Source organism: Paraburkholderia sp. JPY419, assembly GCF_050435705.1.
Lineage (GTDB): Bacteria > Pseudomonadota > Gammaproteobacteria > Burkholderiales > Burkholderiaceae > Paraburkholderia > Paraburkholderia youngii.
Genome location: NZ_JBNDKV010000002.1, coordinates 3091569 through 3205349, shown reverse-complemented (window position 1 = coordinate 3205349; position 113781 = coordinate 3091569). Strand labels below are relative to the sequence as shown.

Annotated in this window: 104 protein-coding genes, 2 tRNA genes and 3 pseudogenes (1 of these 109 cut by a window edge); 40 read left to right on the top strand and 69 right to left on the bottom strand. The window is 63.5% G+C overall.

Annotation, left to right across the window (positions count from 1 at the left end):
- The first annotated feature begins 7 nt into the window (after nt 1-7).
- From QFZ91_RS20970 to QFZ91_RS20960, 3 genes are all read left to right on the top strand, one after another.
- Entirely contained in the window at nt 8-211 is a 204-nt protein-coding gene (locus tag QFZ91_RS20970) for a hypothetical protein (RefSeq protein WP_429568302.1), read from the top strand.
- A 218-nt stretch (nt 212-429) separates the two neighbouring features.
- A complete protein-coding gene (locus tag QFZ91_RS20965; RefSeq protein ID WP_429568669.1) occupies nt 430-2028 on the top strand; it encodes an L-lactate permease in 1599 nt (532 codons plus the stop codon).
- 291 nt (nt 2029-2319) lie between these two features.
- A complete protein-coding gene (locus QFZ91_RS20960) occupies nt 2320-3249 on the top strand; it encodes a DMT family transporter (RefSeq protein WP_429568301.1) in 930 nt (309 codons plus the stop codon).
- A gap of 83 nt (nt 3250-3332) precedes the next feature.
- Here QFZ91_RS20960 and bamC read toward each other — a convergent pair whose 3' ends face one another.
- Complete coding sequence (gene bamC, locus QFZ91_RS20955; protein WP_429568300.1) at nt 3333-4562, bottom strand: outer membrane protein assembly factor BamC; 1230 nt, start codon at nt 4560-4562, stop codon at nt 3333-3335.
- A gap of 398 nt (nt 4563-4960) precedes the next feature.
- Between bamC and QFZ91_RS20950 the strand changes: the two genes are divergently transcribed.
- On the top strand, nt 4961-5425 hold the full coding sequence (locus QFZ91_RS20950) for a DUF2844 domain-containing protein (RefSeq protein WP_429568299.1): 465 nt from the start codon (nt 4961-4963) through the stop codon (nt 5423-5425).
- A 70-nt stretch (nt 5426-5495) separates the two neighbouring features.
- A complete protein-coding gene (locus QFZ91_RS20945; protein ID WP_429568298.1) occupies nt 5496-6752 on the top strand; it encodes a DUF3443 domain-containing protein in 1257 nt (418 codons plus the stop codon).
- A 50-nt stretch (nt 6753-6802) separates the two neighbouring features.
- Here QFZ91_RS20945 and QFZ91_RS20940 read toward each other — a convergent pair whose 3' ends face one another.
- A complete protein-coding gene (locus QFZ91_RS20940; RefSeq protein ID WP_429568297.1) occupies nt 6803-7246 on the bottom strand; it encodes a hypothetical protein in 444 nt (147 codons plus the stop codon).
- A 146-nt stretch (nt 7247-7392) separates the two neighbouring features.
- Between QFZ91_RS20940 and QFZ91_RS20935 the strand changes: the two genes are divergently transcribed.
- Nucleotides 7393-8010, top strand: coding sequence for a cadmium resistance transporter (locus QFZ91_RS20935; RefSeq protein WP_429568296.1), 618 nt, complete (start codon nt 7393-7395; stop codon nt 8008-8010).
- A 44-nt stretch (nt 8011-8054) separates the two neighbouring features.
- Here the strand turns inward: QFZ91_RS20935 and QFZ91_RS20930 are convergent, their stop codons facing one another.
- The gene (locus QFZ91_RS20930) at nt 8055-8387 is read right to left on the bottom strand and encodes a hypothetical protein (protein ID WP_176382119.1); all 333 of its coding nucleotides are present in this window, start codon (nt 8385-8387) and stop codon (nt 8055-8057) included.
- 330 nt (nt 8388-8717) lie between these two features.
- On the opposite strand from QFZ91_RS20930, the gene leuA reads away from it, so the two are divergent.
- Nucleotides 8718-10424: a 2-isopropylmalate synthase gene (gene leuA / locus QFZ91_RS20925; protein WP_429568295.1), complete on the top strand. Its 1707-nt coding sequence runs from the start codon at nt 8718-8720 to the stop codon at nt 10422-10424.
- Between the two features lie 131 nt (nt 10425-10555).
- Here leuA and QFZ91_RS20920 read toward each other — a convergent pair whose 3' ends face one another.
- The 5 genes and pseudogenes from QFZ91_RS20920 to QFZ91_RS20900 all read right to left on the bottom strand — a co-directional run bounded on the left by QFZ91_RS20920 (nt 10556) and on the right by QFZ91_RS20900 (nt 17104).
- The gene (locus tag QFZ91_RS20920; protein ID WP_429568294.1) at nt 10556-11335 is read right to left on the bottom strand and encodes an amino acid ABC transporter substrate-binding protein; all 780 of its coding nucleotides are present in this window, start codon (nt 11333-11335) and stop codon (nt 10556-10558) included.
- A 147-nt stretch (nt 11336-11482) separates the two neighbouring features.
- Nucleotides 11483-12722, bottom strand: a pseudogene (gene boxA / locus QFZ91_RS20915) (benzoyl-CoA 2,3-epoxidase subunit BoxA).
- A gap of 61 nt (nt 12723-12783) precedes the next feature.
- A complete protein-coding gene (boxB, locus tag QFZ91_RS20910; RefSeq protein WP_429568293.1) occupies nt 12784-14211 on the bottom strand; it encodes a benzoyl-CoA 2,3-epoxidase subunit BoxB in 1428 nt (475 codons plus the stop codon).
- A gap of 97 nt (nt 14212-14308) precedes the next feature.
- The gene (gene boxC / locus QFZ91_RS20905) at nt 14309-15988 is read right to left on the bottom strand and encodes a 2,3-epoxybenzoyl-CoA dihydrolase (protein ID WP_429568292.1); all 1680 of its coding nucleotides are present in this window, start codon (nt 15986-15988) and stop codon (nt 14309-14311) included.
- A 114-nt stretch (nt 15989-16102) separates the two neighbouring features.
- A complete protein-coding gene (locus QFZ91_RS20900) occupies nt 16103-17104 on the bottom strand; it encodes a helix-turn-helix transcriptional regulator (RefSeq protein ID WP_429568291.1) in 1002 nt (333 codons plus the stop codon).
- A 231-nt stretch (nt 17105-17335) separates the two neighbouring features.
- Between QFZ91_RS20900 and QFZ91_RS20895 the strand changes: the two genes are divergently transcribed.
- From QFZ91_RS20895 to QFZ91_RS20880, 4 genes and pseudogenes are all read left to right on the top strand, one after another.
- Nucleotides 17336-17803, top strand: coding sequence for a DUF4863 family protein (locus QFZ91_RS20895; protein ID WP_429568290.1), 468 nt, complete (start codon nt 17336-17338; stop codon nt 17801-17803).
- 73 nt (nt 17804-17876) lie between these two features.
- On the top strand, nt 17877-19466 hold the full coding sequence (locus tag QFZ91_RS20890; RefSeq protein WP_429568289.1) for a benzoate-CoA ligase family protein: 1590 nt from the start codon (nt 17877-17879) through the stop codon (nt 19464-19466).
- Between the two features lie 11 nt (nt 19467-19477).
- Nucleotides 19478-20335: pseudogene (locus QFZ91_RS20885) on the top strand (alpha/beta fold hydrolase); the annotation flags it as partial.
- A 557-nt stretch (nt 20336-20892) separates the two neighbouring features.
- Nucleotides 20893-23010: a phosphocholine-specific phospholipase C gene (locus tag QFZ91_RS20880; protein WP_429568288.1), complete on the top strand. Its 2118-nt coding sequence runs from the start codon at nt 20893-20895 to the stop codon at nt 23008-23010.
- Between the two features lie 110 nt (nt 23011-23120).
- Here QFZ91_RS20880 and QFZ91_RS20875 read toward each other — a convergent pair whose 3' ends face one another.
- Nucleotides 23121-23501 (bottom strand): DUF5594 family protein, encoded by a 381-nt coding sequence (locus tag QFZ91_RS20875; RefSeq protein ID WP_176368078.1) that lies wholly within the window; start codon nt 23499-23501, stop codon nt 23121-23123.
- Nucleotides 23502-23550: 49 nt separating this feature from the next.
- Nucleotides 23551-25227 carry an acyl-CoA synthetase gene (locus tag QFZ91_RS20870; RefSeq protein WP_429568287.1) on the bottom strand — a complete coding sequence of 559 codons (1677 nt, stop codon included), beginning with the start codon at nt 25225-25227 and terminating at the stop codon, nt 23551-23553.
- 325 nt (nt 25228-25552) lie between these two features.
- Here QFZ91_RS20870 and QFZ91_RS20865 point away from each other — a divergent pair, with 325 nt between their 5' ends.
- Nucleotides 25553-26419 (top strand): hypothetical protein, encoded by an 867-nt coding sequence (locus tag QFZ91_RS20865; RefSeq protein ID WP_429568286.1) that lies wholly within the window; start codon nt 25553-25555, stop codon nt 26417-26419.
- A gap of 10 nt (nt 26420-26429) precedes the next feature.
- Here QFZ91_RS20865 and QFZ91_RS20860 read toward each other — a convergent pair whose 3' ends face one another.
- Nucleotides 26430-27338, bottom strand: a complete 909-nt coding sequence (locus QFZ91_RS20860; RefSeq protein ID WP_176382150.1) for a LysR family transcriptional regulator — start codon at nt 27336-27338, stop codon at nt 26430-26432.
- A gap of 126 nt (nt 27339-27464) precedes the next feature.
- Here QFZ91_RS20860 and QFZ91_RS20855 point away from each other — a divergent pair, with 126 nt between their 5' ends.
- From QFZ91_RS20855 to QFZ91_RS20835, 5 genes are all read left to right on the top strand, one after another.
- Nucleotides 27465-29585, top strand: coding sequence for a 3-hydroxyacyl-CoA dehydrogenase NAD-binding domain-containing protein (locus QFZ91_RS20855; protein ID WP_429568285.1), 2121 nt, complete (start codon nt 27465-27467; stop codon nt 29583-29585).
- Nucleotides 29586-29615: 30 nt separating this feature from the next.
- Nucleotides 29616-30824: an acyl-CoA dehydrogenase family protein gene (locus tag QFZ91_RS20850; protein ID WP_429568284.1), complete on the top strand. Its 1209-nt coding sequence runs from the start codon at nt 29616-29618 to the stop codon at nt 30822-30824.
- 12 nt (nt 30825-30836) lie between these two features.
- Nucleotides 30837-32000: an acyl-CoA dehydrogenase family protein gene (locus tag QFZ91_RS20845; RefSeq protein WP_429568283.1), complete on the top strand. Its 1164-nt coding sequence runs from the start codon at nt 30837-30839 to the stop codon at nt 31998-32000.
- Nucleotides 32001-32327: 327 nt separating this feature from the next.
- Nucleotides 32328-33671, top strand: a complete 1344-nt coding sequence (locus QFZ91_RS20840; RefSeq protein WP_429568282.1) for a tyrosine-type recombinase/integrase — start codon at nt 32328-32330, stop codon at nt 33669-33671.
- A 171-nt stretch (nt 33672-33842) separates the two neighbouring features.
- Nucleotides 33843-34373: a hypothetical protein gene (locus QFZ91_RS20835; RefSeq protein ID WP_429568281.1), complete on the top strand. Its 531-nt coding sequence runs from the start codon at nt 33843-33845 to the stop codon at nt 34371-34373.
- Nucleotides 34374-34406: 33 nt separating this feature from the next.
- Here QFZ91_RS20835 and QFZ91_RS20830 read toward each other — a convergent pair whose 3' ends face one another.
- A complete protein-coding gene (locus QFZ91_RS20830; RefSeq protein WP_429568280.1) occupies nt 34407-35051 on the bottom strand; it encodes a hypothetical protein in 645 nt (214 codons plus the stop codon).
- Nucleotides 35052-35345: 294 nt separating this feature from the next.
- Between QFZ91_RS20830 and QFZ91_RS20825 the strand changes: the two genes are divergently transcribed.
- Nucleotides 35346-36938 (top strand): jacalin-like lectin, encoded by a 1593-nt coding sequence (locus QFZ91_RS20825; RefSeq protein ID WP_429568279.1) that lies wholly within the window; start codon nt 35346-35348, stop codon nt 36936-36938.
- Nucleotides 36939-37359: 421 nt separating this feature from the next.
- Here the strand turns inward: QFZ91_RS20825 and QFZ91_RS20820 are convergent, their stop codons facing one another.
- The gene (locus QFZ91_RS20820; protein ID WP_429568278.1) at nt 37360-38841 is read right to left on the bottom strand and encodes a P-loop ATPase, Sll1717 family; all 1482 of its coding nucleotides are present in this window, start codon (nt 38839-38841) and stop codon (nt 37360-37362) included.
- Between QFZ91_RS20820 and tnpA the strand changes: the two genes are divergently transcribed.
- From tnpA to tnpC, 3 genes are all read left to right on the top strand, one after another.
- The gene (gene tnpA, locus QFZ91_RS20815; RefSeq protein ID WP_429566397.1) at nt 38740-39072 is read left to right on the top strand and encodes an IS66 family insertion sequence element accessory protein TnpA; all 333 of its coding nucleotides are present in this window, start codon (nt 38740-38742) and stop codon (nt 39070-39072) included. The genes QFZ91_RS20820 and tnpA overlap by 102 nt on opposite strands.
- Nucleotides 39072-39428, top strand: coding sequence for an IS66 family insertion sequence element accessory protein TnpB (gene tnpB / locus QFZ91_RS20810; RefSeq protein WP_429566398.1), 357 nt, complete (start codon nt 39072-39074; stop codon nt 39426-39428). Before tnpA ends, tnpB begins: the two co-directional genes overlap by 1 nt.
- A 94-nt stretch (nt 39429-39522) precedes the next feature.
- Nucleotides 39523-41148, top strand: a complete 1626-nt coding sequence (tnpC, locus tag QFZ91_RS20805; protein WP_429566655.1) for an IS66 family transposase — start codon at nt 39523-39525, stop codon at nt 41146-41148.
- A 19-nt stretch (nt 41149-41167) separates the two neighbouring features.
- Here tnpC and QFZ91_RS20800 read toward each other — a convergent pair whose 3' ends face one another.
- From QFZ91_RS20800 to QFZ91_RS20650, 31 genes are all read right to left on the bottom strand, one after another.
- Nucleotides 41168-41464, bottom strand: a complete 297-nt coding sequence (locus QFZ91_RS20800; RefSeq protein WP_429568277.1) for a hypothetical protein — start codon at nt 41462-41464, stop codon at nt 41168-41170.
- Between the two features lie 155 nt (nt 41465-41619).
- Entirely contained in the window at nt 41620-42141 is a 522-nt protein-coding gene (locus tag QFZ91_RS20795) for a hypothetical protein (protein WP_429568276.1), read from the bottom strand.
- A 264-nt stretch (nt 42142-42405) separates the two neighbouring features.
- Nucleotides 42406-43107 carry a hypothetical protein gene (locus QFZ91_RS20790; RefSeq protein ID WP_429568275.1) on the bottom strand — a complete coding sequence of 234 codons (702 nt, stop codon included), beginning with the start codon at nt 43105-43107 and terminating at the stop codon, nt 42406-42408.
- Nucleotides 43108-43123: 16 nt separating this feature from the next.
- Entirely contained in the window at nt 43124-43582 is a 459-nt protein-coding gene (locus QFZ91_RS20785) for a hypothetical protein (RefSeq protein WP_429568274.1), read from the bottom strand.
- A gap of 11 nt (nt 43583-43593) precedes the next feature.
- The gene (locus tag QFZ91_RS20780; protein ID WP_429568273.1) at nt 43594-43947 is read right to left on the bottom strand and encodes a hypothetical protein; all 354 of its coding nucleotides are present in this window, start codon (nt 43945-43947) and stop codon (nt 43594-43596) included.
- A gap of 24 nt (nt 43948-43971) precedes the next feature.
- Nucleotides 43972-44751 carry a hypothetical protein gene (locus QFZ91_RS20775; RefSeq protein ID WP_429568272.1) on the bottom strand — a complete coding sequence of 260 codons (780 nt, stop codon included), beginning with the start codon at nt 44749-44751 and terminating at the stop codon, nt 43972-43974.
- A gap of 18 nt (nt 44752-44769) precedes the next feature.
- A complete protein-coding gene (locus QFZ91_RS20770; protein ID WP_429568271.1) occupies nt 44770-45174 on the bottom strand; it encodes a hypothetical protein in 405 nt (134 codons plus the stop codon).
- 447 nt (nt 45175-45621) lie between these two features.
- The gene (locus tag QFZ91_RS20765; RefSeq protein ID WP_429568270.1) at nt 45622-47010 is read right to left on the bottom strand and encodes a primase-helicase family protein; all 1389 of its coding nucleotides are present in this window, start codon (nt 47008-47010) and stop codon (nt 45622-45624) included.
- A 124-nt stretch (nt 47011-47134) separates the two neighbouring features.
- Nucleotides 47135-47944 carry a DUF7146 domain-containing protein gene (locus tag QFZ91_RS20760; RefSeq protein ID WP_429568269.1) on the bottom strand — a complete coding sequence of 270 codons (810 nt, stop codon included), beginning with the start codon at nt 47942-47944 and terminating at the stop codon, nt 47135-47137.
- On the bottom strand, nt 47941-48510 hold the full coding sequence (locus QFZ91_RS20755) for a hypothetical protein (protein ID WP_429568268.1): 570 nt from the start codon (nt 48508-48510) through the stop codon (nt 47941-47943). Before QFZ91_RS20755 ends, QFZ91_RS20760 begins: the two co-directional genes overlap by 4 nt.
- A 321-nt stretch (nt 48511-48831) precedes the next feature.
- Nucleotides 48832-49584 (bottom strand): hypothetical protein, encoded by a 753-nt coding sequence (locus QFZ91_RS20750; protein ID WP_429568267.1) that lies wholly within the window; start codon nt 49582-49584, stop codon nt 48832-48834.
- Between the two features lie 48 nt (nt 49585-49632).
- Complete coding sequence (locus tag QFZ91_RS20745) at nt 49633-49788, bottom strand: hypothetical protein (RefSeq protein WP_429568266.1); 156 nt, start codon at nt 49786-49788, stop codon at nt 49633-49635.
- An 80-nt stretch (nt 49789-49868) separates the two neighbouring features.
- A complete protein-coding gene (locus QFZ91_RS20740; protein WP_429568265.1) occupies nt 49869-50450 on the bottom strand; it encodes a hypothetical protein in 582 nt (193 codons plus the stop codon).
- Nucleotides 50447-50977: a hypothetical protein gene (locus QFZ91_RS20735; protein WP_429568264.1), complete on the bottom strand. Its 531-nt coding sequence runs from the start codon at nt 50975-50977 to the stop codon at nt 50447-50449. Before QFZ91_RS20735 ends, QFZ91_RS20740 begins: the two co-directional genes overlap by 4 nt.
- A gap of 93 nt (nt 50978-51070) precedes the next feature.
- Nucleotides 51071-51388 (bottom strand): helix-turn-helix transcriptional regulator, encoded by a 318-nt coding sequence (locus QFZ91_RS20730; RefSeq protein WP_429568263.1) that lies wholly within the window; start codon nt 51386-51388, stop codon nt 51071-51073.
- 111 nt (nt 51389-51499) lie between these two features.
- Nucleotides 51500-52123, bottom strand: coding sequence for a hypothetical protein (locus tag QFZ91_RS20725; protein WP_429568262.1), 624 nt, complete (start codon nt 52121-52123; stop codon nt 51500-51502).
- A gap of 166 nt (nt 52124-52289) precedes the next feature.
- Nucleotides 52290-52366, bottom strand: a tRNA-Pro gene (locus QFZ91_RS20720).
- Between the two features lie 76 nt (nt 52367-52442).
- Nucleotides 52443-52859, bottom strand: a complete 417-nt coding sequence (locus tag QFZ91_RS20715; protein ID WP_176108087.1) for a MerR family transcriptional regulator — start codon at nt 52857-52859, stop codon at nt 52443-52445.
- A gap of 43 nt (nt 52860-52902) precedes the next feature.
- Nucleotides 52903-53313: an integration host factor subunit alpha gene (locus QFZ91_RS20710; protein WP_176108086.1), complete on the bottom strand. Its 411-nt coding sequence runs from the start codon at nt 53311-53313 to the stop codon at nt 52903-52905.
- 69 nt (nt 53314-53382) lie between these two features.
- Nucleotides 53383-55818 (bottom strand): phenylalanine--tRNA ligase subunit beta, encoded by a 2436-nt coding sequence (gene pheT / locus QFZ91_RS20705; protein WP_429568261.1) that lies wholly within the window; start codon nt 55816-55818, stop codon nt 53383-53385.
- 159 nt (nt 55819-55977) lie between these two features.
- Nucleotides 55978-56991 carry a phenylalanine--tRNA ligase subunit alpha gene (gene pheS, locus QFZ91_RS20700; RefSeq protein ID WP_429568260.1) on the bottom strand — a complete coding sequence of 338 codons (1014 nt, stop codon included), beginning with the start codon at nt 56989-56991 and terminating at the stop codon, nt 55978-55980.
- Between the two features lie 158 nt (nt 56992-57149).
- Entirely contained in the window at nt 57150-57509 is a 360-nt protein-coding gene (gene rplT, locus QFZ91_RS20695) for a 50S ribosomal protein L20 (protein WP_006052502.1), read from the bottom strand.
- A gap of 29 nt (nt 57510-57538) precedes the next feature.
- Nucleotides 57539-57736 (bottom strand): 50S ribosomal protein L35, encoded by a 198-nt coding sequence (gene rpmI, locus QFZ91_RS20690; RefSeq protein ID WP_006052501.1) that lies wholly within the window; start codon nt 57734-57736, stop codon nt 57539-57541.
- 258 nt (nt 57737-57994) lie between these two features.
- A complete protein-coding gene (infC, locus tag QFZ91_RS20685) occupies nt 57995-58519 on the bottom strand; it encodes a translation initiation factor IF-3 (protein WP_075643713.1) in 525 nt (174 codons plus the stop codon).
- Between the two features lie 48 nt (nt 58520-58567).
- Entirely contained in the window at nt 58568-60475 is a 1908-nt protein-coding gene (thrS, locus tag QFZ91_RS20680; protein ID WP_429568259.1) for a threonine--tRNA ligase, read from the bottom strand.
- 253 nt (nt 60476-60728) lie between these two features.
- A tRNA-Val gene (locus QFZ91_RS20675) sits at nt 60729-60805 on the bottom strand.
- A gap of 105 nt (nt 60806-60910) precedes the next feature.
- On the bottom strand, nt 60911-63154 hold the full coding sequence (locus QFZ91_RS20670; RefSeq protein ID WP_429568258.1) for a RelA/SpoT family protein: 2244 nt from the start codon (nt 63152-63154) through the stop codon (nt 60911-60913).
- A gap of 69 nt (nt 63155-63223) precedes the next feature.
- Nucleotides 63224-63577 carry a RidA family protein gene (locus QFZ91_RS20665; RefSeq protein ID WP_176382165.1) on the bottom strand — a complete coding sequence of 118 codons (354 nt, stop codon included), beginning with the start codon at nt 63575-63577 and terminating at the stop codon, nt 63224-63226.
- Nucleotides 63578-63657: 80 nt separating this feature from the next.
- Nucleotides 63658-64572: an alpha/beta fold hydrolase gene (locus tag QFZ91_RS20660; RefSeq protein ID WP_429568257.1), complete on the bottom strand. Its 915-nt coding sequence runs from the start codon at nt 64570-64572 to the stop codon at nt 63658-63660.
- Between the two features lie 225 nt (nt 64573-64797).
- Nucleotides 64798-65439, bottom strand: coding sequence for a CoA transferase subunit B (locus QFZ91_RS20655; protein ID WP_013089923.1), 642 nt, complete (start codon nt 65437-65439; stop codon nt 64798-64800).
- Between the two features lie 2 nt (nt 65440-65441).
- Entirely contained in the window at nt 65442-66146 is a 705-nt protein-coding gene (locus QFZ91_RS20650; RefSeq protein ID WP_176382169.1) for a CoA transferase subunit A, read from the bottom strand.
- 223 nt (nt 66147-66369) lie between these two features.
- Between QFZ91_RS20650 and QFZ91_RS20645 the strand changes: the two genes are divergently transcribed.
- Entirely contained in the window at nt 66370-66915 is a 546-nt protein-coding gene (locus QFZ91_RS20645; protein ID WP_018421157.1) for a LuxR C-terminal-related transcriptional regulator, read from the top strand.
- Nucleotides 66916-66961: 46 nt separating this feature from the next.
- Here the strand turns inward: QFZ91_RS20645 and QFZ91_RS20640 are convergent, their stop codons facing one another.
- Together QFZ91_RS20640 and QFZ91_RS20635 are read right to left on the bottom strand one after the other, a co-directional pair.
- Nucleotides 66962-67393, bottom strand: a complete 432-nt coding sequence (locus QFZ91_RS20640) for an acyl-CoA thioesterase (RefSeq protein ID WP_429568256.1) — start codon at nt 67391-67393, stop codon at nt 66962-66964.
- A gap of 55 nt (nt 67394-67448) precedes the next feature.
- Nucleotides 67449-68225: an SDR family oxidoreductase gene (locus QFZ91_RS20635; protein WP_013089927.1), complete on the bottom strand. Its 777-nt coding sequence runs from the start codon at nt 68223-68225 to the stop codon at nt 67449-67451.
- Between the two features lie 187 nt (nt 68226-68412).
- On the opposite strand from QFZ91_RS20635, the gene QFZ91_RS20630 reads away from it, so the two are divergent.
- The gene (locus QFZ91_RS20630) at nt 68413-70086 is read left to right on the top strand and encodes an electron transfer flavoprotein-ubiquinone oxidoreductase (RefSeq protein WP_176382171.1); all 1674 of its coding nucleotides are present in this window, start codon (nt 68413-68415) and stop codon (nt 70084-70086) included.
- A 175-nt stretch (nt 70087-70261) separates the two neighbouring features.
- On the opposite strand, the gene aroC is transcribed toward QFZ91_RS20630, so the two are convergent.
- From aroC to QFZ91_RS20615, 3 genes are all read right to left on the bottom strand, one after another.
- On the bottom strand, nt 70262-71362 hold the full coding sequence (gene aroC / locus QFZ91_RS20625; RefSeq protein WP_429568255.1) for a chorismate synthase: 1101 nt from the start codon (nt 71360-71362) through the stop codon (nt 70262-70264).
- Between the two features lie 139 nt (nt 71363-71501).
- Complete coding sequence (locus tag QFZ91_RS20620; protein ID WP_429568254.1) at nt 71502-73439, bottom strand: MFS transporter; 1938 nt, start codon at nt 73437-73439, stop codon at nt 71502-71504.
- Between the two features lie 189 nt (nt 73440-73628).
- Nucleotides 73629-74096, bottom strand: coding sequence for a CBS domain-containing protein (locus QFZ91_RS20615; RefSeq protein WP_176108073.1), 468 nt, complete (start codon nt 74094-74096; stop codon nt 73629-73631).
- A gap of 287 nt (nt 74097-74383) precedes the next feature.
- Between QFZ91_RS20615 and QFZ91_RS20610 the strand changes: the two genes are divergently transcribed.
- From QFZ91_RS20610 to QFZ91_RS20600, 3 genes are all read left to right on the top strand, one after another.
- The gene (locus tag QFZ91_RS20610) at nt 74384-75721 is read left to right on the top strand and encodes an O-acetylhomoserine aminocarboxypropyltransferase (protein ID WP_429568253.1); all 1338 of its coding nucleotides are present in this window, start codon (nt 74384-74386) and stop codon (nt 75719-75721) included.
- Nucleotides 75718-76551: an alpha/beta fold hydrolase gene (locus QFZ91_RS20605; RefSeq protein WP_429568252.1), complete on the top strand. Its 834-nt coding sequence runs from the start codon at nt 75718-75720 to the stop codon at nt 76549-76551. Before QFZ91_RS20610 ends, QFZ91_RS20605 begins: the two co-directional genes overlap by 4 nt.
- Before the next feature lie 117 nt (nt 76552-76668).
- Nucleotides 76669-76989, top strand: coding sequence for an Mpo1-like protein (locus QFZ91_RS20600; protein ID WP_429568251.1), 321 nt, complete (start codon nt 76669-76671; stop codon nt 76987-76989).
- 34 nt (nt 76990-77023) lie between these two features.
- Here QFZ91_RS20600 and QFZ91_RS20595 read toward each other — a convergent pair whose 3' ends face one another.
- Nucleotides 77024-78334, bottom strand: a complete 1311-nt coding sequence (locus QFZ91_RS20595) for a YihY family inner membrane protein (protein WP_429568250.1) — start codon at nt 78332-78334, stop codon at nt 77024-77026.
- Nucleotides 78335-78476: 142 nt separating this feature from the next.
- Here QFZ91_RS20595 and wrbA point away from each other — a divergent pair, with 142 nt between their 5' ends.
- The 4 genes from wrbA to QFZ91_RS20575 are packed head-to-tail and all read left to right on the top strand — an operon-like array spanning nt 78477 to nt 81918.
- Nucleotides 78477-79079 (top strand): NAD(P)H:quinone oxidoreductase, encoded by a 603-nt coding sequence (gene wrbA, locus QFZ91_RS20590; protein WP_176108068.1) that lies wholly within the window; start codon nt 78477-78479, stop codon nt 79077-79079.
- Nucleotides 79080-79089: 10 nt separating this feature from the next.
- Nucleotides 79090-79608: a DUF2069 domain-containing protein gene (locus tag QFZ91_RS20585; protein ID WP_429568249.1), complete on the top strand. Its 519-nt coding sequence runs from the start codon at nt 79090-79092 to the stop codon at nt 79606-79608.
- Between the two features lie 32 nt (nt 79609-79640).
- A complete protein-coding gene (locus QFZ91_RS20580; protein ID WP_429568248.1) occupies nt 79641-81059 on the top strand; it encodes an FAD-binding oxidoreductase in 1419 nt (472 codons plus the stop codon).
- Nucleotides 81060-81111: 52 nt separating this feature from the next.
- Nucleotides 81112-81918 carry a metallophosphoesterase gene (locus QFZ91_RS20575; RefSeq protein ID WP_176366037.1) on the top strand — a complete coding sequence of 269 codons (807 nt, stop codon included), beginning with the start codon at nt 81112-81114 and terminating at the stop codon, nt 81916-81918.
- 19 nt (nt 81919-81937) lie between these two features.
- Here the strand turns inward: QFZ91_RS20575 and QFZ91_RS20570 are convergent, their stop codons facing one another.
- Nucleotides 81938-82090: a hypothetical protein gene (locus QFZ91_RS20570; protein ID WP_013089940.1), complete on the bottom strand. Its 153-nt coding sequence runs from the start codon at nt 82088-82090 to the stop codon at nt 81938-81940.
- Nucleotides 82091-82288: 198 nt separating this feature from the next.
- Nucleotides 82289-83227, bottom strand: a complete 939-nt coding sequence (locus tag QFZ91_RS20565; protein WP_176124015.1) for a LysR family transcriptional regulator — start codon at nt 83225-83227, stop codon at nt 82289-82291.
- A gap of 211 nt (nt 83228-83438) precedes the next feature.
- On the opposite strand from QFZ91_RS20565, the gene QFZ91_RS20560 reads away from it, so the two are divergent.
- Genes QFZ91_RS20560 through QFZ91_RS20545 form a run of 4 tightly spaced genes read left to right on the top strand, consistent with a single transcriptional unit; the run spans nt 83439 to nt 88392 of the window.
- The gene (locus QFZ91_RS20560; protein WP_429568247.1) at nt 83439-85064 is read left to right on the top strand and encodes an efflux transporter outer membrane subunit; all 1626 of its coding nucleotides are present in this window, start codon (nt 83439-83441) and stop codon (nt 85062-85064) included.
- An 8-nt stretch (nt 85065-85072) separates the two neighbouring features.
- The gene (locus QFZ91_RS20555) at nt 85073-87289 is read left to right on the top strand and encodes an FUSC family protein (protein ID WP_429568246.1); all 2217 of its coding nucleotides are present in this window, start codon (nt 85073-85075) and stop codon (nt 87287-87289) included.
- Nucleotides 87279-87479, top strand: a complete 201-nt coding sequence (locus QFZ91_RS20550) for a DUF1656 domain-containing protein (protein WP_013089944.1) — start codon at nt 87279-87281, stop codon at nt 87477-87479. The genes QFZ91_RS20555 and QFZ91_RS20550 overlap by 11 nt, the downstream gene beginning before the upstream one ends.
- 13 nt (nt 87480-87492) lie before the next feature.
- Nucleotides 87493-88392 carry an efflux RND transporter periplasmic adaptor subunit gene (locus QFZ91_RS20545; RefSeq protein WP_429568245.1) on the top strand — a complete coding sequence of 300 codons (900 nt, stop codon included), beginning with the start codon at nt 87493-87495 and terminating at the stop codon, nt 88390-88392.
- 114 nt (nt 88393-88506) lie between these two features.
- Here the strand turns inward: QFZ91_RS20545 and QFZ91_RS20540 are convergent, their stop codons facing one another.
- Genes QFZ91_RS20540 through QFZ91_RS20530 form a run of 3 tightly spaced genes read right to left on the bottom strand, consistent with a single transcriptional unit; the run spans nt 88507 to nt 91496 of the window.
- Complete coding sequence (locus tag QFZ91_RS20540) at nt 88507-89328, bottom strand: ankyrin repeat domain-containing protein (protein WP_176380416.1); 822 nt, start codon at nt 89326-89328, stop codon at nt 88507-88509.
- Between the two features lie 18 nt (nt 89329-89346).
- Nucleotides 89347-90165 (bottom strand): ankyrin repeat domain-containing protein, encoded by an 819-nt coding sequence (locus QFZ91_RS20535; protein WP_176124010.1) that lies wholly within the window; start codon nt 90163-90165, stop codon nt 89347-89349.
- A gap of 14 nt (nt 90166-90179) precedes the next feature.
- Nucleotides 90180-91496, bottom strand: coding sequence for a hypothetical protein (locus QFZ91_RS20530; RefSeq protein WP_429568244.1), 1317 nt, complete (start codon nt 91494-91496; stop codon nt 90180-90182).
- 111 nt (nt 91497-91607) lie between these two features.
- Between QFZ91_RS20530 and QFZ91_RS20525 the strand changes: the two are divergent.
- A pseudogene (locus tag QFZ91_RS20525) lies at nt 91608-91923 on the top strand (hypothetical protein); the annotation flags it as partial.
- Here the strand turns inward: QFZ91_RS20525 and QFZ91_RS20520 are convergent.
- Nucleotides 91878-93479 carry a methyl-accepting chemotaxis protein gene (locus QFZ91_RS20520; protein ID WP_176124008.1) on the bottom strand — a complete coding sequence of 534 codons (1602 nt, stop codon included), beginning with the start codon at nt 93477-93479 and terminating at the stop codon, nt 91878-91880. The pseudogene QFZ91_RS20525 and the gene QFZ91_RS20520 sit on opposite strands and share 46 nt — an antisense overlap.
- A 479-nt stretch (nt 93480-93958) precedes the next feature.
- Here QFZ91_RS20520 and QFZ91_RS20515 point away from each other — a divergent pair, with 479 nt between their 5' ends.
- From QFZ91_RS20515 to QFZ91_RS20505, 3 genes are all read left to right on the top strand, one after another.
- Nucleotides 93959-95224, top strand: coding sequence for an MFS transporter (locus tag QFZ91_RS20515; RefSeq protein ID WP_429568668.1), 1266 nt, complete (start codon nt 93959-93961; stop codon nt 95222-95224).
- Between the two features lie 923 nt (nt 95225-96147).
- Entirely contained in the window at nt 96148-96909 is a 762-nt protein-coding gene (locus tag QFZ91_RS20510; protein WP_429568243.1) for a hypothetical protein, read from the top strand.
- Nucleotides 96910-97454: 545 nt separating this feature from the next.
- Nucleotides 97455-98114 (top strand): hypothetical protein, encoded by a 660-nt coding sequence (locus QFZ91_RS20505; protein WP_429568242.1) that lies wholly within the window; start codon nt 97455-97457, stop codon nt 98112-98114.
- Nucleotides 98115-98570: 456 nt separating this feature from the next.
- Here QFZ91_RS20505 and QFZ91_RS20500 read toward each other — a convergent pair whose 3' ends face one another.
- The 11 genes from QFZ91_RS20500 to QFZ91_RS20450 all read right to left on the bottom strand — a co-directional run bounded on the left by QFZ91_RS20500 (nt 98571) and on the right by QFZ91_RS20450 (nt 106154).
- Complete coding sequence (locus QFZ91_RS20500; protein WP_429568241.1) at nt 98571-99176, bottom strand: HK97 family phage prohead protease; 606 nt, start codon at nt 99174-99176, stop codon at nt 98571-98573.
- Nucleotides 99177-99189: 13 nt separating this feature from the next.
- Nucleotides 99190-99510: a hypothetical protein gene (locus tag QFZ91_RS20495; RefSeq protein ID WP_429568240.1), complete on the bottom strand. Its 321-nt coding sequence runs from the start codon at nt 99508-99510 to the stop codon at nt 99190-99192.
- Nucleotides 99511-99512: 2 nt separating this feature from the next.
- The gene (locus tag QFZ91_RS20490; protein ID WP_429568239.1) at nt 99513-100616 is read right to left on the bottom strand and encodes a hypothetical protein; all 1104 of its coding nucleotides are present in this window, start codon (nt 100614-100616) and stop codon (nt 99513-99515) included.
- 62 nt (nt 100617-100678) lie between these two features.
- The gene (locus tag QFZ91_RS20485) at nt 100679-100951 is read right to left on the bottom strand and encodes a hypothetical protein (RefSeq protein ID WP_429568238.1); all 273 of its coding nucleotides are present in this window, start codon (nt 100949-100951) and stop codon (nt 100679-100681) included.
- A gap of 13 nt (nt 100952-100964) precedes the next feature.
- The gene (locus tag QFZ91_RS20480) at nt 100965-101366 is read right to left on the bottom strand and encodes a hypothetical protein (RefSeq protein ID WP_429568237.1); all 402 of its coding nucleotides are present in this window, start codon (nt 101364-101366) and stop codon (nt 100965-100967) included.
- Between the two features lie 284 nt (nt 101367-101650).
- Nucleotides 101651-102835 carry an AAA family ATPase gene (locus QFZ91_RS20475; RefSeq protein ID WP_429568236.1) on the bottom strand — a complete coding sequence of 395 codons (1185 nt, stop codon included), beginning with the start codon at nt 102833-102835 and terminating at the stop codon, nt 101651-101653.
- Nucleotides 102836-102846: 11 nt separating this feature from the next.
- Entirely contained in the window at nt 102847-103065 is a 219-nt protein-coding gene (locus QFZ91_RS20470; RefSeq protein ID WP_429568235.1) for a hypothetical protein, read from the bottom strand.
- Nucleotides 103066-103194: 129 nt separating this feature from the next.
- Nucleotides 103195-103797 (bottom strand): hypothetical protein, encoded by a 603-nt coding sequence (locus QFZ91_RS20465; protein WP_429568234.1) that lies wholly within the window; start codon nt 103795-103797, stop codon nt 103195-103197.
- 129 nt (nt 103798-103926) lie between these two features.
- Nucleotides 103927-105243: a tyrosine-type recombinase/integrase gene (locus QFZ91_RS20460; protein WP_429568233.1), complete on the bottom strand. Its 1317-nt coding sequence runs from the start codon at nt 105241-105243 to the stop codon at nt 103927-103929.
- Nucleotides 105244-105487: 244 nt separating this feature from the next.
- Complete coding sequence (locus QFZ91_RS20455; protein WP_429568232.1) at nt 105488-105730, bottom strand: hypothetical protein; 243 nt, start codon at nt 105728-105730, stop codon at nt 105488-105490.
- 1 nt (nt 105731) lies between these two features.
- Complete coding sequence (locus QFZ91_RS20450) at nt 105732-106154, bottom strand: tlde1 domain-containing protein (protein WP_429568231.1); 423 nt, start codon at nt 106152-106154, stop codon at nt 105732-105734.
- A gap of 327 nt (nt 106155-106481) precedes the next feature.
- Between QFZ91_RS20450 and QFZ91_RS20445 the strand changes: the two genes are divergently transcribed.
- Entirely contained in the window at nt 106482-108386 is a 1905-nt protein-coding gene (locus QFZ91_RS20445) for a propionate--CoA ligase (protein WP_429568230.1), read from the top strand.
- A 12-nt stretch (nt 108387-108398) separates the two neighbouring features.
- Here QFZ91_RS20445 and QFZ91_RS20440 read toward each other — a convergent pair whose 3' ends face one another.
- Both QFZ91_RS20440 and QFZ91_RS20435 read right to left on the bottom strand, forming a co-directional pair.
- Nucleotides 108399-109193 carry a 5'-methylthioadenosine/adenosylhomocysteine nucleosidase gene (locus tag QFZ91_RS20440; protein WP_368718358.1) on the bottom strand — a complete coding sequence of 265 codons (795 nt, stop codon included), beginning with the start codon at nt 109191-109193 and terminating at the stop codon, nt 108399-108401.
- Nucleotides 109190-111547, bottom strand: coding sequence for a UvrD-helicase domain-containing protein (locus QFZ91_RS20435; protein ID WP_176135527.1), 2358 nt, complete (start codon nt 111545-111547; stop codon nt 109190-109192). Before QFZ91_RS20435 ends, QFZ91_RS20440 begins: the two co-directional genes overlap by 4 nt.
- 748 nt (nt 111548-112295) lie before the next feature.
- On the opposite strand from QFZ91_RS20435, the gene QFZ91_RS20430 reads away from it, so the two are divergent.
- Nucleotides 112296-113781 carry the 5' portion of a valine--tRNA ligase gene (locus QFZ91_RS20430; protein WP_429568229.1) on the top strand. The gene runs 1394 nt beyond the window's last position, so the window shows 1486 of its 2880 coding nt (coding positions 1-1486); the start codon lies at nt 112296-112298; its stop codon lies beyond the right edge, outside the window.

Below are 113781 nucleotides of genomic sequence, written 5' to 3'. Positions count from 1 at the left end.
GGGGCAAATGCAGGTCGCGCCGCAGGACATGCCGCCCGGTTATGCAGCCGCCGCGCCCGTGTACGTGGCACCGCCGGTATATCCCGCCTACTATCCGCCGCCCGCTTATCCTTATCCCGCCTATTACGGCTATCCCGCCTACTATGGACCGTCGATTGCGATCGGCATTGGTGGCTACTGGGGGGGCCATTGGGGCGGCCACTGGCATTGACCTCTCTTTCTTTCGGCCGCCACCGCGCGCACCCGCCCGTACTTTCCCGGCTTGACTCGCCGATATGGCGCTCTATTCTTGAAAGGTTGCACGCAGCACCCGCTTAAATCCGGCGCCGCCGCTTGGTCGAGGCCACTCGCGAGCGTCCGCCGTGCCAGAGCGACGCGCCCTCATGCGCAATCTCCCGCGTCGAATTACACAACAACGAAGGAGAGATGATGTTTCATCAACTGCTCACTCCAGTCGGTAATTCGCTTTTTGCGTCGTTTATCGTCGCCGCGCTGCCGATCATCGTCGTGCTCGCGCTGCTCGGCTGGGCGCGCAGGCCAGCGTGGCAGGCGTCGCTCGCGGGATTGATCGTCGGTTTGATCGTAGCGATTTTCGTCTGGCAGTTTCCGGTCGGGCTCGCGTTCAACTCGGTCGCAGCCGGCGTCGTCTTTGCGCTCTGGCCAGTGATGTGGATCGTGTTCACCGCGATCCTGCTGTACAACATCGCGCAGCGCTCGGGACGCTTCGAGGCCTTCCGCCTGTGGATGATCGACAACCTACCGAACGACCGGCGCATCGTGCTCGTCGTGGTCGGCTTTTCGTTCGGCGCGCTGCTCGAGGGCATTTCGGGCTTCGGCACTCCGGTCGCGATCACGAGCTCACTCTTGATCATGCTCGGCTTTCCAACGCTTGAAGCGCTGGTCTTCACGCTGATCTTCAATACCGCGCCGGTCGCGTTCGGCGCGCTCGGCGTGCCGATCACGGTCCTCGGCGCGGTCACGCATTTGCCGTCCGATGTGCTCGGCAAGATGGTCGGGCGGCAATTGCCGTTCTTTGCAGTCCTGCTGCCCTTCTATGTGATCGGCGTGTACGCGGGCTTTCGCAACATGCTGCGGATCTGGCCGGTGCTGCTGGTGTCGGGCCTGAGCTTCGCGCTGACCCAGTTCGTCGTCTCGAACTTCGTGAACTACAGCCTGACCGACGTGCTGTCTTCGCTGGTTTCGCTGATCCTGACCGTGGCGTTCCTGCGGGTCTGGAAGCCCGTCGCCGATCCGAAATTCGCGATCAACGTCGATCGCATCAACGAGGTGCGCGGCAAAATCGGCGGCGGGCAGGGCTGGTATCCGTGGATCATCGTGTCGGTTGTCGTGATCGTCTGGACGGTCGCGAGGATCTTCACGATCGGTGACGTCAAGGTATCGTGGCCGGGTCTCGACAAGGCCGTGTTCATCACGCTGTACAACACGCCGTACAGCGCGATCTGGGACTTCCAGCCGCTTGCGACCGGCACCGCGATCCTCGTCGCGGCGCTCATCACCGCGTTCGTCGTGCGGCTCTCCCCCGCCGAGTTCGGCAAGGCGATCTCCGACACGTGGGTGCAAACGCGCATCGCGATTCTGACCGTGGCGACGATCGTCGGCCTCGCGTATCTGATGAATTACTCGGGCCTCAACTACACGCTCGGCCTCGGAGTCGCGTCGGTCGGGCCGGTGTTTCCGCTCGTGTCGGCGTTCCTTGGCTGGGTCGCGGTGTTCCTGTCGGGCAGCGATACGTCGGGCAATGCGCTGTTCGGCAATCTGCAGGTGGTGGCGGCCAAGCAGCTCAATCTGAATCCGGTGCTGATGGCGGCGACCAACTCGTCGGGCGGCGTGATGGGCAAGATGATCTCGCCGCAGAACATTTCGACCGGCGTCGCGACCACCGAGTTGAAGGGCAAGGAAGGAGTCGTGTTCGCCAAGACCTTCAAGCATTCGATTCTGCTCACGGTGCTGCTCGGCGTGCTCGTGTGGGCGCAGCAGAACTTCCTGCAATGGATGATTCCGCACTGAGCTCGCGCCGCTGACGGCGCAACGCAGTTCACATTGTTCCGGACGGCGCCCGCGCATCGCAGGCGCCGTTTGCAATTCCGTCCCCCCTACCGCTCCGCCGCATCGCAATTTTTCTCACATATCGGTGAGAATTGCTCGTTTGGCGCGCACCCTCGCGGCGTTTACGATCGACCTACCCGGACGCGGCCGTCTCCCGGATCTTGCCGTTTCATCCCGCATTGAAACGAATCGCGCGATCGCACTGTTAGGATGAGCTGGCGTCTCGACTCAACTGCGCGCGGCGCCATTCCAATGAAAGCCAGAAACCTTCTGCAACTGCTGATCCTCGCCGCCCTGTGGGGCGCATCGTTCCTGTTCATCCGCGTCGGCGTGACCGACTTCGGCGTCGCGCCGCTGATGGCGCTGCGCGTCGGCATCGGCGCCCTCTTTCTCGCGATCGTGCTGATCGCGCGACGGCCGCTGCAACAGTCCGCCACGGTGTTGCGCACGCACGCGTTGCCGCTGCTCGTGGTCGGCATCCTCAATTCGGCGGCGCCATTCTGTCTGTTCGCGTATGCCGAGCTGACGCTGTCGGCGGGCGTCACGTCGGTGATCAATGCGTGCGCGCCGCTGTGGGGCGCGCTGGTCGGCTTTCTGTGGCTGCGCGACCGGCTCAGCGCGCTGCGCACGCTCGGCCTCGTGGTCGGCTTTCTCGGCGTGCTGATGCTCGTGTGGGACCAGATCGCGACACCGGACGGATCGGCCGCCTCGCCGCTCACCGTCGCACTCGCGGCCGGCGCCGCGCTCGGCGCCACGCTGCTCTATGGCATCGCCGCCAATTACACGAAGCGTCACCTGACTGGCGTCGACGCGCTCAGCGTCGCGACCGGCACGATGATCGGCGCGACGATCGTATTGCTGCCGCTCGCGGTGATCTACTGGCCCGCCGCGCCGATCTCGCTGCGCGCGTGGGGCGCGGTGATCGCGCTCGGCGTCGCCTGCACCGGCATCGCGTACATGCTGTTCTTCCATCTGATCGCGGTCGCCGGGCCGACACGCGCGATCACCGTGACCTTCGTGATTCCGATCTTCGGCATTCTGTGGGGCGCGCTGTTTCTGGGCGAGACGGTGTCGCCCGGCATGCTCGAAGGGTGCGCGGTGATTCTGGTCGGCACCGCGTTGGCGACCGGTGTGATCAAGCGGCTGCCGTGGGTGGGCACGCGGCGGCGCGCGGACACCTGAGGGCGCGGTCGAAAAAAAACCGCCCGGATTGCTCCGGGCGGTTTTTTCGTCGAACCAGCGGCGTTGGCCGCGAGGCTCTCGTATCAGCGCAGCTGATAGGCCATCAGGCTCATGATCTGCTTGGCCTGCGAGCTTTCGTCGACTTGCCCCTTGTCGTCGACCACGGCCACGCGGGTCTGGTTCGGCGTCACCGCGCGCACGTTCACGCGATACTCCTTGGCGACCTTCTCCTTCCGGCCGTGGAAGACCTGGCTCCAGAAGCCCTGCTCGGCCGACGACATATCCTTCGGATCGACGTAGCGCACGAAATACAGGCCGCGGCTCACGTCGCGGTCGTCGACCGTGAAATTGCTCCGATCGAGCGCGAGGCCCACGCGCAGCCACGCACGGTCATACGGCTCGCCGAGCGTGAGCTCGGTCGATGACAGCTGCGCCGACGTGTTGTTGGCCGAATCCACGTCCGGCGTCGACGGCTGGGCCGCCAGCGCGACGTTCTGCGCGACAACGGCGGCCGTCGCCGACTTCGCACCCGCCGTCGCCGCGTTCGGCGCGAACTGCGTGCCCGCAGGCGACAGCTCGGCGTTCTGCGTGCCACCCGCACCCGATTCAGCCCGCGCGAGCGAGGCCATCAGGCGCTTCAGATATTCCTGCTCGAGCGCCGGGTCGTTCGGCTTGGGTTGCCATTGGGTCGACTCGTTGTTCGTACCGGTGATCGCCTCACGCATGCCTTTCTGGCTGACGAACACGTAGGTGCCGCCCTTCGGCGCGGCTTCGAGACGGGTGCGGAACTTGTTGCGCTCCGAGCTCACGTAGCTGTTGCCCATCGCCTTCGACAGCGTGTTGCGGATAAAGCCGTCGTTGATCTGCGCGTGGGTTTCGTTCCAGTCGGTTTCCATCACGCCCTTGTCGCGCTGGTCGACGACGAGCAGGAAGCCCTGCTCCTGCCAGAAGCGGCGGATTTGCGGCCAGGCCTGATCGGGCGTTTTGTTGTCGATCACGAGCCAGCTTTCGGTGCCGTCGCGCTGGATGTGGATGCCCTGGACGGGCGGCACGACCGCAACCGCGTCGCCGGCCGGCGCCTGCGCCTGCACCTGTCTCAGCGTGGACAACGAGGTTTCGCCGCCCTGCGGCGGCAGCGAACGCTGATCGGCCGTCTCGTCGATCATGTTCGGCGGTACGGCAAGCGATACCTGCTTCGAACGGGAGTCGCTCCTATAGTCGATTTTGGTCGGCGACGAGGTACCGCAGCCGGCGACCAGCCCGCCTGCCATGAGCATTACTGCAAACCGCTTGGTGAGACGAAAATCAGTCATGTTCGGGGAATCCTTCCGCTACGCCACGGCAAGTTTCCGTGGATCAACCCAACATTTTACCGGTCCCGGCGAGGCCTGTGCAAAAACTGGGGTTTGCCCGGGACTCGCCGCATGCCACGGCGACGCAACGGCCACGGGAAAAAAGGCCGCGCCCGTCACGCTATTTGCCCTCTTATGAGGTAAATTTAACACTCAATGACACTTTCGAGTTGACCTTGGGAGTATTCCCAAGTCTTCGCCGGAGGGCCGCCGCATAAGGGCTTCCGGTTTGCATGCGGCTTGTTTTCCACATGGCGTGCGGTCCTGTCCGCCGCAGGTGTGCAAAGACCAGAAGAAAACCGGTGCTACGTTAATCGAGTTATCTCAATAAAAATCCGGCGCCAAACGAGGAAGGCCTCATGTCCAGGTTCAATCTCCATCCATCCGCGATCGCCTCGGTGATCGCCGTCGTCGCGTGCTCCGCGAGCTCCGGCGCGCATGCCGAATTGGGCGGCACGATGCCGAGCCAGGCGGTGGCGGGCGCGAGCGCGCCGCGCACGCTGCTCAATGGCGCATTGCGCGAGCGCACGTGGACCGACGCCGGCAATACCACCATCAACGAATACGCGACCAGCACCGGCCTGATCGTCGCCTACGCATGGCAAGGCCCGACGATGCCGGATCTGCACGCGCTGCTCGGCAAATACGGCGACTCGTACAAGACCGGCGCCGCGGCGGCGGCCGGCAGCGGCAATCTGCATTCGTCGCGGGTCGCGCGCTCCGACGTGATCGTCGAGTCCGGCGGACCGATGCGTGGCTACGTCGGCCGCGCGTGGCTGCCGGCGGCTTTGCCCGCCGGCGTCACCTCCGACGACATCCAGTGACGCGCGCGCACCGCACGCGTCGCTCGCGCCCCGTTTCACGCCTGAGTTCCACCAGACGGACGGCCATGCCATGAAATCCGCCTTGCGTTTCCATGCCCTGCTTATGATCGTCTGCGCGGCCCTGGTCGGCTGCGGCGGCGGAGGCGGCAGTTCCTCGTCCGGCTCGTCCGGCTCCGGCTCGACGCCGTCCGCGAGCGCGCCGACCAGTTCCGCGAGCGCGCCGACTTCGAGCGCGAACGTGCCGCAATCGACCACGCCCAACGTGCAGCCGGTCACGGTCGGCGTATCGCCCGGCAATACGCGCAACATGCTGATGACGAGCGTCACCGTCTGCCAGGCCGGCACCGGCAACTGCGCGACGATCGACGACATCCAGGTGGACACCGGCTCGAACGGCCTGCGCATCCTCGCATCGGCGCTGCCGACCACCCTGTCGCTGCCGACCATCGCCGCGGGCAGCGGCGTAAGCGCCGAATGTGCGGTGTTCGGCAGCGGCTACGCGTGGGGCTCGATCCACACCGCGGACGTACGCATGGCTGGCCAACAGGCGTCATCGATTCCGATCCAACTGATTGCCGACAGCGCGCTGCCCGGCGCACCGGCCGACTGCGCGAACTCCGGCGGCGCGTCGCTGCTGACCGTATCGAGCCTGCACGCGAATGGCATCCTCGGCGTGGGCCTGTTCCCGGTCGACTGCGGCAACGGCTGCGCGAACTTCGCGTTGCCGCGCTGGTACTACAGCTGCACGACGAGCGGCTGCAGCCCGATCGCGCAGCCGCTCGCGCAGCAGGTGACCAATCCCGTCAGCAGCTTCCCGCTCGATAACAACGGCGTCGTGATCGACTTGCCAGCCGTCGCCGATGCGGGCGCGGCGAGCGTGTCAGGCTCGCTGATCTTCGGCATCGGCACCCAGTCGGACAATATGCTCACGGGCACGAACGTTCTGAGGGCGAACTCGGCGACCGGTTACGTGACGACGAACACGGGCGGCCTGACCTACGCGGTGAGCTATCTCGACAGCGGCTCGAACGGCCTCTTCTTCCACTCGACGCAGTTCCCGTTGTGCGGCTTCTGGTACTGCCCGACTTCGACGCAGTCGGCAAGCGCGTCGATCACCGGCATCGATGGCGTGTCGAGCACGGTTTCGTTCGACATCGCCAATTCGAACACGCTGTTTTCGTCGTCGAACAACGCGTTCGACAATCTCGCCGGCAATTCGAGTCTGGGTTTCGGCTGGGGCTTGCCGTTCTTTTACGGCAAACGCATTTACACATCGATTGCGACGCGCAATACGTCGGCCGGCCAGGGACCGTATTACGCGTTCTGAGGGTTGCCTGGGTTGGATGCGCAACGACGGTGCGGCGCGCGGCTGCGAACTCAGCCCGCCGCGCTGGCCGGTTGTGCTGCCGGCGGGGCCAGCTGCGGCGGCGCGAGCCAGCGGAATACGTCGAGCTGTTCGCCGTGGAATGTGCACTCGGCGGCCGCCGGCGTGCGGACCCTCGACGGCTGGGCCGGCTTCGCGGCCACCTTGGCCTCGGAGGCCGCTTGCGACGCCGATGCCGTGAGCGGCGCGGAAGCCGCGGTCGCGGACGCGCTCATCGCATGCTCGATGGTCCCCTCCACCACGACCCGCGAGCCGCGAATCGCGGCCCCGCGATGCGTGACCCGCAGCCGATCCGACGACATCCCCGACGACGGCTCGGCCAGCTTGCTGCGCATCAATTGTTCACAGGCGCTCGAGTTGCGGGTGACGATGGTGCAGGCCGCCAGCAGCGCCGCGGCGCTCGCGAGACAGGCGACAGAGAGAAGGCGAATCTTCATCGATATTCCGTTGTTCGAGGTCCCGGCCATTGTAGCCGCTTGACCTTGACGCGGCGCATCGGCATCGTGTTGGCCGGCCGCCCGGTTTACCCACATGGCGCGGCGAATTCCAAGCGACTCCCCCCGGTAACGATTCCGGCTTCTTCATGCTCAGCCTCGTCCTGCTCGCAATCGTCGCCTATGCCGCGACCAATATCGACAACCTGTTCGTCCTGCTCGGCTTTCTGGCCGAAGCGGGCGCAAAACGGCGTCGCGTGGTTGCGGGACAGTACGCGGGATCATTGATCCTCGTCGCCGCGGCGCTCGGGCTCGCGGCCTTGCTCACGCGCCTGCCAGCCGGGTATGTCGGCCTGCTCGGCTTGCTGCCGATCGTCGTGGGACTGCACAAGGCGTGGCAGCGCTTCGGTTGTGGCCACGCACTGAATAGGGATAGCGAGGACAGCCGTACAAGCGCTCCCCCATCCATTCGCGGCTCATCGAGCTGGACCGTCGCGAGCGTCGCCATCGCCAACGGCTCGGACAACCTCGCCGTCTACGTGCCGCTGTACGCCAGTCATACACCCGCCGAGAACGCGCTGGTTTCGCTCGTGTTCATCGTGATGATCGGGCTGTGGTGCGCGGGCGCGGCATGGCTCGTCGACCATCCGTTGCTCGGCGGGCCGATCCGGCGGTACGGCTCGGCGGTGCTGCCGCTGATCCTGCTCGCGATAGGTGTATCGGTGTTGTTGAACAGCGATACGCTGCGGCTTTTGTCCGGCGGGTGAGCAACGCGGGGCTCGGTCGAAAGACTGTCCAGGCGTCGAGGAAGTCAATTTGCCGGCCGCAGCGGTTGCACGTAAGTACGCACGCCGGCCAGCGGCGCGCCATAGCCGCCCGCGCTCGGGTTGTTCGGCAAGCCGTTGACCAGTTGCGCGCGAGGATCGGTCGGATTCAGATTCAACTCGCCCGCCTGCTGGTTGCCGTGCGTCGGATACTCGCTGCCGAGCGCCGCATGTGGCATCAGGCGCGTGCTGTTCTGCGGCGCGTTCATGTCGTTCTGCGCGCTGAGCCCCTGCGCGCCGGCCTGCCCGACGAACCCGCATGCCAACGCCGCGCACGCGCCGATCCTTGCGACAGCGGATATCCACGCTACTTTTTTCATGTTCGCCTCCTGCTCAGTGAATTGACGATGCCTCGTGAGCTCACCCGTGAATCGAACGCGGCACGAGCACACTGCGTGCCCTTGACGCAATCTCAATAATATGTTCCCATTGCGCACTATGTACCGCGCCCAGACCACCCTATCGCTACTACTAGCCCGCTCTACCGGGCTAGGTCTGCTGCTGCGCGCGTCCGCTTCTCTCTGATACACCGAAGCATCGCTTGAATCCCCAGTAACTGACCCAGCCCCGGTTTCCGACCGGCGGCCCAGTATCGCGTTTTCGTCGTCCGGTCGACACCCGTTCCACGGTCTCTCCCTCGGATGATGAAAATGTTGAAAAACCCCGCTACCAAGTACCGTTCGTTCAAGCCGATCAATTTGACGGATCGCCAGTGGCCGTCGCGCACCATCACGCGCGCGCCGATCTGGATGAGCACCGACCTGCGTGACGGCAACCAGGCGCTGTTCGAGCCGATGAACGCCGAGCGCAAGATGCGCATGTTCAAGACGCTGGTGCAGATCGGCTTCAAGGAAATCGAAGTCGGGTTTCCTTCAGCCTCGCAGACCGATTTCGACTTCGTGCGCGAACTGATCCAGGGCGGCCATATTCCCGACGACGTGACGATCGAAGTGCTCACGCAGGCGCGCGACGATCTGATCGAGCGTACGTTCGAATCGTTGCGCGGCGCCCCGCGCGCGATCGTCCACCTGTACAACGCGACCGCGCCGGACTTCCGCAAGATCGTGTTCGGCCTCGAAAAGAGCGGCGTGATCGAACTCGCGCAGAAGGCCGCGCGCACGGTGAAGCGCCTCGCCGACGCGCAGCCGGAAACGCACTTCACGCTGCAATACAGCCCGGAAGTGTTCAGCGGCACCGAACTCGAATTCGCGAAGGAAGTCTGCGACGCGGTGTTCGACATCTGGCAACCGACGCCCGAGCACAAGGCGATCGTCAATCTGCCGGCCACCGTCGAAATGGCCACGCCGAACGTCTACGCGGACCAGATCGAATGGATGCACCGCAATCTCGCACGCCGCGATTCGCTGATCGTCTCGGTCCATCCGCATAACGACCGTGGTACGGCCGTCGCCGCCGCGGAGCTCGCCGTGATGGCGGGCGCGGATCGCGTCGAAGGCTGCCTGTTCGGCAACGGCGAGCGCACCGGCAATGTCGATCTCGTCACGCTCGCGTTGAATTTGTACACGCAAGGCGTCGATCCCGAGCTCGATTTCTCGAACATCAACGAAGTCGCGCGCACGGCCGAGGAATGCACGCAGTTGCCGATCCATCCGCGTCACCCGTATGTCGGCGATCTCGTCTTCACCGCGTTCTCGGGCTCGCACCAGGACGCGATCAAGAAGGGCTTCGCCGCGCAGAAGCCGGACGCGATCTGGGAAGTGCCGTACATGCCGATCGATCCGAGCGACCTCGGCCGCACCTACGACTCCGTGATTCGCGTGAACAGCCAGTCGGGCAAGGGAGGCATCGCCTATCTGCTCGAGCAGAGCTACGGCGTCGTGTTGCCGCGCCGCCTGCAGGTGGACTTCAGCTCGGCCGTGCAGCGCTTCACCGACGACAGCGGCCAGGAAGTCACACCCGCGCAGATCTGGGACCTGTTCCAGCAGGAATACGTGCGCACGGCCGAGCCGGTCCGCTATGTCAGCCACAGCCTGTCCGAGCATGACGGCCGCGAGCACATCAAGCTCAACGTCGAAATCCACGGCACGCCGCGCGTGCTGACGGGCGCCGGCAACGGCCCGCTCGACGCGCTGATGCACGCGTTCGACGTGCCCGTGCGCATCCAGCACTACGAGGAACGCGCGCTCACGCAGGGCGCCGATGCGCGCGCGATCGCGATCGCCGAAATGGCCGGCGCCGATGTGGCCGGCAGCGCGTTCGGCGTCGGTGTCGATGCGAACCTGATTACCGCGTCGATTCGCGCGGTGATCAGCGGCGTGAACCGCGCGTATGCACGCGTGAACGCGGATGCACAGGAGCGTTTCTTCGACGCAGCGCTGAGCGACGCGACGGTGTGAGGCTAGGGTCTGCCGCGTTGAACGCGCGGCACGCCGCATGTTCAACGGGCTGATGGCAATGAAGAAGGGGCGTCTCGACGACGCCCCTTCTTTTTTGACGTGAATATATCCGCGTCAAAGTCGGCCGAGGTTCACTGAAACACGTCCCGGCCGAAGTACTTCAGCGAAATCCGCTGATAGGTACCGTCTTTTCGCATACGGGCGAGCGCGTCGTCGATCGCGACGCGCAGCTTCGGATTGCCCTTGCGGATCAGTACCGCCGACTTGTCGCTGCTATCGGGCGACGTATCGACCGCGACGACCTTGATCCTCGCGTCGGGCACGCGCTTCTTATAGTCGAGAAACGACAATGAATCGTTGACGGTCGCATCGACGCGGCCCGTGACGAGCAGATCGATCGATTCGTCGAAGCCCTGCGCCGGAATCACTTGCGCGCCGTGCGCGGCCGCGATCCTGCCGACGTTGCTGGTCAGCGTATTGGCCGACTTGCGGCCGTTCAGGTCATCGAAAGATTTGATCGTCGTGTTGTCCGAGGCGACGATCAGCACCGCGTGCGACGTGATGTACGGGTCCGAGTAATCGTATTTGAGCTTGCGCTCGTCGGTGATCGCGACCTCGTTGATCACCGCGTCGTAGCGATCGACGTCGAGACCGGCGATCAACCCATCCCATCTGGCTTCGATGAATAGCGGCTTGACCCCGAGACGCTGCGCAATCGCGCGGGCGAGTTCGACGTCGAAGCCGGTCAGCTTGCCCGTGTCGTCGTGATAAGTGAACGGTGCGTACGTGCCTTCGGTGCCGATCCGGAACACGCCCGATGCCTTGATCTGCGCGAGGTCGTCGGCGCTCGCCGGATGCGCCAGCACGGCCTGCAATAGCGCGAGCATCGCGAGTGAACGAATCGGCTTCATCGGACGGCTCCGTCTGAGTGGCTGCGGGGGTGGCGGCCTGCCGCGTTCGGCGAGGGGACGCCGGCGCGCGGCCGACTGCGTGGGCCGACTGTAGCAAACCGTCCGCGATTTTCAAAATGATTCGCGCGCGATCAGTGCGTCAGTACGTCAGTACGTTTCCAGATGCAGCCGCCCTTCCCGCTTCAGCTTCGCCCACAACGCTTCCCAATCGAGCTGAAGCTGCTCGCCGATGTCCTTGAGCGCCTGCAGCACACCGTCCTCCATGCCCTTGAGACCGCACACGTAGATATAGGTGTTGTCGTCTTTCAGCAGGTTCGCAACGTCGGCCGAACGTTCGCGCATCGCATCCTGCACGTAGCGCTTCGGCTGTCCCGGCGTGCGCGAAAACGCGAGCGTGGTGTCGATGAAATCCTTCGGCAGATTCGTCAGCGGTCCGAAGTACGGCAGCTCCTCCTTGGTGCGCGCGCCGAAGAACAGCATCAGCTTGCCGGTCGCGCCTTTGAGGCGCTTGCGCCGGCGGTACTCGGTCATCGCGCGCATCGGCGCGGAACCGGTGCCCGTGCAGATCATCAGCAGATGCGAGTTCGGATGATTCGGCATCAGGAAGGTGCTGCCGAACGGACCGATCACGTTGACGACGTCGCCCTTCTTCAGATCGCACAGATAGTTCGAACAGACGCCGTCGATCGCGTCGCCGTGCTGCTGCGACACGCGCTTCACAGTGAGCGACACGTTGTTATAGCCGGGCCGCTCGCCATCGCGCGGACTCGCGATCGAGTACTGGCGCGCGTGGTGCACGCGGCCGTCGGCGGCGGTGCCCGGTGGCAGAATGCCGATCGACTGGCCTTCGAGCACCGGAAACGGCATCGAGCCGAAGTCGAGCACGATGTGATGGATGTCGCTCGACGTCGCACTGTCGGTGAGCCGGTAGTTGCCGACCACCGTCGCGGTGGTCGGCGCCTTGTGCGTGTACAGATTCACGTACGGCTTCGCGGCCGGACCACGGCGGCACGACCGCGCCGCGCACGGTATCCACTTCGAGGCCGTCCGCTTCGTCGGAACTGTCGCCCGCGGCGGACGCGGCCGCCTTTTCTTCAGCCGGCACCGCCATCGTGTTCTGCTCCGGCAGCACGTCCCATGTAAACTGCTCGTCGATCGAATACGCGTCGGCCTTCAGCACCGTGCGCCAGTTGTCGATCGCGCCGGTCGGACACGGCGGCACGCAGGCCATGCAGCCGTTGCAGACATCGGCCTTCACGACGTAGTTGTTGTCGTCATGCGTGATCGCATCGATCGGACAGGTCTCTTCGCAGGTGTTGCAGCGAATGCAGATCTCCGGATCGATCAGATGTTGCCGCAGCACTTCGACCGATACTAGGCCGTTCATGATTTCCTCCACCTGGCAATGCGGCGCTTGCGTGGCGCGCCTTTCGTGCGCTTCGCCGGCTTCAGTTGAAGCGCACGTATTCGAAATCGACCGGCTGACGGTTCACACCCATCGCGGGCGGCGCGATCCAGTTCGCGAACTTGCCCGGCTCGGTCACGCGACCCATCAGCGAAGCGACGAACGCGCGATCTTCCGGCGTGGCGAGCCACTTCGCTTCGTTGGCGGCCCATTCGGCTTCGCTGATGACGCGCCCATCGGGCGACACGCGCGTGCCCGCGAACGTGCCGATCTGCCGGTTGAACGCCTTGTGCGGCACCGTCATGCGAAAGTCGATGCCGGCCTTCTCGAGCACCTTGTTCCAGCGCCCGACGCCCGCGACCGAGTCCTTGATGTAATCGTCGCGCAGCACTTCGTTCATCGCGTTGAGCATCGGCACTTCGCGCTCGACGAGCTTGCCGTCCTGCACGTCGAGCAGCTTGTAGCTATGCTCGTTCAGGCGATGATCGTCGTCGCGCTTGCCTTCCTCGTAGCGCCCCTTCAGGCCCGAGCTATAGAACGTCGCCGCGTTCGACGAATGATCGGCACCGAACAGGTCGATCGTGACCGAGTAATGGAAGTTCAGATAGCGCTGGACGGTCGGCAGATCGATCACGCCGGCCGCGCGGATCTTCGCGACGTCGTCGGTGCCGAGCTCATTCATCACCTGCGCGGTGCGCTGGATCACGCGCGACACGCCCGACTCGCCGACGAACATATGATGCGCTTCCTCGGTCAGCATGAACTTCGTGGTGCGCGCGAGCGGATCGAAGCCCGACTCCGCGAGCGCCGACAGCTGGAACTTGCCGTCGCGGTCGGTGAAGTACGTGAACATGTAGAACGCGAGCCAGTCCGGCGTTTTCTCGTTGAACGCGCCGAGAATGCGCGGATTGTCGTCGTCACCCGAGCGGCGGCCGAGCAAGGCTTCGGCTTCCTCACGACCGTCGCGGCCGAAGTAGCGATGCAGCAGATACACCATCGCCCACAGATGACGGCCTTCCTCGACGTTGACCTGGAACAGGTTGCGCAGATCGTACAGCGACGGCGCGGTCAAGCCGAGGTGACGCTGCTGCTCGACCGAAGCCGGCTCGGTATCGCCCTGCGTGACGATGATGCGGCGCAGGTTCGCACGATGCTCGCCGGGCACGTCCTGCCACGCGGCTTCGCCCTTGTGCTCGCCGAAGTGGATCTTGCGATCCTGCTCGCCCGGCGTGAGGAAAATGCCCCAGCGGTACTCCGGCATTTTCACGTAGTCGAAATGCGCCCAGCCGCCCGCGTCGACGCTGACCGCGGTGCGCAGATACACGTCGTAGCTGTGCGAGCCTTCCGGGCCCATATCGCCCCACCACGACAGAAAGTTGGGCTGCCATTGTTCGAGCGCGCGCTGCAGCGCGCGGTCGTCGGCGAGGTTGACGTTGTTCGGAATCTTTTCGCTGTAGTTGATCGAGGACATGGTCGGTTCCCTGGGTCGATTCCCTGTTCGGAAGCTGCAGTGCGAAAGGCGCGTATCGGCAGGCGGCGTCGTTTAGTCGGTGCGAGCGCGATGCCGATTACACGCGCGACACATCGAATTGCGCCTTGCTGCCCTTGCCGTACACCTTGAGCGCACCCTTGTCGCCCACTGCGTTCGGCCGGTTGAAGATCCAGTTCTGCCAGGCGGTGAGACGGCCGAAGATGCGCGTCTCCATCGTCTCCGGCCCGTTGAAGCGCAGATTCGCTTCGAGGCCGGTCAATGCATCGGGCGACATCGCCGCGCGCTCTTCGAGCCCGATGCGGATTTCGTCGGCCCAATCGATATCGTCCGGCGACGCGGTGACGAGACCGAGGCGCTCGGCGTCCAGCGCCTTGACCGGCTGGCGCATCAGCGCGCGCACCGCGTCGAGCGGCTCGGCTTCCTCGTAGAAGCGCCGCGCGAGCCGCGATTGATGCGTGACCATCGGATACAGACCGAAGTTGACTTCCGACAGCGTGATCGACGGCTCCTCGTCCTCGTTGTCGGGCAGCGCCGCCATGTAGGTGCGATCGGCAGCGAACGCGAGTTCGGCGAACGTGCCGGCGAAGCACGAACCCGGCTCGATCAGCGTGAAGATGGAACGCGACGACACGTCGAGGCGCGCGAACGTGCGGCGCAGCATGCCGATCGTTTCGCGCACGAACCAGTGATCCTTGTGCCGCAGCAACGTCGCATCGACGGCGAGCAGATGGCGCGCGTCGCCTTCGGTCTTGAACACCCAGGTGCCGATGTCGAGCGCGTTGGTGCGCATCGACAGGATCGCGTCGTCGAGTTCACGGGCGAATTGCAGCGGCCACCAGTTGGCGCCGGCCGCGACGATCGCGGCGAGGTCGGTCGGTTGCTCGGTGCGCGGCGCGCGCGCGGTGAAGGTCGCCACACGTTTCGCGTGATCGATGGTCACGTCTACGGTTTGATAGCCGAGGCCGTCTTCGCGATCCGTGCGTTCGATGCGCGTGAGCGCGACGCCCTTGGCATCGGCCGGACGATCGCTGTGCGCGCCGAGTTCGAGCGCGCGCGCCTGAATCGCCTGCTCGAACTGGTTGGGCTTCACGACTTCGTCGACGAGACGCCATGCCTTCGCACGCTCGCCACGCACACCCTCGACCACCGTGCAGAAAATATCCGCGCGATCGTGGCGCACCTTGCGTTTATCGGTCACGCGCGTGAGACCGCCGGTGCCGGGCAGCACGCCGAGCAGTGGCACTTCCGGCAGTGACACCGAAGAGGAACGATCGTCGATCAGATAGATTTCGTCGCAGGCGAGCGCAAGCTCATAACCGCCGCCCGCGCATGCGCCGTTCACCGCGGCGAGGAACTTCAGCCCCGAATGGCGCGACGAATCTTCGAGCCCGTTGCGCGTTTCGTTCGTGAACTTGCAGAAGTTGACCTTCCAGGCGTGCGACGACAGCCCCAGCATGAAGATATTCGCGCCCGAGCAGAACACCCGGTCCTTCAGGCTCGTCACCACCACCGTGCGGACTTCCGGATGCTCGAAGCGAATCCGCTGGATCGCATCGTGCAGCTCGATGTCGACGCCGAGGTCGTACGAATTGAGCTTCAGCTTGTAGCCGCCACGAATGCCGCCGTCCTCGGCGATGTCGATGCCGAGCGTCGCAACCGGGCCGTTGAAGCTCAGCTTCCAGTGCTTGTACTGCGACGGCTCGGTGCGGTAGTCGACCGGCGCGGCCTCGGCAACGACGGTAGGTGCTGTGGACATGGGGCGTCTCCTGACTGGACGATGCAAACTGTTTTTTGAACAATAGTGCATCAACATACCAGCGTAAAGCACTTTAGTGCACTTTTACGGGGAAACCCTGGCGCTCCCGATCGGTCAGTTGAGGCGCGCTTCGTCGGGCGCTTCCGCCGCGAGACGCGCGGCGAGACGGTCGCGCAATTGCAGGTACGCATCGGCGAGCGTCTTTTCGCTGGTGTCGAACGTCATGTCGGCACGCCCGTACAGCTCCGCGCGCCCGGCAAGGATGCGTTTCAGGTCGTCCATCGCCTCGCGGTTGCCGGACATCGGCCGCAGATCGCCTTGCGCGACGACGCGGCGCATATGTTCTTCGGGCGTCGCCTGCAACCACACGGTGAAGCAGTGCGACAGCAGCACGTTGAACGTGCCCGATTCCGACACGAGCCCGCCCGGCGACGCGATCACCGCGCGCGAATGTTCGTGGATCACCGCCTCTAGCGCGCGCTGCTCGTAGCGTCGATACGCGCTCGCGCCGTACAGCGAATGAATCTCCGACGGCGGACAACCGGCGAGCTGCTCGATCACGCGCGTGAGCTCGATGAACGGCACCTTGCGCTCCTGCGCGAGCATGCGTCCGAGCGTCGACTTGCCCGCGCCGCGCAGACCGATCAGCGCAATGCGGTCCTTCCGGTGCGGGTCGCGCGGCGCCTGCGCGAACATCTCCGCGAGAGCGATGCGCGCGCGCTGCAGCGCCGCCTGGTCGCGCCCCTGCAGCAGTTCGCGAATCAGCAGCCATTCGGCGGACGCAGTGGTTTCGTCGCCGATCACCTCGGCGAGCGGACAGTTCAGCGCGGCCGCGAGCTGCCGCAGCACCAGCACCGACGCATTGCCTACGCCCGATTCGAGATTCGCCAGATGCCGCTCCGACAAGCCGGTTTCGGCCGCCAGCGTCTTGCGTGTCATGCCACGGCGCGCGCGCAGCAAACGCACGCGCTCGCCCATCGCGGTCAGGAACGGGTCGCGTTCTTCGCGCTCGCCGCCGCGTTCGGCCGCGCGGTCACCTGCGCGCTCGAGGCGTTCGGCGCAGGCCGCTTCGTCATCGGCTTCATTCAACGGTGCGGGAGGGTACTTTTGGTTCATGTTTTGCGACCTCTTGACTACGATATATGTACTATAGTGCTTGACACGCAGCAGGTGAACGATTTAATTTTCGCCAAAAGCTGATCCAATCACAAACACAGTCGCGCGCCGCCCTTGTATTCCGGCCGCGTCATGGAGACGGCGCCGCACCACGCATGCACCAAAGTTCCGGGGGCCGGCCATCCGGGGGCCGGCCGTCCGGCCTGCGTGAGCGCGCTTCTGGAGGCTCGCATGTCCGCACAGGAATTCCAGCGCCTGATCGCAGGCGTCACTGGGCAACTCGCCGGGCGGCCGCTCGACGCCGCGCTCGCCGACTGGCTGAACGACACCTGGCCCGCCGACAGTCCCACCTTTCACGAACTCGCGAACGCATGCCGCACAGGCGTCGCCGAAGGCTGGCTGTGCAACCGCGGGGCCGGCGGCATCCGCTACGGCCGCATCTTCAAGGCGCTGCCCGACACGCACGGCTTTTCCGTCGACGTAGTCGACATGCGGGACATTGCCGGTCCGCACCACGTCCATCCGCACGGCGAGATCGATCTGATCATGCCGCTCACCGAAGGCGCGACGTTCGACGGCCATCCGGCCGGCTGGTGCGTGTATGGCCCCGGCTCCGCGCATCGGCCGACCGTCGCGAACGGCCAGGCGCTGGTGCTGTATCTGCTGCCGCAAGGGGCGATCGAATTCACGCGCGCGTGAGACGCGAGCGGCAAGCATCGAGCGGATCACGAGCAGACAAAAGCCGGACCGCATCCACGGACGGAGGAGACATATGGAAGCCCTGCTGGAAACGGGCGCGCGCGAGCCGGTTGCGCCGCCGCCCCCGCTGTTCAACTTCGCGAGGCATCTGTTCCAGCTGAACGAAGCGCGCGCGAGCAAGTTCGCTTATATCGACGACCACGGCGCGACGACCTACGGCGAACTCGAACAGCGCGCGCGGCGCTGCGCCAGCGCGCTGCGTGCGCTCGGCGTGCATCCCGAGGAGCGCGTGCTGCTCGTGATGCTCGACACCGTATCGTTGCCGGTCGCGTTTCTCGGCGCGCTGTACGCCGGCATCGTGCCGGTCGTCGCGAACACGCTGCTGACCGCCGCCGACTATACGTACATGCTGACGCACAGCCATGCGCGCGCGGTGATCGTGTCGGAACCGTTGCTATCCAACGTGACGCAGGCGCTGAGCAGCATCGACGACGACGGCTGCAAGCTGATCGTCTCGCAGCCAGATGCTGCCACCGGAAAGCCGCTCACGGCGCCCCGCTTCGAAACGCTGCTCGACGCTGCACCGCCCGCCGTCAAAGGCTGCGCGAGCAACGCGGACGACATCGCCTTCTGGCTCTATTCGTCGGGCTCGACCGGCAAGCCGAAAGGCACCGTCCACACGCACGCGAATCTGTACTGGACCGCCGAGCTGTATGCGAAGCCGGTGCTCGGCATCGTCGAGAGCGACGTGGTGTTTTCGGCGGCGAAGCTGTTCTTTGCGTATGGGCTCGGCAACGCGCTGACGTTTCCGCTGTCGGTCGGCGCGACCGCGATCCTGATGGCCGAGCGCCCGACCGCCGACGCGATCTTCGCGCGCCTCGTCAAGCAGCGCCCGACCGTGTTCTGCGGCGTGCCGACCTTGTACGCGAACATGCTGGTGTCGCCCAATCTGCCCGCGCGCGCCGACGTCGCGATCCGCGTGTGTGCGTCGGCCGGCGAGGCGTTGCCGCGCGATGTCGGCGAACGCTTCACCGCGCACTTCGGTGCTGAGATTCTCGATGGCATCGGCTCGACGGAAATGCTGCACATCTTCCTGTCGAATCGCGCGGGCGAAGTCGAATACGGCACGACCGGACGCCCTGTGCCGGGCTACGAAGTCGAGTTGCGCGACGAGGCCGGGCGGCCGGTGCCCGATGGCGAAGTCGGCGATCTGTTCATCAAGGGGCCGAGCGCGGCGCTGATGTACTGGAGCAATCGCGAGAAAACGCGCGCGACGTTTCTCGGCGAATGGATCAGAAGCGGCGACAAGTATCGGCGTCTCGCGAACGGCTGTTATGTTTACGCGGGCCGCAGCGACGACATGCTGAAAGTAAGCGGCCAGTATGTGTCGCCAATCGAGGTCGAAATGGTGCTCGTCGCGCATCCGGCGGTGCTCGAAGCGGCGGTGGTCGGCGTCGATCATGGCGGACTCGTGAAGACGCGCGCGTTCGTCGTGCTCAAGCGCGACTTCATGCCGTCCGAGATGCTCGCCGACGAACTGAAGACCTTCGTCAAGGAACGGCTCGCGCCGCACAAGTACCCGCGCGATATCGTGTTCACCGACGATCTGCCGAAAACCGCCACCGGCAAGATTCAACGCTTCAAACTACGCGAACTGTCATAGGTGTTTCATTGATGCAGAACCGAAGTACCGCCCCTACCACTTCCTCCGCGGTTGCCGCGCGAGGTTTCGCCGAACTGCCGGCAACTGCGTCGCATGAGCCGCTGCGGATCGAGTACCGCTGGGTCAACGAGCAGGCGAATGCTCAACAGGACGATCCACCGATCGCGGTCTTCCTGCACGAAGGTCTCGGCTCGATCGCGATGTGGCGCGACTGGCCACAGACGTTGTGCGAGCGGCTCGGCATGCGCGGGCTCGTCTATTCGCGGCCCGGCTACGGACTGTCGACACCGCGTGCGCCTGACGAGAAATGGCCGGTCGATTTCATGACCGCGCAGGCGCGCGACATTCTACCCGCCTTGCTCGACGCGCTCGATATCGACTTGCGGCAACGCCAGCGCATGTGGGTGATCGGCCATAGCGACGGCGGCTCGATCGCGCTGCTGTACGCGGCGCTGTATCCGGATGCCCTGGCGGGCGCGATCGTAATCGCACCGCACGTCTTCGTCGAAGACATCTCGGTGCGAACCATCGCCCAGACGAAGCAACTTTACGAAAGCACCGATCTGCGCGCGAAGCTCGCCCCCTACCATGCCGACGTCGATTCCGCGTTCTACGGCTGGAACGATATCTGGCTCGATCCCGGGTTCAGGCAGTGGTCGATCGTCGAGGCGCTCGCGCCGATCCGCCGACCGCTGCTCGCGATCCAGGGCCATGACGACAACTACGGCACGATGGCGCAGATCGACACGATCGCCGCCCGCGTGCCGCATGCACAACTCGTGAAGCTCGACGCATGCGGACACTCTCCTCATCGCGATGCGCCCGGGGCGCTCAACGATGCGATCGCTGCGTTCGTTCGCGCGCAGCGCGATAAGCGGCGCCCTGGCTGTTACCGATACTTCATAAAAATTACACGGATCGGCGATTATGCTTGCGCATCGCTGACCTCGGCACATCGATGGCGAGGCATCCCTTCCTCGCCCGGAGACAGTGCCATGCCTTTCGTGTCGAAGCCGATTCGTGCGCCGCGCCGCAAACGTTTGACCGGCGCCGTGGCGGTCATCGCGCTGTGCGCGCTAGCGGGAGCATGCAGCAACGACGACCCGCCCCCGAGCACGAATACGATCAGTTCAACGGAACATTCCGCCGCTAACCCCGGCGCCCCATCGATCGCCCCGCCGTCGGCCGACTCCGCGCCGCCGATGCTGACGATCCAGACACCGGCGGCACCGGCATCCGAAGCCGGCACGGCGCTGTCCGCCGCTGCGCCGCCGCTTGCCCGCCCCGTCATCCATACCGTCGATTGAGAATTGCGCCGCGCGCGAAAGACCAGCCTGACTTCGCGCGTCCGGCGCAGCATTGCCGTTTCAGCACCGCAATTCGTCTTCCCGTGCCTTTTCCTCCACCGAAGATCAAAGCCACAACCATGACCTCAACAAATCGCCGTGATTTTCTGCGCTCGGCCGCGCAAGCCGCCGGTTCCTTTACCGCGTTGAGCATGCTGCCGCCCGGCATCCGCAATGCGCTCGCGATTCCGGCCAACAACCGCACCGGCACGATCCGCGACGTCGAGCACATCGTCGTGCTGATGCAGGAGAACCGCTCGTTCGACCACTACTTCGGCACGCTCAAGGGCGTGCGGGGCTTCGGCGACACGCGCGCGATCAACCTCGCGAATGGCCAGCCGGTGTTGTATCAGCCGCTCACAACCGATACCACCGGCGCCAGCTACGTGCTGCCGTTCCGTCCGAGCGCGCCGAATCTCGGCCTGCAATTCCTGCAGGATCTCGCTCACGACTGGGGCACCACGCACGCCGCATGGAACGGCGGCCGCAACGATCAATGGGTACCGTCGAAAGGCGCGACCACGATGGCCTACCTGACGCGCGACGACATCCCGTTCCACTATCAGCTCGCCGACGCATTCACGATCTGCGACGCGTACCACTGCTCGCTGATGGGTCCGACCGATCCGAACCGCTACTACATGTGGAGCGGCTGGGTCGGCAACGACGGCAGCGGCGGCGGTCCGGTGATCGACAATTCGGAGCTCGGCTACGGCTGGTCGACCTTCCCCGAAGTGCTGCAGAACGCGGGCATCTCCTGGAAGATCTATCAGGACATCGGCACCGGGCTCGACGCCAACGGCTCCTGGGGCTGGACGCAGAACGCGTACATCGGCAACTACGGCGACAACTCGCTGCTCTATTTCAACCAGTATCGCAACGCGCAGCCCGGCAACCCGCTGTATGACAACGCGCGTACCGGCACCAACGCGGCGAACGGCGACGGCTACTTCGACATCCTGAAGCGCGACGTGCAAAACGGCACGCTGCCGCAGGTGTCGTGGATCGTCGCGCCCGAAGCGTACAGCGAACACCCGAACTGGCCGACCAACTACGGCGCGTGGTACATCGACCAGGTGCTGCAGGTCCTCACGTCGAACCCGGACGTGTGGAGCAAGACCGTGCTGCTGATCAACTACGACGAAAACGACGGCTTCTTCGATCACATCGCCGCGCCGTTCGCGGCCGCATCGAGCGCAAACGGTCTGTCGACCGTCGATATCGCGAATGAAATCTATGCGGGCGATCCGAAGAACGCCGCCGGGCCGTACGGGCTCGGACCGCGCGTGCCGATGCTGGTGGTGTCGCCGTGGTCCAAAGGCGGCTACGTGTGCTCCGAAGTGTTCGACCACTCGTCGGTGATCCGCTTCATCGAAAAGCGCTTCGGCCACCGGCACAATCTCGGCGAATCGAACATCACGCCGTGGCGTCGCGCAGTGTGCGGCGATCTGACCTCCGCGTTCAATTTCGCGAATCCGAACGCGTCGGTGCCGTCGCTGCCGAGCACGAGCGGCTACGTGCCGCCCGACCGGAACCGTCACCCGGACTACGTGCCGCAAACGCCGACGGTGCAGACGGTGCCGAAGCAGGAAGCGGGCGTGCGCCCGGCACGCGCGCTGCCGTATGAACTGTTCGTGCGCGTCGACGAAGGCTCGAACGGCAAGCTGACGATCCGCTTCGTCAACACCGGCCGCGCGGGCGCGGTGTTCCTCGTGTACGCGGCCAATAGCGCCGACGCGCCGCGCAGCTATACCGTCGAAGCGGGCAAGCATCTACAGGACACGCTGATGCTCAACGCCGATGGCAGCTACGACTTCAGCGTGCACGGACCGAATGGGTTTCTGCGCCGCTTCGCGGGCAAAGTGGTCGCGCGTAACGGGTGGAATGGTTCGGACACCGCACGGCCGGCCGTCGTCGAAGGCTACGATGTCGCGAACGGCAATCTGCAACTGCGGCTCGAGAACGTCGGCAGCGCGCGGTGCCAGTTCACGATCGTCAACGCGTACGACAAGGACCATGTGATCAAGCATTCGGTGCGCGGCGGCGACACCGACAATCTGTACCTCGATCTGCGCAAAGCATACGGCTGGTACGATCTCGCGATCACCGTCGATACGGACCCGACGTTTGCCCGCCGCATCGCCGGTCACGTCGAGACGGGCAATGACAGCAGCAGCGATCCGGCGCTGGGCGGCTGAACGTCGCTGTCACCCAACGCTGTAAAAGCAACGGCCGCTGGCTCTTCGAGCGCAGCGGCCGTTTTTTATCCAGCTATCTCGAGCGCAAACCCGCAAACGCGCGCGAGCGTCTACGCTTCGAAATCGAGCCCGCCGATCAACGTAACGGGCTCACCCTGCGTGTGCGTGGAGAAATCGAGTTCGCGCGCCTGGGTCCACGCGTTGAGCTTGCGCGGCAACGCGGCCAGATATCTGGCGAAACGCGTCGCGCCTTGCTCGCCCATCAGTCTTTCTATTTCATCGCTGTCCCAGGTCAGATACAGATTCAATGGATGCGGGTAATGACCGAGTTCATCGAGCGGCGTTGCGTGAATCCGCACGCGGGTGGGCTGCCCCGGTTCGCCATGCGGCAGCACGTCGGTGTGAACGGTCTTCGCGACACACGCGGCGATCGCCTCGGCAATGCGCGGCGCGAACTCCTGGTCGAAACGAATTGCACTCTCGGGGCGCATTCCATGTCTCCGCTGTAATTCTCATCGTGGGTGGATCATCGTAGCAGACTCAGTTTTTCGCCGGCGGGATCGCGTCCGGGTCGTGCGCGCCGCTCTGCCCCAGCGCCTCGCGCAGCGCCTTGCGGATCACCTTGCCGGTGGCCGTCATCGGCAGACTTTCGACGAAGCGAATCTCGCGCGGATATTCGTGCGCAGCCAGTCGCGTCTTTACGTGCTGCTGGATCTCGCGCACCAGCGCATCGTCGCCGACGAAGCCCGCTTTCAGCACGACGAACGCCATCACGATTTCGGTGCGGTCGCGATCGGGCGCGCCGACCACGGCGGCCATCGCGACGGCCGGATGACGCAGCAGCGAATCCTCGATCGACGCGGGCCCGATCCGGTAGCCGGCGCTCGTGATCACGTCGTCGCCGCGGCCGACGAAGCGGATGAAGCCGTCCGCGTCGCGCGTGCCGAGATCGCCGGTCAGCAGAAACTTGCCGCGGAATTTCTCGCGCGTCGCCGCCTCGTTGCGCCAGTAGCCGACAAACATCACCGGATCGGGCGCGGCCACCGCGATTTCGCCGATCGCGCCGGGCGGTAGTTCGTTGCCGGCGGCATCGACGATCGCGACATGGTGCCCCGGCACCGCGCGCCCGATCGCGCCGAAGCGCGGCTCGAACAGCGCCGCGCACGACGACACCACGACGTTGCACTCGGTCTGCCCGTAGAACTCGTTGATCGTCACGCCGAGCGCATCGCGCCCCCAGCCGATCAGTTCCTCGCCAAGGGATTCGCCGCCGCTCGCGACCGATCGCAACGCGAGCCGCAGATGAGCGGGCCGCTCGACGCCGCGCATCATCTTCAGCGCGGTCGGCGGTAAAAACGCATGGGAGACCGCGTGACGCGCGAGCAGATCGAACGCGGCGTGGCCGTCGAATTTTGCAAAACGGCGCGCGAGCACCGCGACGCCGTGATGCCACGACGGCAGCAGCACATCGAACAGACCGCCGATCCACGCCCAGTCCGCGGGCGTCCACATCAGCGTCGCGTGCGCGGGAAAGCCCTGCTGCGACATCTCGACGCCGGGCAGATGGCCGAGCAACACGCGATGCCCGTGCAGCGCGCCCTTCGGTTTTCCGGTCGTGCCCGACGTATAGATGATGATCGCCGGATCGTCCGCGGCGGTATCGGCCGGCGTGAACTCAGCGGAAGCGCTATGCAACGCCTGCCAGAACGACCTCACGGGCGCGTCCGATGCTTCGTCATCCTGCTCGATATCGACGCTGAACACGTGTCGCAACTCCGGCAGCGCGCCGCGGATTTCGTCGATCTTTTGCACGCCGGCGTGATCGGTGATAAGTGCGACCGCACCGCTATCGCCGAGCCGATGCTCGATCGCGTCCACGCCGAACAGCGCGAACAACGGCACCGCGACCATGCCGGCCTTGTAGGCCGCGAGATGCGCGATGGCCGTTTCGATCGATTGCGACAGGAAGATGCCGACGCGCTCGCCGCGCCGTGCGCCCGCCGCGAGCAGCGCATTGGCGAAGCGGTCGGACAGGGCTTTCAGTTCGTCGAACGTATAGCGGGTCGCGCGGCCGTCGGCATCTTCGTAGATCAGCGCGAGACGCCCCGAGCCATCGGCCCACTTGTCGCATGCATCGACGCCGATGTTGTAGCGCGGTGGAATGCGCCACGTGAAATTGGCCGTGAGCGAATCGTAAGTCTCGCCGTCGAGGTTCATCGCGTCTCCTGAATATCGTCGCTATCGCTGCATGGAGTAATGCATGGCCCATTGCTTGCTGCTTCTGCGCGCGCATGGCCGGTGTTGCGCAGTTTAGCCCACGATCTTGCCGGTCCCGTTCGCCGCGTCGCCTTGCGCAATTGGCTTCGCCAAATACGACATAGTCCTGCCAATAATCGCCCGCCCGTCGCGCTGAACTCAACGTTTTGCGACAACTCCTGTGTGATTAAAGCCCTTTAAGTCGGACCTGTGCCGTCCCCGTCTAGGATCGTTACACAGGTTCGGCGCCTATGTTGCGCCGCATGATCGCTACCCCGGATGACATATGCGCAAGGCAAGATTTGCATCGTTCTGGCACGGTCCGGAACTTTCTCCCTATGAAGTCGCCTGTCTGAATTCGTTCATGCGGTACGGCAGCGAGGTCGCGCTTTATAGCTACGAGCCGATCGCCGGATTGCCGCCCGGTGTGATCGCGAAAGACGCGACCACGATACTGCCGCGCGATTCGCTGAACGACTTCCCGATTCACGGGGTGCCGTCGATGCAGCATTTCACCGACTATTTCCGCTTCGTGATGTTCACGAAGACCGACGAGATCTGGGTCGACACCGATATGCTGCTGTTGCGCGATTTCGATCTGAACGCCAAGGGCGACCTGATCGGGCGGGAAACCCAGACGAGCATCTGCAATGCGATTCTGAGGCTCGATCCGGATCAGCCGCGCTTGCATGAGGCGATCGAACGGGTCGAAGCGATGAAAGGCACCGCACTGAAGTGGGGCGACACCGGCCCGCGTCTATTGACCGCCGTCTATGGCGTGAAGGCCGGTCTTCCCGAAAGCCTGTTCTATCCGGTGCATTTCAACGCCTACTACAAGGTGTTCCTGCCGCGCTATTTCGAAGAGTGCGCGGAGCTCTGTTCCGACGCGTACACGCTGCATCTGTGCAACAACCGTGTCGTCAAGATGGGGCTCTTCAAGCGCATCGGCCCGCCCGTTGGGTCGTTCCTGCATCACGTCTTCGAGCAAACCGGCGCCAACGAGCTGTTTCGCGAGTTTTATCCGGCGAGCGTGATGCAGGCGATGGTCGACAACGCGGTGGAGAAAGTCGGCAGCGACGAAGGCGTGCGCAAGCTGCTGCGCGTCGGCGTGCCAATGGTCACGACGGCCATTGCGCGCAGACTCGGCGCCTGAGTTCGCCGCTTCAGTTCGCGCCGCCCCTGCCCGAGCCCTGCGCCTGCTCCAGCACGAAGTCGATGAACGTCGCGGCCGCGCGCGTGTGGTGCCGGTTCGGCATGTACAGCATGTACATGTGGGTGCCGAAGATGCTGAGCCGCCAGGCATCGAGCGCGCTCAGCACTGCGCCGCGCTTCAGATCGTCCTGCACCACGTAGTCCGGCACGAGTCCGACGCCCAGACCGGCCAGCACCGCCTGCCGCAAAAATAGAAAGTTTTCCGAAATAATCGTCGGTTCGAGCAGCACTTCATGACGCTCGTCGCGCAGATACGCGGCGAGCCGCAATTGCTTGCCGATCACGGCCGCGGTAATCAACGGCGCGGTGCGCAGGTCGTCGAGCGTCGCGGGCATGCCGTGCGCCCGCGCGAATTCGGGGGATGCGCAGGCCACGTACCGGACCGGCCCCATGTCCCGAGCGACGAGGTTTTGCGGCGGCTCCGACATCACGCGCACGGCGATGTCGATCTCGTCGCGCATCAGATCCTCGACGCGGTTCTCGAACATTACGTCGAGCACGATGCCCGGATACAGCCGCTTGAACGCGATCAGCCAGTCGGACATCACGAGCTGGCCATAGCCGCTCGGCACGCTCAGCCGCACTCGCCCTTGCAGGCTTTGGCCCAGCGTCGTCACCGACTCGCGCGCGGCCAGCAATGCGTTGCGAATAGTACGCCCGTGTTCGTAGAGCCGCAGACCAATCTCGGTCGGCTCGACGCGGCGCGTGGTGCGCCGCACCAATTGCAGGCCCACCGAACGCTCGAGCTGGTTCAGATGATAGCTAACGTTCGCGCGGCTCATCTTGAGCCGGCGCGCCGCTTCGCTCAGATTGCCGGCATCGAGGATGTCGACGAGCAGGGTCAGCGAGTTGACGTCCATTGGCATGTCGTTGTCAAAATAATTTTGACAGTCTGTCAATCAGCCATGTGATTGTCAATGAACGTTGACCACTCCAGAATGGGGCGATCCGGCGCACTTCGCCACACTCATACGGAGACACCCACGATGAACCATTCCCCCACAGCAGACGTCGTCATGCGCGAATTGCGCGGCAAGGTCCTGCTCGTCACGATCGACCACGCGCCGGTCAACGCGCTCTCTGCCGACGTGCGGCGCGGCCTGCTGGCCGCGATCGAAGCCGCCGACGCCGATCGCGCTGTCGAAGCCGTGCTGATCGTCGGCGCGGGGCGCAATTTCATCGCCGGTGCCGATATTCGCGAGTTCGGCAAGCCGCCGGTGCCGCCTTCGCTGCCGGACGTGTGCAATCGCATCGAGGCCTGCGGGAAACCCGTGATTGCCGCGTTGCATGGCGCCGCGCTCGGCGGCGGGCTCGAAGTGGCGCTCGCCGCGCATTACCGGATCGCCGTCGAGGGCGCGAAGCTCGGCCTGCCCGAAGTGCAGCTCGGCCTGCTGCCCGGCGCGGGCGGCACGCAACGCACGCCGCGCTTGATCGGCGCGCCGGCCGCGCTCGATCTGATCCTGAGCGGCCGTCATGCGAGCGCCAAGGAAGCGTTCGCGCTGGGCTTGATCGACCGTCTCGGCGACAGCGACGACATCCTCGCCGAAGGACTCGCCTACACGCACGAATTGCTCGCCGCGCATGCGCCGGTGCGCCGCACGCGCGACGCCGCCGCATTGAACGATCGCGCCGCGAGCCTCGCCGCCGTCGCGAAAGCGCGTGAAGAAACCGCGAAGAAAGCGCGCGGCCTGTTCTCGCCGCTGAAAATCGTCGACGCCGTCGAAGCCGCGGTCGAAAAGCCCTTCGACGAAGGCCTGAAGTTCGAACGCACGCTGTTCCTGCAATGCCTCGACAGCCCGCAGCGCGCAGGTCTCGTGCACGCGTTCTTTGCCGAGCGCGAAGTGCTGAAAGCGCCCGAAACGCGCGACGCGAAACCGCGCGCGCTCGAGGCGATCGGCGTGATCGGCGGCGGCACGATGGGCGCCGGCATTACGGTCGCGCTGCTCGACGCGGGGCTGCCCGTCACGATGATCGAACGCGACGAAGCGTCGCTCGCGCGCGGCCGCGCGCACATCGACAAGGTCTACGACGGGCTGATCGCCAAAGGCCGCCTCACCGCCGAAAAGAAAGCCGCGACCATGGCGCGCTGGAGCGGCAGCACGACGTACGATGCGCTTGCTCACGTCGACCTCGTGATCGAAGCCGTGTTCGAAGATCTCGATGTCAAAAAGGCCGTGTTCGCCGAGCTCGATCGCGTCTGCAAGCCTGGCGCGGTGCTCGCGACCAACACGTCGTATCTGGACATCGAAGCGATCGCGGCCAGCATCTCGCGCCCCGCCGATGTGATCGGCCTGCACTTCTTCTCGCCCGCCAACATCATGAAGCTGCTCGAAGTCGTGGTGCCGAAGCAGGTCAGCGCCGACGTCGTCGCGACCGCGTTCGAGCTCGCGAAGAAGCTGCGCAAGACGCCGGTGCGCGCGGGCGTGTGCGACGGTTTCATCGGCAATCGCCTGCTCGCCGTTTATCGCGCCGCCGCGGACGCGCTGATGGAAGACGGTGCATCGCCGTATCAGATCGACGCGGCCGTGCGCGCGTTCGGCTTGCCGATGGGCCCGTTCCAGGTGGTCGACCTCGCGGGCGGCGACATCGGCTGGGCGGCGCGCAAACGCCGCGCGGCCACGCGCGATCCGAACGCACGCTACGTGCAGATCGCCGACCGCCTGTGCGAGCGTGGCTGGTTCGGCCAGAAGACGGGCCGCGGATTCTATCTGTACCCCGAAGGATCACGCGGCGGCATGCCCGATCCCGAAGTCGAGGCGATCATCGACGCCGAGCGTAAGCGCGCGGGCGTCACGCCGCGCAGCTTCACCGACGAGCAGATCATGCGCCGCTATATGGCCGCGATGATCAACGAAGGCGCGAACGTCGTGCACGAAGGCATCGCGCTGCGCCCGCTCGACGTCGACGTGACGCTGCTGTACGGCTACGGCTTTCCGCGCTACCGCGGCGGTCCGATGAAATACGCGGACAGCGTCGGCCTGGCGACGATCCTCGCCGACATCCGCGAGTACGCGAAGGAAGACCCGCTGTTCTGGCGGCCGTCGCCGCTGCTCGTTGAACTGGTCGAGCGCGGAGCGGATTTCGCGAGCCTGAACACGACGGCCTGAGCCGCCACGAACCCGGACGGAACGACTGCGATGGATCTGAACTTCACCCCTGAAGAAGAAGCGTTTCGCGCCAGCGTGCTGGCGTTTCTGCGCGACAAGCTGCCGCAACGCCTCGCCGGCAAGGTGCACGCCGGCCGGCGTCTGACGCGCGACGACATGGCCGAGTGGCACGCGATTCTGAACGCGCAGGGCTGGCTCGCGAATCACTGGCCGAAGGAATACGGCGGCCCAGGCTGGAACGCGGTGCAGAAGTTCATCTTCGAGAACGAATGCGCGCTGGCCGGCGCGCCGCGCGTCGTACCGTTCGGCGTCAACATGCTCGGGCCCGTGCTGATCAGGTACGGCAGCGAAGCGCAGAAGCGTCACTGGCTGCCGCGCATTCTCGATGGTTCCGACTGGTGGTGCCAGGGCTATTCGGAGCCGGGCGCGGGCTCCGACCTCGCGTCGGTCAAAACGACGGCGGTGCGCGGCAAGGATGCGCAGGGCGAACACTACATCGTCACTGGCCAGAAGACGTGGACCACGCTCGCTCATTACGCGAACATGATCTTCTGCCTCGTGCGCACCGCGACCGACGTGCGCAAACAGGAAGGCATCAGCTTTCTGTTGATCGACATGAATACGCCGGGCGTCGAAGTGCGGCCGATCATCACGCTCGACGGCGAGCACGAAGTCAATGAAGTGTTTTTCACCGACGTGCGCGTGCCTGCCGCAAATCTCGTCGGCGAAGAGAACAAGGGCTGGACCTACGCGAAATATCTGCTCACGTACGAGCGCACCAATATCGCGGGCGTCGGCTTTTCGGTCGCCGCGTTCAACCGTCTGCGCAACATCGCCGCGAAACAGCTGCGCAATGGCCGGCCGCTCGCCGAGGATCCCGCGTTCGCGGCACGCATGGCGCGCGTCGAGATCGATCTCGAGAACATGAAGACGACCAACCTGCGCGTGATCGCAGCTGTGGCGGGCGGCGGGGTGCCCGGTGCCGAGAGTTCGATGCTGAAGATTCGCGGCACCGAAATCCGTCAGGAAATCTCGTCGCTGACGCGGCGCGCGATGGGGGCTTATGCGCAGCCATTCGTCGAGGAAGCGCTGTACGAAGGCTTCGACGGCGTGCCGGTCGGCCCCGACGAAGCCGCGAGTGCCGCATCGCAGTACTTCAATAATCGCAAGCTGTCGATCTTCGGCGGCTCGAACGAAATCCAGAAGAACATCATTTCCAAAACGATCCTCGGACTGTAAGAGGCGCGCGTCATGAATCTCCAGCACACCGAAGACCGCCGCATGCTGGCGGATACGCTGAACCGGTTTATCAGCGAGCAGTACGGCTTCGCGACGCGCGACCAGATCGCGCGCTCGACGCAAGGCTTCAGCACCGAATTGTGGGCGCGCTTCGCAGAGCTTGGCGTGATCGGCGCACTGTTCGACGAAGCGAGCGGAGGTTTTGGCGGCGGCGGGTTCGATATTTCCGTGGTGTTCGAGAGTATCGGCCGGGGACTCGTCGTCGAGCCGTTTCTCGATACGCTGATCGTCGGCCGGGCGATCGCTCGCAGCGGCAGTGACGCGCAAAAATCGGCACTGGATACGTTGATCGACGGCTCGCGAATCGTTGCGCTCGCGCATGGCGAACCGGACAGTCACTACGAACTGGCTCGTGTCGCAGCGACGCGCGCGCGGCGCAGCGTTAAGGGCAACAGCGGCGCGTGGACTTTGTATGGCGCGAAGGCCGTCGTTCAGCATGGCGAGCATGCTCAGGTGTTCCTCGTCTCCGCACGCACGAGCGGCGAAGACGATGCCGAAGCCGGCATCACGCTGTTTCTGGTGCCGAGGGACGCGGCGGGCGTGAGCGTGCGCGGCTATCGGAAGATCGATGGGGGACGCGCGGCCGAAGTGACGTTCGACAATGTCACGCTCGACGACGACTGCGTGCTCGGCTCAGTCGGCCAGGGCTTTGCGACGCTCGAATATGCGATGAGCTGCGGCGTGCTCGCGCTGTGCGCGGAAGCGGTCGGCGCCATGGACGTCGCGAAAGACTACACGCTCGACTATCTGCGCACGCGCAGGCAGTTTGGCGTGCCGATCGGCAGCTTCCAGGCGTTGCAGCATCGCATGGCCGATTTGCTGCTCGAAATCGAGCAGGCGCGCTCGGCGGTGATCAATGCGGCGGCGGTTCTCGATGGTGAACGCAATGCGCGCGAGCGCGCGGTGTCGGCGGCGAAGTACAGCATCGGCCGGATCGGCACGCGGGTCGCAGAGGAATGCATCCAGATGCACGGCGGGATCGGCATGACATGGGAGCTGCCGCTTGCGCATTACGCGAAGCGGCTCGTGATGATCGATCATCAGCTTGGGGATGAGGATCATCATTTGGAGCGGTTTGTGGCGCTGGGAGCTGCGGCGTCGCTCGCGCAGGCCTGAGCATCAGGCGCCTGCTTGTCGGAGACGCGGGGCGTCGCAGTTATCCGCGACGGGCAAGAAAAAAGGACTTGCGGCTTTCACCGTAAGTCCTTTTTGATCTTGGTCGGGGCGAGAGGATTTGAACCTCCGACCACCTGCACCCCATTTAGTTAACCACCCTTTCCCGACAATCCCCACCAAGTCCCGCATAATCATAAAACCAACGTATAATCAGTACAATACAGAAATTTCTGTGTCCCACTGACTCCCATCGAGCCCCGTGGCGTCTTTCCTCATGGTGGCCCTATTGGTGGCCCTATTCCGGCGGTGGCCCTATTCGGAGATTCGATGAAAATCAGCGTGAAACAGCTTGAGGCGTTACGCCCGAAGGATGCAGGACGGGAACTGCGCGAACTCGGTGGTCTTCTGGGACGCATCCGTTCGACAGCGACGGGCATGGCGGCGACCTTCTACTTCGAGTTCAAGCGGGAAGGCAAGAAGCGCCGGATGCCGCTCGGCTCGTGGCCCCGTGATCCCCTCGGAGACATTCGCGCCGCCCGCGACGCGGCACGTGCTCTCCTCGATAGCGGCGTCGATCCACTCGAGGCGCGCAAGGCCGACCGGCTCGAACAGCAGGTCGTCGTCGAGACCCGCATCGAGGAGGCACAGGCCGTGCTCGGCCGCCCGACTTTCGAGCAACGGTTCGGTGAGTGGGAGCGCGCCGCGCTTGCCAAGCGTAAGGACAAGGGAGCCGAAACCCGCCGCGCGTTCCGGAAGGACATCTTCCCGGCAGTCGGCGCGAAGGCGTTGCCCGACGTGACTCGCGCCGACCTGATGAGCGTGCTTGACGGCATTGTTGCGCGCGGCGCGAACCGCCTTGCTAACCGTTGCCTTGGCGACATGAAACAATTCTTAACGTGGTCTGTTGACCGCGAAATTGTCGCCGCGAACGTCCTTCAGACAATCACGAAGAAGAAGGTCGGCGGCGCGGAAGAAGAAAGCGACCGCGTGCTGTCCGACAAGGAATTGCGTGCCCTGCCCGTCGCCCTGAAGAAGGCGAACCTGAAGGACACGACGCAACACGCACTTCTGTTGATCTTGGGGACCGCCGTTCGTGTAGGCGAAGTCATCCGAGCGAAGAAGTCGCATATTGATCTTGACGCGCGCACGTGGGTCGTTCCAAGCGGCAACTCGAAGAATAGCGACGCGCACACTGTCAACCTGTCCAACTTCGCTGTGCACCACATGCGCCGCCTGGTAGAGCTTTCGGACAGTGACGAATGGCTGTTGCCCGCCCGCAAGCGCGACGGGACCGAAACCCATGTAGATCTGAAGTCAATTTCGAAACAGGTTGGCGACCGGCAATTGAAGTTCTTCGAGCGCGAAGCGCACGCCAAGCGTTCGGTTAAGTTCGCGAACGCGCTTGTGCTTGTGCCTGACGCTGAAGAATCGTGGTCGCCGCACGACTTGCGGCGCACGGCGGCGACGCTGATGCAGAAGTGCGGCGTGTTGCCCGTCGTGATCGACGCGTGCCTGAACCATCGCGAGCAAAACCGGATAAAGCGCATCTACCAGCGGCACGACTACGCGCCGGAAGCGTGCGAAGCGTGGCGCCTGTTAGGCGACCGGCTCGAACTTTTGTTGCGGGCCGATGCGGATAACGTGGCAATCCTAGACACGCGCGCAGCATGAACACGAACCCGGCCGAGCCGCGAGTTTTGCTTTTCTGGCGACTTCGGGCGCCGCCCCTTTCCTTCACACGCCCGCCCCTTCAGAAACCGTTCGAGCGTCACTACAACAGCTTGCCGGGCGGGTTTCGATTTCCGGGCGGCTTATCATGGCAAATCACCGTGGGGACCGCGCATGAAGAAGATCGAGATTGCTGATTTCGTGATCCGCCTCCTGACGCTCGCGGCGCTCATCGGTGGCGGCTTGTGGGCGTGGTATCAGTACACTGAAAGCGGCGCGAGAGACTGGCAAAACAACATCACGCTCAAAGCCGAAGTGCTGCCATATCACGACGATTTGCGGTTACTCGTCGTGCATGTTCAATCGAAGAATCCGCGCCCGAACACGTTCGAACTTCAGAGTGCCCAGCACGATTCATTCGATTTGCGCGTGCGACGGCTTGCGCCTGATGCAGCGGAGGGCAAAGTGTTCCATGAAGACGAAGGCGACTTGATCGCGCATGCCGATCTGCTGCAGCTGGCGGGCGGCGATTACGAATTTCTGCCGCAGGCCGAAATGGACGATATGCAAGCCGTTGTTGTGAAGGCGAACACATGGGTTTCGGTGATCGCCGACATGAAGATTCACACGGGCACGCGTGACGCGCACGGTCAGCCGGATATTGACGAAAACTCAACGTCTGCTGTTGTGTACGTCCCGAAGTGAGCGGCGCGGCAAGCCGGGATTCGCGCCACGCGATCAATCCTTGTGCGGACTCCAATTCAATACCGCTTCAATGCGGCGACGGTAAGGAGTGTCGATCTGACTCGGTGCGTTGCGTACGTACTGTTCGGCAATGTCACGCGTCCGACCTTCGAGACCAGCTAGGTGCGCGATCACTTCCTCAGCACTAGCGCGATAGCCGTCCTGCACGCCGAGTTTTGGCGGAAGCGCCGTCCATACAACGCCGTCGATTCCGCACGATTGCGCCCACTGATCGAGTGTCGGCATTGCATCGGGTGGGCCGCCGTCAGCGCGTTGCCACGCGCCGACATGCTTCAGCCAGCTCTTCTCAGGTATCCCCTCGCGCGCGCCGAGCGCGCGGCGCGCGTCTTCGAGATTCGTTGCCTCCATCAACGCCCACAGAATGCGGACAGGCTGACCGCCGGCATCAATGACCAGCGTTATTCGTCCATCCTTCGACTGTCGCAGAAATTCGACGGGCGCAAGCGGACCATCCCGAAACCATTCCCGCCGGATGGGGAGTTCCCGTGTATCCCAAACGAGAGAACCCCAACCGAGGCATGCAATTAGCATTCTTTTCCCCTCCGTTGTGATTGGGACTACGTTTGCGTGTCCCAAAAGTGTGCGCCGCAGTGCCATTCCCGATGACAGTTCGGGCACGGCCCATCGCGTTTTCAACCGCTTCGTTATGCAAGTACGAACCGGCCTTCTTTCATCCAAACAACGGCCCCGGTGACATTTCCGCCCGTGTGAAAGGCGATTTCCTACATGGAGCGTGCGCTTCCCCACGTTGACGCAAACAACGTGAAAGCTTTTCATGCGTAACTTACATGGTACCTCGCCTATCGCTGTTCGCTTTCACCCAAGTAGTCCTGCTCTTGAGTGCCGTCCTCCATCTGGGCCCGCTTACGTGGCGCTCGGCCAGCGCAGTCACGACCTGTTTAGGAGATAACAATGAAAAAGATAATGTTTGGCATCGCGTGGTGCGTCAATATCGCCGCCGTTAGTATGTTCCACTCTGCATGCGCAAGTACTCCTGCGGCGCTCTTTCAAGGATACGACTCCATTGTCGGCGACACGCGATTTACGGCGGTAAGCGGCACTCATGCGGATAGCGGGGCATCGAGCATTGTCGAGTATCACATGTACACCGACGCAGATTCATTGCGCCGGAATCTAGGCATCTCCCAGTCGGCGTCGGCAAGCTTTGGCCCTTTCGGCGGCGGTGATGAAAAGGCAAGTTTTTATGACTCTCTCCAGACGACAAAGTACAGTGTTTCGATCGTTATTCATGCAACTCATATACTCTCGACGGAGACGGCGACAAATGCAACCTTTGAATCAGGAATAACGCCAGATTCTTTTTTAAATTTCAAGCCTCACATTCAACAACTTAAAAGCTTCTTTTCGTCGTACGGTGACTCATACGTAAGCGCAATTACAAGAGGCGGGGAATACATTGCCGTCTACACGTTCCACACAGAGACATCGAATGAGCAGAAGCAGCTCGCAGCTTCGATAAGTGGTCATGCGACATTTGGGGTAATTACTGGGAGTGCAGATATTCAGGCCATGTTGAATTCCGCTGCGCAGTCGGTCCACAGTGACGTGACCTTCCTTCAGAAAATCTTCGGAATCAATAATCCTACCTATCCTACGCCTGATAAAGCTATCGACTTCGCTCTTTCCTTTCCCTCTAAGCAACTCGATGGGCCTACGGTACTTTCTTATGAAACGAGCGGATATGAGCATGTCCCGCATGCAGGAGATCTGTCAGAGATCGTCGCAAACCGGAAATACTTCGTCGGAGATATCGGTACGCCTGGAGTCTCAGGAAAACTATCTCAGCTTCAACAGTTGCAAACCCAGATACATCGAATCTTGGGGACATATCAGTTCTATGGCGCGCCGTCGGATTCCAAACTTAGCACAGCCGATGCTCAGGTAGGTGCCGACATTAACGCGCTAAACAGCCAGATACGTCAGTTTGAATCTAGTCCGACAGATTCATTCAATTCGCCTAAGCTACCTTCGCTAGATTTGGGTTCACCGGGCTTGTCATTCAAGACTACGGACGGGCAAGCTTGCGGCGGACCAGGAGGCGCGCCGTTTGAAGACGTACCGGTAGATACGGCAATATATCGGCGTACTAGGCTCGCGGCCGTACAAGTAAACGCAGGTAATTGGATAGACCACGTGGCGCTTACATATGAGACGGACGGTGTAGCCGGCGCACCACAAGTCCATGGCGGGAACACAGGCTCAACTCTCAATCCACTGCGCATCCTGCCTGGGCAGTTCCTCAGCCGCGTGGATTTACACTGTGTCCCAAGTGGTCAAGAGGCGTTCGTCAAGCAGATCAACTTTGTCATTGGAGCTGACGGTCGCTCCACTGGCGGAGGGGGACTTGCCGAGATCCATGGCTCGCCGATGACTTGGACTCCCCCGCCAGGTAGCGTGATACTTGGCTTCAAAGGGCGATCGGGCGTGTATCTCGACCAACTTCAGCCCGTATTCATTACATTTGGGCCAGCAACTTGGCAATAGCGGCAATTGAGGCTGGAATTTGAGTGAAAATGGCGGCCTCATACTGGCGAAGACATTGCCTGCGTATGCACCGGGCGAACTTGAGCAGAAGGCGCCCACCCGGGCGGCCGTAAAGAAGGGTGCACACTATTGCGCGCCGCGGGCGCCGCGCGGCACGCGAACCCGCCGCGGATAAGCTGCGCCTAGAGCCGGTCGACCACGTCCACCACGCCCTCGAGGAAGGCGCACACCTCGTCGGCTTCGGGGCACGGCTTGCCGAGCAGTTTCTCGGCCTAGCTCTCGACGTCTTCACGCAACACGTCGCCGATATCGGTCACCCCGAACACGGCAGCGTAGAGCGAAAAGCCCCAACCATAGGCGGGTATGGGATGCCAGTGGTGGGCGGATTCTTACGTGCTGCGTCGTAGTACCAGCTGTTGGTTTAACTCGACACCGGCGGGAACAGGTCGCCGCTTTCGCCCGGTTCCATTTCCAGTATGCGCTTATCCGCAACAGCGTTAGCTCGTTCCGAACTGCTCTCGGTGAGACCTAATCTTTTAATCAGGCCCGGGTGGATCTTAACGACATCTGCATCGCTAAACGCCTGACTCGGGAAGAAACACTTGTATCGCCACTGTTTCGACTTCCCGACAGTGATCCCAATGATCGAGTTTTCAAAAAGGAACCGCATAATCGACCTAAATTCGGCATGGTCACTAGCCAGTCCCTTTTGGATTAATGCCTCTTTCAGCTCGTCGGACGTGATAGCGGCATACCGAAGATTCTCGAACGTCCTGAGATACTCAAGGAAGTGCTGATTCTGATTTCGCCATTCGTCGCTCAGCTCTTCAAAAAGATAATCGCCGTAGCCGGATTCTGCATCATAGATGGCCTGGGTCGAGATCTGCAGTCCATCGTCGCTATGCCACCCGTCAGCCTTGGCAATCTTGAAAGTTTTGTCGAGAAATGCCACCATATCGCGCGGCCTGCACATAGTCCGATTGAAGATATGTTTTACGGGCGTCGCGCGGCTTCGCATCTCTTTCTCAACAAAAATCTGCTGTAGTTCGTGCAAACGCGAGACAGATTTCTGCGTCGCATAAAAGTTGACGCGCTCTAAAATGAGCCGCTCAATGCTCTCTTGGTCCCATAAGAGGCTCTCACTACAGTCATGCTTGAGTTTGTTTCGATCGTTAATGTCAAAGGTCGAGAATATATCCTCACGCAAAAACACAATCGGCCGGAGTCGGCCGCCGAACTTATACAAAACATGCTCTGATGCGTGCAGCAGACCTGACACGATTGACTTGGACTCTTCAATGAAATTGCTGACCCAAGCCTCGTCTAGCCTGTCAAACAGGAAAAAGACTCTAATATCCTCTGGCGTTTCTACGAGACTTGATTCCAAGAAGGCCGTGAGTCCCTCGACATTCTTATTCAACTGATGCTTCAGCCCGGCATCGTCGCGAAGTTGCTCGAAGCTAATCTCGCCACCACCCACGGACATTCCATCGTCATCCAGTCCGGCCTTCGGCAGTTCGATCTTAGCCAAATTGAATAGCTTTTGTCCGAGCAGTTCTGTCCATGAGGGAACCGGCGTCGAAAAAACTTTTTCAAGAACCTTTGCTGCCTTTTCTATTTTTTTCGGGACTACTGCCCCTTGAGCACGCAATTTTTCGTGAAGTGCCTTCACAGCTTCAACATACAGCACAAAACGCCACGAATCCCTATGCTGGAAGGTAAGTGATCCATCAAACCCAATCTTGTCGGTCGATCGACGCAGTCGCAGGATTCGTCCAGTGCTTTCTGAGACGGAGCAAACATGCAATCGGGTCTGGAATTCTGGGCGCCCCACGTTGCGGCGATGGAGCAGGAGTCGGTGGCGACGGCGGAGTATGCGAAGCGCCACGGACTGGCTCTGCATAGCCTGTATTACTGGCGGCACAAGATAAAGGCGGCTGCGACGCAGACATCCGGCCCACCTGAGCGAAGCAGCGCGTTCGTGGCATTGACAGTCAGTGAGCCGGTTCTCGCGCAGCAGCGGCCCGGCAGTTGCACGCTGGTGCTCGGTCCGGGCGTACGCATAGAGTTACCGGCGCTACCCGCCCCTGAGTGGCTGGCCGCGCTCGGGCGCGCCATGCACGGGGAACGCTGATGCACCCGGGCTGCACCCCTACCCAGGTGTACCTGTGCCGTCATCCGGTGGATTTCCGCAAGTCGATCGATGGCCTGAGCGCGCTGGTCGAGCAGGAACTGGAGCTGAACCCGTTCGGCAGCGCGTTGTACGTGTTCATCAACCGCCAGAAGGACAAGCTCAAGGCGCTGTACTGGCATCGCAACGGGTTCTGCCTGTGGTACAAGCGCGCGGAGAAGGAGAAGTTCGCCTGGCCACGCGAGGGTAGCGGGGCCACGCAGAGCGTGACGATGCAGGAGTTGCAGTGGCTGCTGGAGGGCTTCGATCTGTGGAGCAACGGACCGCATAAAACGCTGCATTTTAAATCGGTATCCTAATCAATTATGGTGTTAACATGGTGGCATGCCTGCTGCCAGGAAGACACCTTCGATCCGACACAAGCTTGCGTTACCTGAAGTCAAGGTAGCGCCGCTGCCGCCGCTGCCAGCGCAGTTGCCTGACGATGTGGAGGCATTGAAGGCGTTGCTGCATGCCCAGCAGGCAGCGCATCAGCAGGCGATCGATCACAGCGTTCAGCAGGCGCTCGAGCAGGCCCACGAACACGCGATGCGCCACATCGACCACCTGTACGAGCAGTTCGTGCTGCTGCGCCAGCGGCACTTCGGCGCGAGTTCTGAACAGTCCTCGGGCCAGGCGCACCTGTTCGACGAAGCAGAGGTGCTGGCGGCCGCGAGCACATCCGGGCAGGACCAGGCGCCCATTGCATCGCCAGGTGACGCTGCCGCCGATGCTGGCAAGAAGAGCGCGGACAAGCCTGCGCGTGGCAAGCGCGCACCACTGCCGCCCGGGTTGCCGCGCGTGGACATCGTGCATGACGTGCCGGAAGATCAGCGCGTGTGTCCGTGCGGCACACCGATGGTGGAGATCGGTGAGGACATCAGCGAGCAGCTCGACATCGTGCCGATGCAGGTGCGTGTGCTGCGCCATATCCGCAAGCGCTACGGCTGCCCGGGCAGCGCGCATGCGCCGGTGGTCGCTGCGTTGCCCGCGCAGCCGCTGCCCAGGAGCAACGCCAGTCCGGACCTGCTGGCGATGCTGCTCACAGTCAAGTTCGCCGATGGCCTGTCGCTGGCGCGCTTCGAATACGTGCTCGAGCGCGCCGGCGTCGCGGTGCCGCGTCAGACACTGGCGCGCTGGGTGATCGGCGCGGCCGGCGTGCTGCAGCCGCTGCATAACCTGATGCGCGACGAACTGTTCAACGGTTCGGTCCTGCACATGGATGAGACCGTGGTGCAGGTGCTCAAGGAGCACGACAGGTCGCCGACCTCGCAAAGTTATATGTGGGTGCAGACCGGTGGCCCGCCTGAACGACCGGTGGTGGTGTTCGACTACGACCCGAGCCGCAGCGGCGCGGTGCCCGTGCGACTGCTCGAAGGCTATCTGGGCTATCTGATGACCGACGGCTACGACGGCTACAACGCGCTGGCAAAGACCGCAGGCATCGAGCACCTGGCATGTCTGGCCCACGCACGCCGGCGCTTCGTCGAGGCGACGCGCGTTCAGACCAAAGGCAAGCGCGGCCGGGCTGATGAGGCAATCGAGCTGATCGGTCGGTTGTACGGGATCGAGCGCGAATGCAAGCAGGCGAAGGATGACGCGCGACTCGTCGCGCGTCAGACGCGCAGCGTGCCGATCCTGGCTGAACTCAGGGCCTGGCTCGACGCGACGTTGCCGACCGTGCCGCCGAAAACGGCGCTGGGCGAAGCGTTGGCCTACCTGCACAAATACTGGTCGCGGCTGGTGCGATACACCGAGCGCGGCGATCTGCCCATCGACAACAACCGCTGCGAGAACTCCCTGCGCCCCTTCTGTGTCGGTCGCCGGCGATGGTTGTTCTGTGACACGCCCGCGGGCGCTCACGCGAGTGCCGTCATCTACTCGCTCATCGAAACGGCACGCGCCAACGGCCTCGAGCCGTATACCTGGCTGCGACGGGTGTTGCGCGAGTTGCCGGCGGCCCAGTCCGTCGAGGCCGTCGAAGCGTTGTTGCCCTGGAATCTCCATCGCCACGATTTAGCCAGCGAAATGGCGCCCTGAACAGTCTGGGTTTGCTGGATCACTTACGCTGGAAGCCGCCGGCTTTCTGATTGTCCGATAGAAGATTGTGGGCCTGCCAGTTGTAGCTTTGCAAGGACAGTGGAACGATGACATCCGTACTGGCAAAAATAGTAGCCGGGCTACTTGCCAGGTGTGAAAACACCGCGGTTTTACCCGCGCCTTTCCGTCCCAATAGCAGGTATTGCTTGTTGTTTCCGACCAGTTGCTTGGAAACGCCGTTGTCGTAGAAGTAGTGTCGAAGATTTTGGTCTCGCTCTGCTGACACTTCACCGACGTCAATCCAGTCCGTAATCATGTACGCCTCGTCGAAATTATTTCTGTAACAAGAGATTATGCCAGCACTTGTCGAGAGTGCCAGAGTCTTCAATTGCGGATCTGCAGCGTCGCGGGCAAATAAAAAAGAGTGGCGCGGAAGCGGCCGGATTTTCCCATAGAAAGCTACCAATGCGCCTATGGCTCACGTCCGCTCGAGACGAAGTCGAGTTCCGGTTCGCCGAGCTGGGCGAGTTGCTCGTGCACCAGGTGCGTGAGTGCCCGCAGCAGCGCGTCTGGCTCGATGCCGAGGTGGGCCGCAAGGCGCGGGGCAATCCTCGACGGCCATGCGAGCCACGCGTCGCGCTCACCGCGGGCCAGTTCGAAAAACACGCGCTTCGCGTGGTCAATCTCGATAAGTAGACCTGCGCGCTGCTGATATTCCAACTCGCGCAAGTTCGCTAGCGCGGTCTCCTTCTGCAACTTGATACGCGCGTCTTCGCTCGCGGTCTTGGCGATCCCCTCGACGACCGGCCTCTTTAGCGGGCGGCCTTTCTTTTTCGCGGGCGGCGCATCGGCGCTCAATGTGTTCGTGCTCGACGCCTTCGCGTAGATCGATTGCGAGCGCCACTGCTTATTGAGATGCGCGGGATCTATGCCGCCGTCGGGTAACAACGTGAGGCGGCCGACGCGCAGCGCGTGCGATACCGTCGACTGCACGCAGCCCGCTCGCCGTGCGAATTCCGTTTGCGTTAGCCCTTGCGTCATAGTCAAAATATTTCAGGTTTCAAACAAGATAGCTAGTCGAACAGCGAGGCGCGAAATTGCCCCCATTTCCGGAGGGTTAGGGAAGGACCCGCGCCCCATTTACCGGCCTGGGGAAGTGCCTTGCGTGACCATCCAGGAGTCCGTTTTTGAGGGATTCCGGTGAGGTCCCGGCAGCCATTGCCGGCGAGCATGCGCGGCCCGTCCACGGTGCGGGCCTCATTTCGCCTTCGCGGTGGCAATCGCTTTCGCCATCTCGCGGTCGAGCGCGATGGGCATGCTGCGCTTCACGATCTGCGCCGCGCTCTTGCCCCATTCAAGCTTCGTCCTGACGCGCACGGGATCGGCAAAGCGCACGAGCAGCTTGAGGCGTCCGGTGCGGTTGGCACCACGCAGTTTCGCGCCGCGTGTCTTGGTGCCGCGTATCTCGCTCCGAGTGCCGCGCGCCTTCCTCAGCGCGACCGGGCGCTGCCACACGCCGTCGATTGCGCCGTCTGCCGTCTGCACCACGCCCACAAACACGTCAGAGCGCTGCGAGAGCGCAGCAACGCGCCCGCGCGGCAGGTTACCGTATCTGTTCTTCTGTGTCGGGTTGGCAGGGCGCAGCATGGCCCGGCTTGAGCCGGGCAGCACCTGCGTTGACTGTTCCTCGGACGGCGTGAGATAGAGCGCCTGGATCGGTTTTACATAAACCGTTGCCGTGAGGCTCTGCTTGGTCGAGCGCTTCACGGCGACACCGGCAAGCGTGAACGGGGTTGGCGCGTCGAGCTTCGCTTTCATGTTCTCGCGTTCGGCGGCGGCGACCTCGGCGGCCACGCTATTGATGGCCTGCGAGGTTGCAAAACGCACCTGTTCCCGCGCGAAGTTATCAAGCTGTTTCGCGAGCGCTTTCATGTCTCCGCGAACGTTCAGTTCAATCATGAGTGTCTCCGATGGGTCAGGTCTCCAGACCAATGCGCCGGGCGACAGCGAGGATCTGCGCGGCAAGCGGTGTCATCGTTTGCGTGTTCGCCTGCGTATGCGGCTTGCCGGTGTCCTGAGTCAAGCCCAAGCGCCGGTTGTTGACGGCCACGATCTGCCGGGCAAGCTGCGCAGACTTTTCGCGGGTGAGCGTGGCCTTGCGATTGCCGTAGTATGTTGCCAGTGCGGCTTGTGCTGCAGGCTGCTGCGGTGTGCGTGGCGGCATCAGGTGAGCGAAGTCGCCCCGGCTCGCGGCATGGCTCACCGAGGTACTCACGGCGGCGCGCGCGGTGGGCTTAGTCTTCGTCGTGGCTTTTGGTTTCGCAGGTGTTGCCCCTGTCTTGTGCCTTGTTGTGGGTGCAACGGCAGCATTGTGTCTGGATGGTGCCGGGCGCAAGAAGGCGGCATACCACGGTTCGATATTCAGCTTGGTCACAGTCAGTCTCCCTAAGCTTTTGGCATGAAGCGGATATTGGTCGTTTCCTCGTCGGGTAGTGCCTTGACCACGGTCGGCGCATCGGACGGTGGCGCCGGTGCGAACATCAGCGCGATCATCTGCGCGTCGTCCGGGTCCAGCGGGTCGAGCGCATATCCCAAGGTGCGGAGGCGCGGCAACTCATGCGCCTCAAGCCAAACCGTTTCACCGGGCATATAGCGGCGCGAGGTGGTGCCGGTCACGCGGCGCGGGTCGTCTACGTCCGGCTTGCCGCTGCCGGGCACGGGTCCCTGCACCGTTCGACCACGCGCCACGACCGCACGCCGAAGACCGTATTGCTCGCATTCTTCATCAGTCCAGGCCATTTTGTGCCTCCTTTCAAGGTTAAGTCACGCGCGGGCCGCCACATCATCAACGTGCAAGGTCTGACGCAATGCGGCAATCTCGGGCTGCGCGAAGTCTTCGTAATCCTCAGCGAGCCACGTCGGCTGAAAGCGCTCGCGTAGTCCATCACCCTCGCGGTATGTCCCGGGGTCGTACCGGCTCGCGATCTCGGGATTCGCGAGAGCCGAGTGAGTCCACACCACGCGCAACGCGGGCACGCCGCGCAGGTTTTCGCGTAGCCTGCTGCGACCTTTGGCGGGCAGCGCCCGGTGGTAGAGGTCCTCCCACATCTGCGCAAGTGCCTCAAGCTGTGCGACCGGTCCGGCGATCGCCTCAAGCGCCTGCGCATAGCGCTCCTCGGCCGCATCAAGCTGGGCGAGCAGCACCGTTTCACAGTGCGCGAGCCACTCATCAAGCAGTGCGCCAAGCCCGTCCTCGGCCGCCGCGATGCGCGTGTCGAGGATGGCAATCGCCTGTCTCGCCGCCTCGGCCCGGTCTAGTTCCGCGGCATGCTCGCGCGCATGCGAGGCGATACGCGCGTCAATCCCGGCCACGTCCGCCTCGATGCCGTCCGCAAGTGCCATGGCCTGCGCCTGCTGACGCTCGGCACGCAGTGCCTTCACTTCCTGCGCGTACGTGTCGCCGGTCTGCGCCACCGCATCGCACCGCGCACGATCGGCATTGAGGCGGGCGATCACAGTGCGCGCCTCGCGGATGCGCTCGACGACCGCGTCGAGCGGCTCGGCCGGTACGGGTGCATTCGTTTCTGCCTTGATTTTTGCCATCGTCATCTCCGTGTGAAGTCAGAGCGCCGCGCTGTCACCAGCCGGGGTTATGTCCTCGAACGCGAACGGGTCCAGGTTGGCCCCGGTCAGTCTCACCGTTGCCGTTCGGTCCGGCCGATGCGGCAGATCGAGCAGCTTGTGCAGCCGCATTGCGCAAACGAGCGAGTGCGAATCGCCGCATACAACCGTGATGCATATGCCACCGGCTGGCGGTTCGCTGCAAACGGACTCCAGCGCCCGTAGAACCAGCGCATCCGCGTCGTGAGGATCAGATACACAGCCGCCTGCATTTCCCGAATATGCCGTGACGAGGCGCAAGCCGTCCGGCGACGACCAGAACATGAAATTCAGCGTTGACCGCGCGTCGTCGACAGGCCAGCGGCAAATGTCGAATGCGTCGATAGATTCCATTTCGTCAAACACGGTTTGCTCCTTGTAAATTCGTTCATCGGTTTCGGCTTGACCGCTGCCGGTCGTGGTACGGCCGGCATTCACGCAACGGGCAGGCATACGCGGTGCAATCGCGGATCTCGTTGCGCTTATCGCCGGTCCAGTACAGACAGAACGCCCTGATAGCCGCCACCTTCGAATTGCCTTCGTACCCGGCCGCGTAGCCGTCCCGCCACTCGTTCGACGCGCAGTTCCTGAGCGTCTCAATGGCAGTTGCATGCTGATTGTTGTCCGTGTGTTTTCCTTCGGTGGTGAAGGGATCCGGCCATGTACGTCACCGGGTCAGTTATTCCCGATAGGTGCAGTCGGTAAAGTCAGTTTTCCGCCATCCGTATATTTCGGAGCTGCTGTCCTCCTAAAAGATGCGGGGCTGGGTGTGGCGCGCGCGCACGCGTAGATGGGGATGGGAATCGACTGACTCTACTGACTGCACCTATCGGGCGGTGGCTGCGGCTTTGCGATAAGGCCACCGCCCTCCGTGTGCTTCTGAGCCGCCGCGATACGCTGCGCGACCGTGAGGCTGCTCCTGGCGTAGATCGCCACGCGCCTGCCGCCGACCTTGAACAGCCCGTCATCGGCGTTCGGATTGCGTACCGTCGAATAGCCGGCGCGTTCCATGCGGTGCGGGATCGAACGGCGGTTTGCGCGCAGAGCGAGTTCATCGCGTAAGCCAAACATCTTTGCCTCCGCCGCCTCATCGGTGACATTGGTGATCGTGAGCGCGGGCGGGTTGCCGAGCCGCTCGATCACGTCGCGCATCTCGCCACTCTCGGGCGCTTCGCCGGCCGCCACCATCTGCCAGAACGCTGGCGTTTTGGGCGGTGGTGCCTTCGGGTCAAAATCCGAGAGGTCGCGCGCGTGCAGGTACGCCACCACGTTCGCCGTGCCGCCAACGGCATACCACTGCCAGAGCTTGTGCCAGTATTTCTCGGCGAATGCCGCACTGGTGAGGTCGGTCCACGCGACCAGATGGCGGCGATCGTCGGCGGGCAGGTAGAGGCCGTCGACGAGGTGGTTTGTCGTGTAGAGCACGTTGCAGACATTCGCGATGTAGTACTCGCGCAGATTTTTTTCGTCGACGCGGATTACGTCCGGCGGGCTCGCCAGATACGGCTTGGTGTGTTCGTAGAAGGCGTACCGGTCTAGGTCGCCCAGGTCGCGCACCTCACTGACGCGCACGAGCTTGTTGCGTACCCAACGGTTGAAGCGCCCGAACATGACCATGGGTGAAATATCGCTCACGTTGTGCGAGCCGACGGCTGCGCGCAGCGGTTCTATCAGCGTGTCCTTGCCAACGCCGGGGCCACCGCCGAGCACGAGCGCGTAGTTGATCTTGTCCGCCGGGTGCTGCACCGTGTATGCGAACCAATCCGCGATATAGCTCCATTCATTCGGATAGAGGCGTTCCAGGTGCGCGAGCCAGGGCCCGGCCCTATTCGAGTCGCCCATCACCGGCACCGGCGGAACATAAAGGTTGAACGACTGTGCGCCTGCATGCGCGTGCCAGCCCGCGGCCTGCATGACGCGGCCCTCGATCAGTTGCGGCTCTCCGGGCATCCACACGATCTGCATGACAGCGCGGTGCTCGTCGAGCCACGTCGCGGGCTTGATGGGTGCGCCGCCTGAATTCACCATCGGCAGCTTCGCATTCACACTCGATGCGGGCCACAGCTCGCCGGTTGGTACGTGTAAATACTTGTGCGTCGGCATGTGCGCGTAGAAGTCGTCAGGGCTGTAGCCTGCGGTGGGGTATGGCACGCCGTTCATGCGCTTGCCGTGCACCTTCGATTGCCGCTTGTCGAGCGGCACATCGGATTCGCCCGCAGGTCGCGCGGGCGTAGCCGACTGCGATTTCTGCCCGCTGATTCGTTCGCCTTGGGCCACGGCGCGGCGCACGGCATCCGGGCCGCCTTCGGTCGCGAGGTCGTTCATGTCACGTCCCATGGGTCACCTTCGCAAGCGTTACTTCGCGCCCAGCATTGGCCCAGCGCTGCACGCATTTCCGCGCAGCAGCAAGCCCGGCGGCGTCGTCATCGACGCTGATGCCAAGCGATTCAATGGCCGGTAGCAGCGGGAAAGCGGCCAGGTTGCCTGCGTCGATAAGTGACCACACAGGGGTATGAGCCCACGCGAAACTCAGCGCGGTCTCGATGCCCTCGGCAATCCCGAGCCCGACGGTCACGGCCTCGTCTGGCCACAGGCGGATCACGCCTCCCTGTTTGCGGTGGCCGCCCAGCAGCAGGCGCGGCGGGTCAACCTCGGCCTTGCGGCCGTCGGCACAAATCCATGTGCGATGAAGTGAAATCGGCTCGCGGGTCAGTGCGTCAGTGACGAGCGCTACCAAGGCGGGACCGACATACCCAGTTGGATGCTTCAGTGACGGATGCGAGCGCAAATCACCGTCGACCGGCGGCATACGGCAGCGCCGCGCATCGAGATACGCCAGCGCCACGCCTGAGAGTGCCCGGCAGTCGCACCAGAGGTCACGGCCATAATCCGATAGGTCCTGCTTCGCGGTCGGCGCAGCGGCCTTGATGCGCGGCGTTATCGCGCAATTTGCGCCACGCTCAGGCCGGAAACTCTCCGTGAAGTCACAGCGAAAGCAATGGGCCACGCCGTTGCCGTCATGCTCGATGGTCACGCCCAGCGTCCTGTCGCCCCGCCCGCGTGCGCAGACGGGACATGCAATGCGATGTTTTCCGGTGGGAAAGTCAGCCCACACGACGAAATTGGCGAGGCTCACAATTCCCTCCCGACAAGCGCCTTGTGCAGGCGAGCGGACAGGCTCAGCCAGTCAACGTCCGGGCACAGCCACTCGCGCTCGCCACGTTCGAACGGTTCGAGTTCCGACGCCACGAATGACATCGCAGAGTCCTTTATCAGGAAATCCGTTGTGAGCGCATCGAACCGCGTTTCGCATTCAGCAGCCTGCGTGTCGTCCGATGCCGCGCGTTGCGTGAGGTAATCGCGCAGGGCTTCGAGGTATCCCCACATTCGCTCGCGGTATACCATCTCGTCGTCCTCGTCTGCTTCGTGCTGATCGTGAGACGGCAGCGCCGTGTCCGGCTTGTGCACCGGTTCATGCGCCGGTCCTGCGAGTGCGGCCTGCAACGTTTCGAGCCGCGCGCGCGACGCGGGAGTGAAGCTATTGCCGGGATCGCTGAGCACGAGACCGAGGTCGCCGACGGCGTGGCGGTCGGCATCGAGGCGCACCGCGAGCGCATCGGTCATGCGGTTCGTGTCATCAGGCTCAGGCAGCACACCTGTGCGCAGGCATACGAGCAGGTCAGGCAGGGCGGCGGCGCTCATGACCGTGTCCCCGCGAGGATCTCAACAGGGCAATGCGTGCAGTGGATAGCCATATCTTTGCTCCCTTGGATATGGCTATTGAAGACCAGACACCCACCCGGAAGGCAAACCCTGCTATCCGGAGAGTTCAGGTCTCCGAAACCCTGAGGATTCCCGCAAACTCCTGCCGGATGGGGCTCATTACCCTGAGGGTAAGGCGTTTTCGAGGGCTGTCCGGTGCGCGTACTGCCGGTCATTGCGTGGCGTGACCCTTAGGGTTCGCGCAAAGCGTTGCCGCACGGGGCACGGAACCCTGAGGGTTCAGGCGCATGACAGGCGGTGCTAGCTATCGCCGGTCTTATTTCTCCGTTTGGCCGGGGCCGCGACCAGATCGACGGCCTCCGCCTCCCGCTTGCTGCTGAGATTCGCGCTGGCCATGAGCCACTGCACAATGTTGTCCTGTCTCGGCCACGTGTCCCTGTCGTCCTCGTTCCAGTTATCACCCCAGAACCGATCCTGGACTGTGCGCACGGCCTGAAGTAGCCGAGTGTCGTGACGCGGCACGAGCTTGCGAACGATAGCGAGTTCCTCGCGCAGATCCCGGTTTTCGTTTTGAATCTTTTGATACTGTTCAAGCAGTTCACGCTCGCGGGCAGTTTCGGGCAGCGCTTGCCGATCGTTCGGAGGGGCAACCGGCTTCAGGTCCGCATCGACGCGGAAGGGGGCGTGAAGCCGGTCCAGGTAGGCGTTGATTGATCCCTCAAGTTCATGGCGAAACCAGCCGTAGACATCCGGGCTGAGTGGCCGGTCGCCATCGTGAATCTCTTCGATGTTGCCGGTGGCGCGAATGTGTTTAAGCAAAGCGCCAATCTCCGGGCCGCCGCCGTAGCTCGTGGGATCGCCCGAAGGATGCAGCCACACTGGCGAGGGCAGATCGCCACTCATCCCGTCGAGGAATACGGCAGCCTTAGTGATTGTCACGTTGTGTTCCGCCGCCCACTGCGAAATTGTCTCGCGCGTGCTGATGAACCGGTCGGGATTGCGGGGCAGCCAGGCATTGATGTTCTGCAGGTGCGAATCAAACGTATCGTCCATGTTGTCACCCGGGCATGGTGGTGAGGTTGACCGCACAGGAACCGGGCCTTACTGCTTCACCTTCGCCTGGGATTCAGCACGCGTGTCGCAGACGCTCGCTTCCAGCTTGACCGTTTCACGATCGAACGCGGCGCGGGCCGAGGTAGCCTTTTTCGTAGCCATGCCGTCCCCTTGCGTGAGCAGGGTAGTGGTCAGATTCCACACGTGTCTCCAACGGCGTGCGGGGCTGCTCCTTCAGATCAGTGCGCGTGCTGCGTCTGGACGGCTTCGCCCTCGATCTCCGCTCAATCGTCGGTGCCGGTGCTGTCGTGTACAAGACGCAAACCACCTTCGGCGGCCAGGGCGTCAACCTGTTGCATGGTCATTGCGGGCAGCAGAGCTTCAGCGCTCGGCATCGCAGCCAGAAAGGCTTTAGCGTCGGCAGTGTCGAGCAGGCCCGCTAACAGTTCGGTCTGCGTGGCGGCCTGCCAGCGCTCCACGCTCAATTTCGCATCCTTCGCGGCGAGGTCGATTTTTGCGGCGGCCAGCTTGCGCAGCTCGGCGCGACGCTCCTTTAACGCATAGCTCCCCCTGTCGTTGAAGAGCACGTTCAGGCTCGGCAGGTTTTCACGCGGCACGCCGTCGCGGAGTAACGCGGCCTGCATCTCAGCCGTTGCGGCGGTCGCCTTTGCCATTGCGATTGCGACTGCTTCGCGCCAGCGCTCGTCGTCAGCATCGAATGTCTCGCTCAACTTGCGTTCGGCTTCGGCACGCAGTAGCGCGGCGCGCCGGTCGATATCTGCCTTTGCCACGCGGGCGCGCAGGCGCACCGTTTCGCGCAGCGCGTCGCGTTCCTTCGCGGTTATGGACTTCGTTTCGTTCGTCATGCCTGCCTCCATTCGGGTGCGTGATCCTGGCACGTGCTGTTCGCGTGTCGGCTGCTCTCCGTTAGCATGTGTGCCCATTCCATGCAGTCATTCATGCTCTGGATTGCAAGCCCGGCGATATCAATCCGACCCGCGAGTACACCCCATTCGCTGGGGTTTGCGCCCTGCATGCGCGCGACATTGCATAGCTGCCGCCAGGCGCTTTTCGTGATGTTCGCGAAGCGTGGGATGTCATCGCCGCGGTACAGCTTTGCGGGATCGATGCCGAAGCGAACCAGGCCGCCGCCGCGCTGGTACGTTTCCTCCATCGTGAGACGTACGAGTCTGCCATCCGGGGTCTGCAGCAGCTTGCACGCGGTCGGCTCCCAAAGCGGGTTCGTGGAAAACCACACAACGGGAATTTCCCGCGCCTCGATGTACGCCGTGGCGGGCATCAGGACGCCCGAGCGTTCGATGAGTGCGGCTCTCTCGCCGGTGGTGTAGTGCCATGCCACCAGGTCGACCGGTGGCCCGTTACGCATCTGCATACCTGTTCTCCCATTGATGGATAAAACGATCCCCGCGCCCTCGGTTGCTCGCCGGCGCGTCTTGCATCGATTGATGCGTATGGGATTGGCCGGTCAGGGCGTCTCGGTGGGCTGCGTGGTGGCGCGCTTGCGCGGGCGGCGAGCTTGGCGCGTCTGCTGCGCATCCATTGCAGCGAGCTTCTTGATTTCCTTCACTTCCGCGATGTGCGGATCGGGTGTGGGCGTCAGGGCGGCAGCAATGCGATCCGCGATCCACTGCTGAACATCGGATTCGCGCCAGGCAACGCGGTTGCCAACGCCGAGCGGCACCGGCTTCGGGAACTGGCCCAGTTGCATCAAGCGATAGAGCGTGGATTGGCCCAGTCCGCCTACGCACTGGCGGACTTCGGCGAGAGCTAGAAGATGATCCATGCGATTCCCCAAGTGTTCCCCCCGCAGCGCGCGGGGCTTATGGGGAATCTATTTCGAGGTGCGTACGATTACAACGTAACCGAATGACGGAGAAAAAATGCGTCCGATCCGTCAGGACGCTTTGTCGCGCTTCGACAGAATATATTTGAGTCTTGCCGTGCCCTTCAGCGAAGCTATGTGCTCGCGCTCACGTTCCAACCGCACGGACCTGTAGTGACGGCGGTATGCCTTGTCGATCGCATCTTCTTTCAGGGCGAAGCGCGCGGACTCGGCGAGCGCTGCAAACGCCTCCTTCTGGCTCTTGCATTCGCCCCGCGCAAGCATGTCTTCGACTGCCCTTGCTATCTCAACATCGCGCTCGCGCCGTTTGGCTCGCTCGTCTTCCTTGTAGGTTGTTTGGACAAACGGGACCGGCACCGAGCCATCGTTGTTCTTGTCACCTAGCTGAAGGTAAGCGGCAACAATCGCGCTGGCCGCACTCTCCCCCTTGTACTCGAGAACAGCCCAACCGCCATCGATATCTAACCGCATGGGGTAGGCCTCAAGGAGAAGTTGGACAGCGAGGCGGAACGCCTCAGGATAGCGCTGGGGATTGCCACCCACCAATAACCAAGCCTCGGGCCCGCCGATCCCGGCCAGCGCCTCGTCAAGTTCAGCCGCGAGCGCCGTCCGCTCCATCTTGTTTTCTTCAATAGCGGTCTGGTACTCGTCCGTCACATCGTTGTGGATGCCCATCCTGCCTGCTCCGGTTTGCGAGGTAGCCGGTATTGTGCGGGAACTTTCCCACCAGCGCCTGAGGGCTCCCCCAAGTTCCATCACCCGGAGTGGCCCAAAAGTGGCCCTATTCCACGCAGGCAAGAAAAAAGGACTTACGGCATTCACCGTAAGTCCTTGATTTTCTTGGTCGGGGCGAGAGGATTTGAACCTCCGACCACCTGCACCCCATGCAGGTACGCTACCAGGCTGCGCTACGCCCCGAACAGAAGAAAAATTATAACAGACACTTCATTCGATTAGAACTGCCCGACACGCACAAAGCGAACGAGCCCATTAACTAGTGGCCCAGCAGATCGATTACGCTCTGCAGTTCCTCGCGCAACTTCTCGACATCGACAGCAACCGTTGCCGCCGATGCCTGGACCTGCCCCGCGGCTCCGGCGGCAGCTTCACCCTCTTCGATGACGGCATCCGGCCCACCGCTGCCATGCGAATCGAGCCGGTTGCGGGCGCCGTTGATCGTAAAACCCTGCTCGTACAGCAACTCTCGAATCCGCCTGATCAGCAGCACCTCGTGATGCTGATAATACCGACGATTGCCGCGCCGCTTGACCGGCCTCAACTGGGTGAACTCCTGCTCCCAGTAACGCAGCACGTGGGGCTTCACGCCGCAAAGTTCGCTGACCTCACCAATCGTGAAGTATCGCTTCGCCGGAATCGGAGGCAAGACGACTTTTTCGATCGTCGCTGTCATCGTCAGTTAGCCGTGATGGGTTGCCCGAAAGCGCGCCAGTCGATCAGCGCGCGAAGCTCGCTTCGGCGCCGTTTTCGACGAGCGCCTTCAGCTTTTGACTTGCATGAAACGTCACCACGCGACGCGCGGCGATCGGAATCGCCTCGCCCGTCTTCGGATTTCTGCCGGGACGCTGCGGCTTGTCGCGCAACTGGAAGTTGCCGAAGCCCGACAGCTTCACGCTGTCGCCGCTCTCGAGCGCATCGCGGATCACCTCGAAGAACGCCTCGACCATGTCCTTCGCTTCCCGCTTGTTGAGCCCGACATTGTCGAACAGCAACTCGGCAAGTTCCGCCTTGGTGAGCGTCGGCGTTTCATTGGAAACGACGGCGGGTGATGTCGGAATTTCTCGAATCATGGCGCTGCGTTGCGCCGTAAGAAGGGCTTCGAAATCACTCGAGTTCATTTCATTCATATCTATCAAATGGCGCGCCAAGCGTAAAACAATGGATGCGGAAACAGCCGTGCAAATGTTAAATGCGGGTTATCCGCGCAACCGTGCGCCATATACTCGAGCCAGACGTTCCACCAGAGTTTGAATAGCCAGATCGACCGTTTCATCCTGAAGGGTTCCGCCAGTATCTTGCAAGGTCACCCGGAACGCAAGGCTTTTCTCGTGCGCGGCCAGACCACCGGAAGTGTTTGATTTTGGACGAAATTCGTCGAAAAGCGCAACCTTCTGGACAGCCTTGCAGGCCGGTTCGGACTGGGCCTTCTGGAGCTCGTCGAGCAGCGCCTGAACCTCGATTTTCTGATCGACGACCACCGCAATATCACGTCGTACCGGCGGGAATTTTGAAACTTCCGACGGAACCGGCAATACCCGTTGCATTAATGCGTCCGCTTCGATTTCAAACAGAATCGGCGCATGCGGCAAATCATATTTTTGCATCCAGCACGGATGCAATTCGCCAATCCAGCCCACTGCGCGACCATTCAATTCGATACGCGCGCTGCGTCCCGGATGCAGCGCCGGATGCTCGGCCTTTACGAACCGCGCGAGCGCCGGTGCGACCAGCGCTTCGATGTCGCCCTTCATGTCGAAGAAGTCGACGGCACGCGTCGGTGCGCCCCACTGCTCGTCGAGCGCGGGACCATAGGCGAGCGCGCCGATCATCTTCGGCTGCGCGAAACCTTCGACCGTCAACTCGCCGGCCTTGATCGACGGATCGTGCAGGAACACGCGGCCCGCTTCGAACACGCGCACGCGGTCCGCCGCGCGACGGTTCAGGTTCGTGCGCAGCACATGAATCAGGCTGCCGAACAGCGTCGTGCGCATCACCGACAGCTGGCTTGCGATCGGGTTAATCAGACGCACCGGGTTGCTATTGCCCGCGAAGTCCTGCTCCCACTCGGCGTCGACGAAGCTGAAGTTCACCGTTTCCGCGTAGTCGCGCGCGGCGAGTGCATGCCGGATCGCGTGGATCGAGCGTTGCGTCTCGTTGGTCGCGTGCATTTCGCTGGTCGCGACCGGCGGGCGCGCCGGAATCTTTTCGAAGCCGTAGATACGTGCGACTTCTTCGATCAGGTCCTCTTCGATTTCGATATCGAAGCGGTACGACGGCGGCATCACCGAGAACGTATCGCCGTCACGCTCGAACGACAGGCCGAGGCGCGTGAAGATCTGCCCGATTTCATCGGCGCCGATCGTGACGCCGATGATGCGGTTCGCGCGCGAAACGCGCATCTTCACGGGCGCGCGCTTTGGCACGTTGACGATCTGATCGTCGACCGGACCCGCTTCGCCGCCGCAGATGTCGAGGATCAACTGCGTGATGCGCTCGATATGATCGACGGTCGTTGCGTAATCCACGCCGCGCTCGAAGCGATGGCCTGCATCGGTCGAAAAGTTGTACTTGCGCGAGCGGCCACGAATGCTATCGGGCCACCAGAACGCGGCTTCGAGATAGATGTTGGTGGTGTCGAGCGTGACTGCCGTGCTGTCGCCGCCCATGATGCCCGCGAGGCTTTCGATATGCTGCTCGTCGGCGATCACGCCGACCGTTTCATCGAGCTCGACCGTGTTGCCGTTCAGCAGTTTCAGCGTTTCGCCCTTGCGGCCCCAGCGCACGTCCATGCCGCCGTGGATCTTGTCGAGATCGAACACGTGCGACGGACGCCCCAGCTCGAGCATCACATAGTTCGAGATGTCGACGAGCGCGGAGATGCTACGCTGGCCGGAGCGCTCGAGACGCTCGACCATCCATTGCGGCGACTTCGCGCGCGCATTGACGCCGCGGATCACGCGGCCCGAGAAACGGCCGCACAGATCGGGCGCCGAGATTTTCACGGGCAGCGTTTCATTCAGCTTCACCGGAGCCGGCTTGATGTCGAGCGAGCGCAGCGGCGCCCCGGTAATCGCCGACGTTTCGCGCGCGACGCCGAATACCGACAAACAGTCGGCCTTGTTCGGTGTCAGCTTGATTTCAAAAACGGTGTCGTCGAGGTTGAGGGTCTCGCGGATGTCCTGGCCGATCGGGGTATCTTCCGGCAGGATCATCAGACCACTGTGATTTTCGGAGAGCTTCAGCTCGCGCGCCGAACACAGCATGCCCTGGCTTTCGACGCCGCGCAGCTTCGACAGCTTGATCGGGAACGGTGCGCCGCCCTCCTCGGCCGGCGGCAGTTGCGCGCCGACCAGCGCGACCGGCACCTTGATGCCCGGCGCCACGTTCGGCGCGCCGCATACGATGTTCAGCGTCGCGCCGGTGCCGGCGTTGACCTGACACACGTTGAGCTTGTCCGCATCCGGGTGCTTGACGACTTCCAGCACCTGGCCGACGACGATCTTCGAGGTCGGCGGCGCGGCTGGCCGCAGGTCTTCGACTTCGAGACCCGCCATCGTCAACGCGTGCGACAGCTCGTCGGTGGTCAGTCGGGGATCGACAAAGGTTCTGAGCCAGGATTCCGGAAATTGCATGGTTCTGTGTACGTTCTGATCAGGTTAGGTCCACGTCCGGCAGGTGCTTCGTAAAGCCGGTGGTCTTGCGCCGGTTCAGCGAGCTCTGCCGGGGACGCTCGCGGCGCGCACCGGGTGCGCTACCGCGCTCTTTGCTTTGTAGCGCTCGCGCGCGCCGGTTCACGCGAATTGACGCAGGAAACGCAGGTCGTTTTCGAAGAACAGGCGCAGGTCCTGCACGCCGTAACGCAGCATCGTGAGACGCTCGAGGCCGCTGCCGAAAGCGAAGCCGATGTAGCGCTCCGGGTCCAGACCCATGTTACCGATCACGGTCGGATGCACTTGGCCGGAGCCCGAAATTTCGAGCCACTTGCCCGCGTTCTTGCCCGTTTCGAACTGCATGTCGATCTCGGCCGACGGTTCGGTGAACGGGAAATACGACGGACGGAAGCGCACGAGAATGTCGTCGCGCTCGAAGAATTTTTTCAGGAAGTCGGTATAGACACCCTTCAGGTCGGCGAAGCTGATGTTCTCGTCGATCCACAGGCCTTCGACCTGGTTGAACATCGGCGAATGCGTGGCGTCGCTATCCACGCGATACGTGCGGCCGGGCACGATCACCTTGATCGGCGGCGTGTTGGTACGCGCGTAGCGTACCTGCATCGGACTCGTATGCGTACGCAGCAGCAGCGGGCGACCGTCGGCGTCCTTGCCGTCGACGTAGAAGGTATCCTGCATCGAACGCGCCGGATGGTTTTCCGGGCTGTTCAGCGAAGTGAAGTTGTACCAGTCGGTTTCGATCTCGGGGCCGTCTGCCACGTCGAATCCGATCGTACGAAAAATTTGCTCGACGCGCTCCCAGGTGCGCATCACCGGGTGCAGGCTGCCAGCATTGGCGCCGCGGCCCGGCAGCGTGACGTCGATCGCCTCAGCGGCGAGGCGCTGATTCAGAAGCGCGTCGGCGAGCGACTGACGACGTGCCGTCAGCGCGGCTTCGACCTGTTGCTTGACGAGGTTGATCCGAGCGCCTTCTGTCTTGCGCGTTTCGGGATCGAGTTTGCCAAGGCCCTTCAACAGCTCGGTCAGCGCACCCGCCTTACCGAGAAAGCGCGCTTTCTCGTTCTCGAGGGTGGTGACGTCGGGGGCTTCTGCGAAGGCTTTTTGCGCGTCGGCGACAATCTGGTCCAGATCCATTGATCCCATCATTTCAACGTCAGTGTTCTATCGAAACAAAACTGGTTCTACCAACAAAAACGGGGCTCGGTGAGGAGCCCCGTTTTTGTTGCAGCGTCACCGAGACTACCGGATGTTCGCTGCAACGAACCACGCAGTTTTAATTGCCAGAAGCGCAATCAGGCTGCAACGGCGGCTTTCACCTGCTGAACGATCGCAGCAAAAGCAGCCTTGTCGAATACAGCCATGTCGGCCAGCACCTTGCGGTCCAGTTCGATCGACGCCTTCTTCAGGCCGTTGATGAACACGCTGTACGTCATGTCGTGCTGACGCACCGCCGCGTTGATACGCGTGATCCACAGTGCGCGGAACACACGCTTCTTGTTGCGGCGATCGCGGTAGGCGTACTGGCCTGCGCGCATGACCGCCTGCTTGGCGATGCGATAGACGTTATTGCGACGGCCGCGGTAACCCTTGGCCAGCTTGATGATCTTCTTGTGACGGGCCCGTGCGGTAACCCCACGTTTTACTCGAGGCATGTTTCGCTCCTATGAGTGTCGGTTAAGGGTTAAGCGAACGGCAGCATTGCGCGAACGGAGTTCAGATCGGAATCATGAACTGCCGTGGAGCCGCGCAGATGGCGTTTGTTCTTGGTGGTCTTCTTGGTAAGAATGTGACGCTTGAAGGCCTGACCGCGCTTAACGGTACCGCCCGGACGCACCACGAAGCGCTTTGCAGCGCTCTTCTTGGTCTTCATCTTCGGCATGACAACTCCATTATTAGATGGACATGGGTGTGCGGTCGGCCAGATGGCCATTTCCCGCCCTTCGAAACCCATTCCACTTGGTATGCAGACCGCCGATACCGCCAGCGGCCGCTTTTCGGGAACGACTGCGCGCTTGCATGCACGACGTTCCGAAATTTTCCAACACCGCGCCAGACACCCAGCACAGCATCAAACAACCTTGCGCTACCGGAGAGCGGGCCGCATGGCACGCCGCCGCTCCGGCCAAATACTTCGCGCTTACTTCTTTTTCTTGGGAGCGAGCACCATGATCATCTGGCGCCCTTCCATTTTCGGCATCTGCTCGACCTGACCGACCTCGTCGAGGTCGGTGCGCAGGCGTTCGAGCATGCGCATGCCGATTTCCTGGTGAGCCATTTCGCGGCCACGGAAACGCAACGTGATTTTCGTCTTGTCGCCGTCTTCGAGGAAGCGGACGAGGTTGCGCAGTTTGACGTTGTAATCGCCGTCGTCGGTACCCGGGCGGAATTTGACTTCCTTGACCTGAATGACCTTCTGCTTTAGCTTGGCCTCGTGTTGCTTCTTCGCTTCCTGGTACTTGAACTTGCCGTAGTCCATCAAGCGGCAAACCGGCGGAACCGCTTGCGGGGCGATTTCGACCAGATCCACGTCCTGCTGTTCCGACATGCGGAACGCATCAGCGAGCTTCACGATGCCGAGCGGTTCGTTCTCGACGCCGACCAGTCGCACCTCGGGTGCTGTAATTTCACCGTTGATGCGGTGCGCAGACTTATCAGTAGCGATGTTACGTTTCCTCTAAAAATTAAAAAAAACGAGCCGGGTACCGAGTGGTTAGTTGAACGACTGCACGTCCTGGCGCAGACGCTCAATGAAGGCGTCAACAGGCATCACACCCATATCGACACCACCACGGGCACGCACGGCTACCGTTTGCGCTTCACGCTCCTTGTCGCCGACCACCAGCAGGTACGGCACCTTTTCCAGCGTGTGCTCGCGTATTTTATAGCTAATCTTCTCGTTGCGCAAATCGGCCTCGACTCTAACCCCTTGTTTTTGCAACGATTGGGCTAGCGACTGCGCATATTCGGACTGACTTTCCGCGATATTCATCACGACGACCTGGATCGGCGCGAGCCAGGCGGGCATTGCACCAGCATGGTGCTCGATGAGAATCCCGAGGAAGCGTTCCATTGATCCGACGATTGCCCGGTGGAGCATGATAGGGCGACGACGACTATTGTCTTCGGCGACGTATTCGGCACCCAGACGCTCCGGCAGCACCATGTCGAGTTGCAGCGTACCGCACTGCCACGAGCGGCCGAGCGCGTCCTTGATGTGATACTCGACCTTCGGGCCGTAGAACGCACCCTCGCCGGGCAGTTCTTCCCACGTGACGCCGCAGGCCGTCAGCGCCTCGCGCAGCCCCTGCTCCGCGCGATCCCACGTTTCGTCGGTGCCGGCGCGCGCATCCGGACGCAGCGACAGCTTGATCTCAACGTTGTCGAAGCCGAAGTCGCGGTAGACGCTCATCGCCAGCGTGTTGAACGCGATCGATTCGCTGATGAACTGGTCTTCGGTACAAAAAATATGGGCGTCGTCCTGCACGAAGCCGCGCACGCGCATCAGTCCATGCAGCGCGCCCGACGATTCGTTGCGATGGCACGAACCGAACTCAGCGTAACGCAGCGGCAGATCGCGATACGAGCGCAGACCGTGGTTGAACACCTGCACGTGACCGGGGCAGTTCATCGGCTTGATCGCGTAGTCGCGCTTTTCCGATTCGGTCGTGAACATATTTTCACGATAGTTCTGCCAGTGTCCCGACGCTTCCCACAGCGAGCGGTCCATGATCAACGGCGTCTTGATTTCAAGGTAGCCGGCGTCATTCACGCGACGGCGCATGTACTGCTCGACCTGCTGCCACAGCGTCCAGCCGCGCGGATGCCAGAACACCATGCCCGGCGACTCGTCCTGCATGTGGAACAGGTCGAGCTGCTTGCCCAGCTTCCGATGATCGCGCTTCTCGGCCTCTTCGAGCATGTGCAGATACGCTTCCTGGTCTTCCTTCTTCGTCCAGGCCGTGCCGTAAATTCGCTGCAACTGCTCGTTCTTCGAGTCCCCGCGCCAGTAAGCTCCCGCGACTTTCATCAGCTTGAAGATCTTCAGCTTGCCGGTGGACGGCACGTGCGGGCCGCGGCACAGGTCCGTGAAGCCGCCATGCGAGTACAGCTTGATTTCGTCGCTGGCGGGAATCGATTCGATGATTTCGGCTTTGTACTTTTCGCCGATGCTCTTGAAGTACTCGACCGCTTCGTCGCGCGACACCACGCGACGCGACACCGGCTCGTCCTTCTTCGCGAGCTCCTGCATGCGCCTTTCGATTTTTTCGAGGTCTTCCGGCGTGAAAGGACGGTTGTACGAGAAGTCGTAATAGAAACCGTTGTCAATGACGGGGCCGATCGTAACCTGCGCTTCGGGGTACAGATCCTTCACCGCATACGCGAGCAGGTGTGCTGTCGAGTGGCGGATGATATCGAGTCCGTCTGCATCCTTCTCCGTGATGATGGCGAGCGCCACGTCGCGATCGATCAGCGCAGACGTATCGACCAACTCCCCGTCGATCTTCCCGCCGAGTGCGGCTTTCGCGAGGCCGGGGCCGATCGAGGCGGCCACTTCGGCGACGGTCACCGGATGCTCGTACTGTCGAACAGAACCGTCAGGCAAACGTATCGAAACCATTGCGTTCTCCGTGGTGCCGACCGGCGGCGGCACATACAACCAGGGTCAAAAAGACAAAAAAAATGCGGCCCCACTTTCGAGGGGCCGCATTCACATTTTACGCAAACATCACTGGCGAAAGAGGTCCTCGACTAGCGTCGCTCCGAAGTGGTTTCGGTCAACGTTCGCGGTGTCATAACCGTATTCGCCTTTTTGCGCTCAAAGCGCTTACTGCAGCGTGCGAAACCCCGGCGAGACCGGAATTCCATTTCGTTGGTAGGCTCGATTGGACTCGAACCAACGACCCCCACCATGTCAAGGTGGTGCTCTAACCAGCTGAGCTACGAGCCTGAAGAAACGAGAGTATATGGGGTACAGCCCAGCTTGGCAAGTACTTTTATGCAGCGACTTTAATTCGTCTCACCGTCGGCAGGCCCTTTTCCAATCGTCCGCGCCTCAGTTCTTGCGCGTCGCCCGCACCACGCCCGTGATTTCGCCCAGCAACGTGCACGCGCGCTGGATCTGCGCAGCGCTGGAAACCTCGACGGTAAATTGCATGAACGCGGCATTGCGGCGCGTTTGCGTCTTCACGCCGATCACGTTCATCTTTTCCCGCGCGAACACTTCGGAGATATCGCGCAGCAAGCCTTGTCGGTCCGTCGCCTCGATGCTGAGATCGACCGGGTAGACGGACTGGCCGCGACCGCTCATCACGTCCGCCGACCACGCGGTTTGCAGCACCCGCTCCGGCGCGCGCTCTGCCATCCGGCGGAACGTCGCGCAGTCGCTGCGATGCACCGACATGCCTTTGCCGCGCGTGACGAAGCCGCAGATGTCGTCGGGCGGCGCGGGCCGGCAGCAGCGCGCGAGCTGGGTGAGCAATGCATCGACGCCGACCACCAGCACCCCGGTAGACGCGCCGCGCGCGACGCTCGCGCCACTGCTGCGTTTCTCGAATTTTTCCGGCGCCTCGACCTCTGGCTCGGGCGGCGGCGCGTCCTGCAGCGCCTGCTCGACGAGCCGCAGGCTGAATTCCTCCTTGCCGACCACGGAGAACAGGTCGTCGGTGGTCTTGAAACCAAGCCGCGCGGCCAGTTGATCGAGATTGACCGAGGTCTTGCCTTCGCGCTGCAGGGTTTTTTCAACCATCGCGCGACCGTTCGCGATGTGCTCCTGCAACTCGACCGCGTTGAACCACGCGCGCACCTTCTGCCGCGCTCGCCCGCTTTGCAGATAGCCAAGCTGCGGATTGAGCCAGTCGCGCGACGGACCGCCCTCCTTCACCGCCACGATCTCGACCGTCTGGCCATTCTGCAATGCGGTGTTGAGCGGCACCATCACGCCGTCGACGCGCGCGCCGCGGCAACGATGCCCAAGCTCGCTGTGCAGGTGGTACGCGAAGTCGATCGGCGTCGCGCCGTGCGGCAACGGAATCACGCGCGCCTGCGGCGTCAGGACGTAGATGTGATCGTCGTCGAGCGTGGCCTGCCGCAACTGCTCCCATGGCTGCACCGCGCCCGCTTCGCCATGCTCGCCCTCGGACACCTCGTCCTTCCACGCGAGCAGCTGTCGCAGCCAGGCGATCTTCTCGTCGTATTTCTCGCTCGCGGTGAACGTGCCGCCATAGCCGCGCGCACCCGCTTCCTTGTAGCGCCAGTGCGCGGCCACGCCGTATTCGGCGAAGCGATGCATTTCCTGCGTGCGGATCTGCACTTCGAACGCGCGGCCGTCGTCGCCGATCACGACCGTGTGCAGCGACTTGTAGCCGTTCGGCTTCGGCCGGGAGATGTAATCGTCGAACTCCTTCGGCACCGGCTGCCACAGGTTGTGCACGATGCCGAGCACGGTGTAGCAGTCCTTGATGTCCGGCACGATCACGCGAAACGCGCGCACGTCGTACAGCTCCGCGAAGTCGAGCTGCTTGCCGCGCATCTTGCGCCAGATGCTGTAGATATGCTTCGGCCGACCACTCACTTCGGCGCGGATGTGCGCGCCGGCCAGCTCCTGCTGCAGGCGTTCGATCGCCTGTGCGACATAGCTCTCACGCTCGACGCGCTTCTCGTCGAGCAGCTTCGCGATGCGCTTGTAGGTTTCCGGCTCCTCGAAACGGAACGCGAGATCCTCGAGCTCCCACTTCAATTGCCAGATGCCGAGGCGGTTCGCGAGCGGTGCGTAGATATCGAGGGTTTCGCGCGCGACGTCGGGCGACGGCGTGATCTTCGCGGCCGCGTAGTAACGCAGCGATTGCAGCCGCGACGCGAGGCGGATCAGCACGACGCGAATGTCCTGCGCGAACGCGAGCAGCATCTTGCGCAGCGCCTCGACCTGCGCGCGGCGCGCAGCCTGCGCGTCACGCCCGGCCTCGGGCATCGCGTTTTGCGCCGCACGCAAACTGACCGTGCCGAGCCGCAGCAGCTTGCGCACGTCGCCGACCAGTTGCGCGACTTCTTCGCCGAAGTTGTCGGCGATCACGCGCTCCGGATCGTGCAGATGCGGTGTCAGCGCGAACAGCGCCGCGGCCAGCACCGCCGGCGGATCGACGTTGAGCTTGCGCATGATCGACGCGGTGCCCGCCGCGTGATCCGCGAGCAATTCGCCCGACGACAGCCGCACCTCGCCCGCATGTTCGCGCACGAACGCCATCGCTTCGTCGAAGGAACGATGGGGATGAGGCGCGTTCGGAACGGTTTCGGTATTCATGGTGCGACGGCCCGCCGGGCCAGACGATTCAACGGAAAATCAACAACGGTGCGGCCTCTCAACCGCAAATCAGCTGCGCTGCGCCGCGATCACGACGATTTCGACGAGGCACTTCGGATTCGCGAGCTTTGTTTCGACGGTCGCGCGCGGCGGCGTGTCACCCTGCGCGACCCACTCGTCCCACACGGCGTTCATGCCGGCGAAATGCGCCATGTCCGAGATATAGATCTGCACCGACAGCAGCAGCGACTTGTCGCTGTTCGCTTCAGCGAGCAGACGGTCGATGTGGCCGAGCACTTCGCGCGTCTGGCCGGTGATGTCCTGATCGTCGTCCTCGGCGATCTGACCCGCGAGGTACACGGTGCCGTTGTGCACGGCCATTTCCGAGAGACGCTTGCCGACGTGATAACGAATGACTGCCATGAAATGTCCTGAGCTGAGGGGTTGATCTAACTAGCATGCCGAACGACACTGCTAATAAGAGCTTCATACGGAACTCAATATTATGACCCGTTCGCGGCCGAACCGATGAAGAACTCCCTCGCGAGCGCGATCTGGTCCGCCGCGAGAAACGCCGGCGCATGACCGACGCCCGCGATCTCCACGCTCGATACGGCACGCCCGGCCGCCACCATCTTCGCGACCGTTTCACGCGACAGCAAATCCGACTGCTCGCCGCGCACCACGAGCACCGGCCCCTGGAACGACGCGAGCGAATGCCACAGCGCCGCTTCGCCGAGCTTCGCCGCTTCCTCGTTGACCGCCGCGAACGGCTGGGCGATGCGCGGGTCATAGCGCAGCACCCACGCACCTTCCTCTTCGCGCAGCAACGGCGTATTGATTTCGCGCCATTCGTCAGGCGTCAGCGGGCCGAAGCCCTGCGCGAGCTGCGCCGCGTAGTCGACACCCTGCTGCAGCGTATCGAAGCGTGCGGGCTTGCCGAGGTAGTCGCCGATGCGCTTGACCGCGACCGGCTCCAGATGCGGCCCGACGTCGTTCAGCAACAGCTTGCGGATCGGGGTGTCCGGCAGGCCGGCGAGCCCCATGCCGATCAGGCCGCCCATCGAGGTGCCGAACCAGTCGACGGTGTCGACGTCGAGCCGCGCGATCAGCGTGACCATGTCGGCGACGTACTGCGGGACCGCATATAAGTTGGGGTTCGCGAGCCACGACGACAAGCCCCGGCCAACCACGTCCGGGCACACCACGCGATAGGTGTGGGCGAAGTTGGCAGCGAGTCGGTCGAAATCGCGCCCCGATCGTGTCAGTCCGTGCACGCACAGCAGCACGCGCGGATTGTCCGGATCGCCCCACTCGGTATAGGCGACGCGATGCAGGCCGGCCGCGCTCGCGCACTGCACGTAACGTTGACGCGGCGCGGGCCGCCCGGTGGCGGAAGCATAAGTCGTTGCGGTCATCTGGTGTCCTTGCAAAGACGCTGCGGATTGGGCTGCGAACGATTGTAAACCGCTTCGTCGCGCGGCAAGCATCGGCCAGAAGGCTTAGGAAGATCGTGCAAACCGTCTGGCGCATCCGGCGCCGCGCGTCAAAAATAGAACGGGCGAGACTCGCGTCTCGCCCGTCCGGAAAGCATCGTTGCCGCCGCGCTCGCATCGACGCGCGCAGCGGCGTCTCACGCCGCGTCAGCTCACCGCGCTCACATCGAGCGGCGCGCCGGTCTTCGCCTTGATTTCGTCGACGCTCACGCCCGGCGCAAGTTCGGTCACTTTCAAGCCGTTTTCGGTCACTTCGATCACGCCGAGATCGGTGATGATCTCATCGACCACACCCACGCCCGTCAGCGGCAGCGTGCATTCCTCGAGGATCTTGTGCTGATCGCCCTTGGCGACGTGCTCCATCAGCACGACCACGCGCTTGACGCCCGCGACCAGGTCCATCGCGCCGCCCATGCCCTTGATCATCTTGCCCGGGATCATCCAGTTCGCGAGATCGCCCTTCTTGCTGATCTGCATCGCGCCGAGAATCGCCAGATTGATGTGGCCGCCGCGAATCATCGCGAACGAATCCGCCGAAGAGAAAATCGACGAACCGGGCAGCGTCGTCACCGTCTGCTTGCCGGCGTTGATCAGGTCCGCGTCGACTTCGTCTTCGGTCGGCGACGGGCCGATGCCGAGCAGACCGTTTTCCGACTGCAGCCATACTTCGACGCCCGCCGGCACGTGGTTCGCGACCAGCGTCGGCAAGCCGATGCCGAGGTTCACATAAAAACCGTCCTGCAGTTCCTTCGCCGCGCGCGCGGCCATTTCGTCACGAGTCCATGCCATGATCAGTCTCCTTTCGCGCGGACGACGCGTTGTTCGATGCGTTTTTCCGGATGCGCATTCAGCACGATGCGTTGCACGAAGATGCCAGGCGTGTGGATCGCGTCCGGATCGAGCTCGCCCACTTCGACGATTTCTTCGACCTCCGCGACGGTGATGCGGCCCGCCATCGCGCACATCGGATTGAAGTTGCGCGCGGTGCGGCGATAGATCAGGTTGCCGGCCTTGTCGGCCTTCCATGCCTTGACCAGCGCGATATCGGCGGTCAGCGAATGTTCGAGCACGTAGTGGTTCTCGCCGAACTGGCGGGTCTCCTTGCCCTCGGCGATCTGCGTGCCAAAGCCGGTGTTCGTGAAAAACGCCGGGATGCCAGAGCCGCCCGCACGCAGCTTCTCGGCGAGCGTGCCTTGCGGCGTGAATTCGAGCTCGAGTTCGCCGGCCAGGTACTGGCGCTCGAACTCCTTGTTCTCACCGACGTACGACGAGATCATCTTCCTGATCTGACGCGTCTCGAGCAGCAGGCCGAGGCCGAAACCGTCGACGCCCGCGTTGTTGCTGATGCAGGTGATGCCCCGCACCTTCGAATCGCGCAGCGCCGCGATCAGCGCCTCGGGAATGCCGCACAAGCCGAAGCCGCCGACGGCGAACGTCTGCCCGTCCTTGACGATGTCCTTCAGCGCCTCGGCGGCGCCTGGATAGACCTTGTTCATCTGTATGTCCCTTCCTCTATGGAAACCCGAAACCTGTACGCAGGCCGCCGGATCATTGCGGCTGATATCGCAACTGGCGAACTTCACGTCGCCTCACGATACCGCTACGTCATTCTAGTAGTCATCCGCGGCATGCGCCGCGTTGTCATCTGCCCGAAAGAGTACGCTGGGCCCGCCATACGGCACAATACGCAAAAATACATAAGTACTTGCCGCCCCGCCCATGCCCGCCCTGGATTACCGCACTGCGTTTCACCTCGCGCCGATCGGACTCGTGCTGTCGCGCGAGCGGACCATCGAAGACTGCAACGACGAGCTCGCGTCGATTTTCGGCTACGCGCGCGACGCGCTGATCGGTCAGTCATTCCAGGTGTTGTACCCATCGGCGGATGAGTTCGAGCGGATCGGCGCGCGCATTCCGCCGATCATGACCGCGCAAGGCAGCTACGCGGACGACCGCATCATGAAACGCGCGAACGGCGAGCTGTTCTGGTGTCACGTGACGGGCCGCGCGCAGCAGCGCACCGACCCGCACGCGGCGGGTGTCTGGACCTTCGAGGATCTGAGCGCGACCCGCCGGGTCGCGGTGGAACTGACGCCGCGCGAGCGCGAAATCGCCGCGCAACTGGTGACGGGCAAGACCAGCAAGCAGATCGGCCGCGTGCTCGACATCAGCCCGCGCACGGTCGACGTCTACCGTGCGCGGCTCATGCGTAAATACGATACGGGCAATGCGACCGAGCTCTTGCAACGGCTGCTCGGGGATTGACAGAGAAAGGAAGGATGAAGCACGCGACCACGCTCAGGCAGCGCCGTCAGCCCGCCTTGACGAGAGCGGCGCTCTCGATGGCCGCGCGCAGCACGTCGGGCACTGGCATCGACTTGCCTGCCGCGTAGTCGATCCACACGCATCGCGCGGCGCCCCGCGCATAGAGCGTATCCGGCTCATCGGCACGCAGAAGCTCGAAAGCCGTATCGAAGCTGCTGCGCCCCGGCGTGGCCACCGACATCCGGCCGATCACGTCACCCGGATAGTGCAGCTGCTTCAGAAACTCCATCGACGCATTGACGATCACCGGCCCCTGGCCGTCCGGGCGCTCGCCGAGGAAGTCCATATGTTCGAACCAGGAAATCCGCACCTGCTCCATGTAGCGAAAATAAACCGTGTTGTTGACGTGACCGAAGGCGTCCATGTCGCCCCAGCAGATCGGCATCGTCATTTCGAAAACTGCGTGAAAATCGCTCATGCTTTACTTCCGTTCTTCCTTTGCTGCCTGACTGTTGAAACGTTTGACTGCGCGCTCACGCGAGCCCGAAACCGTCGTCGGCGGCGATCACCGAGCCGTTGATGAACTGCGATTCGTCCGCCGCGAGCAGCAGGAGCAGCCCGTCGAGATCCTCCGGTTTGCCGACCCGATGGCGCGGCAGCATCGCAATCAGTTTCTGCCCCTGATCGGTCGACCAGTGGTGGTGGTTGATCTCGGTGTCGATATAGCCGGGGCAGATCGCGTTCACATTGATGCCATGCTTGCCCCACTCGAGCGCCATCGCCTTCGTCATGTGGACGACCGCGGCCTTGCTCATCGAATACAGGCCGATTTGCGGCAGCACGCGCAAGCCCGCCATCGACGCGATGTTGATGATCCGGTACGACGGCTTCTGCGCGTTGTTGCCGCGCATGATCATGCGCTTGGCGACTTCCTGCGCGACGAAAAAAGCGCCGCGCGTATTCGTGTCGAACACGTATTCGAAGTCCGCCGGCGTGACTTCGGACAGCTTCTGCGTAGTCGACACGCCCGAGTTATTGACGAGGATATCGATGGTGCCGGCTTCGGTCTCCGCGTGCGCGACCGCCGACTTGATGCTCTGGTAGTCGGTCACGTCGAGCGACACCACGTGCGCGGCTCCGCCGGACGCCTCGATTTCCGCGCGCAGCTCCTTGAGCCGCTCGGTCCGTCGGCTCGCCAGCACGACCTTCGCGCCCGCCTGCGACAGCACCTGCGCGAAGCGCTTGCCCAACCCGCTCGAGGCGCCAGTGATCAGCGCGACCTTGCCTTCCAGATTGATCGAACGGCCCATTGTCTTTCCTTGCTCGGTTGTAGTGACAACTGCGGTTGACGGGGTTTGGTACGACCGCGATAAGGGTCTATACCGTATCATGAAATAGTACGCTCGTGCTAATCTGTGGCTTTTGGGTTGCGGCGTAGGGATCGATCGCCCACAATACGAACCCGAAAAAAGCATTCTAACGGTAAGAGGAGCATCAATGACCCCCGCAAGTCTCATTGAGCAGTACGGCCCGCGCGAGTCGATGGAGTATGACGTCGTCATCGTCGGCGGCGGCCCTGCGGGCCTGTCGGCTGCCATTCGTCTGAAGCAGCGCGCCGCCGAACAAGGCGTCGAGCTTGGCGTCTGCGTACTCGAAAAAGGCTCTGAGATCGGGGCGCATATCCTGTCGGGCGCGGTGATGGACCCGCGCGCGCTGACCGAGCTGATCCCGGACTGGAAGGAGAAAGGCGCGCCGCTGACGGTCGAGGTGACCGAAGACCGCTTCCTGTTCCTGTCGGCGACGGGCGCGAAGAGCGTGCCGAACTGGGCGCTGCCGGACAATTTCAAGAACCACGGCAACTACGTGATCAGCCTCGCGAACGTGACGCGCTGGCTGGGCCAGCAGGCCGAGGCGCTCGGCGTCGAGATTTTCCCGGGCTTTCCGGCGGCTGAAGTGCTGTACAACGACGACGGCTCGGTCAAGGGCGTCGCGACCGGCAACCTCGGCATAGGCAAGGACGGCGAGCCGACCGAGAACTTCCAGCTCGGCATGGAGCTGCATGCGAAGTACACGCTGTTCTGCGAAGGCGCGCGCGGCCACCTCGGCCGCCAGCTGAACGAGAAGTTCAAGCTGCGCGACGGCGTCGATCCGCAGGTGTACGGCATAGGCATCAAGGAGCTGTGGGAGATCGATCCCGCGAAGCACAAGCCGGGTCTGGTGATGCACACGGCCGGCTGGCCGCTCGAAAACGACACCTACGGCGGCTCGTTCCTCTATCACATGGACAACAACCAGGTCGTGGTCGGCTTCGTGGTCGGCCTCGGCTATTCGAATCCGTATCTGTCACCGTTCGAGGAATTCCAGCGCTACAAGACGCATCCGGCGATCCGCGCGATTCTCGAAGGCGGCAAGCGCGTGTCGTACGGTGCGCGCGCGATCACCGCGGGCGGTCTGATGTCGCTGCCGAAGCTGGTGTTCCCGGGCGGCGCACTTGTCGGCGACGACGCGGGCTTCCTGAACGCGTCGCGCATCAAGGGTTCGCACGCCGCGATCAAGACCGGCATGCTCGCCGCCGACGCCGCATTCGCCGCCGTACGGGCCGGCCGTCAGTCGGACGAACTGACCGCTTATCCGGAAACCTTCAAGACGTCGTGGCTCTACACCGAGCTGTATCGCGCGCGTAACTTCAAGCAGTGGATGAGCAAGGGTCTCTACCTCGGCACGCTGATGGTCGGCGTCGAGCAGAAGCTGCTCGGCGGCAACGTGCCCTGGACGCTGCATCATCAGCATTCCGATCACGAAATGCTGAAGCCGGCTTCGCAGTGCAAGCCGATCACGTATCCGAAGCCGGACGGCAAGCTGACGTTCGACCGGCTCTCTTCGGTGTTCATCTCGAACACGAACCACGAGGAAAATCAGCCGGCGCACCTGACGCTGAAAGATCCGACCGTGCCGGTCAACGTGAACTGGCAGACTTACGCCGGACCGGAGTCGCGTTATTGCCCGGCTGGCGTGTACGAGTTCGTGAAGAACGACGAAGGCAACGAGCGGCTCGTCATCAATGCGCAGAACTGCGTGCACTGCAAGACCTGCGATATCAAGGACCCGACGCAGAATATCGTGTGGGTCACGCCGGAAGGCGGTGGCGGGCCGAACTATCCGAACATGTAATTGTTGTGCTGTTTGCTTTTGCGGCGCTGTGCGATAAGCGGCAGCGTCGCGAAGGCAAATTCCGATAGCGCGCTCGCGCCTTCGTCTGCGCGCATTCTCGCGCGTTTCGTCCGTCCCCTTCCCTATTCATTTTCATGGCAGCTCGTTCGCCGCCAATCTCGGGGCCGCGTCAGCGTTACGGCGCGCTCGCCGCGATCTTCGGCGTGCTCACGGCCACATCGCCGCATTGCGCGCGATGGCGCAGCGCGTGATCGATCAGCACGAGCGCAAGCATCGACTCGGCGATCGGCGTCGCGCGAATGCCGACGCACGGGTCGTGCCGCCCGAAGGTTTCGACGACCACCGGCTGCCCCGCCTTGTCGATCGAACGGCGCGGCGTGCGAATGCTCGAGGTCGGTTTGATCGCGATCGACACCGTGATGTCCTGTCCCGTCGAAATGCCGCCGAGCACCCCGCCCGCGTGATTGCCGACGAAACCCTCCGGCGTCAGCTCGTCGCCATGCACCGAGCCGCGTTGCGCGACGCTCGCGAAGCCCGCGCCGATCTCGACGCCCTTCACCGCGTTGATGCCCATCATCGCGTGCGCGATGTCGGCGTCGAGGCGGTCGAACAGCGGCTCGCCGAGGCCGACCGGCACACCGGAGGCGACCACGTTGATGCGCGCGCCGATCGAATCACCGTCCTTGCGCAGCGCGTCCATATACGCCTCGAGCTGCGGAACGATCTGCGCATTCGGCACGAAGAACGGGTTTTCGCGCACCTGCGCCCAATCGACGAACGGCACGTCGATCTCGCCGAGCGCGGCCATATAGCCGCGAATCTCGGTGCCGAACTTCTCGCGCAGCCACTTCTTCGCCACCGCGCCCGCCGCGACCGTCGGCGCCGTCAGCCGTGCCGACGAGCGGCCGCCGCCGCGGTAATCGCGAATGCCGTACTTCTGCCAGTACGTGTAGTCGGCGTGGCCGGGGCGGAACGTCTCGGCGATGTTGCCGTAGTCCTTGCTGCGCTGGTCGGTATTGCGGATCAGCAGCGCGATCGGCGCGCCGGTGGTTTGACCTTCGAACACGCCCGACAGGATCTCGACCTTGTCCTCTTCCTGGCGCTGCGTCACGTGGCGCGACGTGCCCGGCTTGCGGCGATCGAGTTCGAACTGGATATCGGCTTCGTCGAGCGCCATGCCCGGCGGGCAGCCGTCGATCACGCAGCCGATAGCGGGGCCGTGCGATTCGCCGAAGGTCGTGACAGTGAAAAGCGTACCGAGCGTGTTGCCGGACATGAGCGTCGTCCAAAGAAATTCGGGGGAGAACGCTATTATGCCAGCCCGCTCGCCCGAAGACGGGCGTGGCGACAGCGCTGCCGCATGCGGGCGAGAGTGGACGAGCTAGCGACCCCGGCATCCGCGCACCGGCCCAAGGCTATTTGCGCGCGCCGCGCAGCTCGGTCACGATCTGCTGCAGTGTTTCCGGCGTCGCGAGCGCCGGGTCGATCGGCTCGCCGACCGCGAGGCTCAGCCGGCTCATCACGCCCTTTCTGAGCGGACGCGGCCAGTGGGCATCGACCGCGCGCGAAAACACGCTGCCCCACAGACCACGCAGCGCCATCGGAATAACCGGCGCCGGGGTGCGCCTGACGATCTCGGCGACGCCGTGGCGAAACGGGTTCAGCTCACCGGTGCGCGTCAGCTTGCCTTCGGGAAAGATGCAGACGAGTTCGCCGTCCGCGAGCGCCCGCGCGCACAGATCGTAGGCACGCGAGAGCAGCGCCGCATCCTGATGCGCGGGCGCGATCGGAATCGCCTTCGCATGCCGGAACAGCCAGCCGACGAACGGCGAGCGGAAGATTTGATGGTCCATCACGAAGCGGATCGGCCGCGGGCTTTCGGCCATGATGACGATCGCATCGACGAAACTGACGTGGTTGCACACGAGCACCGCCGCGCCGCGCTCCGGAATCCGCTCCGCGTGCACGAGCCGGATCCGGTAAAACGTATGCACGAGCAGCCACGCAACGAAGCGCAGCAGGAACTCGGGCACGAGCGAATAGATGTAGCCCGCGACCACCACGTTCAGCAGCGCGGTGACGAGAAAAATTTCCGGAATGCCGAAGCCCGCGGCGGTCAGGCCCATCGCCATCAACGCCGACACGATCATGAACAGCGAGTTGAGGATATTGTTCGCGGCGATGATGCGCGCGCGATGACTCGGCTGACTACGGCTCTGAATCAGCGCATACAGCGGCACGCTGTAGAAGCCGCCAAACATCGCGAGCAGGAACAGATCGGCGAGCACGCGCCAATGCGCGAACCGCGCGAGAAATTCCCCGACGCTGAGCAGATGCCCCGCCGGCGGCAGCGCATGGCTCGCAAAAAAAAGATCGATCGCGAACACGCTCATGCCGATCGAGCCTAGCGGCACGAGGCCGACTTCGATCCGCCGCTTCGACAGCCGTTCGCACAGCAGCGAGCCAATGCCGATGCCGATCGAAAACGTGGCAAGCAGCACGGTCACGACGTCCGGATCGGCGGACAGCACGTCCTTCGCAAAATTGAAAAACGACGCGAGGAACGTCGCACCGACGAACCACAGCCACGAGATGCCGAGCAGGCTCAGGAACACCGTGCGGTTTTCGTGCGCGAGCTTCAGATTGCGCCACGTTTCGCTGACCGGGTTCCAGTTGATGCGCAAGCCGGGCTGCGGCGCGGGCGTAGCCGGCACGAAGCCGGACACGCCGCGCCCGATCAGCGCGATCGCGAGACACGCGCCAGCGAGCACCACCGCGCCATGCTCGGCGAACCCCGCGCCCGCGCCGCCGACGATCGTGCCGACCAGGATCGCGACGAAGGTGCCCATCTCAATCATGCCGTTGCCGCCGACCAATTCGGCCTTCGACAGATGCTGCGGCAGATACGAGTACTTGACCGGCCCGAATACGGTCGAATGCACGCCCATCAGGAACGTGCACAGATACAGCAACGGCGCGCTATGCAGCCAGAAGCCCGCGCCGCCGACCAGCATCACCGCGATCTCGAAAGTCTTGACGAGACGCGTGAGCAAGGCCTTGTCGTACTTGTCCGCGATCTGGCCCGAAGTGGCCGAGAACAGCACGAACGGCAGAATGAAAATCGCGGAGATCAGGAACGCCGCGGTTTTCGGATCGACGCCCGAAAAGCGCGCCGCCTGATAGGTCACGAGCGACGTGAAGCCGATCTTGAACACGTTGTCGTTCATCGCGCCGAGAAACTGTGTCCAGAAGAACGGCGCGAAACGGCGCTGGCGGAGCAGGCGGAACTGGGATTCGTGCGCTTCGTGCGCGCGAGCGGCGCGGCGGGCGGCAGGCAACGGACGATCGTTCATGAAGTCAGAACAACGGCGCGGAAAATGGCGATGAAGCGCGCGGAGCGGCGGACAAACGGGCCGGTGCGACGCGCGCTCCAGATCCGGGCACCGGCCCGGACACAAAAAAAGCGCCCGCTTGCGCGCGCGCCCTGTCGGCGGATTCGCGCTCGCGGCGACGGCCGGAGCGCGACCTTCGAGCCACGCGCATCAACGCGCCGGCTGCTGATCCTGTCCTTCCTGCTCTTCCGGCCAGTCGCGGATATAGGCCTTCAGCATGCGATTCTCGAACCCCTGCTCCTCGACCACCGCCTTCGCGACGTCGTAAAACGAGATGACGCCCATCAGCGTGCGGCTTTCCATGACCGGCAGATAACGCACGTGATGCTCGAGCATCATGCGGCGCACTTCGTTGACGTCGGTTTCGGGCGTGCAGGTGAGCGGATGGTCGTCCATCACCTTGCGGATCGTCGAAGTACCGACGCTGCCGCCGTTTTCCCTCAAGGTCAGAATGATTTCGCGAAACGTCAGCATGCCGACGAGGTCGCCGTACTCCATCACGACGAGCGAGCCGATGTCGTGCTCGGCCATGGTAATCACGGCGTCATGCAGCGTGGTATCCGGCGTGACCGTAAAAAGGGTGTTGCCCTTGACCTTAAGAATGTCGCTGACTCGCATGATCTATCTCCTCGTACCGCCAATCTTGCAGTGCATTAAATGGTTGTTTCGATCCTATCGGAAAGGCCCATAAAAGGAAAGCGGCCCGCCAGCCAAGGCTGGGCGCGGTTTCGGGGGCTCCAATTCATCTGACTTCCAGATAGCGAGCATGCCCCGCTCCCGGCACGAGCCGCACAAATCCGCGGTCCACTCCACGGGAAAACAGCGCTTGAAGCGGCGCGCGCCAATGATAGGATGGCCGGCCTACCCTGATCATTCGCGTGGCCCCTCGCGGCCCGCCGCACACGATGTCCGCCAACCGTTTCGATACGCTTGCGCTGCACGCCGGCGCTGCCCCCGACCCCGCCACCGGCGCGCGCGCGACGCCGATCTACCAGACCACGTCGTTTTCGTTCCGCGACTCGGACCACGCCGCCGCGCTGTTCAACATGGAGCGCGCCGGCCACGTCTACTCGCGCATCTCGAATCCGACCGTCGCCGTGTTCGAAGAGCGCGTCGCCGCGCTCGAAAACGGCGCCGGCGCGATCGGCACCGCGAGCGGCCAAGCCGCGCTGCATCTGGCGATCGCGACGCTGATGGGCGCGGGCTCCCACATCGTCGCGTCGAGCGCGCTGTACGGCGGCTCGCACAATCTGCTGCACTACACGCTGCGGCGCTTCGGTATCGAGACGACCTTCGTGAAGCCCGGCGACCTCGACGCGTGGCGCGCCGCGCTGCGCCCCAACACGCGCCTGCTATTCGGCGAAACGCTCGGCAATCCGGGCCTCGAGGTGCTCGACATCGCCGCGCTCGCGCCGATCGCGCACGCGCACCGCGTGCCGCTGCTGGTCGATTCGACCTTCACGACGCCCTACCTGCTGCGCCCGTTCGAGCACGGCGCCGACTTCGTCTACCACTCGGCGACCAAGTTTCTCGGCGGCCACGGCACGACGATCGGCGGCGTGCTGGTCGACGGCGGCACGTTCGACTTCGAGGCTTCCGGCCTTTTCCCCGAATTCACCGAGCCATACGACGGTTTCCACGGCATGGTGTTCGCCGAGGAAAGCACCGTCGCGCCGTTCCTGCTGCGCGCGCGGCGCGAAGGCTTGCGCGATTTCGGCGCGTGCCTGCATCCGCAGGCCGCGTGGCAACTGCTGCAAGGCATCGAGACGCTGCCGTTGCGCATGGAGCGGCACGTCGCCAACACACGCCGCGTGGTCGAGTTTCTCGCCGCTCATGCGGTGGTCGAATCGGTTGCCTATCCCGAGCTGCCGACGCATCCCGACCACGCGCTCGCGAAGCGGCTGCTACCGCGCGGCGCCGGAGCCGTGTTCAGCTTCAACCTGCGCGGCGACCGCGCGGCCGGGCGCGCCTTCATCGAAGCGCTGACGCTGTTCTCGCACCTCGCGAACGTCGGCGACGCGCGCTCGCTGGTGATCCACCCGGCATCGACGACGCACTTCCGCATGGATGCCGCCGCGCTCGCCGCCGCCGGTATCACCGAAGGCACGATCCGTCTGTCGATCGGGCTCGAAGATCCGGATGACCTGATCGACGATCTCAAGCGCGCGCTGAAGGCCGCGCAAAGAACCGCCGCTGCGGCGCCCGCCGCCACGAACGCCCCCGCCCGCCCGGAGTCCCCATGATCGTCACCGTCCAAGGCAAACCGGCCTACGCCTACAGCGGCGGCAAACCCTTCGACCCGGGCCTGCCGACCGCCGTGTTCATCCACGGCGCCGAGCACGATCACAGCGTGTGGGCGCTGCAAAGCCGCTATTTCGCGCATCACGGCTTCGGCGTGCTCGCGCTCGACCTGCCGGGCCACCGACGCAGCGCCGGCCCCGCGCTCGTCAGCATCGCCGCGCTGGCCGACTGGCTCGCCGCGCTGCTCGATGCCGTGGGCGTCACGCGTGCGTTCGTCGCCGGTCACAGCATGGGCTCGCTGATCGCGCTCGACTTCGCCGGCCGCTATCCGCAGCGCGCCACGCATCTTGCGCTGCTCGCGACCGCGCTGCCGATGACGGTCTCCGACGCGCTGCTCGACGCGGCGCTCAATCGCGAGCCCGAGGCGATCGACATGGTCAACCAGTGGTCGCATTCGACGCTCGCCGCGAAGCCCTCGTGCCCCGGCCCCGGCTTCTGGCTGCACGGTATGAACCAGCGGCTGATGGAACAAGTGTCCGCCGGCGGCGAACCGCATCTGTTCCACACCGATTTCACCGCCTGCCATACCTATGCGGACGGCCTCGCCCGCGCGGCGCAGGTGCGTTGCGCGACGCGCCTGATCGTCGGCCGCCGCGACGCGATGACGCCGCCGCGCGCGGCGAAAGCGCTCGCCGATGCGCTCGCGCAGGCGGGCACGCCGGTCGACACCGTCACGCTCGATGCGGGCCACGCGTTGATGACCGAGCAACCCGACGCGACGCTCGATGCGCTGTACAGCTTCGCCACGCGGGCAGCGCACGAAGGGCGCTGAATCACGACGATACCCACGCCGAACCCGCCGCGCCATCGGCCGAATGGCCAGGTTGCGTTAGGCAGGCGATCGCCGGAGAATGATTGAAGCTGTCTTTTTCAGCCTCCGGAGGCCGCTATGGCTCATACAGCACATACCGATCACTTCGCGAGCTTCGCGGAGTTTTATCCGTACTACCTGAGCGAGCATCGCAACATCGCGTCGCGGCGGCTGCATTTCGTCGGCTCGCTCGGAGTCATTGGCTTTCTCGCGATGGCGCTCGCCACCGGCAACTGGGTATGGCTGCCGGCCGCCGTGGCGTGCGGCTATGGCTTCGCGTGGGTCGGCCATTTCTTCTTCGAAAAGAACAAGCCGGCCACCTTCCGTCATCCGCTTTACAGCCTGATGGGCGACTGGGTGATGTTCAAGGACATCTGCGTGGGGAAGATTTCGTTGTAGTTTCACCAACGCGGCTCGAAGTCGAGCCGCCCTGTCACGCCGCCTGGTGCGGCATCGAAGCCGCCACGCGCTCGTTTCCGGGTCGCGCCGCCCTTGCCGCCGCGCGCGAGGCAAGGAGCGCGGCGAGCGTCACCTTCAGCTGGTCGTTGTCGAGCGCGGCGAGCAGCATACCGCCGTCAACCCGTGTGGAGTCGAGTTCGAGCTGATACGTAAGCTCCGCGCGGTCGATCACGAACAGGTCGTACAGCCGCTGCACGGTCACCTGCGCCGGGTTCGCGAGCAGCACGTAGTGCGGGCCGGTATGGTCCTCCTCCAGCCGCGCGATCCATTCGATCTCCTCGAGACGCTGCAACAGCATCAGCGTCGTATCCTTGTCGCGGCGAAGCATGCGCGCAAGCTCGGGCATCGTGTAGCCACGTCTGCCGCCCTCACGCGCTTCGCACAGCCGCGCGAGCAATTCGAGCGAATCGAACAGATTGCTGCCATAGAACACCGGGCGGTGAAACTGACCGATGCGGATCGCCGGCAACGCCGATGCGATCATCGCTCCGGTCAGCGTGATGAACCAGCAGAGATACATCCACACCAGGAACAGCGGCACCGCGGCGAACGCCCCGTACACCGCCGTATACGTTGGAATACGGCGCACGTAGTAGCCGAAACCGCGCTTGGCGAGCTCGAACGCGACTGCGGCGATCACGCCGCCGACCACCGCGTCGCGCCATTCGACACGGCAGTTCGGCAAATAAACGTAAAGAATCGTGAACGCGAGCATCGTGAACGGCAGCGTGGCGCTGGCGAGCGCCCATTCGATCAGCGGTGTGATGCGCTGCGCGGCGCTAAACGACATCGATTGCGTGAACAGATACGACGAGATGGACAGGCTCACGCCGATCAGGATCGGACCGAGCGTGATGATCGCCCAGTACACGAGGATGCGCTGCGCGACGGGCCGCGCCTTGCGCACGCGCCAGATCACGTTGAACGCGGACTCGACGGTCATCATCGTCATCACCGCGGTGACGAACAGGATGATCATGCCGATCGTGGTCAGCCCTTTGGCCTTCGACGCGAACTGGTTCAGATACTTGAAGATCTGATCGTTCAGTTGCGCGGGCATCAGGTGATCGGCAAGAAAGAACTGCAGCGACGCCTGGAACGAGCTGAAGATCGGAAACGCGGTGAACAGCGCAAACGCGACGGTGGCGAGCGGCACGAGCGCGAGCATCGTGGTGAACGTCAGGCTGCCCGCGACCTGCGGAATCCGGTCTTCGCCGATGCGTTGCGCGGCGAATTGCGCGAGCCGTCTGAGCGTGTCGAGATCGAAACGCACCCTAACCAACAAACCTGCCTCCTTGCTTGCTGAACCGTCAGAACGGGACTGCGGGAACCCCTTGCGGCGTTTGGCCGAACCTCCTGGCCGAACGGCTATGAATGGCCTGTGCAACGGACCGAACCCCTATAATACCCGTTCAATGATGAGGCCTATGAAAGACATTCTCGTGCTTTATTACAGCCGTCACGGCGCCACGCGCGAGCTCGCGCTGGCGATCGCGCACGGCGTCGACAGCGTCCCCGGCATGCAGGCGCGCGTGCGCACCGTACCGGCGGTTTCCACGGTCTGCGAGGCGAGCGAGCCGGACATCCCCGCCGAAGGACCACCGTACGTCGAGCTGCGTGACCTCGAAGAATGCGCGGGCCTCGCGCTCGGCTCACCGACCCGCTTCGGCAACATGGCGGCCGCGCTCAAATACTTTCTCGACGGCACCACGCCGCAGTGGCTATCCGGCGCGCTGTCGGGCAAGCCGGCCTGCGTGTTCACGTCGACCGGCAGCCTGCACGGCGGCCAGGAATCCACGCTGCTGTCGATGATGCTGCCATTGCTCCATCACGGCATGCTGATCGTCGGCATTCCGTACACGGAGAGCACGCTGACCACCACGCAAACCGGCGGTACGCCGTATGGCGCGTCGCATTTCGCGCGCGCGGGCACGGCCGGCCACGGCATCTCCGCCGACGAACGGACGCTGGCCATTGCGCTGGGTGCGCGCGTTGCGCGCACGGCGGCGTCGATGTCCGAACGGCCGTGAGCGCAAAGCCGTGAACGACCCGCATCCGCAACCAACCGAACGCCACGACGCCCGTCGGGACGCCAGCGGCGCGGAATCCGCAAGCACGTCGGCAGCCACAACCATCGTACCCGTGCAGCCCAAAGCCGCCGCCGCGCTCGTCGCCGCTATCACACTGGTCGCGATGATCGTGCTGGCGGTCGCATGGGAATGGTGGCTCGCGCCATTGCGGCCTGGCGGCTCGCTGCTCGTGCTGAAGGCGTTGCCGTTGCTCTCCGCGTTGCCCGGCGTGTGGCGACGTCGGCTCTATACGATGCAATGGGCGTCGATGCTGATCTTGCTGTATTTCGCCGAAGGCGTCGTGCGCGGCTGGAGCGATCATGGCTTGGGCGCGCGGCTCGGCTGGCTGCAAGCGGCGCTCGCCGTGGTCTTCTTCGCCTGCGCGCTCGCGTATGTCGGGCCGTTCAAGCGCGCGGCGCAACGAGCCGTGAAGCAAGCCGCAAAGCAGGCTGCAAAGCAAACCACCGGCGAACCAACCCCGCCCCCCTGACGTCCAAGCCTCAGAACCGTCAACCGATCCACATGAAACATACCGCTTTTCTCGCCGCCTGCTGCGACGCCATCGGCGCGGCTCACGTCCTGACCGATCCGCACGACACCGCTCCCTTTCTGACCGACTGGCGCCGCCGCTACACCGGCGCGGCCTGCGCGGTGCTGTGCCCGGCCACGTCCGCGCAAGCCGCCGCGCTCGTCAGGCTCGCGGTCGAACATCGCGTCGCGCTGGTGCCGCAGGGCGGCAACACCGGCCTCGCAGGCGGCGCGACACCTGACGCCAGCGGCGCGCAGGCGGTCATCAGCTTGCGTCGCCTGAATCGCGTGCGCGACATCGATCCGCACAACAACACGATCACCGTCGAAGCCGGCGTGATCCTCGCCGACGTGCAGAAGCACGCCGAAGCGGCCGGGCGTCTGTTTGCGCTGAGCCTCGCCGCCGAAGGCAGCTGCACGATCGGCGGCAATCTGTCGACCAACGCGGGAGGCACCGGCGTGCTGCGCTATGGCACCACGCGCGAACTGTGCCTCGGCCTCGAAGTGGTGACGCCGCAAGGCGAACTGTGGGACGGCCTGCGCGGGCTGCGCAAGGACAACACCGGCTACGATCTGCGCGACCTGTTCATCGGCGCGGAAGGCACGCTCGGCCTGATCACCGCGGCGGTGATGAAGCTGCATCCGCAGCCGGCCGCGCGCGTGACCGCGCTCGCCGCGCTCGCATCGCCGCATGCGGCGCTCGATTTTCTCGCGCTCGCGCAACGCGTCGCCGGGCCGCTCCTGACCGGCTTCGAACTGATGTCGGATTTCTGCCTGCGCCTCGTTGGCCGGCATTTCGAACAGATGCGTTATCCGTTCGCCGAACCGCATGCGCAAATCGTGCTGCTCGAACTGTCGGACAGCGAAAGCGAAGAGCACGCGCGCAGGCTGTTCGAGGGGCTGATGGAAACCGCACTCGAACAGGGTCTCGTCGAAGACGCCGTGGTCGCGGAAAACCTCGCGCAGTCGCGCGCGTTCTGGAATCTGCGCGAGCACATTCCGCTCGCGCAGGCCGAGGAAGGCCTGAACATCAAGCACGACATCGCGGTGCCGATCTCACGCATCGGCCACTTCATCGAAGCGACCGATGCCGCGATCGCGCAAGCCGCGCCGGGCGCGCGCATGGTCACGTTCGGCCATCTCGGCGACGGCAATCTGCACTACAACGTGCAGGCGCCCGAGGGCGTCGATGCGAAGGCGTTTCTGCGCCAGTACCAGAGCCCGATCAACCGGATCGTCTACGACAGCGTGAATGCTCACCGCGGCAGCATCAGCGCGGAACACGGGCTCGGCCAGCTGAAGATCGACGAAGCCGCGCATTACAAACAGGACGTCGAGGTGCGGATGATGCGCGCGATCAAGCAGGCGCTCGATCCGCTGAACCTGATGAATCCGGGCAAGGTGCTACGCTAATGTTTGAAGCCACCGCGATCCGGCGCGGCGGCGTTTCGCAGGAGTCGCGTCCGTGAAGATTCGCGTGCTGTCCGATCTGCATCTGGAAAACGACGAGCCTGAACTGATCCCGCATGCGCAGGCGGATCTGGTCGTGCTGGCGGGCGACATTCACAACCACGCGGCCGGCCCGCGCTGGGCCGCGCAGGCGTTCGACGACACGGTGCCGGTCGTCTACGTACCGGGCAATCACGAGTATTACGACGGCGAGTTCGGCGCGCTGGAGAGCGCGACGCTCGACGCGGCCGCACAAGTCGATAACGTGCACGTGCTGAACAACGCCACGCTCGTCGATAGCCAGGGGCGCTGGCGCGTGCTCGGCACGACGTTGTGGACCGACTTCGCGCTGTACGGCGCGACGCCCGAAGCAATCGAGGAATCGATCGTCGCCGCGCGGCGCGTCATGCTCGATTATCGCGGGCTGATCCAGATGAACTGGCCGCACGACCCGCGCGATGCCGCGCGCGACTTCACGCCGGCCGATTCGCTCGCGCTGCACCAGCATGCGCGCGCGTGGCTCGAAAGCGAGCTGACCAAACCATTCGCCGGCCAAACGATCGTGGTCACGCACCATGCGCCGCATCGGCTGAGTCTCGCCGAGCGCTTTGCCGATGACCGCGTGTCGGCGGGCTTCGTCAATCACCTGCCGGAGCTCGTGCGCGCGCCTGTCGCGTTGTGGATTCACGGCCACACGCATACGTCGTTCGACTATGTGGTGGACGGCACGCGTGTGGTGTGCAATCCGCGCGGCTATTTCGACCGGCGCACGCGCGAGTGGGAAAATCCGCTGTTTGCGTGGGACAAGGTCGTCGAGATCTAGCTGGTTCTAGCGGGCCCGCTCACCGCTCTCGCCGCGGCGCATCCTGTGACTCGACTTCGACCGGCACGAGCCGCGGCTGCTGTACACGCATGCGGCGCAGCAAATCGCGCGACGCGGCGACGCCGATCAATCCGAACATGACGGCCAAGCCGATCATCAGGTGCGTATCCATGGATGTGTCGTCCTTCAGTGGTTGCGAGGTGCCGAACGGCGGCGAATCCAGCGCGTCCGGCCAGAGCGGCGCCGCGTGAACGACACGTTAACAAATCGACTGCGCGGCAGAAGTAAAGAAATGTTGCGACGCGGCGCGTGTGTAACAGGCTGTCACGTCTCGCGCCCCTCGAACGTCAACGCTTGACGAGCAGACCGTTCAGGTTCGCGCGAACTGCCGCAATTCTTCCTGATCCGCCGCCAGAGTCGAGGGCAACTCGTCGCGCAGGAATTCGACCCATGTGCGGATCTTCGCATCGAGATACTGCCGCGACGGATACAGCGCATACAGATTCATCTGCTGCGATGTGTACTCCGGCAGCAGCCACACCAGTTCACCGCTGCGCAAACCACTAATCGCCGAGTAGATCGGAATCAGCGCGATGCCCATGCCCTGGGCGACAGCCACGACCATCGCCTCGGCCACGTTCACCTGGAACGTCGCCGAGCCGAGCGACACGACTTCCTCGCCGTTCGGGCCGTCGAAGGTCCATTTGTCGGGCGGGTACACCGGCGTCACCATCTGCAGGCAGGTGTGCTGCACGAGGTCCGCGGGCGTTTGCGGTACGCCGCGCCGCTCGAGATAGGCAGGCGACGCGCACGCAATGCTGAACGCGCTGCCAATGCGCTGCGACACGAGCCCCGAGTCCGGCAGGACGGTGGCGAGCGTCAGCGACACGTCGAAGCCTTCGTCGAGCAGATCCGGCATGCGCTGCGCGAGCGTCAGTTCGACATGCACGTCCGGGTAGCGCTGCTGGTAACGGCTCACGGCCGGCACCACGTAGTGCTGGCCGAAGCTCGTCATCGCATGAACCTTGAGCTTGCCGGACGGGCGCGCGTGCGCGTCGCTCGCCTCGGCCTCCGCCTGATCCACGTACGCGAGGATCTGCTCACAGCGCTGCAGATAGCGCTCGCCCGCCTCGGTCAGCGCGATGCGGCGCGTGGTCCGGTTCAACAACCGCGTGCGCAGATGCGCTTCCAGATCGGAAACCGCGCGCGACGCGTAGGCCGTCGTCGTATTCAGATGTTGCGCGGCGCCCGTGAAGCTGCCCGCTTCGACGACGCGGACGAATACGCGCATGTTTTGAAGCGTGTCCATACCTATCCTCTGTCGACCGGAGTTTGCGCTCTAGCCCTTGCTCCGATCCCATGCAACACAGTTGCGAAAAATCGGCAGCGATTGTTACACGATCAGCAATGGCCATTATCTCATGTCTCGTAAGAATGCCTTGCATCTTTACCGGTTATTCCGCAATTGATCGAAAAATATAATTGCGCACAAGGTTCTATAGTCAAATTTGGAGGAAATCGTGCAGTCTCCGGTACACAAAGGGATCGCCGCAGCCTCGGTTCTTACGATCCTATTAACAATCGCCGGATGCGCAAGTACCGGGGGCGTGGCGCCGCAAACGCGCACGATCAATCCTTCATCGCTCGACGCCGGCAACGCGATTCGCGCCGCCAACGCCGATGCGCAGTGGCCCGCCGCCGACTGGTGGCGCGCCTATGACGATCCGCAGCTGAACCGGTGGATCGCGGACGCACAGGCCGGCAATCCGAGTCTCGCGGTCGCCCAGGCGCGCGTGCGCGAGGCGGCGTCGATGGCCGGCGTCGCGCGCGCCGCGCTCGCGCCGCAAGTCAACGGCAGCCTGTCGATCCAGCGCGAACAATGGCCCGACAACGTGTTCTACGGGCCTGGGCCGCTCGCCGGCGAGCAGTCGTGGAACAACACCGGCACCCTCGCCCTCGCCTATCACCTCGACTTCTGGGGCAAGGACAAGAACGCCGCCGAGCGCGCGCTCGACCTCGCACACGCGAGCGCCGCCGACGCGCGCGCCGCGCAGCTCGAACTGCAAGCGAACGTCGTGCGCACCTATATCGAAATGTCGCTGAACTACGCGCTGCTCGATATCGCGAAGGCCACGCTGCAACAACAGCAGCAAATCGTCGACCTCGCGAACCGGCGCCTGAAGGGCGGCATCGGCACGCAGCTCGAAGTGAGCCAGGCCGAAACGCCGATGCCCGAGTACGAGCGCCAGATCGACGCGATCGAGGAAAAGATCGCGCTCGGCCGCAATCAGTTGGCCGCGCTTGCGGGCAAGGGTCCAGGCGCCGGCGACGCGATCCAGCGCCCGACGTTGTCGCTCGCCGCGCCCGCCGGTTTGCCGGCCGCGCTGCCCGCGGATCTGATCGGCCACCGCCCCGACGTGGTCGCGGCGCGCTGGGCGGTCGCCGCACAGGCGCGCGGCATCGACGTCGCCAAGGCCGGGTTCTATCCGGACATCAACCTGCTCGCGTCGATCGGCGGCTATGCGGCGATGGGGCCGCTGTTCCAGTTCCTGAAGAGTCCGTCGCATAGCTGGAGCGTGGGCCCCGCGCTGACGCTGCCGATCTTCGACGGCGGCCGGCTGCGCTCGCAGCTCGGCGCCGCGTCGGCGGGCTACGACGAAGCGGTCGAGCGCTACAACCAGTCGATCGTCACCGCGCTGAAGGACATTTCCGACCAGGTGATCCGCATCCGTTCGCTGACCACCCAGGCCGACGACGCCGACCGCTCGGTCGCTGCCGCGCGCAGGAACTACGATCTGTCGCGCGAGGGTTTCCGGCGCGGCTTGACCGACTATCTGAACGTGCTGGTCGCGCAAAACCAGTTGCTGCGTGCGCAGGAAGGCGTCGCCAAGGTGCAGGCCGAGCGTCTTGGCGCGCATGCGTCGCTGATGACGGCGCTCGGCGGCGGTCTCGACGATCCGGCCAACGGTCCGCGGGATAACGAAACGTTGCCGGCGCATGGCAAGGGCAACAACGAAGGCAGAAGCGGCTCGGCGGATAGCGGCGCGGCGAAGGCAAAGGCCGATCCGCATGCCAAGGCCAGCACAAATGCAGTCACCACCGCCACCACCGTCTCGCGCGCCCCGAGCGCGCCCGCGTCCGAGTAACAAAGGCCATGTCCTCCTCGCCCTCCCCGTCGGCCGCGTGCCCCGCGTCGTTCGCCGCGCTCTACCAAGCCGCCGCCCACTGGGCGCGCACCGACGGCCTCGTGTGGATGTATCTGTTCAAATCGCTCGCCGCGTGTTTCCTCGCGCTCGGCATCGCGATGAAACTCGATCTGCCGCAGCCGCGCACCGCGATGACCACCGTGTTCATTGTGATGCAGCCGCAAAGCGGCGCGGTGTTCGCGAAGAGCTTCTACCGGATCTGCGGCACGCTGGTCGGTCTGGTCGTGATGCTCGCGCTGATCGGCCTGTTCGCGCAGCAGCCGGAGCTGTTCCTGATTACGACCGCGATCTGGGTCGGCATTTGCACCGCCGGCGCCGCGCGCAATCGCAACTTCCGTTCGTACGGCTTCGTGCTGGCCGGCTACACGGCCGCGCTGATCGGCATCCCCGCGTGGCAGCATCCGGACGGCGCGTTTCTCAGCGCGCTCACGCGGGTCGCCGAAGTCGTGATCGGCATCATCTGCGCGGGCGCGGTAAGCGGCCTCGTGTTTCCGCAATTCGCCGGCCAGCAGATGCGCAGCACTGTGCGCGCGCGCTTCTCGGCCTTCGTCGAATACGTGTCGGCGTCGCTGGCCGGCCGCAACGACCGCGCGCAGATCGAGGCGACCAATGCGCGCTTCGTCGCCGACATCGTCGGCTTCGAGGCCGCGCGCAGCGTCGCCGTGTTCGAAGGCCCCGATTCGCGGATGCGCGGCGGGCGCCTCGCGCGTTTGAACAGCGAGTTCATGACCGCGTCGACGCGCTTTCACGCGCTGCATCAGTTGATGAACCGTCTGCGCGAGAACGGCACCCACGGCGCGTCGATTGCGATCGACGCGCTCGAGCCGTACTTCAAGGAGATCGCGCCGTTGCTCGCGAAGTCGGGCGAGCCGGTGCTGAGCGCGGTCGACGCCGCGCACGCCGCTGCGCAGCTCGACACCTACAGGAGCGAATTGCCGAAACGCGTGCGCGCGACGCGCGACGAGCTCGAAACGCATCCCGACGCGCCGTTGCTCGATTTCGACACGGGCGCCGAACTGCTGTACCGCTTCATCGACGACCTGCACGCGTACGTGGCGACCTACGCGTCCCTCGCGGTCGACACGCACGCGCGCGAACGCTGGATCGAGCGCTACGAACCGAAAACCAACGCGATCGCGGCCGGCGTCGCGGGCCTGCGCGCAGCCATCGTGATGCTGGTGCTCGGCGCGTTCTGGATCGCGACCGCGTGGCCGAGCGGCTCGACGCTGACGCTGGACGCGGCGGCCGTGTGCGCCCTCGCGTCGTCGTCGCCGGACCCGAAGCGCACCGCGTTCCAGATGGCCGGCGGCACGGTGCTCGCGACGCTGATGGGCATGACCGCGGTGTTCGGCGTGTATCCGCACATCGACGGCTTCGTGATGCTGTGTGTCGCGCTCACGCCGTTCCTGCTGCTCGGCGTGTTCATGACCACGCGTGCGAAGCTCGCGGGCTACGGCGTCGGCTATTGCATCTTCTTCTGCTTCCTCGCCGGCCCCGACAACGTGATTCACTACGACCCGAGCTCGTTCATGAACGACGCGCTCGCGCTGGTGCTGTCGATGCTGGTGGCGTCGATCGCTTTCGCGGTGCTGCTGCCGCCGTCCACGCCGTGGCTGCGCAACCGCCTGCTCGTCGACCTGCGCCGCCAGGTGGTGCTGGCTGGCCGCGCGAGTCTTGCGCGCGTGCGCTCGCGCTTCGAGAGCGGCGCGCGCGATCTGATGTTCCAGATCAACTCGCTGTCGCAGAACGAGCCTGAGACGAAGCGCGACACGCTGCGCTGGCTGTTTTCGGTGTTGGAGGTCGGCAACGCGGTGATCGACCTGCGCCGCGAAATCGCGACGCTGCCCAACGAGCCGCGCTACCACAAGGCGGCACCGTGGCGCGTCGCACTGCGTGCGCTGCGCGATGCGCTCGCGGCGCTGTTCGAGCGGCCGCGGGAACAGCACTTCGCGCGCGCGCTCGCGACGACCGCCGACGCGATCGCGCAAGTACAGCAGTTGATGGCCGGCTTCACGCCATCGCGCGAAGAACGCCATCAACTGCTGCGCATCCTCAGTCAACTGCATTTCATCCGTACCGCGCTGCTCGATCCGCAGTCGCCGCTCGCCTCGGCGATCGGCGCGCGCGCGGACACCTCAGAAGAAGGAGCTCCTCATGCCGCGTGATATCGCCGTGCTCGATGCCTATGTGCCGGCCATTCTGCTGCTGTTCATCGCGGGCGCCGCGCTGACCTGGCTACTCGATCGCGTGATCGCCTATACGGGCCTCTATCGCGTGGTGTGGCATCCCTCCCTGTTCCGGGCGAGCTTGCTCGTGTCCGTGTGCGGCCTTCTCGGCCTCGCCGTTTATCGTTGATCAGAGTCGAAACATGACCATCCGAAATCTTGTGGGCTTCATCGCGACAGCCGTCATTTTCATCGTCGCGATCCTGATTGGCCGCGTGCTGTGGGTCCATTACATGGACGAACCGTGGACGCGCGACGGCCGCGTACGCGCCGAGATCGTCAACGTTGCGCCGGACGTGTCGGGCGCGATCGTCGATCTGCCGGTCAAGGACAACCAGTTCGTGAAGAAGGGCGACCTGCTGATGCAGATCGATCCGTCGCACTACCAGATCGCGGTCGAGCAGGCGCAGGCCGCGGTGGCCGCGCGCAAGGTCGAATTGCAGATGAAGCGCGACGATGCGCAACGGCGTGCGGACATGGACTCACAGGTGGTGTCGAAGGAAAGCCGCGAAAACGCGACGCATACCGCGTCCGCCGCCGGTGCCGCCTATCAGCAGGCGCTCGCCGCGCTCGACGCCGCGAAGCTGAACCTCGAGCGCACGCGCGTCGTGTCGCCGGTCGATGGCTACGTGACCAACCTCTCGGTGTTCCGCGGCGACTATGCGACCGCCGGCGCCGCGAAGCTCGCGATCGTCGATAGTCATTCGTTCTGGGTGTATGGCTATTTCGAGGAAACCAAGCTGCCGCACGTGCGCATCGGCGATCAGGCCGAAGTTCGGCTGATGAGCGGCGGCACGCTGCAAGGCCACGTGGAAAGCATCTCGCGCGGCATCTACGACCGCGACAATCCGCAAAGCCACGAGTTGCTGGCGGACGTGAATCCGACCTTCAACTGGGTGCGCCTCGCGCAGCGCGTGCCGGTGCGTGTGAAGATCGACTCGGTGCCGGCCGATGTGATGCTGGCGGCGGGCACGACCTGCACGGTGGTCGTGCGGCCGGGGACGGGGTCCAACTCCCACTTCGCGTCGGCCAACGCGAGTTGACGAGCGCATCGTTTTTTGTAGGCGGAACTGCCTCATCGTCGCCTTCAGCCCTATCCGCCTTGTCGTGTGCGAGGCGGTTAAGAACTTCTAACCTCTCGCCAGCGTGAAGCTGCGTCAAGGCAGCGGAAGCTTGCTGTCATCGAGCCGGCGCGGAGGATTGGCTCCCCAACGTGCTTTTATCTGTTCCGGAGTCTCGGGAGGCCATTTCACGCCCATCCTGATGATGCGATCCCGGATTTCGACCAGTTTCCTGTAGGCCGGTGAATCGGGCGCGGGCGCGTTTCTGTTGATGTCATGAGAAAGCGCGAATGGGAACGATACGCCGTTGATGTTGTAAGTGGACGGGTTCGCGCCGTGATCGAGAAGGTAGTCGATCTGGTCGAGTGCGTTGTTCATTAATGCTTCAAATAGCACTGAATTACGCAACGAATCGCGCCGGTTCACATCTGCGCCACGCTCCACCAGCAGCTTGAGTGAGGCGGATGTCGACTCCTTTGCAACATCAAAAATTATCGGGGTGCCTTCTGAAATCAAATTTGGATCAACACCGCCGTCCAGCATGGCACGCAGGAATTCCGGGTGAGAGCTGTTGAGCATGACTCCGAGCGGGTCACCAAAATCCGGCACTTCCTGCAAGGGATCGGCTCCGGCCTTCACCACCTCCGACGCAACCGCGAGCCGATGCGGGTCGCGCTGCAACGCCTCCTGAAACGCAAAAAACAGCATCGTCATGTTCTTGCGTCCGGGCGTGTTCAGGTCCGTCTTTGGTGCCAGCCGCCTGACCTGCTCCATGTCGCCGCGTTCGATGGCCTGCGCCAGTTCGAGTTGCGCGCCGCCAAAGAAATCAGTGGCGGGAGATTTTTTCATTGCATGAACCACAGAAGATAGCGCCAGTAACAGCACTGGCACGATCAGGATTCGGCTGAGTGTTTTCATCGCTTTCAGCCTCGTTATTCAAGGCAGCGGAAGCTTGCTGTCATCGAGCCGGCGCGGTGCGTTTGCCCCCCAGCGCGCCCGTATCTGAGCCGGAGTCTCCGGGGGCCATTTCACGCCCATCCTGATGATGCGATCCCGGATTTCAACCAGTTTGACACCTGATTTAGAGGTGGTGCCTACATGTTCCATTTGCGATTCCAATTGTCTTGGGAACGAGATTCCATTGATGTTGTAAGTGTTGGGGTTGGCTCCGTGATCGAGAAGGTAATTGACTGCCTCGGTGTCATAGCCAGTTAGCGCTTCATAGAGAGATGTGTTGCGCAATGAATCACGCCGGTTCACATCTGCGCCACGCTCCACCAGCAGCTCGAGCGAGCCCAATTTGCGATCGCTTGCAACAAAGAAAACGATGGGTCTGCGGCCCTCGATCATGGTGTTGGGATCAACCCCACTGTCCAGCATCGCGCGCAGAAATTCCGGATGCGCGCTGTTGAGCACGACCCCGAGCGGATCGCCAAAATCCGGCACTTCCTGCAAGGGATCGGCGCCGGCCTTCACCACCTCCGACATAACCGCAAGCCGATGCGGGTCGCGCTGCAACGCCTCCTGAAACGCAAAAAACAGCATCGTCATGTTCTTGCGCCCAGGCGTGCTCAGATCCGTCTTCGGTGCCAGTCGCCGGACCTGCTCCATGTCACCCCGCTCGATGGCCTGCGCCAGTTCGAGTTGCGGGCCGCTAAAAAAATCAGTGGCGGGAAATTTTTTCATTGCATGAACCGCATAAGATAGCGCCAGTAACAGCGCCGGCACGATAAAGATTCGGCTGAGTGTTTTCATCGCTTTCAGCCTCGCTATGACAGTGTTTCAAGTACGGTGATGTCCTCCGCCTTCTGCTGCTCGATGCCGTCAATTGCCTGTGTGATGAAGTGGCGCGACAGGGGCGAGCCGCTGCCATGCAGGGGATAGGGAGTACCGGCTGCACCTGGCAGGGGCGTCCACGTCTGTGCCACGGTCAGAATGTCGCCATTCACATGGTAGGCATTGATGTTCGATGGCGTGACCTGGCCGCCGTAGTGTTCGACCGTCTTCGGGTGCAGACCGGCGGCGTTGAAGCTCCAGCATTCCTTGCCGCTGGCGACGGATGCAGCCGAACACAGGCCACCGCCCAGCGAGTGACCTGTGATGTCGATAGGTTCTGTTGAGAAGGCTAAATTCTTACCTATACTGACGGCTCTGTTGTAATAGGGCGATTCCATATCCACGCTCTGGCTGAGGTCGTTCGACCAGTCGGCCAGACTCGTCATTTCGGTTCCCTTAAACGCGAGGGCGGGCTTCATATCGTTACCGAAGACCGCCGCATCCGGTTCGTATAGCTGCGCCCTGAAGTCCGAGCCCTTGATCTTCAGGTCTTTTGGCTTCAAGCCATACCGATCCAGAAACCCCCTATCCCCGCTGCGGTTCGCCCACCCTTCGGGCACCGGACTGGACGGCTCGTAGACATGATCGGAGAGTCTGGCCTTCTCCACCGCGACATTGTTGCGTGCGAGCCGTTCAGCCGCCGCCCGCACGCGCCCGGACATGGCCGCATTGCCCGTCGCAATCAGCGCCTTGCGCGTCCGCCACCGCTGCGCCTTGGTCAGTGCCTGTGGTATCTCGATGTGTGGCGGTGTCGCCCTGGCTTCGCGCGCAGCGGCTAACTGGGCTTGCCAGGCGGCCGGGGCATACTCGACGGATAGAATGGGTTCGCCGTCCGGATGACTGCCGGTCCTCGCTACGGGATTCCTTAACGGCGTGCTGCTGTAGGGCGACGGAAACAGGCTATTACGCGGACCTCGAATGGCAAGCAGTTTGCCCCGGCGAACCTCTTCGAGAAGAGCAACGATGACCCACCAGCCATCGGTGTCAGGGTTACGGTGCCGCGCGCTATGGAAAAACAGCCAGCCACTCTTCTGGATGCGCCTGACCAGCTTCCGGTCCTCCTCCCACTCCCTGTGATTCAGTGCGGCAATCTCGAGAAACTCCCGGGTCTCCGCCCTGGCCTTCTGACGGTCTGCGGCCTTGCCGAGGCACGCTTTATAGTGCCACTCGTCACAGATGACATAACAGGCACCCGGTGGCCGCTGGCAGAACAGCTCCACGGAGTGCATCTCAAATACGGACAGGGACATAGGTGTGTCGTTGGTCTATCTGAAGTCGCTGCCGGGGTTGGCAGCAGTCAGATAATTACCGTGCGACAGGCAGTCCGTACATGGGCGACCGCCCAAAATCGGCTTTCGATGAACCTCGCGGTGTTCCGCTGCGACTATGCGACCGCCGGCGCCGCGAAGCTCGCGATCGTCGATAGTCACTCGTTCTGGGTGTATGGCTATTTCGAGGAAGCCAGGCTGCCGCACGTGCGCGTCAGCGATCCGGCCGAAGCGCCTCGCGCACCGCGTGCCTGTGCGCGTGAAGATCGACTCGATGCCGGCCGATGTGATGCCGGCGGCGAGCACGACCTGCACGGTAGTCGTTGGGCCAGAAACGGCCTCCAGCTCCCACCGCGCCGCTTTTTACAGCCGGAACTGCCCCACCATCGCCTTCAGCCCGCGTGCCTGATCGTCGAGCGAGCGGGCCGCGGCGGTGGCCTCCTCCACCAGCGCGGCGTTCTGCTGCGTGCCCGCGTCCATCTGCGTGACCGCGAGATTGATCGCCTCGATACCGGCGCTCTGCTCGGACGACGCCGCCGAAATCTCGCCGATGATGTCGGTCACGCGCTTCACGGCCTTGACGACTTCGTCCATCGTCTGACCGGCTTCCGCGGCGAGCGTCGAGCCGTTGCCGACGCGCTCGACCGACGTCTGGATCAAGCCCTTGATCTCCTTCGCGGCCGCAGCACTCCGTTGGGCGAGATTGCGCACTTCCGCCGCGACCACCGAAAAGCCGCGCCCCTCCTCGCCCGCGCGCGCCGCCTCGACGGCCGCGTTCAGCGCGAGGATGTTGGTCTGGAATGCGATTCCCTCGATCACGCCGATGATGTCGCCGATGCTGTGTGCGCTGTCGTTGATGTCGTTCATCGTTGCGACCACGCGGCTCACGACCGCGCCGCCCTGCTCGGCGATCTCCGACGCGTTGTTCGCGAGCGTGCTCGCCTGCTTCGCGTTGTCGGCGTTCTGACGCACCGTCGACGTCAGCTGTTCCATGCTGCTCGCGGTGCGCTCGAGCGCGAGCGCCTGCTGCTCGGTGCGTTGCGACAGGTCCAGGTTGCCCATCGAAATCTGTCCGGACGCGGTCGCGATCGCATCAGCGCTCGACGCGATGTCGGCGACCGTCGTCGCGAGTCCGCTTTGCATGTCGGACAGCGCGAACAGCATGCTCGAACGGTCCTTGCCGCCGAGCGTAATGCGGTTCGACAGATCGCCCGCGGCGATGCGGCGCGCGATTTCCTTCGCGTACGCGGGCTCGCCGCCGAGCTGCGCGGTGAGCCGCCGCACGACCCACGCTGCGATGCCGAACGCGAGCACGATCAGTGCAAGCGTCATCACCGCGATCATCACGAACGACGACTGGTAGATGAAGCCGGACGCGTCGATCGTCGCCTTCGCGGCGGTGCCGCGCTGGGTGACGAGTTCGTCGACGAGCTTTTCGAGCTTGCCGGTTTCGACGAGCAGCGACACGTCCTGCGTGCCGACCTGCCAGTTCATCTGCGACAGATCGAGCGGCTGCGCTTTCACGAGCGTGACGAAGTCGCGCAGATGGGTGCTCCAGGTTCCGATCGCCGCGGCGAACGCCTTCTGCGCGGCGACCGCCTTCGCGTCGGACGGATCGACATACTGCTGCAGCGTGCGCAGTTGCTCGTTCAGACCGGCGAGGCCACGCTCGATGTCGGCGCCGAGTTCGTCGCGCTCCTTCGCGGTGGTCGCAGTCAGCAGCATTTTTTGCGCGCGGCTCGCGCGCAGCATGTGGCCGCGAGCTTCCTCGGCGGCGCGGCTCGCGACGTGGCCCTGGTCGTAGATCGATTGCGCGGACGCGTTCAGCCGGCCGATCTGCAGCAGCGAAAACACGCCGATCAGCAGCGTGCCTGCGAGCAGGATCGCGAACGCGATCCGCAGGGTCGCCTTGACCGACAGGCCGTTGAACTTCGTTGCCGCCGCGCTGTGTGCCACTGCTTCCATACTCCCCAACCCCCACGTGTCGACGCGCCGGAAAGGTCGGTTCCGGCGTCCCCGCTTGTCTTTCCGGGTCTACGGCAGCCTGCCGCGCGATCTTGAATGTCGCGCGATTCGGACGACGGCGGGTCGTGCGCCGCCGGCCGTTCCCGGTCCCATGTTCGATGCGCCGCTTCGTGAGCCGCGCATTCGCGAGCGCTTTATACCGCAGACAAAAACCCGCCAAAAATGCCTCGACAGCGCGGAGCAGACTATTCGTCTTTCCTCGCCGAAAGCAAAGTCGTCCGGCCCCGTGTCCGATTCGCGACAAAACTTGTCCTTACAATTCGCTCCGGCCACATTAAACTTCGGCTAAATAGTCAAAACGCCGGTTGCCGCGACCAAATGACGCAGCGTTGGCGGAACGCGCCTACGAAGCGCGCTGCCGCACCGGTTCCAGCGCCGATTTTTTCTCTCCCATTTGCCTGATCTTCTTCTACTCGCGTATGGAAACGAGCCTCGATAAAAGCGCCCTCGCCGGCGCATCCGCAACGGTGGCGAGCGCCTCCCCGGTCACCGCCGCGCCGGCGGCCGCCAAGGTGCAGCGCACCGTGTATTCCGTGCTTGGTGCAATCAGCTTTTCGCACCTGCTCAACGACATGATCCAGTCGCTGATCCTCGCCATCTACCCGATGTTCAAGGACAACTTCTCGTTGTCGTTCGGGCAGATCGGTCTGATCACGCTGACCTACCAGATCACCGCGTCGCTGCTGCAGCCGCTCGTCGGCAGCTATACCGACAAGCACCCGAAGCCGTACTCGCTGCCGGTCGGCATGGGTTTCACGCTTGCTGGTCTGCTGCTGATGTCGGTTGCGCCGAACTTCAGCGTGCTGCTGGTCGCCGCGGCGCTGGTCGGCTGCGGATCGTCGGTGTTTCATCCGGAGTCGTCGCGGGTCGCGCGGATGGCCTCGGGCGGCCGTCACGGTCTCGCGCAGTCGCTGTTCCAGGTCGGCGGCAATGCGGGTTCGTCGCTCGGCCCGCTGCTGGCCGCGCTGATCGTGATTCCGCATGGCCAGCGCAGCATTGCGTGGTTCTCGGCGGCGGCGCTCGTCGCAATCTTCGTGCTTACGCAGATCGGCCGCTGGTACAAGCAGCATCCGTCGGTCAAGAAGGCGCGCGGCCACGCGGCGCATGCGGCGCTGCCGCGTAACAAGATCATCCTCGCGATGAGCGTGCTGGTGCTGCTGGTGTTCTCCAAGTACTTCTACCTCGCGAGCATCAACAGCTATTTCACGTTCTATCTGATCGACAAGTTCCATCTGTCGGTGCAGGCCGCGCAGATTCATCTGTTCGTGTTCCTCGCGGCGGTCGCGGCGGGGACGGTGATCGGCGGGCCGATTGGCGACAGGATCGGGCGTAAGTATGTGATCTGGGTGTCGATACTTGGCGTCGCACCTTTCACGCTGCTGCTGCCGTATGCGAATCTGTTCTGGACCGGGGTGCTGACTGTTGTGATCGGGGTGGTGCTTGCTTCGGCGTTCTCGGCGATTCTTGTTTATGCGCAGGAGTTGATTCCTGGGAAGGTGGGGATGGTTGCCGGGTTGTTTTTTGGTTTTGCGTTTGGGTTGGGCGGCGTTGGCGCCGCGGTGCTTGGGCAGCTGGCTGACGCTACCAGTATTGGGTTTGTTTATAAGGTTTGTTCGTTTTTGCCTTTGATTGGGGTCCTCACTGTTTTGTTGCCGGATGTTGAAGAGAAGCGGGTGAAGGGATGATATCGCTGTGGGATGGGCCTTTCGTTCTTCACAGGGTGTTGGCCTTTCCTTGCTGACTTATTGGTCTATTAGCGTTGCCCCTGTGCGGGGCGGCACCTACTTTCTTTGCTGCTGCAAAGAAAGTAGGCAAAGAAGACAGCTCAAACCGCTAACTCTTAAGCGGGCCCCCCTCGGTCCGCGTGAGGTAGTGGTGCATCTGGAATCCGTGCTCCCGCACATTCCACCCTGGTGACAAGGCAGTCATTCTTCCGGCGGCGCTGCGCGCGCCGAATCCCCGCTCCAAAACCACTGGTTGTTCCGGCGCATCGCCGAGGCGCAGCCGACGGCCCCCGCTGCGCGGGCAAGCCCGCCGGTTTCCCCGGCTGACCCGTCCGCGACGCACGCAGTGCGGAGTGGGATGGATGACGGCTTTGTCACTGCCGTCGAATGTGCGGGGGCACGGATTCCAGATGCACCACTACCCCTGCCAAGCCAGGGGACCCGCTTATGAGCTGGCGGTTTGAGCTGTCTTCTTTGCCTACTTTCTTTGCAGCAGCAAAGAAAGTAGGTGCCGCCCCGCACAGGGGCTACGCCGAGTCTCACGCGCAAATCGCCAGAACCCTTGTCCATCAAGGCCTCGACGGCGATTATAGCCGGTTCGCGACGGGCTAAATTGCGCCGCGAGGACTACGTGGGGACTAGCGCCGCGCGTTTTCCGCGCGACAATCAGACCGGCCGCTGTCCCTTGCTGGACGGGCGTCTCATGGATTTGCGGCCTTCTGACGGCTTCGCGCCGCTACCTATGCGTCGATATCGACCGGACCACGCGGGACGCGCTACGCGTCTGTATGCGATCCGCTGCGCGACCGGCGACGGCGGCGGACTCAGAGTCGGCCCGACTTGCCGATATACTCGCCCGAACAACAACAACGGCGGGGTAACCAATGGCTGCACAGCAGGCGGGACGCATCGGCGGGAAGGTCGACCGGCTCAAGAGCATCAGCTCGTGGGCATGGCGATACTGGCTCAGATTTTTCGTCTACTGGGCCGTTCCAATCTTCCTCTCGCTGATCGCACTGTACTTGTCGCACTGGAGCGAAACCTCGATAAGTGTTGCCGGCGCACGACTGCAAGTCGTGGGATTCGGCTACACGCTGTGGGGTGTAGTCAACACCTGGCGCCAGTTCAACCTCCCATCGCTCTCCGAACACACGGCCGAGGCGCGGCGTGAATTCCCGCGCCCCCGGCCGGACATCGTCGGCACGATAGATATGACCGCGACTCTTCAAGCGTCATCGGCGCTTATGGCTGCGCTCGGCACTGTGGAGCCTCGCGACGTGATATCGCGCCTCGATGCACTTGAGAGGGACTATAAGAAACTCAGGGCAGATGTCGCCAACCATTACGGCGAAACCCAGGAGCAATTCCGCAATCATGCCGCGGATCTGAACGTCGAGCGTACTGAGCGAGCAAAGGATGACAATACGCTGCGTTCGGCATTGCGAGAGTTCGCCACCGGCGGACTCAACCTCATCGTGTGCGGCATCATCGTGGGCATTGCTGCGACCGCGTTCAGTACGTTTTCCCACGGCATCGCCGTACTCATGGGTGGGGCAACGGCGGACCCAACCTGTGTCCAGATCGTTGTGCAACCCGCACTACCGCGAACCACACTGGTGGCAGACGCACGTCTTGTCAGAACGTAAGCTGAAAATTGACCAGAACGTGCGTCGTGACGCCGGCCGGCCGCCCCTGCGTCTGCTATCGGCCGGTCGCGCGGACGTCCCTGCGCGTCTGGTTGCGCGCCGCAGCGATACCGGTGACGGCGCAACGATTCCGCCGAAGGCGCGGGACCACCGACCGGGGGGTACTTCGAAAAAAATCCGGGCCCGACGGAAACTCACGTAACTACCTTTTCTTCCATCGGCGCACTTCGATAACAGGGGCCGGAACCGCCGCTTACCCGGCCGACACCCATAGTGCACGTCACGAGTATGCCGACCACAACCGATGCTGATCAGGCAGCAATCGGCCACTATGGGACATTCGATCTACGAAGCAGATTCGTTGACAATTTGACGCGCAGGACGCAACCAAGGAAGCCATCCATAACGAGCGGCACGAATCGGAGCCAGTCTCTATTGCCCGGCGTCTGTCCCTGTTATTCTTGCTCTGGGATGCGAGAAAGCGATAACTCGACTGAGAGTATCCATACGGGGAAAAAATAATGCTCCATCGACGACTGGTTGCAATGGCGAGCGCGGCGGTTTGTTTCGTCGGATACGCTCTTGTGGCACAGGCACAGCCGGACCTCATGCAGTTCGGCGAACATTCAGAAAGTCGCCAAGTCCGTCGATCTGACCGACCGGAGGTCAACCCGTCTCCCCAAAGAATCCTGGTTATCGAAGTACACAAGGATCCACGCATCGAGCTTTGGCTCGACTCGGACTATGGCACGATGCGCGAAGAGTGCAGGACCCAGACCGCTTTTGCACGCCTACTGGGCGCTCCGGACGTCACGCAGGTGGTAACCGATTCGGTTCGGCTGCCTGCGGGCCAGCGCGACTTTACCGTACGCTTCTTTCTTGATCGCTATTTACCCGGTCGATGCAACTGGCAACCAATGGGAATTGGCCACTCCGAGTTTCTGCCGGAAGAGTCTTCCCATCCTGACGTCAATAGTGGCATCGTCCTAGTCCGTCCTAAGTCGACCCCATTGAGCATGCAACCTGAGGTTGTGAGCGAAATGGACCTTGCCTGGGTTTGCCATCGCGAAGAACCTCATACTCACACGAAGGGACTCTTTTGTTCGCTGCAAACACGAACCTCTTCGCACGGACACCCGTACGGCCAGGCCATATCAATCGACGGCGGCCACATGAACATTGAATTCACGTTAGCACCGGATTGAATCGGGTCTTTGACCCTCGTCCCTAGGCCGGGCATCGGTGACAATTGTTTCGGCGAGCGTCGGCTTTCAAGACACGCGAGTGGCTGATTCGGGTCGTTTCACGCCAGTCGGCCGCTCATGACGGCCGTCCGGTTTGTTTGGCGCGCTGTGCGGCCTTGCGCGACCGCTCGTATTCACGGCGGTCCTCGAGCGTTACCCGTGGCGGTGCCGGATTCAGCGGGCGTTCGGGCGGTCGTGGCACCCAGTGCGCCGCGCCTGCCGATATCTCGTTCACGATCCGCTGGATGACTCGCTCGCCCCTGTCCATGACCGCTGCTCCCGCCCGTTGCATGCGCAACGATTGTGAGCGCACCGGCGCGGCCCGCGCAAGAAAAAGCCGTGCAGCGCGAACACGACACGGCCTAAAGCCGACTTGCAGATGCGCGGATATTTGCGACCGCCGCGCCGGTCGTTTCCCTAATCCCTGCCCAGCCGCACGACGCGCGCGGGTGCGCGGCGTACGACTGGACGCGCCGCCCGGTCCGCCTGCAGGGCGCACTCGACCAGCTCTGCCGCCGAATGTCCCCGCACGTGCTCGATCCGCGCATCGGGATTGGCAGGAATGCTAACCAGACTCAATTCCAGCCACTCCCATTTCCTGTATCGCTTGTGACCGTCCGGCAAGTCCTCGACATCGAGCGGCCGGAAACCGACTGACACGTGACGCAGCAGACCGGACTTGACGCTCTGCCACGTATCATCGACCAGACTTTTCAGCGGGCCTGCTTCGGCAAGCTTCGCAACCGTCGCGCGGAACGTGATGCCTGCGACGGATGCCGCGCCCAGTACGACCGCACCTACGATGTCGCGCGCGTTGTGCGCGACCAGCAGCGGTAGCGGTGTCGCGAACACGCAGCCCTCAGGCACGATGCTATCGCCGTACCGGTCGGGCGTTGGCGTCGAGGCGATGCCCTCAATGATGCGCTGCTCGGCTTCCTCGAAGCTGCGGTTTACGACCAGCAGCGATTGCGCAAAACACAGGCCGCCGTCAGGTTGGCGTTCGGTATAGTGATCGACTTTCATGTCCTTCCCCTGATCAGGCGACGAGCCGCAGGGCGGCGGACTGGGCATCGGGCACGGCGCAGTCGGGCAGCGCGGCGAAATACTCGCGACCGCCCCACCACCAGTAGAGGCCGAACGAGGTGACCAGCAGGTCGGTGACGGACGCGCCGAGCGTCTGCGCGTGCAACAGGTTGGCGTAGGGCAACGCAGCGGGTGAGACGGGCACGGCCGGATCGCGCAACCGCGTGAACACATCGTGCTCGATTGCCGAGCCAGCAGCCTGCCTTGCGCGTTCCTCGTGGTAATCGGCCTCGCTGCGATAAACGCAGCCGTCAGTGTCGGCGCAGGAACACATGATCAGTTCTCCCCGGATACCGTACGCTTTGCCTTCGGCGCCAGCGGCCGGATCGTGGCGGGCAGTGCGTTGACGATCATGCCTGCGGCGGCGGGTTCGAGCTTGCGCCAGCCGACATGGAACATGCCCCGCACGGTCGCGAGATTTTCCTGCCAGCAGCTATGCAGTTCGATCTCGTCGCCGGTATCCACGCGCACCACGGGCGCCGTGCTGGTGCCCACGGTCACGCCGTAGTCGGCCAGCTGGATCAGCGGCGGCACGATCCACGCGACGGCGCCGGGCGGCACGGCCGCCGAGACGACGCACGGGAAACCGCTCAGCAGGCCGCCGGTGCGGGCGTTCAGTGTCGCGGCGTCAGCGGCGCCGGATCCGATCAGCGCAGGCACCGACCACGGCGACACCACCAGCACGAGCGCATCGCCATATTCTTCCGGCAGCGTCGAGAAGGCCGCGCCGAGGTCCTCTGCCGCGTTGCCGGTGCCTGATGTGGTGCTGTCGATCAGCGACGGCGGGCGGCTCGCATCGCCAGTCTGTCCGTCAAGCAGCGAAGCATCGAGCCTGCGGATCAGGGCGTTTTCCACGCAGCGGCGGATGACCGCATCGGTGCGGGGTCCGGCGCGCTGGACGAACTCGTCGGAAAAGACCGTGAGCGCGCCAATTTTCGTGACCGGGATGCGGCTGATCACGAACGCGTCGATGCCTTCGAGCGCGGGAATTTCCATGCCTTCCTGAATCCAGAAGCCGGTGGCATCATCGCTCGCCCGCATCAGCGGTTCATTGAATTCGACGCGATAGAACGGCGCGATGGCTTCGATGCGGCCCAGCGCCGAACGCCGGATCACCGCATCGGCGAGGGCGCGCGCATAGTCGTCGGGCGGCTCGATCACGCCGGTCGTGATCACGGATGCCGCGCGGCTGACAATGGCAATCGCCGGATCGTTGGCGCCGGATTGGGCGGCCAGCCAGGCGCGCGCCGATGCCGGATCGTTCTGGCAAACGGCGAGCGCACGGCCGGCACGCACGGCAACGGTCGCGGCGCGGTTCAGTTCGGGGGATACGGTCATGGCGTCAGGTCCGCTCGGGGTTCCAGTCACACGTCCGAGCATCGGCCACTACTGCCGCGCTTTCCAGCGCGAATGGGACGGATGCAACGGATGCAACGGACGGATCAGTCGGCGGCTTCGGTTTCGCCGTCCACCAGCAGCGCGGCCACATCGCGTGTCCTGTACCAGCGGCGCCCGTGCAGGATGCGCGCGGGCCTGAATCCGTCCGGGCCGGTGCCTTCCCAATACCAGCGCGACAGGGTGGACGGCGCTACACGCAGCGCGCCGGCCGTCGCCTTTTCGCTCATTTCGTCAAACAGCGCATCGTGGTCGTGGCTTTCGAGCGATTCGCGCAGCATCGCGGCAACCTCGCCGATCATCCCGTCGCGGCTGCGCATGGCTGATCTCGATTCAGCGATTCGCGCGCCCGATGTCGGCGGCGATATCGGCGACTATCTCAGCGAGCGTCATCGGGCGCGCGAACTCGTACTGGTCGCCACCGATATGGCGCAGACTGCCGTTCGTGACGCGCCGCTCAAGTTCATCCGTCAGCGCCACTGGATCGTCGGCCAGCCACTTATCGCACAGGGTGCCGAACTGCAAGCGCAGCGCCCGAAGAATATCCGCCTCGCTGAAATCCGGCGCTTCATAGCCGTCACACACCGCGCCGAGTGTGGCCTGTCGAAGGATGACATCAACCGCCTTTCCGAGCGTCGTCGGGGGCGGGAGAAGGCCGTTTAGCCAGTCAACCGCAGTCGTTGCAGTCATATCGCATTCCTTCGCGGTCATCCTGATCTCGTTTTGCATGTCCATGTTCGTAGTCCTCAAGTTATGAAACAAACACCACCACAGGCCTGCAACAGCATGTGCAACAGCAACACCCCTCTCATAGAGGGGTTGTTGCACTTGTTGCATGCAACACTGCTGTACGGATGAGCTGTTGCACCTGTTGCACGCCGCCGCAATCTCTTGTCCGGCAAAGCTTCATCTACAACAGGTCAGAGAGCGCAAGCCTGTTGCGCCTGTTGCGAATGCAACAACTTGCCCTGTTGCAAAAGGCGGTTATCCACAGGCAGTTTGTTGCAATCTTCCGACGATTAAAGACACCAGAGCCAGCCATCCGCACAGCCGTAAATCCGCGCCGCCACCATAGTCTGCACGGCCCGCCGCGCCACGTAGGGACGGCTGCGCGGCGCGCACGTCACCATGTGCCGCACGACTTCCTCAACTGCCGCATCGAGCAATACGCACGGTCGTGTCGGCGGCGCATCGGCCTTGCCGAACTCGCGCGACGCGCGCAGCAGTGCGCCGATGGCGCGGTACGCCAGCACCTGTCCGGGCCCGCGTGGACGCGGACGGCGCGGACGCAGCGCATCCTCGTCCAGCGGCTCGACTGCACAGCTGGTGAGCGGCTCACCGTCCTCATCCTCGCCAACCTGCACGATCTTCAGACGGAACGCATGCTCGACACCATCGATATCGTCCTTCGCCTTCACCATCCGCCACTGCCGCGTACCGTCCTCGTTGCGCACCACTTCAATGGCCGCATCGAGCGACGCGATCAGGCTCGAATGACCGCGAATACCTTTCGATGAATCCTTGCCGGAGTGACAGATAAGCAGCACGCTGCCGCCGAGTTGCCGCCTGATCTCGGCGCAGTTCTGGATGAGCACGGACATCTCGGCGCCGCTGTTTTCATCGAGCGCCGGTGTCGCGCGGTTCAGCGTGTCGATCATGACGAGCCCGTCGAGCATGCCATCCGCATGGGCGCGCTCGATCAGTGCCTGCATATCGGCAGGGCTGCGCAGATCGAACGGCTGGCCGCGCAGCACGCGGAAGTTCAGCGGATAGTTTTCCCCGCTATATGTGTGCCACGCCTGCACGCGCTTCTGAAGGCCGCCTTCGCCTTCCAGGGCGAGCAGCAGGATGGGCGCAGGATCGACGCCGTGACCAAACCAGTAATGCGCCTTGCAGGCGATTGCGAGACCCAGATCGAGACCAAGAAAGGTCTTGCCGGAACCCGATGCGCCAAACAAGGCGATGACGCTCTCATCCGGCACGACGCCGCGGACGAACCAGCGCTGTGTGACGGCGCGTTGCGCAATCTGGTCGAGCCTTTCGGTAACGTAATAGGTCTCGCCGGGTTCGCCGTCCGTTGCGGGACGCTGCTGACCGTTGCCGCCGGGTGCGGCTTGCCAGGTGTGGCGGGGCGCAGTAGAGTTCCGCCGTGCATGTTCATCTGGCCCGCCGTTCGCACCGGCGGGCTTTTTTTCGGGCCTCATGGTGCGCCCCGTCAGGCCGGTTCGGCTTCGGTCGCGGGCTTCGCTTCGGCTGCGCGCACTGTGTGCCGCTGTTCCCACTCGCGGACGGCCTGCCGCGTAATGATGATGTGCCGTCCGACACGCACTTCGTCAGGACCGAGGCCAAGTCGGCGCATGTTGAAGTAGCTGGTCTTCGACCAGCGCGCCAGCTCGCAGAATTCCCGGATGGTCAGATTGCGCTCCTGTTCCATTCCTGATCTCCCTGGTATCAGGCGGCCCGGATTGGACCGCGATCAGTGGAAATCTAGGCGGGGATGAAGCGTCTGAAAACGAACAGGAAGGGCCACGCAAACTTTGCGTGCCTCGTTCTGTGCGTGGGGTTATCCCTGATTACGGTAAGCGCCAGCGAGTTGCCGCATCACTTCGACGTTCTGCCGGTTGTCGTCGTAAGCCTTTTCAACGGCACGCACACCAAGATGGAAGCGCGGGGCGACTTCGTGAATGGCTTTCTTGCGCACGGCGATGTCTTCGCCCGCATCCTTGCGCAACTGCAACCGCTCGACAGCTTCGCAGACGGCGTGGCAGATTTCGAAATCCTTTTGTCGCTTGCGCCGTTGCTTTTGGCCCGGTGGCCTGGGATGCAGGCACGGGAACGATACCCGCCAGTTCTTCAGGTCGTCGCCGTCGCGCGGCGGTGTGACGAAGCGCTGAGCCACCTCGACGGCCGCGCGCTGCGAGAGCGTCAGCATCTCGCCCGAACGGATCGCCGTCTGCGCATCCTGAATGAAGATCCACTCGGAAAGCATGCAGATGTCGTCGTCGAGCATGTCGAGAAAGTCCGTTGTTTCCTTCGGGCTGAACGGCAAGGTCCAGTTGCCGGTCGCCAGTTCGCCTTCCATCATCTGGCGGAAGTGGTCGCGCATCGCGAGCTTCTCGGCCAGTTCCGCGCTGTAGCGCTGATACGGCGAATCGTCGGCGTTCATCGTTGTTCCCGTTGGACCATAAGAAACTCAGATTAACACCGGTGGACTGTGATGCTCTCATCAGCCGGTGCAGACGCGGCGCAAAAAAAGCCCCCATGCGGGGGCTTGGTGGTACAGCGATGGGATCGATCAGGCGGCATGAGCGCTGTCGTCGACGATCTCAGTTGTCCGCGGTCGATCGAGCACGGCGAGCGCTTCCGCGAGCCTGCCGTCGCGCGCCTTCAGATATCTTTGGGTCATGCGGCCATCCACATGGCCGAGAATCTTCTGCACGTGATAGGCCGGCACGCCCTCGTTGATCATGCGCGTGGCCGTGTGATGCCGCGTGTCCATGAAACGGAACCTCTCGATCTTCGCGGCCTGCTTCACCGCATCCCAGTCGCGCACCTCGCGCAGCGGCTCGCCAATCTCGTTGGTGAACACGCGGGCCCACTTCACCTGACGGCGCCACGCCATCAGCGTCTCGTAGGCTTCACGGTTCATCGGGATCACGCGGCGCCGCTTCACTTTGGACGTGTCCGGCTCGACGGTGATCGTCCTCGCCTTCAGATCGACCGATTTCCATTCGAGCCGTAGCAGTTCCGAGCGGCGCAGGCCGGTATTCATCGCGACGATGATTGCCGGACGCACGTGATCGACAAACGCGTGATGTGCAGCCGGCAGATCCGTGATCCTGCGGCCGTCAGCGAGTTCCGCCGCTTCGCGGATATGCGCCTCCCGCGCCAAGAGTGCCGCACGCAGCCGCGCCTCCTCGTCGGCCGTGAGTTCGCGGCCGTGCGCCGCTTCTTCTTCGGGATCGGTCTTGCAGCGCAGCTTGGCGCAGGGATTGCGTTCGATGACTTCGTGGCCGACGGCGTGCGAGAACAGCCCACCGATGGCGCCGAGCGTGCGGTTGATACCCGTGGGTTTGCAGCCCGCCGCGACGCGCTGCTCGATCCACTTCGTCATCATTGGCCGCGTCACTTCGTCGAGCCGCTTCGGCAGCAGGTCGGGGAAGTCGCGGCGGATGTTCTTCAGGTTCTGTTCGGGCGTCTCGGATTTCGTGGTGCCGAGCCAGAACGTCCGGTAGTCGCCGTCGAGATACTGGCCCACGGTCGGCATCGCCACCAGCTTCACGTCGGCCGTGCGCCGCTCGTGCTTGGCGACGCGCGTGGGCATCGTGTCGGCCTTGTGGTCGGTGCGGCCGATGAACGCCTTTGCCGCCGCGCGGGCCTGCTCGACCGTCATCGCCGGCCAGCGGCCGAGCGCCTTTTTCTGCTGGCCGTCGGGTGCCGACCACCGGTACACGAACGACACCGAGCCGTTCGCCCGCATCCGCAGTCCGAAGCCGGTCAGCTGGTCGTCATAGACATCGCGCAGTTTCGGCGCGCCGCCGTTCGCTATCGTGGCCGCGCGCTCTCCTTCGAGCCGGCGGATCAGTTCGCGGTTGATTCGTTGCTTCGCCATTTTCCTGTCCTCAAGTGACCGGTTCACGGCGCCGGGACTAAAAAAGGACAATCCGCGCCGTGAACCGCAATGAACCCGGAAAAACCGGGATGAACTTAAGGCGTTGATTTTGCTAGGATTTTCTGACGAAGATGAACTCTAGTACACCGCGTGAAACTGTCAAGCTGCCCCGCACAGGGGCAACGCCAATAGACCGACAAGCCAGCAAGCAAAGGCCAACACCGCAAAGAACACCACCCGCGCCTTAGACCCGCATCCGTCTCCACGTAAAAAAGCCCACGGCAACTGCGACAACCGCAACACCGTCGACGACGCCCAGCACTGGCAAAGGATCAGTCCACTTGTCCATGTTCGTCGTACGCGAATAGTAGGGCTCGCCGTTTCCATACGCTTCGTTAAGGTTGACCACGTTGAACGCGACGACAGCAACGGCAATGGCAAGTAAAACTACGCCAGCGAAAACACGGACAAATCTGGTTTTCCGCATGTCAGTACCTGACCGTTAGTGGAATGTAGCAATCCGGCGACGGCGTCGCCGCCTCCTTCAGGTCGCGCACGAAAGTTTCCATCCCAGCATGCAGGTTGATACAACCCGCGCTCCCCGCATGCGTGCCACCGTGAATAAAGAACCCTCCGCGTCCAAATGTCTGAGTTCCCGGATAGACATGAATCGTGATCCGATGATCGCCCCATGCGGCACGCGGAGCAAGGTTGTACCAATGGTTCTCCCACATCTGCGAAGGATCCATCCAGTATTGACCGGGCGGAATCGGACCGGCACCCTCTTCGCGCTGACGCATCGACGAATAATCGAATTTTCCCCTGCTATCTGTTCTGCCGGACACTGCCGCATAGTTACGGGAAACCTGACCACTCATGGTCAAAAAACGACCATCAAAGCGTAGAAACACCTGAGACCTCGCGCAGGCCGGAACACGCGGACTACCACGCTCGGAAGCGTATCGATTGGGCAAGCAAACCTCCATGTTTGGGTAAAAGCGATGTGCCACGTTGGCCGTCTCCACCCTACCTGGCATCGAGAAACCTGGATATGGGCGACGGATGAATCTGAGGAACAACGATTTTTTCCTGTTGCCCTTCGCCCTTGCGGCGAACCAGCTTGCTCACCCTCCCGCCCGTAGCTATGCTTGTGCGGATAACCCGCGCCGCGCCGGGCGCGCAAATTGCACGGCCGTTTCATACCCCCGTCCACTCCCGCCGCACGAGGATCGCCGCCGATGACCCGCTACCGCGATTTCCACCGCCGCTCGATCGAACACCCCGAAGCCTTCTGGCGCGAAGAAGCCCAGCGTATTCACTGGCACACGCCATTCGGCACCGTGCTCGACCGCTCGAAGCCGCCATTCGCGCGCTGGTTCGTCGGCGGCCGCACGAACCTCTGTCATAACGCGGTCGACCGCCATCTGGCCGAGCGCGCACAGCAAAACGCGCTGCTCTACGTATCGACCGAAACCGGCATCGAGCGCCAGTACACTTACGCCGAGCTGTACGCCGAAATCAACCGGATGGCCGCGGTCATGCGTTCGCTCGGCGCGAAGCGCGGCGACGTCGTGCTGATCTATCTGCCGATGATCCCCGAGGCGCTGTTCGCGATGCTCGCCTGCGCGCGGCTCGGCGCGATCCACTCGGTCGTGTTCGGCGGCTTCGCTGCGCCGAACCTCGCCGCGCGTATCGACGACGCGAAGCCGGTGCTGATCGTGACCGCCGACGCCGGCGCGCGCGGCGGCAAAGTGGTCGACTACACGCCGCTCGTCGACGAAGCGCTGTCGCGCGCGAAGCACAAGACGCCGCACGTGCTGCTGATCGACCGGCAGCTCGCGCCCGAGCGCCTGAATGCGCCCTACCTCGTCGCCTACGAGCCGCTGCGCGAACAGTTCTTCGACGCCCACGTCCCGTGCGAATGGCTCGAATCGAATGAGCCGTCGTACGTGCTGTACACGTCGGGCACGACCGGAAAGCCGAAGGGCGTGCAGCGCGATGTCGGCGGCTATGCGGTCGCGCTCGCCGCATCGATGGAATACATCTTCGAGGGCAAGGCCGGCGACACGATGTTCACCGCGTCCGACGTCGGCTGGGTGGTCGGCCACAGCTACATCGTGTACGCGCCGCTGATCGCGGGGCTCACCACGGTGATGTACGAAGGCACGCCGATTCGCCCGGACGGCGGTATCTGGTGGCGCCTCGTCGAACAGCACAAGATCAACCTGATGTTCACCGCGCCGACCGCGATACGCGTGCTGAAGAAGCAGGACCCGGCGCTGATGAAGGCCGCCGATCTGTCGAGCCTGCGCACGCTGTTTCTCGCCGGCGAACCGCTCGACGAACCGACCGCCGAATGGATCTCGACCGCGCTGAACAAGCCGGTGATCGACAACTACTGGCAGACCGAAACCGGTTGGCCGATGCTCGCGATTCCGCGTGGCATCGAGGTACTGCCGACCAAGCTCGGCTCGCCGGGCGTGCCGTCGGTCGGCTATAGCCTGACCGTGCGCGACGAGTTGACCGGCGAGCCCTGTGCGCCCGGCGAGAAAGGCGTGCTGACGCTCGACTATCCGCTGCCGCCGGGCTGCATGTCGACGGTGTGGGGCGACGACAAGCGCTTCGTCGGCACCTACTGGTCGAGCGTGCCGAACCAGCAGGTCTATTCGACGTTCGACTGGGGGGTGCAGGACGAAGAGGGCTACGTGACGATCCTCGGCCGCACCGACGACGTGATCAACGTCGCGGGCCATCGGCTCGGCACGCGCGAGATCGAGGAGGCGCTGTCGAGCCACGCGGCCGTCGCGGAAGTCGCGGTGGTCGGCGTGACCGATCCGGTCAAGGGTCAGGCGGCGATGGCTTTCGTCGTGCTGCGCGGCGCGCAAAGTGAAGGCGACCCGAGCGAGCGCGCGCGGCTTGCGGCCGAGCTGACGATGACGGTCGACCGCCATCTCGGTTCGATTGCGCGGCCCGCACGCGTAGTGATGGTATCGATGCTGCCGAAGACGCGCTCCGGCAAGCTATTGCGCCGCGCTATCGCGGCGCTCGCCGAGGGACGCGAGCCCGGCGACCTGCCGACGATCGAAGATCCGGCCGCGCTACAGCAGGTGCGCGACGCGCTCGGCGACGGCACGAAGAAATAAACCAGCGGGCGCTCAGCCCGCGGCGTGGCGCGTGCCCAGAAAGCGCGCGAGGATCGCGTTCGAATACGTGCCCGCGATGCCGGTCAGAAACGACATGAACGATCCGGGCGCGTGGTCGTCGGCGGTATCGGAGATCGTGCGCACGACCGCGCACAGCACGCCGTACTCGTAGCAGACTTGCGCGATCGCCGCGCCCTCCATCTCGACCGCGAGCGCGTCGGGCAGCGCGTTGCGCAGCGCCGCGACGGCCGCCGCGCTCGCGACGAACTGATCGCCGCTGACGATCAAGCCGCGATGCACGCGCGGCTCGCGCGTGCCGAACCGGGCCGCGCATGCCGCGCCCTCTTCGGCGACGAACTGCTCGCATGCGAGCGTGAGACGATCGGCGAGCGCCGCATCGGCGGCGAAGCGCGACATGCCGAGCAGCGGCACCTCGAAGCGCGGAAACAGCGGCGACGCGTCGACATCGTGCTGCATCAGCGTGCTCGCGACGACGATATCGCCGACATGCACATCGACGCCAACGCCACCCGCGACACCGGTGAACACCACGGCTTCGACATCGAACGCGTGAATCAGCGCGCTGACCGTCGCGGCCGCGGCAACCTTGCCGACGCGCGCTAGCGTGACGACACACGGCGTGCCGTGCACGGTGCCGACGTGGTAGTCACGCTGGCCGTACTTGACCGTGCGCACGCCGGACTCGGCGCGCATCGCTTCGATCAGGTCGCCGAGTTCCTGCGGCAACGCGGCCAGAATGCCGAGCGGTCGCCGTGCACCGTGGCTGACGTTGAAGGGCATGCTCATTCGACCGCCTGCAATTTAGCTACCGCCAGCGCCAGCCACTTTTCGCCGTGCCGCTTGAAGCGGACCTGCGCTTTCGCGTCGGTGCCGTTGCCTTCGAGCGCGGTGATCGTGCCTTCGCCGAACTTCGTGTGGAACACCTGCTGGCCGACGCGAAAGCCCGTTTCGGCCGCGCGCTGCTCGTTCGCGAAGGCGGGCGCCGGTGCCGAGGTCACCGCCGCCGCCGAACCGCCGCCGTAGCCCGGCCGCGCAAACCAGTCGCGCCCGTAGCCGGCGTTGTCCGAGCGGCCGCCCCAGCGCGAACCCGCCTCGACCTTCGGCGTGAGCCACTTCAGCGTTTCCTGCGGCAATTCGTCGAAGAAACGCGAGCGGATGTTGTAGCGGGTCTGACCGTGCAGCATCCGGCTCTGCGCGAACGACAGATACAGCCGCTCCTTCGCGCGCGTGATCGCGACATACATGAGACGCCGCTCTTCTTCGAGGCCGTCCGCCTCCATCGCGCTGTTCTCGTGCGGGAACAGCCCTTCTTCGAGACCAGTGATGAACACCGCGGTAAATTCGAGCCCCTTTGCCGCGTGCACCGTCATCAGCTGCACCGCTTCCTGGCCGGCCTGCGCCTGGTTGTCGCCCGCTTCGAGCGACGCGTGCGACAGGAAGCCCGCGAGCGGCGTCATCGTGTCGGGGTTTTGTGCGGGATCGGCGATGCCCGGGGCGTCGAGGACCACCGTGTTCGGATCGTCGGTCGCGACCGCGAGTTCGGGCGCGGCGCTGGCGCCTGGGCGCAGCGGGATCGAGCGCGCGGGCGTATCGAGCCCGTAGCCTTCCTCGCTGACGAACGCGGCGGCCGCGTTGACGAGTTCCTGCAAGTTCTCGAGCCGCTCCTGGCCTTCGCGCTCGTTCTGATAGAAGTCGGCGAGACCGCTCGCGCGGACCACGTACTCGACGGTCTCCGGCAGGCTCATCTGCTGCGTGTCGGCGCGCATCTTGCCGATCAGGTTCGCGAACGCGGCGAGGCTCGAGCCCGCCTTTCCCGCGACGTACGGAATCGCCGCAGCCATCGAGCAGTTGTACAGACGCGCCGCGTCGGCGAGCTGTTCGATCGAACGCGCGCCGATGCCGCGGGTCGGGAAATTGACGACGCGGCCGAACGCGGTGTCGTCGTTCGGGTTGTCGATCAGGCGCAGATAGGCAAGCGCGTGCTTGACTTCCTGACGCTCGAAAAAGCGCAGGCCGCCGTACACGCGGTACGCGATGCCCGCGTTGACGAGCGTGTGCTCGATCGTGCGCGACTGCGCATTGCTGCGGTAGAGCACCGCGATTTCGCTGCGCGACAGGCCGGTGTTGATCAGCGCGCGGATCTCTTCGACGATCCAGCCGGCCTCCTGCGAATCGGTCGCCGATTCGTAGACCCGCACCGGTTCGCCGTGGCCTGCGTCGGTGCGCAGATTCTTGCCGAGGCGGCGCGAGTTGTTCGCGATCAGTTGGTTCGCCGCATCGAGAATGTGGCCGTGCGAGCGATAGTTCTGCTCGAGCTTGATCAGATTGCGCACGTTGAACTCGTGCTCGAAGTCGCGCATGTTGCCGACGTTCGCGCCGCGGAACGCGTAGATCGACTGGTCGTCGTCACCGACCGCGAAGATCGCGTTGTGCTGACCCGCGAGCAGCTTGAGCCACGCGTATTGCAGCTTGTTGGTGTCCTGAAACTCGTCCACCAGGATGTGCCTGAAGCGCGCCTGGTAATGCGCGCGCAGCGGCGGATTGTGCGCGAGCAGCTCGTAGCAGCGCAGCAGCAGTTCGGGAAAGTCGACCACGCCTTCGCGCTGGCATTGCTGATCGTAGGCTTCGTAGAGCTCGACGAACTTGCGGTTGAAGTTGTCGGTGGCGTCGACGTCTTTGGGGCGCAGGCCCTGCTCCTTCGCGTTGTTGATGAAGTACTGGAGATTTTTCGCCGGGTACTTTTCGTCGTCGATGTTGAGGCCCTTCATCAGACGCTTGATCGCCGACAGCTGGTCCGCGGTGTCGAGAATCTGGAACGTGGCGGGCAGCCCGGCGTCGCGGTGATGCGCGCGCAGCATCCGGTTGCACAGGCCGTGGAACGTGCCGATCCACATGCCGCGCGTGTCGATCGGCAAGAGCGCCGAGAGGCGCGCCATCATTTCGCGGGCGGCTTTGTTGGTGAAGGTCACCGCGAGGACGGTCGCGGGGGACGCGAGGCCTTGCTGGATCAGCCACGCGATGCGGGTGATCAGGACGCGGGTTTTGCCGCTGCCGGCGCCCGCCAGGATCAGGGCGGGCTCATTCGGGAGCGTTACGGCGGCGTGTTGTTCGGGGTTTAGATTGGAGAGGAGGTCAGGCATTTTTTTCGCGGAGCGCAGTTCGGGGGACATTATATGCCCCGGCGGGGGCGGCGCTTTTTTGTCGTTGTTCTGGCTTTGTTGGCCTTTCCTTGCTGGCTTGTCGGTCTATTAGCGTTGCCCCTGTGCGGGGCGGCACCTACTTTCTTTGCTGCTGCAAAGAAAGTAGGCAAAGAAGACAGCTCAAACCGCCAGCTCATAAGCGGGTCCCTTGGCTTGGCAGGGGTAGTGGTGCATCTGGAATCCGTGCCCCCGCGCATTCGACGGCAGTGACAAAGCCGTCATTCATCCCACTCCGCACTGCGTGCGTCGCGGACGGGTCTGCCGGGGAAACCGGCGGGCTTGCCCGCGCAGCGGGGGGCCCTCGGCTGCGCCTCGGCGAGGCGCCGAAACAACGAGTGGTTTTGGAGCGGGGATTCGGCGCGCGCAGCGCCGCCGGAAGAATGACTGCCGTGTCACGAACGCGGAATGTGCGGGAGCACGGATTCCAGATGCACCACTACCTCGCGCGGACCGAGGGACCCGCTTAAGAGTTAGCGGTTTGAGCTGTCTTCTTTGCCTACTTTCTTTGCAGCAGCAAAGAAAGTAGGTGCCGCCCCGCACAGGGGCAACGCTAATAGACCGACAAGCCAGCAAGGAAAGGCCAAAAAAGCCAGAACAACGACAAACCAACCCGCCGGCAGGCAAAAAGTGCTCGCCAGCTATAATCAACCATTCTCCGCCTCCAAAATCCAGCCTTTAAACCAGAAACATGAGCGACACCCCGAGCGACCCGACCTCGACGCTTGCAAAAAGCTTCGAACCCCACACCATCGAAGCCCACTGGGGCCCTGAATGGGAAAAGCGCGCCTACGCCGCGCCCTCCTTCGACGCGAACCGCAAGGATTTCTCGATCCAGCTGCCGCCGCCGAACGTCACGGGCACGCTGCACATGGGCCACGCGTTCAACCAGACCATCATGGACGGTCTCACCCGCTATCACCGCATGCTCGGCGAAAACACGCTGTGGGTGCCGGGTACCGACCACGCGGGCATCGCCACGCAGATCGTCGTCGAACGTCAGCTCGACGCACAAGGCGTGTCGCGCCACGACCTCGGCCGTGAAAAATTCGTCGAACGCGTGTGGGAGTGGAAGCAGCAGTCCGGCTCGACCATCACCAATCAGGTGCGTCGTCTCGGTGCGTCGATCGACTGGTCGCGCGAATACTTCACGATGGACGACAAGATGTCGGCCGCCGTGCGCGACGTGTTCGTGCGTCTGTATGAACAGGGCCTGATCTATCGCGGCAAGCGGCTCGTGAACTGGGACCCCGTGCTGCTCACCGCCGTGTCCGACCTCGAAGTGGTCAGCGAAGAAGAAAACGGCCACCTGTGGCACATCCACTATCCATTGACCGACGGCTCGGGCCATCTGACCGTCGCCACCACCCGTCCGGAAACCATGCTCGGCGACACCGCCGTGATGGTGCACCCGGAAGACGAGCGCTACGCCCACCTGATCGGCAAGACCGTCACGCTGCCGCTGTCGAACCGCGAAGTGCCGATCATCGCCGACGATTACGTCGACCGCGAGTTCGGCACCGGCGTCGTCAAGGTCACGCCCGCGCACGATTTCAACGACTACCAGGTCGGCCTGCGTCACAAGCTGCCGCAAATCGAAATCCTCACGCTCGACGCGAGGATCAACGACAACGCGCCCGAAAGATACCGTGGCCTCGACCGTTTCGAAGCCCGCAAGCTGGTGGTCACGGATCTCGAAGCGCTCGGCGCGCTCGAATCGGTCAAGCCGCACAAGCTGATGGTGCCGCGCGGCGACCGCACCGGCGTCGTGATCGAGCCGATGCTGACCGACCAGTGGTTCGTCGCGATGAGCAAGCCGGCACCCGAAGGTACGTTCAATCCGGGCAAGTCGATCGCCGAGACCGCGCTCGACGTCGTGCGCAACGGCCAGATCAAATTCGTGCCGGAGAACTGGACCGCCACGTACTACCAGTGGCTCGAAAACATCCAGGACTGGTGCATCTCGCGTCAGCTGTGGTGGGGGCATCAGATTCCGGCGTGGTACGGCGAGAACGGCGAAGTGTTCGTCGCGAAGACCGAAGAAGATGCGCGCGCGAAGGCCACCGCTGCCGGTTACTCGGGCGCGTTGAAGCGCGACGAAGACGTCCTCGACACGTGGTTCTCGTCGGCTCTGGTGCCGTTCTCGTCGCTCGGCTGGCCGAACGAAACGGAAGAAC

Excerpts from the sequence above, each read along its gene's own strand:
- QFZ91_RS20865 (WP_429568286.1), top strand. The coding sequence starts at position 25,553 with ATGCGCAAGGCAAGATTTGCATCGTTCTGGCACGGTCCGGAACTTTCT.
- QFZ91_RS20570 (WP_013089940.1), bottom strand. The coding sequence starts at position 82,090 with ATGGATACGCACCTGATGATCGGCTTGGCCGTCATGTTCGGATTGATC.
- QFZ91_RS20755 (WP_429568268.1), bottom strand. The coding sequence starts at position 48,510 with ATGAGCGCCGCCGCCCTGCCTGACCTGCTCGTATGCCTGCGCACAGGT.
- QFZ91_RS20440 (WP_368718358.1), bottom strand. The coding sequence starts at position 109,193 with ATGAGCATGCCCTTCAACGTCAGCCACGGTGCACGGCGACCGCTCGGC.
- QFZ91_RS20710 (WP_176108086.1), bottom strand. The coding sequence starts at position 53,313 with ATGAATGAAATGAACTCGAGTGATTTCGAAGCCCTTCTTACGGCGCAA.
- rpmI (WP_006052501.1), bottom strand. The coding sequence starts at position 57,736 with ATGCCGAAGATGAAGACCAAGAAGAGCGCTGCAAAGCGCTTCGTGGTG.
- wrbA (WP_176108068.1), top strand. The coding sequence starts at position 78,477 with ATGAAAGACATTCTCGTGCTTTATTACAGCCGTCACGGCGCCACGCGC.
- QFZ91_RS20800 (WP_429568277.1), bottom strand. The coding sequence starts at position 41,464 with ATGATTACGGACTGGATTGACGTCGGTGAAGTGTCAGCAGAGCGAGAC.
- QFZ91_RS20715 (WP_176108087.1), bottom strand. The coding sequence starts at position 52,859 with ATGACAGCGACGATCGAAAAAGTCGTCTTGCCTCCGATTCCGGCGAAG.
- QFZ91_RS20605 (WP_429568252.1), top strand. The coding sequence starts at position 75,718 with ATGATCGTCACCGTCCAAGGCAAACCGGCCTACGCCTACAGCGGCGGC.
- thrS (WP_429568259.1), bottom strand. The coding sequence starts at position 60,475 with ATGGTTTCGATACGTTTGCCTGACGGTTCTGTTCGACAGTACGAGCAT.
- QFZ91_RS20640 (WP_429568256.1), bottom strand. The coding sequence starts at position 67,393 with ATGAGCGATTTTCACGCAGTTTTCGAAATGACGATGCCGATCTGCTGG.
- QFZ91_RS20460 (WP_429568233.1), bottom strand. The coding sequence starts at position 105,243 with ATGGCGAAGCAACGAATCAACCGCGAACTGATCCGCCGGCTCGAAGGA.
- QFZ91_RS20530 (WP_429568244.1), bottom strand. The coding sequence starts at position 91,496 with ATGTCCCTGTCCGTATTTGAGATGCACTCCGTGGAGCTGTTCTGCCAG.
- QFZ91_RS20735 (WP_429568264.1), bottom strand. The coding sequence starts at position 50,977 with ATGCAGATGCGTAACGGGCCACCGGTCGACCTGGTGGCATGGCACTAC.
- QFZ91_RS20950 (WP_429568299.1), top strand. The coding sequence starts at position 4,961 with ATGTCCAGGTTCAATCTCCATCCATCCGCGATCGCCTCGGTGATCGCC.
- QFZ91_RS20850 (WP_429568284.1), top strand. The coding sequence starts at position 29,616 with ATGGATCTGAACTTCACCCCTGAAGAAGAAGCGTTTCGCGCCAGCGTG.
- QFZ91_RS20480 (WP_429568237.1), bottom strand. The coding sequence starts at position 101,366 with ATGGACATGCAAAACGAGATCAGGATGACCGCGAAGGAATGCGATATG.
- QFZ91_RS20540 (WP_176380416.1), bottom strand. The coding sequence starts at position 89,328 with ATGAAAACACTCAGCCGAATCCTGATCGTGCCAGTGCTGTTACTGGCG.
- QFZ91_RS20730 (WP_429568263.1), bottom strand. The coding sequence starts at position 51,388 with ATGGATCATCTTCTAGCTCTCGCCGAAGTCCGCCAGTGCGTAGGCGGA.
- QFZ91_RS20855 (WP_429568285.1), top strand. The coding sequence starts at position 27,465 with ATGAACCATTCCCCCACAGCAGACGTCGTCATGCGCGAATTGCGCGGC.
- QFZ91_RS20935 (WP_429568296.1), top strand. The coding sequence starts at position 7,393 with ATGCTCAGCCTCGTCCTGCTCGCAATCGTCGCCTATGCCGCGACCAAT.
- QFZ91_RS20635 (WP_013089927.1), bottom strand. The coding sequence starts at position 68,225 with ATGGGCCGTTCGATCAATCTGGAAGGCAAGGTCGCGCTGATCACTGGC.
- QFZ91_RS20485 (WP_429568238.1), bottom strand. The coding sequence starts at position 100,951 with ATGCGCAGCCGCGACGGGATGATCGGCGAGGTTGCCGCGATGCTGCGC.
- QFZ91_RS20505 (WP_429568242.1), top strand. The coding sequence starts at position 97,455 with ATGGCGAGCGCGGCGGTTTGTTTCGTCGGATACGCTCTTGTGGCACAG.
- QFZ91_RS20740 (WP_429568265.1), bottom strand. The coding sequence starts at position 50,450 with ATGACGAACGAAACGAAGTCCATAACCGCGAAGGAACGCGACGCGCTG.
- QFZ91_RS20930 (WP_176382119.1), bottom strand. The coding sequence starts at position 8,387 with ATGAAAAAAGTAGCGTGGATATCCGCTGTCGCAAGGATCGGCGCGTGC.
- QFZ91_RS20495 (WP_429568240.1), bottom strand. The coding sequence starts at position 99,510 with ATGTGTTCCTGCGCCGACACTGACGGCTGCGTTTATCGCAGCGAGGCC.
- QFZ91_RS20780 (WP_429568273.1), bottom strand. The coding sequence starts at position 43,947 with ATGGCCTGGACTGATGAAGAATGCGAGCAATACGGTCTTCGGCGTGCG.
- QFZ91_RS20620 (WP_429568254.1), bottom strand. The coding sequence starts at position 73,439 with ATGAACGATCGTCCGTTGCCTGCCGCCCGCCGCGCCGCTCGCGCGCAC.
- pheS (WP_429568260.1), bottom strand. The coding sequence starts at position 56,991 with ATGGATCTGGACCAGATTGTCGCCGACGCGCAAAAAGCCTTCGCAGAA.
- QFZ91_RS20565 (WP_176124015.1), bottom strand. The coding sequence starts at position 83,227 with ATGGACACGCTTCAAAACATGCGCGTATTCGTCCGCGTCGTCGAAGCG.
- QFZ91_RS20465 (WP_429568234.1), bottom strand. The coding sequence starts at position 103,797 with ATGAACGCCGACGATTCGCCGTATCAGCGCTACAGCGCGGAACTGGCC.
- QFZ91_RS20790 (WP_429568275.1), bottom strand. The coding sequence starts at position 43,107 with ATGATTGAACTGAACGTTCGCGGAGACATGAAAGCGCTCGCGAAACAG.
- QFZ91_RS20650 (WP_176382169.1), bottom strand. The coding sequence starts at position 66,146 with ATGAACAAGGTCTATCCAGGCGCCGCCGAGGCGCTGAAGGACATCGTC.
- QFZ91_RS20535 (WP_176124010.1), bottom strand. The coding sequence starts at position 90,165 with ATGAAAACACTCAGCCGAATCTTTATCGTGCCGGCGCTGTTACTGGCG.
- QFZ91_RS20655 (WP_013089923.1), bottom strand. The coding sequence starts at position 65,439 with ATGGCATGGACTCGTGACGAAATGGCCGCGCGCGCGGCGAAGGAACTG.
- QFZ91_RS20630 (WP_176382171.1), top strand. The coding sequence starts at position 68,413 with ATGACCCCCGCAAGTCTCATTGAGCAGTACGGCCCGCGCGAGTCGATG.
- QFZ91_RS20615 (WP_176108073.1), bottom strand. The coding sequence starts at position 74,096 with ATGCGAGTCAGCGACATTCTTAAGGTCAAGGGCAACACCCTTTTTACG.
- QFZ91_RS20775 (WP_429568272.1), bottom strand. The coding sequence starts at position 44,751 with ATGGCAAAAATCAAGGCAGAAACGAATGCACCCGTACCGGCCGAGCCG.
- QFZ91_RS20860 (WP_176382150.1), bottom strand. The coding sequence starts at position 27,338 with ATGGACGTCAACTCGCTGACCCTGCTCGTCGACATCCTCGATGCCGGC.
- QFZ91_RS20550 (WP_013089944.1), top strand. The coding sequence starts at position 87,279 with ATGCCGCGTGATATCGCCGTGCTCGATGCCTATGTGCCGGCCATTCTG.
- QFZ91_RS20900 (WP_429568291.1), bottom strand. The coding sequence starts at position 17,104 with ATGAACCAAAAGTACCCTCCCGCACCGTTGAATGAAGCCGATGACGAA.
- pheT (WP_429568261.1), bottom strand. The coding sequence starts at position 55,818 with ATGCAATTTCCGGAATCCTGGCTCAGAACCTTTGTCGATCCCCGACTG.
- QFZ91_RS20490 (WP_429568239.1), bottom strand. The coding sequence starts at position 100,616 with ATGCTCGGACGTGTGACTGGAACCCCGAGCGGACCTGACGCCATGACC.
- QFZ91_RS20840 (WP_429568282.1), top strand. The coding sequence starts at position 32,328 with ATGAAAATCAGCGTGAAACAGCTTGAGGCGTTACGCCCGAAGGATGCA.
- aroC (WP_429568255.1), bottom strand. The coding sequence starts at position 71,362 with ATGTCCGGCAACACGCTCGGTACGCTTTTCACTGTCACGACCTTCGGC.
- QFZ91_RS20545 (WP_429568245.1), top strand. The coding sequence starts at position 87,493 with ATGACCATCCGAAATCTTGTGGGCTTCATCGCGACAGCCGTCATTTTC.
- QFZ91_RS20825 (WP_429568279.1), top strand. The coding sequence starts at position 35,346 with ATGAAAAAGATAATGTTTGGCATCGCGTGGTGCGTCAATATCGCCGCC.
- QFZ91_RS20965 (WP_429568669.1), top strand. The coding sequence starts at position 430 with ATGTTTCATCAACTGCTCACTCCAGTCGGTAATTCGCTTTTTGCGTCG.
- QFZ91_RS20520 (WP_176124008.1), bottom strand. The coding sequence starts at position 93,479 with ATGGAAGCAGTGGCACACAGCGCGGCGGCAACGAAGTTCAACGGCCTG.
- QFZ91_RS20870 (WP_429568287.1), bottom strand. The coding sequence starts at position 25,227 with ATGAACCTCGACGGCGAGACTTACGATTCGCTCACGGCCAATTTCACG.
- QFZ91_RS20895 (WP_429568290.1), top strand. The coding sequence starts at position 17,336 with ATGTCCGCACAGGAATTCCAGCGCCTGATCGCAGGCGTCACTGGGCAA.
- QFZ91_RS20445 (WP_429568230.1), top strand. The coding sequence starts at position 106,482 with ATGACCCGCTACCGCGATTTCCACCGCCGCTCGATCGAACACCCCGAA.
- QFZ91_RS20455 (WP_429568232.1), bottom strand. The coding sequence starts at position 105,730 with ATGCGGAAAACCAGATTTGTCCGTGTTTTCGCTGGCGTAGTTTTACTT.
- QFZ91_RS20725 (WP_429568262.1), bottom strand. The coding sequence starts at position 52,123 with ATGGGCATCCACAACGATGTGACGGACGAGTACCAGACCGCTATTGAA.
- QFZ91_RS20600 (WP_429568251.1), top strand. The coding sequence starts at position 76,669 with ATGGCTCATACAGCACATACCGATCACTTCGCGAGCTTCGCGGAGTTT.
- QFZ91_RS20435 (WP_176135527.1), bottom strand. The coding sequence starts at position 111,547 with ATGCCTGACCTCCTCTCCAATCTAAACCCCGAACAACACGCCGCCGTA.
- tnpA (WP_429566397.1), top strand. The coding sequence starts at position 38,740 with ATGCAATCGGGTCTGGAATTCTGGGCGCCCCACGTTGCGGCGATGGAG.
- leuA (WP_429568295.1), top strand. The coding sequence starts at position 8,718 with ATGTTGAAAAACCCCGCTACCAAGTACCGTTCGTTCAAGCCGATCAAT.
- QFZ91_RS20475 (WP_429568236.1), bottom strand. The coding sequence starts at position 102,835 with ATGAGGCCCGAAAAAAAGCCCGCCGGTGCGAACGGCGGGCCAGATGAA.
- QFZ91_RS20945 (WP_429568298.1), top strand. The coding sequence starts at position 5,496 with ATGAAATCCGCCTTGCGTTTCCATGCCCTGCTTATGATCGTCTGCGCG.
- boxB (WP_429568293.1), bottom strand. The coding sequence starts at position 14,211 with ATGTCCTCGATCAACTACAGCGAAAAGATTCCGAACAACGTCAACCTC.
- tnpB (WP_429566398.1), top strand. The coding sequence starts at position 39,072 with ATGCACCCGGGCTGCACCCCTACCCAGGTGTACCTGTGCCGTCATCCG.
- QFZ91_RS20645 (WP_018421157.1), top strand. The coding sequence starts at position 66,370 with ATGCCCGCCCTGGATTACCGCACTGCGTTTCACCTCGCGCCGATCGGA.
- QFZ91_RS20555 (WP_429568246.1), top strand. The coding sequence starts at position 85,073 with ATGTCCTCCTCGCCCTCCCCGTCGGCCGCGTGCCCCGCGTCGTTCGCC.
- QFZ91_RS20960 (WP_429568301.1), top strand. The coding sequence starts at position 2,320 with ATGAAAGCCAGAAACCTTCTGCAACTGCTGATCCTCGCCGCCCTGTGG.
- QFZ91_RS20610 (WP_429568253.1), top strand. The coding sequence starts at position 74,384 with ATGTCCGCCAACCGTTTCGATACGCTTGCGCTGCACGCCGGCGCTGCC.
- rplT (WP_006052502.1), bottom strand. The coding sequence starts at position 57,509 with ATGCCTCGAGTAAAACGTGGGGTTACCGCACGGGCCCGTCACAAGAAG.
- QFZ91_RS20940 (WP_429568297.1), bottom strand. The coding sequence starts at position 7,246 with ATGAAGATTCGCCTTCTCTCTGTCGCCTGTCTCGCGAGCGCCGCGGCG.
- QFZ91_RS20500 (WP_429568241.1), bottom strand. The coding sequence starts at position 99,176 with ATGAAAGTCGATCACTATACCGAACGCCAACCTGACGGCGGCCTGTGT.
- QFZ91_RS20820 (WP_429568278.1), bottom strand. The coding sequence starts at position 38,841 with ATGCAGAGCCAGTCCGTGGCGCTTCGCATACTCCGCCGTCGCCACCGA.
- QFZ91_RS20845 (WP_429568283.1), top strand. The coding sequence starts at position 30,837 with ATGAATCTCCAGCACACCGAAGACCGCCGCATGCTGGCGGATACGCTG.
- boxC (WP_429568292.1), bottom strand. The coding sequence starts at position 15,988 with ATGTCCACAGCACCTACCGTCGTTGCCGAGGCCGCGCCGGTCGACTAC.
- QFZ91_RS20880 (WP_429568288.1), top strand. The coding sequence starts at position 20,893 with ATGACCTCAACAAATCGCCGTGATTTTCTGCGCTCGGCCGCGCAAGCC.
- QFZ91_RS20750 (WP_429568267.1), bottom strand. The coding sequence starts at position 49,584 with ATGGACGATACGTTTGATTCGCACCTGCAGAACATCAATGCCTGGCTG.
- QFZ91_RS20970 (WP_429568302.1), top strand. The coding sequence starts at position 8 with ATGCAGGTCGCGCCGCAGGACATGCCGCCCGGTTATGCAGCCGCCGCG.
- QFZ91_RS20890 (WP_429568289.1), top strand. The coding sequence starts at position 17,877 with ATGGAAGCCCTGCTGGAAACGGGCGCGCGCGAGCCGGTTGCGCCGCCG.
- QFZ91_RS20835 (WP_429568281.1), top strand. The coding sequence starts at position 33,843 with ATGAAGAAGATCGAGATTGCTGATTTCGTGATCCGCCTCCTGACGCTC.
- QFZ91_RS20875 (WP_176368078.1), bottom strand. The coding sequence starts at position 23,501 with ATGCGCCCCGAGAGTGCAATTCGTTTCGACCAGGAGTTCGCGCCGCGC.
- bamC (WP_429568300.1), bottom strand. The coding sequence starts at position 4,562 with ATGACTGATTTTCGTCTCACCAAGCGGTTTGCAGTAATGCTCATGGCA.
- QFZ91_RS20580 (WP_429568248.1), top strand. The coding sequence starts at position 79,641 with ATGAAACATACCGCTTTTCTCGCCGCCTGCTGCGACGCCATCGGCGCG.
- QFZ91_RS20665 (WP_176382165.1), bottom strand. The coding sequence starts at position 63,577 with ATGGCAGTCATTCGTTATCACGTCGGCAAGCGTCTCTCGGAAATGGCC.
- QFZ91_RS20660 (WP_429568257.1), bottom strand. The coding sequence starts at position 64,572 with ATGACCGCAACGACTTATGCTTCCGCCACCGGGCGGCCCGCGCCGCGT.
- QFZ91_RS20920 (WP_429568294.1), bottom strand. The coding sequence starts at position 11,335 with ATGAAGCCGATTCGTTCACTCGCGATGCTCGCGCTATTGCAGGCCGTG.
- QFZ91_RS20515 (WP_429568668.1), top strand. The coding sequence starts at position 93,959 with ATGGAAACGAGCCTCGATAAAAGCGCCCTCGCCGGCGCATCCGCAACG.
- QFZ91_RS20470 (WP_429568235.1), bottom strand. The coding sequence starts at position 103,065 with ATGGAACAGGAGCGCAATCTGACCATCCGGGAATTCTGCGAGCTGGCG.
- QFZ91_RS20510 (WP_429568243.1), top strand. The coding sequence starts at position 96,148 with ATGGCTGCACAGCAGGCGGGACGCATCGGCGGGAAGGTCGACCGGCTC.
- QFZ91_RS20670 (WP_429568258.1), bottom strand. The coding sequence starts at position 63,154 with ATGAATACCGAAACCGTTCCGAACGCGCCTCATCCCCATCGTTCCTTC.